The sequence below is a fragment of the Flavobacterium foetidum genome (genome assembly GCF_004634245.1).
Taxonomy (GTDB): Bacteria; Bacteroidota; Bacteroidia; order Flavobacteriales; family Flavobacteriaceae; genus Flavobacterium; species Flavobacterium foetidum.
The window spans coordinates 115,344-230,686 of the sequence record NZ_SJTF01000001.1 but is presented as its reverse complement, the minus strand read 5'-3'; the positions used below and the strand labels follow the sequence as shown (position 1 = coordinate 230,686).

Genomic DNA, 115,343 nt, shown 5'->3' with positions numbered 1-115,343 from the left:
AGCATCCAAATTCTGAACTCCATCTTTAAAATTTCTCCAGAAATACTTCACGATCGGACTCTGTACATATACTAATATTCCGAAAAGAAGCTGAATGTGGGCAATCGTTGCTGTCCAATGCCGGAATAAATTGGCTGTTTTAGTAAATGGAAGTTTCTGCGAATAACCTTTGTAAGCTATGTAAATAGAACATGACAAGCTTATCAATACGAACCATCTTAAATAAGAATGGCTTTCTAAAAGAGTTTGATACATTGTTTTTTGATTTAGACAATGCAAATATATACAAAAACATACTAATTAGTATGTTTTGGGAAAATAATTTTATTTCAAGTTATCCAAATAACTTCTAAGTTCTTTTAAATAAACAAAATAAGATGAATTATCGTTTTGAAGTTTTCCGAAATTTCGTATTCCCCAATAACCTGAAAGAATAAAAAAAGCCACCTGTTCCCCTACTACATCTTTCCGAATCAAACCTGATTCTTTTCCTTTTTCAATCGATTTGATAATAGTTTCTTTCCATAAATTCACTAATTCTGTCAAAGCTTCGCTGAACTTGTTATTCCAAGGAGTCATTTCCTGAGTAAGATTTCCAACAGGACAACCGTATTTTACCTGCAAAAAAGGATCTTCAAGAAGCAAATACGAAATCATATTATAAAAATCCTCAATTGGGTTTTGAGAAGCTTCAGTTGGTTTTATAAAATGTTCCTGCATCGTCGGTTTGAGGATTTCTTCAATAATAGCAACTCCCATTTCGTCTTTAGTTTTAAAATGGTAGTAAAAAGCACCTTTGGTTACTTGCGTAGTGGCAATAATTTCATCGATACTTGTCGTTTGATATCCTTTGGTATATATCAATTCAAATGCTTTTTGAAGAATGGTAAGACGAGTGTTTGCTGCTTTTGACATAAAAAATACTGATTAGTATGAAAAAGCAAATTTAGAGAAAAATAATTGGAGTAGTTAATTTAAACACATAGAAACATAGTTTACACTGGCGCTTAAAAGGCATTTCATTTATAATAAATCACATAGTTCTCTGTGCTAAACTTTGTCAAAGTTGTGTAACCGTGTGTTAGAAATTAGTTTCTTTCTAATTCCTTTTTAATTTATTATATTCTATGCTTCTATGTGTTTAAACAAAAAACAGAATGTTACAAACTTCTCTTAATTTACAAAGCAATCGCTTTATTTCAATTGATTTTGTAAATTAGCCAAGACTATTTTGTAAAATCAATATTATATCATGGATTTAAACTTCAATAAAAACGAAGATCACAATAAACTACTCCTTTCAGAATTAAAACAAAAATTTGCTAAAGTAAAATTAGGCGGAGGCGAAAAACGTATCGAAAAACTGCACGCCGAAGGCAAAATGACGGCTCGTGAAAGAATCGCTTATTTATTGGACGAAAATTCTAAAAGTATTGAAATCGGCGGTTTTGCAGGTGAAGGAATGTATCCAGAGCACGGTGGCTGTCCTTCTGGAGGTGTTGTGGTTAAAATCGGATATATTAAAGGCAAACAATGTATAGTTGTCGCCAATGATGCTACTGTAAAAGCCGGTGCCTGGTTTCCTATAACAGGAAAGAAAAACCTTCGCGCACAGGAAATTGCTATGGAAAACCGACTTCCAATTATTTATCTTGTCGACAGTGCTGGAGTTTATCTGCCAATGCAAGACGAAATTTTTCCAGATAAAGAACATTTCGGGCGAATCTTTAGAAACAACGCTCAAATGAGTAGTATGGGAATTACCCAGATTGCTGCCGTTATGGGAAGTTGTGTGGCTGGCGGTGCTTATCTGCCAATTATGAGCGATGAAGCTTTGATTGTGGACAAAACGGGAAGTATTTTCCTTGCCGGAAGTTATTTGGTAAAAGCAGCAATTGGCGAAACTATTGATAATGAAACCCTAGGAGGCGCTACAACGCATTGCGAAATTTCGGGCGTTACCGATTACAAAGCTAAAGACGACAAAGATGCTTTGGATAAAATCAAAAATATTGTGGATAAAATCGGGGATTTTGACAAAGCTGGCTACAGCAGAATCAAAGCCGAAAAACCAGCTTTAGACCCAAATGACATTTACGGAATTCTACCAAAAGCCAGAACCGAGCAATACGATATGATGGAAATTATCAAACGTCTGGTTGACAATTCAGAATTCGAAGCTTACAAGGAAGGTTACGGACAATCATTAATTACTGGTTATGCCAGAATTGACGGCTGGGCTGTCGGAATTGTCGCCAATCAGCGTAAAGTGGTGAAAACTAAAAAAGGCGAAATGCAGTTTGGAGGTGTAATCTACTCTGACAGTGCCGATAAAGCTACTCGATTTATTGCCAATTGCAATCAGAAGAAAATTCCACTTGTCTTTTTACAAGACGTTACCGGATTTATGGTCGGCTCAAAATCGGAACATGGTGGCATTATTAAAGACGGCGCCAAAATGGTAAATGCGGTGAGTAATTCTGTCGTTCCTAAGTTTACTGTTATAGTTGGGAATTCGTACGGAGCCGGAAACTATGCGATGTGCGGCAAAGCGTATGACCCTCGACTGATATTTGCATGGCCAAGCGCTGAACTTGCTGTTATGGGCGGTACTCAGGCAGCAAAGGTATTAGCACAAATTGAGGCTTCTTCGCTTAAAGCGAAGGGAGAAAACGTCGATGAAGCAAAAGAAACTGAACTATTCAATAAAATAAAAGCACGTTACGACGAGCAGACTTCTCCTTACTACGCCGCTTCTAGACTTTGGACAGATGCGATAATAGATCCTTTAGAAACCCGCAATTGGATTTCGATGGGAATAGAAGCTGCAGACCATGCTCCTATTCAAAAACCTTTTAATCTTGGCGTAATTCAGGTTTAATAGTTATGTATTAATAAAAAACCAACTAAAAAAAATACACAAAACTCATTTTCAGTAGGTTAAAAACAATTATATCTGAAAAAGTTAGTAACTTTATCTATAATTTTTAATCACACAGCATCATGGAAAATGTAAAAAGTTTGAATAAATGGGCGAATTCGCACACTTATTTACCAGTTGATCTAGTACGTATTGTTTTGGGTGGATTTTTATTTATGAAAGGCGTCTCGTTTGTTACCAATGTTCAATACCTGCACGACCTAATTTCGCCAATTGATCAGTTTGGCGGCGGCATGTTTCTGCTGCATTACATTGCTCCTGCCCACATGATTGGCGGCATAATGATTATTTTTGGACTACTCACAAGATGGGCTGTTGCCGCGCAGTTGCCAGTTTTGTTTGGAGCAGTTATTTTCAATTTTATGGGAAAAATGCATGCTGAGAGTTTATTTCTAGCTATTATAGTTTTAATGTTATGCATTTTCTTCCTGTTTTATGGCAGCGGAAAACATTCTGCTGATTATTACTTCAAAATGCAACAATAAAAACATCAAGTCCCCGACAATAAAATCGGGGACTTTTTTTTAGAACTGTTAATTAATCCTTTAAAATTTCTTTAATTGTGTTTTATGACTTAATTTCGCCGACATGAATTGGATTCGTAGAACCATTGTTTTTATTGCGTTATTATTCGCGGGATTATTTGCTTATCAAGCAGAGAATGCTCCTGTGCATTTAATCGAAAAACAAAATACAGATACCAATTTTTCTAAAGATGTAGCCGATTCTCTGGCATTTATACAGCCACAGGAAAATTATCATTTTGCGGCAAACATCAAAACCAATGCGGCGGGAATCTTAAAATGTTTTGACACACTTTTACCTCTAATCCCGCAACATCAAACTGTTACAATAACTACAGGCTATACCAGACAATTTACAACTCAAAGTAAAAAAGTTCTGGTCATACTCTATGCTTTCCATTTTTTCTGGTAAATAAATATTTGATTTTCATCTGAAGATGTATTCTTCATAACAGCCTGAACCGTTTTCATCATTGAGAACTGTTCGAATATCATTTATTTTATTTATTTCATTAAAAATACATATGGAAACTACTACCACGATAATGGGTATTGTGATTTTGATCCTTGTCGCTATACCTGTATATTTTTCTGCACGTTCTTCTGCAGCGAGCAAAACACGAATATTGAATATCAAGAAAAGATTCAATCCTTCAAATCCCGAAAGTTTTGATTTGACAGAATCTATAAACAACAAAACTCTTACGATTGATCAGAAGAACAAAAAATTTATTCTGATGAATTTTAACCCTAATCAGCAGGAATCTACTTTTGTAGACCTGAATTCTGTCAATTCGTGCAGACTGATTCCGACAACCGACTCAAGTACTAATACCATAATCAAAATTGATTTTGAGTTTCAGGATAAAGAAACATCTAAAAAAATTACAATTCCATTCTATGATTTTGATGATGACCGCATCAAACAAATAAGCGTCTATCAGGATCATCAGTTTGCGAAAAAATGGCATAAAATCATCGAAGATTCTATTTTAAGTTAGTTATTTAATTCAGCAAAGAGGCTCAAATTTTGAGTCTCTTTTTTTATTCTTATATGATATTTGTCATTTTCTGTCCGTTGCCGAAGTTTTAATTTTGATGAAAACTAAATCCGTCTTTATGAAAATTTCTTTGACTCAAAAATACAATGTACCAGGTCCGAGATATACCAGTTATCCAACAGTACCCTATTGGAATGAAGCCGATTTTACAACAGAGAAATGGACTACAACACTTCAAAAATCTTTTTCTGAAAGCAACTCTACAAATGGAATCAGCTTATATATTCACCTTCCATTCTGCGAAAGCATGTGTACTTTCTGCGGATGCAATAAACGAATCACAAAAAATCATTCTGTAGAAGAAAAATACATTCAAGCTCTTCTAAAAGAATGGAGAATGTATTGTGAACTGCTTCCTGAAAAACCCATTGTTAAAGAAATTCATTTAGGAGGAGGAACTCCAACATTCTTTTCCAAAGAAAACTTGGAAAATCTTATAAACGGAATTTTTGACCAAGCTCTAAAAGCCGACGATCATGAATTTAGTTTTGAAGGACACCCAAACAATACTACTTACGAGCAACTTAAAAAACTATATGAATTAGGTTTTAGACGCGTAAGTTTTGGTGTTCAGGATTATTCGGCAACTGTTCAAAAAGCCATTAATAGAATTCAGCCATTTCATAATGTTGCCAAAGTAACTTTTTGGGCAAAGGAAATCGGTTACACTTCAATTGGACACGATATTATTTTCGGACTTCCTTTTCAAACCATAGAAGATGTCATTGATACTGTCGAAAAAACAAATTCGTTAAAACCAGACCGATTAGCATTTTACAGCTATGCTCACGTGCCATGGATAAAAGGAAACGGGCAAAGAGGATTTAATGATGAAAATCTTCCTAAAGATGCCGAAAAAAGAAAACTATACGAAATTGGTAAAAAACTTCTGATTCAAAATGGTTATCACGAAATTGGCATGGATCATTTTGCATTGACCGAAGACAGTTTATATAAAGCAGCACACAACGGAAAGTTACACAGAAACTTTATGGGTTACAGCGCTTCTAAAACACAAGTTATGATTGGTTTAGGCGTTTCTTCTATTAGTGACAGCTGGTATAGTTTTGCTCAAAATACCAAAAGCCTTGAGGAATATTATGAGATTTTGGAATCTGACCAACTTCCTGTTGTTAAAGGTCATATTTTAAATGAAGAAGATTTAATCATTAGAAAACATATTCTGAATTTAACTTGCGAACTACAAACCTCTTGGACAACAGAATCTTTAAATTTCACAGAGCTTCCTGAAGTTTTAATTGCTTTACAAGAAATAGAAAATGACAATCTGATTGTTATCGAAAGCAATAAAATCAAAATTACAGAAGAAGGTAGACCATTTGTTCGCAACATCTGCATGGCTTTCGACTTGCATCTAAAAAGAAAGTCCCCAGAAACCAACTTGTTTTCGATGACTGTATAAACAATAATACTACCAGCCACATAGGGCAATCTTTTGAAAATCTAACTTTTAAAGACAATCTTTTGTATATTTTAAAAAAGTTATCATGACAACAAAAGACAGCATATTAAAAACTCTGAAATCGAATAAGCAGAAGCTTTCTAAATTCGGTATCCGGAATGTTGGTTTGTTTGGTTCTTATATCCGAAATGAACAATCTTTTGAAAGTGATATCGATTTATTGATTGATTTTGAACCTGACAAGGAAAACTTTGATAATTACATGGCGGTTTATGACTTCTTTGAAAATCTATTCCAAAATGAAAAAATCGAAGTTGTTACTAAAAATGGTTTAAGTCCGTACATCGGTTCCAAAATTTTAAATGAAGTTCAATATGTCTAAAGATCATAAAGAATATCTTAGACATATTCAAGACGAGTGTTCCTATATCTTGTCTGTCAGCAAAAATTTATCATCTGAAGATTTTCTTAAAGATGAAACTCTAAAACGTGCAGTTGTAAGAAGTTAGAAATCATTGGAGAAGCTACTAAGAAAATCCCTTCAGATTTTAAAGCTGACAAAGATTCTATTCAATGGAAAAATATGGCTGGCATGCGAGATTGACTTATCCATTACATGGGAGTAAATTATACTATTGTTTAGGACGTAATGAAAAATAAAATTCCCGAGATTAATAAGCTGATTTCAAAATTCTTAACACAAGAATAAAACATAATTTCATTCATCATGTTTTATAAAAACATAAGTTCTTTAACTTATAATCCTCTAATGACAATTAGGAGTCTGTTGTACAAATAAACTCATATTAGAAGGAGAAATATATGGAATTCCAAGTCCTAATCCTCTCAGAATAAACAAAACTCCAATAACAACAGTAACATATGGAATTGCTTTTTGGATTTTATTTCTGAAAGGCAATTTTAGTAATGAATTTATATATACTACAATTGTCATTAAAGGCATAGTTCCGATTCCGAATAAAAGCATATACAAAACACCAAAACCAGCACTTTGCATCGCGATTGCTCCAAATAATGCTACATAAACCATTCCGCATGGCAAGAATCCGTTTAGGAGGCCGATTGTAAAAAGCGATTTAAAACTTTTATTTTTAAACTGTGCTCCTAGATTTGATTTCACTTTTGCGATGATTTTGTAAATTGGCTTAGAAAAATTATAATTCGCCAATTTTTTCTCCGGAATCAAAACTACAATAATCATAATAATACCAATAAAAATTGACATTTTCTGCTGTAGACCGGCTAGAAAAAAGCCTCTTCCTACTAATCCAAAAACCAGACCTATTGACGCATAAGCTGTTAAACGTCCTAAATGATAAGTAAGAATCTGAATTACTTTTTTCGTTTCATTTTTATGATCAACAGGAAGCATCATAGCGATAGGCCCACACATGCCAACGCAATGCAGACTACTGATAAGACCTAAAATAAAAGCTGAGAATAACATTTTGTTATTAATTTACGTATATCACTTCTTTAGTTAAATATTTTTTGCCTTCGTACTGCCATTCCATATTAACATCCCATCGTCCTTTTAATAATTTTTTCTGTGGAATTATAATTTCTGAATTCGTTAAAGCGATTTGTGTATTAAAATCAAATTTTTTGTTTGAAGGTCTGTATAACTGAATATTTCCTTTCACTTTATCGCTTTCAAATCCTGCCGGAAAAATTACAGCCACTCCATTTTCGGTATATTTGATTGATGGCTTATACTGTAAATCTTGAGCGTTTTGTATTCTCGCCATTTCTTCCTGATAGTGTGTATCGTGTTTGTAGTACTCTTCGATAACCAGATCGTTATCGTATTTAGAATTTGATTGTACTTCAAAAACAAAATATAAAATAAACGTCATAAACAATCCGAATGCAATGACAATGCCGGTACCCCAATTGATTTTCATAATCTCATAATTTTAATTAAAACTTCGCGGTCCTAAGAAATTTGTTGTTGTTGTCTGTAGGAGTTTAGAACCGTTATAAACTCCAATCTTAACTTTTGTTTTATCACTTTCCAGTAATACTTCATCTATTTCGATAAATAATGTTCCTTGAGAAATAGCTTCTTTTGCAACTTTAAAATGTCTTTTTCCAACATTCTTGATTTCTCCTTTCTGGTCAATCAATTCAAAATGAATATCTTTATAATCCTGCATGGTCTTGTTTACAATCTTATAAGTGTAAACATTACTTATTTTGTCTCCATTATGTTGGAACAATTGCCCTGGTAAGCGCAAAATAACAGCTTGAACATTTGTTCGTAAAAACAACATTCCGACAAAGACACTCAACAAAATAAAGAGAACAGCCGTATAACCTTTCATTCTTGCAGTAAATTTAAAAGGCTCTTTTTTGGCAATCTCATCTTCAGAAGCGTAACGAATCAAACCTTTTGGCAATCCTACAGATTCCATAATATGATCGCATTCGTCTATACAAGCTGTACAGTTTGTACATTCTAGCTGTGTTCCGTTTCTAATGTCAATTCCCATCGGGCAGACATGAACACATTGCAAACAGTCAATACAATCTCCTTTTCCTGTTAATGCTCGATTTTCTTTTTTGTTGAATTTGGCACGTCCTGCTTCTTTTTCACCACGAACAAAATCATAAGCAACGTTTATCGATTTATTGTCTAATAGCACGCCTTGCAAACGCCCATACGGACACGCAATGATACATACTTGTTCTCGAAACCACACGAAAACGAAATAAAAAATGCCAGTAAAAATAAGCAGTGCAATAAAATTACTTGCTTGTGATATCGGGCCTTGTTGGATCATTAAGAACAAAGACTCACTCCCAACCAGATAAGCCAAAAATACATTGGCAATTAAAAAAGAAATCAAAAAGAAAATAGTCCATTTGATAAGTCTCTTACGGATTTTCTCAGCATTCCATTCTTGTTTTGCTAAGCGAGTCTGTGCTCCTCGGTCTCCATCAATCCAGTATTCAATGCGACGGAAAACCAATTCGAGAAAAATAGTCTGCGGACAAATCCAGCCGCAAAAAAATCTTCCAAAAACTACAGTAAACAAAATGACAAATACAACACCGACCAGCATTGAAACCACAAAGAGGTAAAAATCTTGTGGCCAGAACGGAAATCCAAAAATATTAAAACGACGTTCTATGAAGTTGAACATCATAAATTGGTTTCCATTTATTTTAATAAACGGATTTACGAATAAAATTGCCAATAAAACATAACTGACGATCTTTCGGTAATCATAAAATTTACCAGACGGTTTTTTAGGAAAAATAAATTTTCGTTTCCCACCTTCATCTATTGTTCCAATGGTGTTTCTAAAAGCTTCGTCTGGTAAATTTGACATGGTATTCTAATTATTTTTTAACTTCAGTGGTATCTTTTGTGGTTGCGGCGGCATCTTTTTTTGGAGCACTTTCGTCTACCCAAACTTCACCTTCTGCTTCTTTCGCGTCTTTAGGGTTACTTCCTTGTAAAGACAGAATATAACTTGCAACTTTCTGTATTTCTTTTGGTTTGAGCGTTCCTTTCCAGGCAATCATCCCTTTACCGTCTCTACCTCCATTTGTAATGGTGTGGAAAAGATTTTTAATACCTCCTCCCAAAATCCATTTGTCATCTGTAAGGTTTGGTCCGATTTGACCTCCTGCATCTGCACGGTGACAAGCTGCACAATTGGTTGTAAAGATGGTTTTACCTTCATCTAGACTTGGAGCATCTGTTAGCAAAACAACTGTTTTTTCGTCCATTAGATCTGGGGCAGTTTTCATGTATTCTGCAACATCAATTTTTGCTTGGGCTAATTCTTTCTTCAGCTCCATTTCTTGGTTGTCGGCTCCTAAAACATCGTAACGAACTACGTAAATCACACCAAAAATGATACAGATATAGAACAAATACACCCACCAAGGCGGTAAATTATTGTCTAACTCTTTAATTCCGTCATAATCATGATCCATCAAAAGTTCTCCTTCTTTTTCTATTGGAGAGGTTTTAGTTAATTTCTGCATTAGGTTTTTAAACCAAGTGCTTTCTCTAAAACTTAAACTTTCTTCAAGTTCTTTTTGTGCTCTTTCTTCTGGTGTCAGTAACTGATACATCACTCGATTTACTGCGCTCAGCGTAATTTCGATTGCAATCAGAATAAACAAAAAGACAAATAAAAAGAGCGAAACCATTGGATATTTTATAAAAGCAGCTCGATCTCCTGAGTCTACAAAATATTCCATCAAAGCAAATACGATGAAAAAAATCAACGGTACTCTAACATATACTGGGAAAAACTTTTTCATTTTTTATCTATCTTTTGTAATTACACTAAGTCCTTCATCTAAAGGTATATTACTCATTTCCTGAATTTTTTCTTTTCTATAAGAGAACACCCATAAGCCTAATCCTACGAAGAATAAGAAGAAAATCAAGAGGGAAATTATCGGGTAAATTTCTATACCCGATATGGTTTCCATATTGTGTTTTATTTGCTCAAACATAATTCAGTTATTTAGTTTGTTTTACTTTAATATCTGTACCAAGTCTTTGAATATAAGCAATTAAAGCAACGATTTCTCTTTCGTTCATCGGAACAAAATTCTCGCCTTTTGCGGCAGCTTTTTTACGGCTGTCTTCGTAGCTCTTCACAAAATCAGGATCGCTTTCTAAGCTTTTTTCGATTTTAATTGCCTGATCTCTTAAAGTTTTCTGTGCGTTGGCAACCTCTTCTGGAGAATAAGGAACTCCTAACGAAATCATTGCCTGCATTTTCTTTTGTGTCAATGAAATATCCAAAGCTTTATTATCGAACAGCCATTTGTAACCTGGCATGATAGATCCTGCTGAGGTGCTCTGCGGATTCCACATATGGTTAAAGTGCCAGTTGTCATTATATTTGCCTCCAACTCTTTGCAAATCTGGACCCGTACGTTTTGATCCCCATAAGAATGGATGGTCGTAAACAAACTCTCCTGCTTTTGCCTGAACTCCGTAACGTTCTACCTCATGTCTGAAAGGACGAACCGATTGTGAGTGACATCCAACACAGCCTTCTCTGATGTATAAGTCACGTCCTTCAAGCTCTAATGGCGTATAAGGTTTTACGCTTGCTATCGTTGGTATATTAGATTTTACCATAATCGTTGGCACAATCTGGATAATACCACCAATTAAAATTGCGATTGTAGCCAAAATAGTTAACTGGATAGGTTTTCTTTCTAACCAAGTATGGAATTTCTCTCCACTTAGTCTGCTGCTTTTTATGGTTTGCAAAGCTGGAGCCTGAGCCAATTCATCTTCAATAGTATTACCAGCTCTAACCGTCATTATGATATTGTAAACCAATGTAAACATACCCACTAAGTACAACGTACCACCGATAGCTCTCATCCAATACATCGGCATAATAGCGGTTACTGTTTCTAGGAAGTTACCATAAGTTAATGTTCCGTCTGGATTAAATTGCTTCCACATTGATGCTTGTTGGAAACCAGCCACATATAACGGAATAGTATAAATAATGATTCCTAAAGTACCAATCCAGAAATGGAAGTTTGCCAATTTCTTAGAGAATAAGTTCGATTTTGTCATTCGTGGAATTAACCAATAAATAATACCAAACGACATAAAACCATTCCAAGCCAAAGCACCTACGTGTACGTGCGCTACGATCCAGTCGGTATAGTGTGCTAGGGCGTTAACATTTTTGAGAGATAACATCGGTCCTTCAAAAGTTGCCATACCATAACCCGTAATTGCTACTACGAAGAATTTTAAGACTGGTTCTTCACGAACTTTGTCCCAAGCACCTCTTAAAGTCAAAAGACCGTTGATCATACCTCCCCAAGATGGAGCGATTAGCATTACTGAAAACGCAACTCCTAAATTCTGTGCCCAGTTTGGCAATGCAGAATACAATAAGTGGTGCGGTCCTGCCCAGATATAAATAAAAATCAAGGACCAAAAGTGAATGATAGATAATCTATAAGAATAAACCGGCCTGTTGGCAATTTTAGGAACAAAATAATACATTAATCCTAAGAACGGAGTTGTAAGGAAGAATGCCACCGCATTGTGCCCGTACCACCATTGTACAAGAGCATCCTGAACCCCTGCATATACAGAGTAGCTTTTTAAAGCTGAAACCGGAATTTCGATATTGTTAAAAATATGCAGTACCGCTACCGTTACAAATGTTGCTAGATAAAACCAAATTGCTACATAAAGGTGACGCTCTCTACGACGCAACATGGTCCCAATCATGTTGATTCCCATTACAACCCATATTAATGCGATTGCAATATCGATAGGCCACTCTAGTTCTGCATATTCTTTAGAAGAAGTATAACCTAACGGAAGTGTAATTGCCGCCGCCACGATGATCAGCTGCCAGCCCCAGAAATGAAGATTACTTAAAAAATCGCTAAACATTCTGGCTTTTAGCAATCTCTGCAGCGAGTAGTACATACCAGCAAAAAAGGCATTACCCACAAAGGCAAAAATAACTGCATTGGTGTGTAACGGTCTTAATCGGCCGTAACTAAGCCACGAAATCCCATCTGTGATGTTGGGAAAAAGGTACATTACCGCTAGGGTAAGTCCCACTAACATACCCACAACTCCGAAGAGTATTGTGGCGTAAATGAATTTTTTTACAATTTTGTTGTCGTAATAAAACTGTTCCATTTCCATAATTATACTTGTTTTTCTTCGATTGGTGAATTATTATTTTGGGAATTAATTTTGGTTTCGTCATCAAAAAGAATTCTGACTGAAGGTGTATAATCATCATCATACTGCCCAGATTTGACAGCTGCGATAAAGGCAATAAAGAAGCAGATTGCCACAAAAATACTTACTGAAATTAATAGATAAATAACACTCATACCCTAGATTTATAGAAACAAAATTACTTTGTTGAGGGCGTATAAAATATGATAATTATCATGAACAAAAAGATATGTTAAATTTAGAAAAAAATATCTTTTTGAACAATCAAAAATCAATCTAAATTTCTATTACTGAAATAGTTAGACATAAAAGTTACAAAGCTCACAATCGTAATTGTACTCAACGGCATAATGATCGCGGCAACCAGCGGCAGCAGGTTTCCTGTAACTGCAAATGCAAGGCCGACGACATTGTACAGTAACGACAAAGTAAAGCTCATTTTTATGATTGAAATCGCCTTATGAGAAAGCTTTAAAAAGTAGTTTAAGCGTGAAAACTCCATTGCATCCAATATTGCATCACAAGCTGGGGAAAAGACATTGACATTCTCAGAAATCGAAATTCCGACATTGCTTTGCGCTAAGGCTCCGGCATCGTTTAGACCATCTCCAACCATCATTACATTTTGCCCCTTATCCTGAAGATTTTTAATGTATTGCAGTTTTTGTTCTGGTTTTTGATTGAATATAAGCTCTGTCCCTTTAGGCAGAATCGCTTCTAGATTTGCTCTTTCGCCATCGTTGTCTCCTGAAAGCACTTTTATCTCGTAGTCTTTACTGAGTGTCACAAAAAGTTGTTCAAGCCCTTCCCTATATTGATTTTGAAAAGTGAATTTCCCGAAATAAACGCCATCGATTTTTATATGAAGAGCCGTTTTTTCTATTTCTGAACCATCTGCGACTATATCGTCTACAAATTGTCCAGACCCAATTTTTATTTCTTTTCCATCAACGACAGCCAAAATACCTTTTCCAGTAATCTCCTGAAAATCTTCAACATTCAGACGTTTGGCTTCTGGAAGAAAATCGTAAAGCATACGGCTCAAAGGATGATTTGACCCTCGTAAAACATTTTTAATCAGCCCCGTATCTGATTCAGAAATCGTATTTCCTTCATAGAGGATATTCGATTTTTTATTGGTGGTAATAGTTCCTGTTTTATCAAAAACGATAGTGTCTACTTTAGCAAGCTGTTCAATGACAATGGCGTTTTTTAAGTAAAATTTCTTTTTGCCTAAAATTCTCAAAATATTTCCGAAAGTAAACGGAGCTGTAAGCGCCAATGCACAGGGACAAGCCACAATCAAAACTGCTGTAAAAACATTAAATGCAGTATTGCCGTCTATAAAAATCCAATAACCAAAACCTGCAAATGCAATAAGCAGTAAGCTTGGGGTGAAATACCGACTTATTGCATCTGTTATGGTTTTATGTTTTTGGTCTACTTTTTTCTGAAAAATCTCATTGCTCCATAATTGAGTCAAGTAACTTTGCGATACAGAATGCAATACTTCCATTTCGATAACTTTTCCAATCTGCTTTCCTCCTGCAAAAACTTTGTCTCCCGACTTTTTGGTAATAGGGACCGCCTCACCTGTAACAAAACTATAATCTATTTCTGCGCTTTCGCTGATTAAAATTCCATCAACCGGAATAAGTTCTTGATTTCTAATTAGCAATCGGTCTCCTTTTAAAACATCGTAAATCGCAACATTTTCTTCTGAAGAATCTTTATTGATTTTGGTAACGGCAATTGGAAAATAGGATTTAAAATCTCTTTCAAAACTTAAAAAACTATAGGTTTTGATTTGAAACATTTTACCAAGAAGCATAAAAAATACTAAACTCGCCAAACTGTCAAAAAAGCCTGGTCCATGATCCATGAGCATATCGTACGTGCTGCGAATGAACATCACGATAATTCCTAAAGCAATCGGAATATCGATATTCAGCATTTTGCTCCTGATACTGTGATAGGCAGAAACATAGTAACCGCTTGCTGAGTACAGGAAACTCGGCAATGCCAAAAGAAAAATCAATAGTCTAAAAAATGGTTTGTAGCTGTCGAGCCAGAATTCTTTCATCTCGAAATATTCCGGAAACGAAAGAAGCATAATATTTCCAAAGCAGAAAAACGCAACACCCAATTTATAGGTTAAGCTTCTGTCTACTTTAGCTTTTTCTGATCCGTAATTTTCTAAACTGATATACGGCTCATAACCAATAGAACTCAACAGATATACGATTTCCTTTAAAGAAACCACATCAGAATTATAGGTAATTCGAACCTTTTTCTCATGAAAATTAACTTGGGAAGTGCTAATTCCTGATTGTAAACGATTCAGATTCTCGAGAATCCAGATACAAGAACTACAGTGAATGTGCGGAATATTTAAAGAAACAATTGCTGTATCTCCTTCCTGAAATTCTAAAACCTTAGAAAGTATAGCTTCGTTTTCTAGAAAATCATATTTGCCTTTGATGTCTTGCGGTGTGGCACCAGGCGACTTTTCAAAATCATAATAAGAGGTTAAGTCATTAACGCTAAAAATTTCGTAAACCGTTTTACAGCCTGTGCAACAAAACTTTTTATCATCAAAATCAATCTCCTCATTTTGTTCAATTGTTAGACCACAATGAAAACAACTTTGCTCTTTCATAAACTTGTTTTTATATGTCGCAAATTTCCAATTAAAGCACAATTATTAAGATGATAATTGTCATGTTCTATTGAAATAGAATTCTAATTTACTAAAATTAAAGGTCCTAATTGCCTGAAAACCTTATTTATAATAATTTTACGATCTAATAATGCCAAAAAGTCTTAAATATGCTTAATTTTGCATCAAACAACTATTGCCATGAGTAAATGTGATCAATGCATTGTACGTCAGTTAAGTTCTCTAAAAGCCCTTAATAAAGAAGAAGTTATAAAATTAGCTAATAGTAAAACGAGCTATAAAATCAAAAAAGGCGAAGCTATTTTTGAAGAAGGCGAAATTACTAATGGCGTTTTCTGCGTTAAAGACGGCATTGGTAAACTTTCTAAACTTAGCGCAAATGGTAAAGATCAAATCGTGAAATTGGTCAAATCTGGCGAACTTTTAGGCCAGCGCTCCATGATCAGCAACGAACCGGCAAACTTAACTGCAAAAGCTGTTGCCGACATGGAAGTTTGTTTTATTCCGAAATCTGAAATCATTAATTTTTTCAACAGCAATAATCAGTTTTCTCTAAACATGATGCAGTCTGTTTGTGAGGATTTAAAGGAATCTGAAAATGAAAAAATTGCCTTAGTTCAGAAAACTGTTAAGCAGAGACTTGCTGAAACATTGCTTCATTTGCATGACGAATTTGGCGAAGATACAGACAAGACGCTCAAAGTGCAGTTGACAAGAGAAGAATTGGCTGGAATTATCGGTACAGCAACCGAAAGCTGTATCCGTCTATTGTCTGATTTTAATAAATTAGGCTTAATTGAATTGGTTGGCAAAAAGATTATGCTAAAAGATGTTCGTGCGTTAAAAAAATTAGCCGATAACTAAAGTTTTTTGGCTTCGTTCCAGAAAATATCCATTTCTGCCAAAGTCATGTCCATTAACGGTTTTCCGATTTCTTCTGCTTTTGATTCTAAATATTGAAAACGTTTTATGAATTTTTTATTCGTACGTTCGAGTGCATCTTCTGGATTAATGTTTAAAAATCTTGCATAGTTGATCATCGAAAACAAAACATCTCCGAATTCCTCTTCGATTTTGTCTTGATTTCCAGATTTTACTTCATCTTGCAATTCTTGTAATTCTTCTTGCACTTTATCCCAAACTTGGTGCGGTTCTTCCCAGTCAAAGCCCACTCCTTTTACTTTATCCTGAATTCGGCTTGCTTTTACCAATGCTGGAAGACTTCTTGGAACTCCCTCTAAAACAGATTTTTTACCTTCCTTAAGCTTTAATTTTTCCCAGTTTTGTTTTACTTCCTCTTCATTTTCAACTTTTACATCGCCGTAAATATGAGGATGACGGTGAATCAGTTTTTCACAGATTTCGTTGCAGACATCTGCTATATCAAAATCGTTGGTCTCACTTCCTATTTTAGCATAAAATACGATGTGCAGCAACAAGTCTCCGAGTTCTTTTTTAACCTCATTAAGATCATTATCTAGAATAGCATCTCCAAGTTCATAGGTCTCTTCAATAGTAAGATGTCTCAAAGTTTGCAAAGTCTGTTTTTTATCCCACGGACATTTCTCTCGCAGTTCATCCATAATGACCAACAATCTTTCAAATGCTTTTAGTTGCAATTCTTTACTCATCTTTTGAAGTTTTTTAGGGTTATAACCGTAGTGTAAAAATAAAAAATCCTGTCAAGAAAAACTCTTAACAGGATTATTATATTAAGGAAAAAGAAAATACTATTCTTCTTTTTTAGCTTTTGCCTTTTTAGCAGCTGGCGCTTTTTTTGGTTTTTCATCAGCAACAGGAGACTCCTCTTTTGGCTCTTCAACAGCCGGAGCTAAATCTGTCACCAAACCTTTTGCTTGAAGCGTGTTATACCAGTTTAATACTTTTTTAATGTCTGAAGGGTACACTCTTTCTTCATCGTAGTCTGGCAGAATTTCTTTGAAATAAGCAAGTAATACACCATTTTCTTCTTTATGAGAAATAGCTTGGCCTTTATTTTCCTTAATGGCTATTTGCTGCATAACTTCTGTTAATGGTTTTTCTCCTGTATGCGTGTAAATAGAAATTTCAGACAATAAACTTACATTGCTTTTTAAGCTTACAGTAATTTTTTTTCCATCAAGTAATGATTCTGCCACAAAACCTGTACGAGTTTGTACTTTTAATTCGTATAAACCAGGTTTTCCAGAAATGGCTAAAATTTTTGCTAAATTCATTTTTATTAAAATTAGTATTAAGAATTTTGATTTATTGTTTTGATTCTAATGGTATAGAAATCTTATCTTCCTTTTTTAGCGGCAAAAAATTTCATTCTGTACTCCTGAAATGTTTTTCCCTCGGTGATGTTTTTGAGTTTCTTCTGAATCAAACGTTTTTTGAGAGAAGATATTTTATCTGTAAACAAAACACCTTCAATGTGGTCGTATTCGTGTTGAATAACTCTTGCAATCAGACCGTCAAAAACTTCGGTTTTCATTACAAAATCTTCTTCACAATACTCTATTGTAACTGTTGGTTTTCTGTAAACATCTTCGCGTACATCTGGAATGCTCAGACAGCCTTCATTAAAACTCCATTCTTCACCTTCTTCTTTAACAATCTTAGCATTGATAAAAGTTTTTTTGAAACCTTTTAAATCTTTTTGTTCTTGTGAAGGAAGATCATCGTCATCGCTAAAAGGAGTCGTATCAATAACAAACAAACGAATCGGCAAGCCAACTTGTGGCGCAGCAAGGCCAACTCCGTAAGCATTATACATGGTTTCGTACATGTTTGCTATTGTTTCTTTTAAATTTGGATATTCTGGCGTTATTGCCTCTCCTACTTTTCTTAAGACAGGATCACCGTATCCTACAATTGGTAAAATCATTTGTATTTATTTATAATTTTATCTTACGAAAATCTCATTTACAAGTTACCGTAATTCAGCTGGCAAAAATAGTAAAAAATAGTCAATGAATAATTTTAAAGCCCTATTATCTCATATTTTTTCGAGACTGTTAAAAATCTCAGCCATTATTATGCCAAAATCACTAGTACAATTCTTATCTTTGTTTGTAAACCTTCTCATATGTTTGATCGTATAACGAAATTTACCAACAGTACTTCTTTTTTAAATGCGTCTAAAGTAACCATTGCTTCTGTTGTTCCTGTTTTAATCTTAAATTTTCTAGGTCATTTCGAAATCGGTTTTACTATTGCTCTTGGAGCATTTTTTACCTATCCCAGTGATATTCCGAGTTCACTAGGTCACAAAATAAAAGGGCTTATTGCTGCTTCCTTTATCGTAGCGGGCGTAAACTTGCTGGTCAATATCGTTTACCCGTATCCTGTCCTGTTTTATCCGTTTTTAGGCCTGCTGCTTTTTATGTGTTCAATGATTTCGGTCTACGGCCAGCGTGCGACTTTGATATCTTTCTCGGCATTGTTGTCAATTTCTCTTTCCTTCGGACATCTTCATAAAGGCCTAGAAGCTGTTGAGTATTCGAGCTACATTTTTATCGGCGGTATTTTATATCTTATCGTATCATTAGTTTTTCATTTTGTGCAACCTTACAAATATGTAGAACTTCAGATAGCCGAAGGTATTAAGCTTACCGCAAAATACTTGAAACTACGAGGAGATCTGTGGAGTCCAGAAGCAAATCGCAAAGCTATTATAGAAAAACAACTAGCCGTTCAGGTCGATCTGAATCTGATTCATGAAGATTTGAGAAAAATGCTTATCGGTAATCAGAACGCTTCTGCTACCACCAGCCAGAACAGAAAAATGCTTTTGGTTTTTATTACATTGGTTGAAATTCAAGAATTGGCTCTTTATACTTCTTTTGACCACAGCAAACTGCATGAAAAATTTGCAAAACATCCAAATGTCCTGCGAACCTATCAGAATGTAGCTTACAAACTGGCGGCGACGCTCAAAAAACTTTCTAAGAATGTTCATAGCATTAGTAATTATGTCGATAAGCAAGACCTAAAAAACGAACTTGACGCTTTAGAATTTGCCATTTTTGATTACGAAAAAACTCTAGGAAAAGAAGAAGCCGCTGAAGGCGTCCTGATGTTGACAAACATGCTAAAGTACGCCAAGAATCAAGTCGGCAAAATCAAAATTATTCAGCGTGCCTTTTCTCTGGCAATGCAGTCTTATAAATTAAAAGACAAAGACAAGGAGCTCGAAAAATTCTTGACGCCTCAATATTATCCTATACGAACATTGATAGAAAATCTAAGTTATTCTTCTTCAATTTTCAGGCATTCGATACGATTAACCATAACCATTTTAATCGGTTTAGCAATCGGGGGCGCATTAGACCTTCAAAACGAATATTGGATACTGCTTACCATCGTAGTCATCATGCGTCCTGGTTACGGCTTAACAAAAGAACGATCATATAACAGGATTTTAGGCACTATTGCAGGAGGAATAATCGCTTTCGGAATTGTTTCTGTTATCCAAAATCACATTGCTTTAAGCATACTCTCTATTATTTGCATGATGCTCGGAATTGCATTTACACAGATTAATTACAAAATAAGCGCCACTTTTGTCACAATGTATGTCGTATTCATTTACGGAATATTGGTGCCAAATATCGTCGAAGTAATACAATTCAGGATTGTAGATACGCTTGCCGGGGCAACTTTGGCATTTTTGGCCAACCAGTTTTTATGGCCTGCTTGGGAGTTTATCAACACCCCAATTCATATTGAAAATTCAATTCGCGCCAATCGAAACTACTTAAAAGAGATTGCTGATTATTACAACAAAAAAGGAGAAGTGCCAACCTCTTACCGATTGGCGAGAAAAAATGCTTTTGTCGAAATTGGCAATCTAATGACTTCTTTTCAGCGCATGATGCAGGAACCCAAGTCAAAACAAAAAACGATGCCTTTGGTTAACAAATTAGTGGTTTTAAACCATTCCCTTTTGTCAGCTTTGGCATCGCTTTCAACATACATTCAGTCACACATGACAACATCTGCTTCGGAATCATTCAATTATATCATCAAAACGATTTTGTCTAATTTAGACCATTCTATTTCCATTTTAAGAAATGAAACTATTCTAATGGACACTTTTTTTGATAAAGAAGATGTAACGCTGCAGTTTGAGGAATTAAAACGAAAAAACTTTACACGTCTCGCAGAAGACGACGACCTGGACAAAGAAACCCGTCAGGCCAAAATGCAGGAAGCTCAAATGGTAATAGAGCAATTGATCTGGATGAGTAATCTTTCTGAAAAAATACTTAAAAACACTACTGACCTAAAAAAAACAAATCCAGATTAATTCATCTGGATTTGTTGTAATAACTTAAAAAAGCAGTTTATTTTATTTTTAAAACATCTGCAGTATGTTTTCTAAGCTCTGCTAGAAGCTCAGGTTTGTCATTTAAAGTTTGTCCGTAAGACGGAATCATTTTTTTCAATTTGGCCTCCCATTCTGGAGTTATAATCTGATTTGCAAAACATCTGTTAATCAAATCGACCATAATCGCTACAGCTGTAGATGCCCCTGGAGAAGCTCCCAATAAAACTGCTAAACTTCCGTCTTTAGTGTTGATAACTTCTGTTCCGAACTCCAAAACGCCTCCTTCTTTTTCATCTTTTTTAATCACCTGAACACGTTGTCCTGCCTTTTCAAGTTTCCAGTCCTTCGAACGAGCAGTAGGCAGGTATTCGCGTAATGCTTTCATTCTGTCTTTTGGAGACTGACGAACCTGCTCAATCAAATACTTCGTAAGCGGAATATTGTGATATCCAGCCGCAAGCATCGGAATTAGGTTGTTCGGCTTAATAGACAAAGGCAAGTCTAGATAAGAACCGTTTTTTAAGAAACGAGTAGAAAATCCGGCAAAAGGTCCAAAAAGAAGCGCTTTTTCACCATCTATCACACGTGTATCAATATGAGGAACAGACATTGGCGGCGCTCCTACGCTCGCTTTACCGTATACTTTTGCTTGGTGTTTTGCAATAACTTCCGGATTCGTGCATTTAAGCCATTGACCGCTTACAGGGAAACCGCCATAACCGTGCCCTTCAGGAACATTAGCTTTTTCTAAAAGCGGCAACGAACCTCCTCCCGCACCAATAAATACAAATTTAGTATAGGCTTTACGTATTTTTCCGGTAGACAAATCTGTAATTTTAATTCTCCATGATTTATCTTCACGCTGTCTTAGCTTTTTAACTTCATGATTAAAAAACAATGAAACGCCTTCTTGTTTTTCTAAGTAACTGAACATACTTCTGGTCAGAGCACCAAAGTTGACATCGGTCCCCATTTCCATATGAGTAGCGGCAAGATTTTCGCCCTCTTCACGTCCTTCCATAACCAAAGGCATCCACTCTTTCAGCTGCTTAAAATCGGTACTGAAAGTCATGTCAGCAAAAATTGGATTACTTTGAAGCACTTCGAATCTCTTCTTTAAGTAAGCAACATTTTTATCGCCCCATACAAAACTCATATGAGGAACACTTTTAATAAAATTTTCTGGTGATGGCACTTTGTTCTGCTGTACCAAATAAGACCAAAACTGACGTGAAACCTCAAAAGATTCGGCAATACTTATCGCTTTTTTAGGGTCAATGCTTCCATCTGCTTTTTCTGGAGTGTAATTTAATTCGCAAAAAGCAGAATGACCCGTTCCTGCATTATTCCAAGCATCGGAACTTTCAGCAGCAGCAACATCTAATCTTTCGTAAATTTCAATTTTTATATCAGGTTGTAATTCTTTCAAAATTACTCCAAGAGTGGCACTCATTATTCCAGCTCCTATAAGTACTACATCACTATTTGAACGTATGGTTTCGTCAGGCATAACAGTATTTTATTTTAAAGTGCAAAGGTACTTTTTTAATTGCAAAAAAAAACTAATTTTTACATGATAAAAGTTAGGATTTTCTAAAAACCATTAAATTAAAAGCAAAAATAATGACGAAAGGCATTATTTTTTTGAAGAAAGATAATCTTGAAGCATAATAGTGGCAGAAATTTCGTCTATCAAGCCTTTGTTTTGACGCTGTTTTTTGCTTAGACCACTGTCAATCATGGTTTGAAATGCCATTTTTGATGTAAAACGTTCGTCTACGCGAATGACTTTCATTTCTGGGAAAATATTTGAAAAGTGCTTAACAAACCCGTTGATTACCGAAGCGCTCTCAGAAGGATTTCCGTTCATTTGTTTAGGTTCGCCTATTAGAACGGCTTCTACCTTTTCTTTAGTAAAATAATCTTTTAAAAAATCAACCAAAGTATGAGTTGGAACAGTAGTCAATCCCGATGCGATAATCTGCATTTCGTCTGTCACAGCAATACCCGTGCGCTTTTGACCGTAATCTATAGAAAGGATTCTTGGCATTTTGTTTTATTAGAAAAATAGAGTTGAATTTTACAAATTTCAAAGGGTTTCTTTATATTTTATAAAACCGAAAATAACGACCATATTTTTTTCAGGATTCACCTCATAAACAGCTACATACCCCTTAAAAACATAATCTCGTATATTCTCGTCATCAAAATATCTTGATTTTTTAAAATGAAAGGGATGCTTTAAATCTTTTTTGATGTTTTTAAGAAAATCTCTTCTAAATTTTAAGGCAGCTTTTGGTTTGTCCTTATAAATATAACGGACCTGATCTTTCAGCAACTCTAGAAATGTTTCAGAAATTTTAATTGTCATATTTTGAAAATGTTTCATCCAAAATTGAACTCGCTTCATCAACCGAATATAGCTTTTCACCACCACCTTTTAATTTAGCGTAAGCGATTTCCAGTTTTTTCTTATCCTCCTCAAAATTAGAATCAGAAAAACTATCTTCTTCTACAATTCTCAATTCGTCAGTAGAAAAAGAACTTAGCAATTTTAAGATCTTTTCTTTTATTTCAGGCTGAAATTCTAATCTTATAGCTTCCATCATACGTCTTTTTACAAAACAAAGATACCATTTTAAGTTTGATTTCAAGATTTAAAAACTCACAAAAAAATCCGTTCTGAAAAATCAAAACGGATTAATCCATATCCAATTATTAAAAAACTAAAAAAATTCACTCCAATAATCTATCTGCCAAATAGACGACCGAAGAACCCCCTTTGATCTTCGTGTTCGTCTTCTTCTACTTCAGAATAATTGGCAAATTTCGCTTGTGATTTCTCGTGCTCGTAAATCAGCTCCTTAATGTATTCTACATAAGACCTGTTTTTTTCTTCCAGAAATCCTATAAGGTATTTTTCGCTGAATTCAACACCGCTTGCGGCTTCAATCTGCAATAACTTTTTGTACAAAGGCTCTATATGCATAGCAATTACTTCTTGTGGCACAGACTGTCTTCTGGCAAAGTAATTGACGATGACATCATTTTCGTCTCTGGCAATATCAAAATCGGTAATAACCCAGTAGTATCTTCCAGACTTGGCACGATTTTTAACAATAGCATGAAAGTTTTTCCCGTTTTTAAGATTCTCCCAAAGCACTTTAAAAATAACTTTTGGCATATCTGGATGACGAATAATGTTGTGTGGCTGTCCCATCAACTCATAATCTTCGTAACCACAGACATCAACAAAAACTTCATTAGCATATTCAATTATACCAAAAGCATTTGTTTTGCTCATAATAACCCGAGTCTTATCCCAAGCTACCTCTTTATCAATTATTACTCTGTTGTTGTTCTGATTTTCTAGATTCATGTTAGACAGTGCTTATATATTTATTTCTGAATGGTTCCTTTTTTAAACGATGCAAAACTATTCACAATTAAATTTGCAAAATCTGACTTTTGTCATATTTTGATATAAAAAAAACTTCTAGGGGTAATTTTTAAAATTGACTATTTTAAAGACTAGTTATTTATTTATCAAATTTGACACAAAAAGTTATACCTGTAACTTTTTAGAATAGTTTTTGCTTTTTTGCATTTCTGTAAATACGCTATCTTTGCCAAAAATTTAAACTATGAATTCTTTACAGACTATAATCGAACAAGCTTGGGAAAACAGAGCTTTATTACAAGAAACAACTACAACTGACGCTATTAGAGAAGTAATCGAATTGGTTGATGCAGGAAAATTACGTGTTGCTGAACCAGTTGGAGACAAATGGCAAGTAAACGAATGGGTTAAGAAAGCAGTTGTTATGTATTTCCCAATCCAAAAAATGGAAACATGGGAATCTGGTATCTTCGAATACCACGATAAAATGTTACTTAAACGAAATTATGCTGAAAAAGGAATTCGTGTAGTCCCAAATGCGGTTGCTCGTTATGGCGCTTACATTTCAAGCGGGGTAATCTTAATGCCTAGTTATGTTAATATTGGAGCTTATGTAGACGAAGGAACAATGGTCGACACTTGGGCTACTGTTGGAAGCTGCGCACAAATTGGCAAAAACGTACACTTAAGTGGCGGTGTAGGTATTGGTGGTGTTTTAGAGCCATTACAAGCTGCTCCAGTAATTATTGAGGATGGTGCTTTTATTGGTTCTCGTTGCATTGTGGTAGAAGGTGTGCATGTTGGTAAAGAAGCTGTTCTTGGTGCTAACGTATGTTTGACTGCTTCGACAAAAATTATAGATGTTACGGGCGATGAGCCAGTAGAAATGAAAGGTTTTGTACCTGCACGTTCTGTTGTAATTCCAGGAAGCTACACTAAGAAGTTTGCTGCTGGAGAATTCCAAGTTCCATGTGCTTTAATCATTGGTACTCGTAAACCTTCTACAGATTTAAAAACCTCATTAAATAATGCACTTCGTGAATACGATGTAGCTGTGTAATACATAATTATAACTCTGTTGGGTGAAATTAATCGAACCCATAAGAACTATGAATTTCGAAGGCGTTTCAGTTGTTGCAAACAAACATGGCTACCGATTGTTAGAAACTAAATTTTAGTGTCTTCTATAGATATAAAATCTATGTTTCTATCTGTTGAATAGAAACAGGAATCACACCCAATGAGTTAAGTTATATAATTTTCAATTAAAAAAATCCAAATTTCATCGTCACATGATGGAATTTGGATTTTTTATTTTGACAAAACGCAATTTTATTTTTCTTTCTGAAGCTTCAAAAGTTTTGCATATTTCATATAAGAAAAGAAAGCCTGAATCATAGCAATCGACAACCCATCAATTCCGTTAAAAATTCCTTTCTTAAAAAAATAACAACGGATAAAGGCAACAGTTCCGTTTAAAACAGGCTTAAATGCATTTATTCTTTTCCCTTGGTCAAAGAGCTGTTGCGCATGCCAGCCAGAATATTGATTTTTTTTTGCAATAATCTGATCTAAAGAATCCCAGCCATAGTGCAAAATATGCACTGCTACTTTATTTTCATTCTGCGTAATGATTTTCTGATGTACTTTAGATGCAGAAGGATGAGCTGTCTGTTTGTTGAAAAAACGAACTTTATGATCTGGATACCAGCCAGAAAAATCGATTAATTTATCTGCTAGAAAGTTTTTTACTCTAAAGCTAAAAGCATCATAATTGCCCTCTAAATATTTTCCGTTAAGGATAAATTGCTCAGCATCTTTATCTAAGAACTCATCTGCATCTAGATTTAGAATCCAGTCGTTTTTACAAAAAGGCAAACCATGAGTTCGTTGTGGTCCGTCTCCCAAAAAAGCTTGTTCAATAACTATCGCACCTTTTTCTTTAGCAATTTCAACTGTACGATCCTTACTAAAAGAATCTACAATAATTACTTCTTCACAAACCTTAAACAAAGCATCAATACATTTTCCAATGTTTTTTTCTTCATTGAAAGTAATAACCAGACCGCTAATTTTCATTCTAAATTAAATTTATTAACCACAAAAGTAAAACTTTTTTAATTAGTTCAATTGCAATCTGCAAATACTGCGTGCTCTTTATAAAATAGTTTGTAATTTAGCCTTTAAATTGAACTTTAAAAATAAATGAGAATATTAGTAATTCAACAAAAAAGAATTGGAGACGTATTAACCAGTACAATAATCTGCAACAACCTAAAAGCGAAGTTCCCTGATTCGGTAATCGACTATATGTGTTATCCCAATTCTGTTGATGTGCTAAAAGAAAACCCAAATATTGACAATATTGTTCCGATGACCAATAAAATCAGGAAGTCGACTCTTGGGTTCATTAAATTTATTTTTGAGATTCGAAGAAAAAAATATGATGCGGTAATCGATGTCTACAGCAAATTAGGGACCAACTTAATCACGTTTTTTTCTGGTGCAAAGTATAAAGTATCGTATCATAAATGGTACTCTAATATTTTCTACAATTACAGTTACGAGAGATTTGACGCCATTAAATCAGAACATGGCTTGGCAATAGAGAATAGACTGTTATTACTGAAACCTTTTTTTTCTGAGAAGATAACGAATGTGAAACCGAAAATCTTTTTAAAAGAATCTGAAATAACAGAGGCGAAAAACCTTTTGAACAGCTACAACATCGATCCCGAGAAGCCGTTAATTATGTTTGGAATTTTAGGAAGCGAACACTACAAAACCTATCCGCTAGAAGGAATGGCAAAGATTATTGATTTTACAGTAGCTAAAACAAACGCAACTATTCTCTTTAATTATATTCCGAATCAAAAAGAACAAGCTCTAGAAGTTTATAATCATTGTGCAGAAGAAACAAAAAAACATATTGTCTTTGATTTGTATGCTACCGATCTTCGAAAATTTTTAGCTTTACTTTCGCAATGCGAAATGTTGATTGGAAATGAAGGAGGTGCTGTAAATATGGCAAAGGCCCTAGAAGTTCCGACTTTTTCTATTTTTACTCCATCTGTTAGAAAAGAAACTTGGCAGATATTCGAAAATGAAGCAAAAAACGCTTCAATACACTTAAAAGATTTAAAACCAGAAATCTACGAAAAGCATACTGAGCAATACATCAAAGAACATACTTTTGAATATTATGCTGAATATCCGCTGCAATTGATTTTAAAGAAATTAGAAACCTATTTTCAGGAATACAAAAACTGAAAAGCCAAAATCGAATGAATACTATTCAGAAGCAGCAAATATCTGTATTAATAATTACGTTCAATGAAGAGCGTTTTATTAAGGAACTGCTCGATGATATTGATTTTGCTGATGAAATCATTATAGTTGATTCTTTTAGCAACGACAGAACTGTAGAAATAATCGAATCTTTTCCGGCTGTAAAACTAATTCAACATAAATTTACAGATTATTCTTCTCAACGAAATTTTGCTTTAAAAGAGGCAAAAAACGACTGGGTTTTGTTTATTGATGCCGACGAACGCATAACGCCAGCTCTCAAAAAAGAAATTGAGATTGCCGCAAATAGCAACAACAACGTTAGCGCCTACTTGGTTTACCGAACCTTTATGTTTAAAAACCGTAAGCTACGCTTTAGCGGTTGGCAAACAGACAAAATTTTCAGGCTTTTTAAGAAAAACGACTGCTTTTACAGCAAAGACAGAATGGTGCATGAAAAGTTACTTGTAAACGGAAATACTGCCGTATTAAAAAACAAGCTCATTCATTACTCCTATTCAAATTACAATGATTATAAACTAAAAATGTACAATTACGGCATTTTTAAGGCAAATGAAAAATTTAAGAAAAAACACAACAAATCTAAATTTCTTTTGTTTTTGCATCCAACTTATACATTTTTATATCAGTTTATAATCAGATTTGGTTTTTTGGATGGTGCAAGAGGAATTGTTATTTGTTACCTCAATGCCTATAGCGTGTATGTTCGTTATAAAGAACTGAACCGTATTATTTCTTCCAGAATTTGAGTTTCTTCTTTAAACGTTTTTTTCTATAAAATTTTTCTTGAAAGGCTGCAGTTAACTGCCACATGCTTTTAAAAATTTCTTCTTCTGAGCGTTCTTTGTAGAATTTTGAATATTCGTTGCTCATCACCTTCACCATGTCTTCATAAGGAGTTAGACGGCTGAAGTTTACCATTCGCTGCTCAAAACTCATACTTTGGTGAAAAATCATTCTGTTTAAATCGACCAGAAAAAATTCGTAGTTACTGCCTGTTTTTTTGATTAAGGTATTTCCTGGAGAATGGTCTAAAAATTCAACTCCTTTTTCATGAAGGCCAAATGTAAATCTGGTAAACTGTCTGAGGATATTTTCTCTATCCGGATAATCGGGAATTTCTACCAATTCTCTATAGGTCAGTTCGGTTATCAAATGTTCGCTTACATAATAACTGTTTTTTAGTCCTAAGAAACTAAAATTTTCGAGGTAAGCAACTGGCTGAGGCGTGCCTATTCCTTTTTCTAACAAGGTAACCGCATATTCAAAAGAACGCTGTGCCTTTGATTTTCTGAAATAACGATACGCAATCTTATTGATCAGATTCGGAATCTTAAATGATTTTATATTAATCGTTTTTCCTTGAAAATCAAAAAGTTTTATTTTATTGCGGTCGCCGTTGCCAAAAAGTTCACCAGAGGTTTCGAAATTTTTGATAGTTTCAAGTATAGAGGCCGAATGATTTTCGAAAAGAGGATTTACCTTAAAGTTCATCAGTTGTTTTTTATAAACAACAAAAATACATATACGATTTAACACTTCAAATTATTATTGTATTTTCGTAAAAAAACAAAAATGTCATCGAAGAGTATTTTTCTTGAAACACATAATATAAACAACAGAGCGGCCGGTTTAGGAACTTTTAATTATGAATTAATTAAAGGGTTGTCTTCTTTGGATTTTAAAAATTATGAATTAACACTTAATACTTCTCATCCTGAACTCCTTAAAGAAGAATTTAAGGATAAATTCAAATATCATCGCTATAGCACACTTTCTAGGCATTCACTGTTTAGAATCAGAAAAAAATACGATTTATGGCATTCTGTAAATCAGAATACAAAAGTAGAGCCTTATTACTGCAACAAATATTTGCTCACCATTCATGATGTGCATTTTATAGACGAGGTTTCTCCAGACCCGGAGCATAGACTGAACAAGCTTTTTTGCGCCAAGCTTCAAAAATCGACTGCAATAACCTATATCTCAGAATTTGCAAAAGCGGAGACACATAAATATTTTAATGTGCCTGATGTGCCAGAATATGTTATTTATAATGGGAATCCTGTCTCTACGCTCATCGACACTTCTCTATTTTTGCCGAATGTTCCTGTAGACAGACCGTTTTTTTATACAATCGGAGATTTTCTGCACAGAAAAAATTACGAAGCGCTTGTCAATATGATGAAATTAATAACAGATTTTAATCTCATCATTTCGGGAAACAACAATAAAAAATATGGCGAAGAAATTCAGAAACTAATTATTGACAACGGACTGTCTAGTCGGGTTTTCCTTACCGGAAAAGTAAATGAAGAAGGAAAACAGTTTTTCATGAAAAATTGTACAGCTTTCCTATTTCCGTCTATCCGCGAAGGTTTCGGCCTTCCTCCTATCGAGGCCATGAGCTTTGGCAAACCAGTTTTTTTAGCCAATAGAACATCTCTTCCTGAAATTGGCGGCAATGCTGCAACTTATTGGGATAACTTTGATCCGGAATATATGAAAAATATAGTTTTTGAAGGACTACATGATTATGAAATCAATAAAGCAGAAAGGCAAGCAATTATAAGAGAACGAGCTGCTTCTTTTGACTGGAAAAAATCGGCAACTGAATATTTAGATGTGTATCAGAAAATACTAGGATAAAAAACCTTTATACAAAAAGAGGATAAAGTTGGAAAGCCAATTTTATCCTCTTTAGTTTTTAAAACAGTTTATTTTTTAAATAAAAACTTGAACCATTGTCCGAAGTTTTTTCCCGCCAGATAAATTTTCGGAATTCGAAGTACTTTTGAACTGATGATAAACTCTTTGATTTCTTTAAGATTTGTACTCGGAAAATAATTAAGCCTCTTCCATCTTTCGGGCTCTATATAGTAAAAGTTTCGCAAGTCTTTATAATTGTTCTCATTAACCTTTATCCACTTATTTAAGAAATCCGGATTTACTTGGCGTTTATGTCCCCAGTTTTCGAGCTTAAAACGTAATTCTTCTTCTGTTCTCGATAAGGATTCATGCAGAATAATATTATCGGTATAAATAACTCTTGCCTTTGTTCTTCGCGCGCAGGTATAATTTGGATAATTTGTCGCAAAAACAGCTTTCATAGGCTTATCAACATACAAAATTCCTTTCTCGGTGTATTTATACAAGATAATCCAAAAAGCAGCTATCTGTATTTTATTCTTTTCTGGGTTATCGAGATAATGATCGAATTTTCTTAGGTCGGCAACAAACTTTTCAAAATCATAAAAATATTCATCGCTATCTACCTGAATCAACCAGTTGCCGATTCCCATTTTCAAAGAAAGCAAATGACGTTCACGAGAATCCATATCAATTTCAGTCATTGATGGAATATAGAAATTATCTCGATAAATTTCGATTTTGTTGTCAACGTCAAATTCTTTCAACCATTCAAAAAAGGTAGGGTCAACGTCGAATTTATTTCCTGACCAGGTCAAATAATTTTCATCAATAGCAATAAAAATCCTATCGGAAGCATTGTAAACAGGTGGTATTGACAACTTTAGTTTTTCATAATCATGTGAAAACAAAAAGCCTACATGGATTTTTTTCATATAATTTTTATACTCGGTATATTATTTATCAAATTTGTTTTTGTTCTCTTTTTGGCAAAAATAGCAATAATAAATTTATAAAAGCCTTCAATAATTTCCAGGCTATTTTATAATTTTTAATATGTTGAAATTGCAAAAAGCGCTTAGAATTTAAAACGTCAACTTCTTTATAATCGTCTACTATGGCTGGAAAATATTTTAGAAATGTCTGCCTTTTTTCTTGCTCATACAAGTCTTTAAATTTAGGATTTGAAGAAATTCCTGTAAAATCATAGACTGCAATCGTATTCTTTAAATACTTATACGGAACATTTTGATGGCAGATTGTGTAAACAAAAAACTCCCAATCTGAAGCTATTCTGTAATTTTCGTTATAATAAAAATAGTCATTAAAAAGCCTTCTTCTAATAAACGTTGACTGATGATTTATAGAACTGGTGTAAAAGAAAGAAAAGCTCAATTTTTCGGTATAGGTTTTTAATCTTTTGGAGTTTCCTTTTTGTTTATAATTGTCGCCATAATAAATATCATAATCCGCAGTTAGGCTCTCTGCATTATCTTCCAGCACAGTATTGTTATAAAAACAATCACCTCCGTTCATAAAAATGACAAACTCTGCAGACGAAGCCATTATTCCTTTATTCATGGCATGAAAAACACCATTGTCTTTCTCGCTTACCCAATAAGAAATTTTATGTTTGTACTGTTCTATGACTTCTTTGCTTCCGTCGGTGCTGCCACCATCTATAACGATAAATTCAAAATCATTATAAGACTGCTTGGTGACGCTGTCCAAAGTTTTCTTGAGACCCTCCCTGTCATTATAATTTACAGTTATTACAGCTATTTTTGGCATTTATTAAGTTGTTATATTTTCCTAAACCATTATTTCTACACTACGCAATAAAATTCCCTCTTATAGAGTCAATTAAATTAATGCTTTTTTATAAACATTCAAACATTCTTCTGCGGCCTGTTCCCAATTAAATTGACGAACTCGCTGCAATCCTTTTGCCGCATAGTCGTCTCGAACAGCTGGATTCTGAATTATATTATTAATTTTAGCTGTTAAATCTCTGTTGTCATTAATGTCAAAATAGATCCCTGCCTCACCAGCAACTTCTGGAAATGAGCTGTGATTTCCTAAAACCACAGGGCAACCACAAGCCATAGATTCTAACACTGGGATTCCGAAACCTTCATAAAGCGACGGAAATACGAAACATTTTGCATTTTTATAAAAACTGCCAAGAGCCTTTTCATCAAAATCTTTTTGAATAATCTGTTTTTCGAGATTCAGGCTTTTGACAAATTCTATTTCGTTCTTGCTGAATTCTTTACCTCCAGCGCAAACCAGATACAGCTCAGGATTGTCTTTTAAAATTTCCTTTATAGCCTGAACCAAAAAATCAAAATTCTTGTAATTTGCTCTAGATCCCACATACAAAATATAATTTTCAGGAAGATCAATTACTGCGTCATTATTGATTTTTATTGAGCTTCCATGATAGACGACATCGATTTTAGACTCTTCTAAATGGGGATAAAATTTCAGAATGTCTTTTTTGGTATTCTCAGAAACGGCAATAATGCGTGTCGCTTTTTCGATTAGAAATAATTTCTTTTCTGCTACTTCGGGTGCATCAGAAAAATATTGTGGCAAAAGTTCGTGAATCATATCATAAACAGTCAAAACAAATGGTTTATGATTAAGGTCTTTTAAAAAATAAGAATCGTAATATGTTGGAACAAAAATGTCAAAATCTTGTTTTGAGAGCTTTTTTTTGATTTGCGCCCAGTTCCGTTTCTTGATTTTTTTTCGAATGCTGACACCCACCTTTTCCAAAAGATATAACCCCAAAACATTAATGCTTTTTTTATTCTTAGTTAAGACACTTTCATTGAAGTAGACATTACGTGTGTAAACCAATGGTATCGCAATTTCTACATCTTTTCGTTGAGATAAAACAGAAAATATTTCGGTATAATATCTGGAAATGCCTCCATACTGCTGCATATCAAAAGCCTGCGAATCCAGTATAATTTTCATGTCTTTTTTTAGTTTTTGTTGGGTAAAACAAAGATAGCTTATTTCTGAAATGCCGCAACTTTAAGTGATTTTTTACCTTATTTAATTATTTTATTAAGAATAACACACCGCTACAGCTGCATAACTTAACATGATTTTAAACATAATAGAAAAACAGTAACAATTTTATAAAACTGATAAAAAATAATACCTTTGAAGTCTTTAAAAAATATACTGCAAAATGGCCGAAAATTCTAGTTCTTTACTAAATCAGGAAATCCTAAACGCCTACGAAGTTATAAAAGAGGGCGGCATTATACTTTATCCGACAGATACCGTTTGGGGAATTGGATGCGATGCTACAAATCCTGATGCTGTTGCTAAAATTTACAAACTTAAACAGCGTGCTGAAACGCAGAGCATGATTGTTTTGATGAATGGAGAAAAAATGATGTATAATGTCTTCAAAAATATTCCTGAAGTGGCGTGGCAGATTTTGGACTTATCTGAAAAACCTACCACTTTAATTTTGGATGACGCAAGAAACGTAGCGCATAATGTTATTTCAGCAGACAAATCTCTTGGGGTCCGGTTGGTAAAAGAACCGTTTTGCTATAAATTGATGGAAAGAATGAAAAAGCCCTTAGTTTCTACTTCTGCAAATATTTCGGGACAACCGACTCCCATGTCCTTCAAAGAAATTAATCCCGAAATCATTAAAGGGGTTGATTATGTAGTGAAGCTAAATCAAGACAAAGTTGCCGGAAAACCATCAACTATCATTAAACTAACAAACGATTCTCAGGTAAAAATAATCCGAAAATAGATTTTAGATTTTACAAAAAAAAAGTCCGAATCAAATTAAAATTTGATTCGGACTTTTTTTTTGTATTTATCACTGTGTCACTTTGTTACTCTGTCACTTTGCAACTTAGAATCTTAGAATCTCAAAGCCTCTGTAACTCAAAAACTCTTCAAGCTCTCAATCAGCCAGTCTATATCCTCTTTGGTATTATAATGACTAAAGGAAATTCGGAGGTTGGGCAGTTTCAAATCATCTTCTGAAAGCATTTCTTTTAAAACATGCGAAGGTCTGATGCTTCCCGACTGGCACGCGCTTCCTCTAGAAACGGCAATTCCTTTCATATCAAGATTGAACAGAAGCATGGAAGTCTTATCTGATGAAAACGGAAGTATGATATTGATAATATTGTAAAAATCATCTGCTTTTCCATTAATTCTGAAATTCGGAAAATGAATCTCTAATTGCCCGATAAGATACCTCTTTAAATCTGAAATATAGTCTCTCTCTTCGTTTAGGTTTTCATATGAAATAGCCAAAGCTTTCGCCATACCGGCTATTTGATGAACTGCTTCGGTTCCGGCTCGAAGGCCTTTTTCTTGCTCTCCGCCAAAAAACAATGGTTGCAACCCAGAATTTTTTCGAATAAATGCAAAACCTACTCCTTTAGGTCCGTGAAACTTATGAGCACTTGCCGCTATAAAATCTACTGCAGCTTTTTGTAGATCAATTTCTGTCTTACCAACAGATTGTACCGTATCTGAGTGAAACAATGCATTGTACTGGCCACAGATTGTGCTCACGCGTTCAAGATCTAAAACCGCCCCCGTTTCATTATTAACATGCATCAGACTCACCAAAGTCTTTTTAGCATCAGATAAGATATTAGACAAATGAGTAAGATCGAGACTTCCGTCTGCATTTACTTTTACATATTCAACTTCAATATTATATTCCTCCTGCAAAGCCCAAACGGTATGCAATACGGCATGATGCTCAATTCTAGACGTAATTATGCGTTCGACTTTAAGATCTTCAACAGCCGAACGCAGAATCCAGTTATCTGCTTCGGTACCGCCAGATGTAAATAGAATTTCTTGTGCAGTACAGTTAAAATGCTTTGCGATGCTTTTTCTGGAAAGTTCTAAAATAGTTCTAGCATTGCGTCCGAAACTATGTGGAGAAGACGGATTGCCAAAATCCTCGGCCATTATTTTGGCCATTTCCTGAATAACTTCAGGACGAATGGATGTTGTAGAAGCGTTGTCGAGATATACTTTTTTCATTGTCGCAAAGTTAAGAAATATCAATTGTGAAAACTTAAATATCATTTGGCAATTTTTTCACTATTTTTGACGGAAATTAAAATTACGATGAAAAAATTCACATACCTCCTATTGTTTGCCCTAATGTTAAACGGCTGTGATGATGGAGATCTGACTGTAGATCAAATAGATTTTGAAAGTGTCAACTCTCAAAGCTGTACACTAAACGAAAATTTAATCTACAAACTTAAAAATCAGGAAGCACTATTATTACAATTAGTAGAAAATGCTGGAATTATAGAAGACGACAGCACATACAAGTATAACATTGAACCAGGTGGAAAAGGAAATTATCGCGTAGTATACAGAGCTTATGACGGCACCGTAGCCACCGATAACATCTGTGGCACAATTCCGCCAAGCACACCAAAAGTCTCAGAAGAATGGTTGGCTACCTCTGGTGTAATCAATATAACTTCAAAACAAAAAACTTCTGCACCTGCCCAAGACGGAAGTACTAAAATTGAAGGCTATAACCACAGCATCAATTTTACTAATATCACATTTTTACTTCCATCAGGAAAGGAACAAACCTATCCGACATATCCGTTTGGAAACCTCTCAAGTACCTTATCGATCCCTGCGAGTTTAGTATTTGCTACTCCCGAGACTGCTTATAAATGTGATGACCAAAATCGCGTGTATAATTTTACTACCTCATTTTTTATAATGATTGATAATATTAGTCCTGATTTACTTAAAAATGAAGTTACTCCTTTAGGAAGCCCAAGAAGACAACTAGTAGGCACCACAACCAATAGAGTTGTTTACCGAACAGTGAAGGAAAGTACAGGCTCATTTAGTCGTGCATATTTCTGCAACGGAACATCATTTCCAAGCACTCCTGGAATTGATTTGGATTTTACTGCCGATAGCGGCGTAGAAGGTCAAAGCGGTATTATTGAAGTGGTAACAGAAGAAGTTGCTGGAGTTTTCTATCACACCATTACATTAAAAGCTGTTAAGATGAGAAAAGGAAACAGTTCTTTTTCACTTCCAACCAACTTTCTTCTCGGAAAAATATCTTAAAAAAACAAAGCGGCTAGACCCTTTTATTTTCTTACAAAAAACATCCGTTTTTTCAGACTGGTTTTAACTTCAAACCTATCTCAAAAAACGGATGTTTTTTATTTTCTTAAAATTCATTTTTACAGCAACAGAAAAAACATTATTTATTACTCTGCCTAAAATAAACTTCAGTTGCACCCAAACCATATTTCTGATAATTGGCATCCTGAAAATCGATTCCGTCGTATCTACCTAATAAAAAATCCAGCTCGGCTTTTAAAACTCCTTCGCCGACTCCGTGAATAAAAACAATTTTCGGAATGCGATTTCGAATCGCAAATTCGATGTGTCTTTTAGCGGTTTCAGTTTGTAATGTCAAAATATCAAAATTAGACATACCGCGTTTATTGGGCACGAGTTTTTCGATATGCAAATCAAATTCGGGCACTCCTGCATCACGTTTTTCTTTTCGTTCTTTTACGAAACTTCTCGGTTTTGGCTCTATCTTATCCTTTGAAGCTTCATTTAAATCAATTCTTTTAATAGAATTCATTAAATCACTGGTTTCTTGAATTTTAATCAATTCATTGACAAAAAATGTCATCATAAATCCGTCTTCGCTTTCTATCAAAACTTCATTGTTTTTAACAGAAACTACTGTCCCGTTTATCGCCTCGTCAAGCACCGATACTTTATCTCCTTTGGTCAACATCCTACTCTTCTTTATCTTGATTTTTACTTGGTGTTTTTGCGCTAAGTTGCATCATTCCATACATGAAAACCACAATGGCGATAATCATAATATAGATATTTTTTTCTTCTGAAACCTGCTCATAAAGCGCTACAGAAATGGCCAGAATCATTATTAAAATTTTAAAAGCTTTCATAAATCTCAAAGTTTAAAAGTCAAAAATATAAAACTTTAAAGTAGCAGTAACTACCTCAAAAAATGATTGTCGATTTTTTTTGCTAAAATTGCAGAAAAGAAGCGAGATGAATTTAGAGAAATACATGATTCCATGCCTGTTCAAAAAACTGTTTGGTTTTGAGTGTCTGGGCTGTGGTTTTCAGCGATCGGTTTTCTTACTTTTTAAAGGAGATTTTTTGGGCGCTTTTAAGATGTATCCGGCAATCTTTACTTCGTTATTTTTTTTAGTATTCGCTGCATTTCATTTTTTTAACAAATCTAAAAAACATCAAAAACTATTCTGGCAGGTCGCTTTTGTAAATCTAGCTTTTATGATTGGCGGTTACATTTACAAACATTTCATTTAATAATTGGTCTTATTTTTCTCCCGCAGATTTTGCAGATAATGCAGATTCTATTGTAATGAAAAATGAAGCAGATTTTTAAAATTATTCCATTTAATATGCTCTGATTATTTTTTGATTTGATTGAGAATATCATTCATCATTTCGATCTGTACTTTCTGAATTTCGATTAATTCCTGTTGCTGATGCATGATCAAATGATCGATTTTATCGTGGATCATCCTGATTTCCAGTTCAGATTTCAAATTAATCATATAGTCTTTTTTGGCTCGATTTCGGTCTTTTTCTTCCTGACGGTTCTGACTCATCATGATAACCGGAGCTTGAAGCGCCGCAATGCAGGATAAAATAAGATTTAAGAGAATGAAAGGATACGGATCAAAACCTTTATTCATAAAAATATAAACATTTGACGAAATCCATACGGTTATAAAGACCACGAACGAAATTATAAATGTCCAGCTTCCTCCAAAATCTGCCACCTTATCAGCCACTCTTTGTCCAAAATTTCGAACATCTTCGTCGTCTTCAGCAATTGTCACTATTGATTTGTCGTCTTTGAGAGAAGAAATAACATTTTTTTCGAGATCAGAGAGCGCTCCAATTTCCATCGAAAGATAATTGGATATGTATTTCTGGCGGTAAACATTCAGTTCGTTCACAGCAATACAGTCTTCATCTTTAAAGTCGGGAAAATCTTCCTTAATCAATCCTAAAACTGGATCATGTATTGCTTTGCCGTAGATTTTTTCATTTTCATCAAAATGCTGTCCCGAAATAGCGCTTTTAAAAGTTGGATTGTTTTTCATTTTAATTGAATTTACAAGCTAATTTAAACAAATAAAAGCTTCAAAATCGATAAAAAACACGTTGCTTTCGAAATCGTTTTTTTATCACAAATGAGCATTTTTACAGAAAATTTCTTTAGTTAATTCGTGCTCGTATTTCCAAAAAACACCTTACTTTTAACGTTTCAAAATTATTCATTCATTTTTACCATTGTGACAAAAGACACTATCATACAAAATATCAAGGCTTTAAAAAGCTATTCTCATATAAATTACGGCATCAAAACCAAAACAGAAGATTTTACAGAAAAGCTTTTTTACACCCTTTTTGATTCAAATGCGAATCTAGAAGAAAGTATAGACGAACTTGAAATATGCTTTAAGGAAATTGCCGTTTTAGCATGCAAAAAACCTCAGAATTTATGCGAATCCATCTGGGATCGTTTTTTAGAGAAACTTCCTGGGGTTCTAGAGAAGCTAAATCAGGATGCTGAATACATTTTAGAAAATGATCCAGCCTCAAACAGCATAGAAGAAGTCTATCTTGGTTATCCCGGATTTTATGCCATTGCTATTTACAGACTAAGCCATGAGCTGTATCTTTTAGATTTGCTTTTATTCTCGAGGCTTATGAGCGAATATGCGCATAGGATTACGGGAACAGATATTCACGCCGGTGCAGATATTGCATCACCTTTTTTCATCGACCATGCAACGGGAATTGTCATTGGCGAAACTACCGTAATAAAAAAACATGTAAAAATCTATCAAGGAGTTACACTGGGAGCTTTGAGTGTAAGCAAGGAAATGAAGAATGCTAAAAGACATCCAACTGTTGAAGCCAATGTATGCATATATGCTAATGCTACTATACTTGGAGGAGGAACTATTATTGGCGAAAACAGCATTATTGGAGGAAACTCTTGGGTTACAAAATCGATACCTGCCGATTCTATTGTGCTCAACACCACTACGACCGAAGTTAAAATAAAAGAAAAAAAATAAAATGAAACCACAGAAATTATTAAACCTGATTGGAAATACTCCGCTGATGGAAACAGTCAATCTGGTTCAAAATAAAAATGTAAAACTTTTACTGAAACTTGAAGGAAATAATCCTGGAGGAAGCGTAAAAGATCGTGCGGCTTATAACATGATTGCGGCAGCACTTGAAAGAGGCGATATTAAGAAAGGAGATAAATTAATTGAAGCGACAAGCGGTAATACCGGAATTGCCCTTGCAATGATTGCGCAATTGTTTGGTATAGAAATCGAATTGGTTCTTCCAGAAGATTCTACAAAGGAAAGAACACAGACCATGCGTGCCTACGGCGCAACGGTTATTTTGACTCCTGCAGCAGAAGGTATTATCGGATCAAGAGATTATGCCGATAAAAAAGTGGCTCAAGGCGGTTATCTGATGCTGAATCAGTTTGCGAATGATGACAACTGGAAGGCGCATTACAAAACAACGGGTCCTGAAATCTGGAACGATACCGAAGGAACCGTAACTCACTTTGTTTCGGCTATGGGAACTACAGGAACAATTATCGGCACTTCGACATTTTTGAAAGAAAAAAATCCGAACGTGCAGATTATTGGAGCACAGCCGAGCGACGGCTCTCAGATTCCTGGAATCCGAAAATGGCCTCAGGAATATCTCCCAAAAATATTTGACGCTTCAAAAGTGGATACTGTGATAGATGTAAGCGAAGAAGAAGCACGCAAAATGACCAAAAGACTGGCTCTAGAAGAAGGCGTTTTTGCCGGAATGAGCAGCGGAGGCTCTGTTGCAGTAGCAGTAAAAATAGCAGAAAAATTAGAATCTGGAGTTATAGTAGCTGTAATCTGCGACCGAGGAGATCGTTATTTGTCTTCGGATTTATTTGATTAAAAAAGAGACAAAGTTGCAAAGAGACAAAGTAACAAAGGTTTCTAAATTGAGTAAAAAACTTTAAATCAACAAAGACCTTTGTTACTTTGTCTCTTTGAGCCTTTGTAACTAAAAAGAAAAAAAATGAACTACAGAAAACTAGGAAAAACAAATTTTACTATATCCGAAATCTCGCTGGGAACTTGGCAGGTTGGCGGAAAATGGGGATCGGGTTTTGATGACAAAACCGCTGATGAACTTTTGAATACCGCAATTGACAACGGCGTTAATTTTATTGATACAGCCGATGTTTATGAAAACGGACTAAGCGAAACCGCAGTTGGAAGAGTCGTTCGTTCTCGTTCTGAGCGCATTTTTGTAGCTACAAAATGCGGGAGACAGATTAATCCGCATGTAAATGAAGGCTATACGCCAAAAGTTCTTCAGAAATTTGTCGAAGACAGTTTAAAAAGAACTGGTTTAGAAACTTTAGATTTGATTCAGTTGCACTGTCCGCCGACAGAAGTATATTATCGTCCTGAAATTTTTGAACTTTTTGATAAATTAAAAGATCAAGGAAAAATCCTAAATCTGGGCGTAAGTGTCGAAAAAGTCGAAGAAGCCTTAAAAGCAATCGAATATTCGAATGTGACAACGGTTCAGATTATTTTTAATTTGTTCCGCCAGCGTCCTTCAGAATTGTTTTTCTCAGAAGCAAAAAAGAAAGATATCGGCATCATTGCAAGAGTTCCTCTCGCAAGCGGACTTCTAACTGGCAAATTTGATTCCAAAACAATATTTGAAGTTCAAGACCACAGAAACTTTAATCGAAACGGAGAAGCTTTTGATAAAGGCGAGACCTTCTCTGGAATTGATTACGAACTTGGACTAAAGGCAATTGAAGCTTTAAAAGCATTAGTCCCCGGAACTGATAACCTAGCTCCTATCGCATTGCAATGGATTTTAAGTTTTAACGAAGTCAGTTGCATTATTCCGGGAGCTTCAAAAACCGATCATGTTTTATCGAATTTATCCGTTTATGATAGTCCGCCATTAACTTCAGAACAAATTTCGGAAATGAATAAAATTTATGAAAAACTCATAAAACCGGCTGTTCATCAGCTTTGGTAATCTTTTTTTAAAGCTTCTCAACTCCTAAATCTAAAGTTGTGAAGCTTTTTTTTCTTTTCAGACGCAACCAATTGCTTATCAATGCATCTGTAATATAACTAACCTTTAAATCATAACCAATGAAAAAACTAGGTATAATTATATTCTTAGGTGCCTTTTTTGCTATTACCTCCTGTAGCAACGACCGCGAAACCACACAGCAAGAAGATTTTGACAAACTCAACAAAATGCACCAAGAACTGCGAGAGCTTTCTCAGGTTGACAACTATAGCTGTACTGACCCGAAAGAATGGACATTCGTAAAAATAGGCGACAAATGTGGTGGCGAAGAAAACATACTTTATTCTAAAAAAATAAATACCGAAGCGTTTCTAACGAAAGCAAATCTTTATCGCAAATACTTTGAAAGATACAAAAAGAAGTGGGGGTTTATGTGTGGCGCTTATTTAATATATTGGGGCCCGCCTTCGGGAATCGAATGTTACGAGAACAAACCACGGTTTGTATACGCAAAACAATTTCAGACGAATTAACCAACCTTAATAAACCATGAAAAAACTAAGTATTTTATTATTTGCAGTCGTAACCACTTTTACTTCTTGCAGCAATGACGATGACACAACACAAGAAGAAGATACTGCTAAACTGTCTAAAATGCACGCCGAATTGGTCGTACTCTCAGGTCAGGAAACGCAAACCTGTACCAATCCAGATGAGTGGACCTATACAACATTGTCAAACTCATGCGGAGGACAATTTTTTTTGTATTCAAAAAAAATAAATAAAGAGCAATTTTTAAAAAAAGTACAACAATACAATGAATCTTCTCGAGCTTATACAATAAAATGGAGTATTTTCTGCGCTGAATTTTCAGTATCTCCAGCAATACCACCAACAATAGAATGTGTTGATGGGAAACCCAAATTTGTTTATAATCATAATTTACACTAAACAATTTCTATAAGTCAAAATAAAAAAAGGTTATGATTTAGCAAAATCACAACCTTTTTTTATTTTCTGACACAAAAATTAAACATCAAATTCGATCTTAAACTCAGCGCCTTTATTTTTTCCTTCGCTTGCAGCGCTTAAACGGCCTTTGTTTCTTTCGATAATTTTTTTGCAGAGATACAACCCGATTCCGGTTGAAGTCCATTTACACGAATAAAGACATGTTTTAGTTTTTACACGAAATTACTTAAAAAATACTCTAATTGACTTTTTTTGATTTTGCTCCAAAAAAAGAATCTTTAAAATATCAATTTAATAAAAATAAATATTTTTACTACAAATAAACAAAACTAAATAAGTTAATTTTTATATTTATAATTCTAAAAAAATTAACTTATATCCTATGAAAAAAATTAATGTTTTATTAAGCTTATGTCTATTCATCCTATTGTTTTCCTGCGGAGAGGATGATTCTAATGAAATCTCCACTGGTACAAAATCTTCATCAACCTCAAAATTTATAAATTTAGATGAATTAAAAAACGACAATAGTACATATTTACAATTTCAACAACTTCAACTTCAATTAGATAACTTACGAAATTCAGAGCTTTTTGGTGACACATTTATTTTTCTTATCAACACAGATAAAATTTTACAAATCAATCATGATAAATCTACTACCCTAACATTTCCAATTTATAGATCTGAAAACAGTCAATATGTTGAAAATCTCGTCCTCCAAATAAATGCAGATGGATCAAATGCCTCTTATTTAGTCAAATACAATCTAACAAATTCTGATATAACACAAATTAGCAGTAATAATGAAGATATAAATTTGACTAATAAAACACAGGTAACGAATTTAAGCGACTTAACCAAATTAATAAATTCAAAACTAAAAAGTAGTGCTAAAACAATTATACAGGCAAAAAACAAATGTTATGAATTCGTGAAAAAGAAAGAAGTTGTAGGACAACATTTGGTCCTCTCTTATGATTTTATTGAAGTAAATTGCTTAGATGCCCCAGATACGTCAGTACCTTTCACTATAATAGACCCTAACACACTTCCCTCAATAATTCCAAATGTAACCCACCAAGCTCCAGAAAATCCTTATGACTACATGGGACAACCCTATACATTAGGTTATGATTTTTCATCATACCCAGTTTTGGATGACCCTATAGAGGAGAACAATATTCAAGCACGTATGTTCTTTGATAGACTAACTACAAATATGCGTAAATGGGTACTAGCCAACTCAGGTTTGTATGATAAGATTTTAATTAAACTTACTGCAGAAAATTGGGATATGAATTATCAATTGTTCGCTATAAATGTAATTGGTCAAATAACAGATTTCCACATTCAACATTGGGCAGACATTAATCCTCCACATGAAGAAGAAATTTTCAATATACTGTTAGCAGGCGGAAAAATTACAAATGATTAATTCGTTGATGAAACAACAAGTTAAACCATAGTTTTAATTAGGCAAAACTATGGTTTAGCTCTTTATTAAATATTAAACATCAAATTCAATCTTAAACTCAGCGCCTTTATTTTTACCTTCGCTTGCAGCGCTTAAACGGCCTTTGTTTCTTTCGATAATTTTTTTGCAGAGATACAACCCGATTCCGGTTGAAGTTTCATTTGCAGTTCCTAAACGGCTCATTTTAGTGAATTTCTTAAACAATTCCTCAATTTGATGCTTGTCAAAACCAATACCTGAATCTGTCACTGTAATAACCAGAGATGAATCTTCAGTATAAATCCTTACTTTTATTTCGCTGTCAAAATAAGAAAACTTAACAGCATTGCTTATCAAGTTAACTAAAACCTGAATCAGCAATCCTTCGTCTATTTTTAGAAGTGCTTCCTGAGCTTCAACAACTATAGTCAGTCTAATATTTTTGTCCAAAAGACGTTGTTCCAGCTGCTCATTTATAAAAGGAATAATACTGCCAAAGGTAATTATCCTTGACTCGGTACTAACCTTTGCCACTTCTTGATCCTGTTCATTCAAAAGTTTGATGAAGTTTTCGATATAGCGAAACTGAAGATCGGTCGATTCACAGATTAGTTCCGCGAGATTTCGTATAGATTCAGGCGGATTTTCGCTTATAATCAATTTAGCAAGTCCATTCGGATTTCCTGCAAAGTTTTTCAAATCGTGCGAAAGCATATAAATGAGGTCCTGCTTTTCGTTGATAAAACTTTCGGCCTCAAAAATAGATTCCTGAATATTGCATAAAAGAAGCCCCGCCTCATCTGTATATTCTGTTGGCAAAACCGATAATTTTCTGGAATTTCTATAATCGTTTAAAGCTTTAGAAGCAGTCTGGATAGGCTTTATCAAGCGGTTTAACACCAAAAGTGTAATTGCCGTGGCGAGAAGCGTCATTATTAACGAAAAAACCAAAATAGATGTTGGCGAAATACTGTGCTTGTAATATAAAACGAAGAATAAAATTCCGATAAGGGGGATATGAATACCTATAAATGCTACAAAAAGGAATTTGAAAGCGTAACTTTTTTTTAAAAAGCCGATTTGTGAAAGTTTATGATACAACTTCATAAAATACGTCAATAGTAGGTTAAAATTGTAACTTTTTGGATTTATTACAAAACAAAGGTAAGTTATAAAGTTAATTAAACCACTATTTTAAATAATTTCTAAAATATTTTCAAAATAAAATTTGTAAAAGTTTTCAAAGCCTTATTTTTGCGCTATGGGAAGAAAAAATACAGACAAAGTCGTCTTTCATCAAATTGAGGTGCTTGATGCTGGAGCAAAAGGAGTATCGGTGGCCAAGGCGCCCGACGGAAAAGTAATCTTTATTCCGAATGTGGTTCCGGGGGATGTAGTTGACGTGCAGACATTAAAAAAAAGAAAAGCATATTACGAAGGTAAAGCGGTAAAATTTCATGAATATTCAAATTACAGAGTAGATCCAATCTGCGAGCATTTTGGGGTTTGCGGAGGTTGCAAATGGCAGAATATGAAATACAGCCAACAGCTTGCCTTTAAACAAAATGAAGTTAAAAATCATTTACAGAGAATTGGAAAAATAGAGCTTCCTGAATTCGAAAACATTCTAGGTTCTGAGAAACAGTTCTTTTACAGAAATAAAATGGAGTTTTCTTTTTCGAACAGCCGCTGGCTAACTGAAAAAGAGATTGGAAGTACAGAAGATTTAGGAAACAGAAACGCATTAGGCTTTCATATTCCGAAAATGTGGGATAAAATTCTTGATATTACAAAATGTCATCTGCAGGAAGACCCTTCAAATGCGATACGTAACGAAATCAGAGCCTTTGCCAATGAGCATAATTTAGCATTCTTCAATCCGAGAGAACATTCAGGATTATTGAGAACGGTTATGATCCGCACAGTTTCTACTGGCGAAATAATGGTATTGATTCAGTTTTTTGAAGAAGACAAAGCAAACAGAGAGTTAATCCTGGACCATTTATACGAAAAATTCCCGCAGATTACTTCATTGCAATACGTCGTAAACGGAAAACCAAACGACACTATTTACGATCAAGATGTAATTCTTTATAAAGGAAGAGACTATATCCTGGAAGAAATGGAAGGTTTGAAATTCAGCATCAATGCTAAATCATTTTATCAGACCAATTCTGACCAGGCCTATGAATTGTATAAAATAACTCGAGATTTTGCTGGCCTTACCGGAAACGAAACTGTTTACGATTTGTATACCGGAACTGGAACCATAGCCCAGTTTGTTTCTAAAAAAGCAAAAAAAGTTATTGGAGTTGAAAGTGTTCCTGAAGCGATTTTGGACGCAAAAGCTAATGCCGAACGCAATAATATTACCAATTGTGAGTTTTTTGTTGGAGACATGAAAGTGGTTTTTAACGAAGCTTTTATTGCGCAGCATGGTAAGCCAGACGTAATCATTACCGATCCGCCTCGCGACGGAATGCATAAGGATGTGGTGGAACAAATTTTAAAAATAGCTCCAGAAAAAGTTGTTTATGTAAGCTGTAATTCGGCTACTCAAGCACGTGACTTGGCTTTGATGGATGAGAAATACAAAGTAACGCGCGTGCGTCCTGTTGATATGTTTCCACAGACTCACCATGTCGAAAATGTCGTACTTTTAGAACTTCGATAATAAACTTTAGATGAAAAAAATAATAGCTGTTTTACTGCTTTTTACTTTTGGCCTGTCAAGCTGTGAAAAAGACGATATCTGTGATGCCAACACACAGACAACTCCAAGATTAGTGATTACTTTTTACTATGACGATAATCCTACGACTGTACGAAATGTTTCCAACATGAAGGTGGTAGGTGTTGTAGATGGTGTTGATCAGCCAGAAGGAATTATTTTTAATGAAAACGGCACATCGACGACAAGATACCTTACAAGTGCCAGCACAGTTTCTGTACCTCTACGAGTAGATGCCGATACGGTTACTTATAAATTTATCTATAATGCATCGAACACGGCTCAGTCAAATACTGATCTTTTGACAATTAATTACTCCCGCACCAACACTTATGTATCAAGGGCATGCGGTTACAAAACCACTTTTCAGCTTCCGACTACAAACGACGTTGTTTATAGCGCTGGCACCGATGGAGAATGGATGAAAAATACTGAAGTAAAAATTCGTAACATTGAAACTGAAAATGAAACACACGTTGAAATCTTTTTTTAGTATTTGTTTATTGTTTTCAATGTTTTTGGCAGAAGCTCAAGAAACACCAACAGTAAAAAAAGAAACTGCAGAAAAAAAAACAGTCCAAAAACCTGAAGCCAACGAAACTGTAAAAGACAGTCTCGTAAAAACAGACCGTTATGGTCTTCGCGTTGGTGTTGACTTATTCAAGCTTACTCGGGCATTTTACGATAAAAACTACAAAGGAATAGAATTTGTTGCCGACTGGCGTTTGACAAAAAAGTACTATATCGCTGCAGAACTTGGGTTTGAGGACAAAACAACAGAAGACGATCGATTAAACACAACTGCAACCGGAACATATATAAAGGGAGGTTTTGATTATAATTTTTACGAAAACTGGCTCGATATGGAAAACCTTATCACTATAGGTCTTCGCGGTGGTTTTAGTGCTTTTAGTCAGGACTTGAATAGTTATAAAATCTACAACCCGAATCCGTACTGGGGAGAACTGCCTCCTGTGGAAGTCAACCAAAAATACAACGGATTAAGCGCAGCCTGGCTTGAAGTTGCACTGGGACTTAAGGCAAAAGTTTTTAATAATGTTTTTGTTGGCTTTGGTGTACAGTTAAAACTGCTGGCGATGAACAACAAACCATCAGGTTTTGACAATCTTTACATTCCAGGTTTCAACAGAACGTATGACGGTAGTTTTGGTGTCGGTTTTAACTATACTGTTTCTTACTTTATTCCGATTTACAAGAAAAAAACAATTGTACCGGCACTGATAAACGAAAGCCCAAAGAAGTAAATTTCTAAAATGAGAAAACTGTTCGTTTTACATGTTTAGCCAATTTGTTTGGCACAAAAAAATCTCAGTAAAAGTTAGAGAATATCGGAAACCAAAAAAGCCATGACTTTTGAATTTAGGAAGTTCATGGCTTTTTTATGTTTCCTTATTTTCTAGGACAACTGAAAATCGATAGCGGCCTTAGCATGTATTAAAGTGGTATCAAAAATCGGAACAGACAAATCTTCTGCCTTGATAACCAGCGGAATTTCTGTACAACCTAAAACAATGCCTTCAGCACCATTTTTAATAAGTTGGTTGGCGATTTGCAAATAACGCTTTTTAGTTTCGTCACTTACAACACCTCTTCCCAATTCTTCAAAAATAGTATAATGAATAAAATTTTTATCTTCTTCAGAAGCTGGAATTAGTGCTTCAATTCCTTTTTGAGAAAGTTTGCCTTTAAAGAAATCAAGCTCCATAGTGAATTTTGTTCCTAGTAAGCCTACTTTTTTAATTTTTTGCTTTTGGATTTCTAAGGCCGTTTCAACTGCAATATGAATAACAGGAAGATCAATTGCATCCTGCAGTTTATCAGCAATCAAATGCATCGTATTAGCGCATAAAACAATCGCTTCTGCCCCGCCCGATTTTAGGAATTCACAACCTTTGAAAAGCATTTGAAAAGTCGATTCCCAATCATTGACATCGTTATTCTTTTTGATATCGGCGTAATTAAACGAGTAAATCAAACATTCGGAGAAATTTAATCCGCCGAGTTTTTCATTTATTCCTTTATTAATTAAAGTGTAATAATCTGATGTCGAAACCCAGCTGATGCCGCCGATAAGTCCAATTTTCCTCATAAATTACATTGTTTTTAATTACCCGATTTCTTTAACTCCTTTTACAAAAAGCCATTTCATAAAAAGCTTTTCGCCGTCTTTTGTTCGAACAGCCTGAAATTTAGGCCCCACAATAGTTCCTATCACAAAAGCCGTAAACGGAATCCAAATTCCTGTTAAGCCTGTATAAGCCGCGATTAAAAATCGGAAAGCAATAAATAGGATTGCAAAACATCCTAATTGATATAAAAAAGCTCTTACTTGTAGTTTTGACATTTTTTTTAAAGTTGCTAAGGTTCTAAGTTGCTGAGATGCTAAGTTTTTTCCGCACCTTGTCTTCTTAGAAGCTTAATTGTTATTTTTTAGTTGCTGAGGTTCTGAGATGCTAAGGTTCTAAGTTTTCCTTTGAATCTTAAATAACAGAAACCTTAATTGTTTAAATTTTCTTTATTCTATTTTTAATTAACTAAAATTCTTAGCACCTAAGAACCTTAGATCCTTAGAAGCTTAGAAGCTTAGAACCTAGAAGCTTAGAACCTTAGAAGCCTAGCGCCTTAAATCTGAAATTTCGTTCTCTTGCTTCCTTCGTACATTTCGTATTTAACCAAGCGCGCTTCAAGGCTTCCGTTAAAAAGTTTGATTTTTCTTGATGGTTTTAATCCTACGAATTTCAACGCTTCTAGATTTGCTGTGATAAACCAAGCGTTTGTTCCAGGATAATTTTTCTTCAACGTATCGCCGATATTTGCATAAAAACGTTCCATGTGTATATCTAAACGCTCATCATAAGGCGGATTGAAAACAATGTGAAGTTTTCCTTCGGTTTCTTTTTCACTATCAAAAAAGTTGCCCTCGTTCACTTTTATGTAATCTTCCAAATTGGCATTTCTTATATTGTCTTTTGCTTTGCTTACGGCACTTGGAGCTTTATCAAAACCTTTAATTGTGTAATGAAACTCCCTTGTCTTTTTCATCAAACTGTCAATGATTTTATCAAACAAATCATTATCCCAGTCTTTCCATTTTTCAAAAGCAAACTCTTTTCGGTTGATGTTTGCCGGAATATTGCAGGCAATCATTGCTGCTTCTGCCAAAAAAGTTCCAGAACCGCACATTGGGTCTAGAAAATGACTTTGTCCGTCCCAGCCTGACAATAATAAAATTCCTGCCGCTAAAACTTCATTAATTGGAGCAATATTCGTAGCCGTTCTGTAACCACGCTGATGAAGTGAAGCTCCAGAAGTATCCAAAGCCACAGAAACCTGATCTTTATCGATATGAATATTAATACGTAAATCTGGATACTGTTTATCGATACTCGGGCGCTGACCAGTTCTTTCTCTAAACTGATCTACGATAGCATCTTTACATTTTTGAGAAACAAATTCAGAGTGATTAAAATAAGTAGAATGAACCGTTGTATCTATCACAAAAGTCTGATTGGCGTTTAAATGTTTAGACCAGTTCAAACCCGAAATACCTTTGTATAAAGCCTGTTCATTGTTTGCTCTAAAAGAATAAATTGGTTTTAAGATTTTAAGAGCCGTACGCAAAGACAAATTGGCTTTATACATAAAACCTTTATCGCCTTTAAAACTCACCATTCTCACTCCTTTTTCAACATCCTGAGCTCCGAGTGCACGTAATTCATTTTCTAATATTTCTTCAAAGCCAAAAAAACATTTGGCAATCATCTTAAAATTTTCTTCCATCTTTTCTTTTAAATTAAAAAAAACTAAAACTTAAAGATGCAACAAATACTACATCTCACATAATGCAACAATGTATCGTTGCTTAATAGTTATTTTTCGGCAAAAATACACTAAATTTGCCGGACTTTAAATTAATTGAAATAGAATAAATGTCTGTAACGCATAACGAATCAATTCCGAATCAGGAAGGTGATAATCAAAACTGGTATTCTTCATGGTTTGATACACCTTATTACCATATTCTTTATAAGGATCGTAATTATCGTGAAGCTCAGGTTTTCATGGACAACTTAACGCATTATCTGAATCTGCCCGAAAAAGCAAAAGTATTGGATTTAGCTTGCGGAAAAGGCCGTCATTCTATCTATTTAAATCAATTAGGTTATGATGTTCTGGGCGCCGATTTGTCTGAAAACAGCATTACAGAAGCCAGCAAAAACAGCAACGACACCTTGCATTTTAAAGTGCACGATATGCGCGAACCTTTTGAAGAAAAGTTCGATGCCATCTTCAATTTGTTTACCAGTTTCGGTTATTTCGAAAACGACGATGACAACTTGACTACTTTAAAAGCAATCAAAGAAAGCCTTTCAGAATACGGTTTTGCCGTCATCGATTTTATGAACGTAACAAATGTGATTGAAAACCTTGTTCCGGAAGAAACCAAAACCGTTGACGAAATTGATTTCCACATTAGAAGATATGTTGAAGACGGACACATCTTCAAAGAAATTGATTTTGAAGACAAGGGAAGAAAATATCATTTCACAGAAAAAGTAAAAGCCTTAACGTTAAAAGATTTTCAGGATTTAATGGACGAAGCAGGAATTTTCCTTTTGGATATTTTTGGAGATTACAAACTCAAAAAATTCCATAAAACCGAAAGCGAAAGATTAATCATGATTTTTAAATAGCTTTAATCGTTAAATCAGTTTGTTTTGACACATTGACTAAAAACCGATTACACAATTAAACAAAAAACGATTAAACAAAAAAGATGAACTATCTATTACCCTTATTTTCTGTACTTTTAGGATATAGTGTGGCTTTGTTTATAAAACCAAAAAACAAAACCAATTTAAAATTACTGCTGGCCTTTAGCGGTTCTTTTTTATTGTCATTAACCGTGATGCATTTATTGCCAGAAGTTTATTCTTCTCACAATCATAAAATCGGAATCTTCATCATGGTCGGAATCTTATTCCAGATTGTATTAGAATTTTTCTCGAAAGGTGCCGAACACGGACACGTTCACGGACACGCAAAAATGTCTCAGATTCCGTGGCTTTTATTTATCAGTTTATGCATTCATGCTTTTTTAGAGGGCTTTCCCGTTAGCCATCATCAGGGTCTAGCCATCGGAATCGCCATTCATCACTTACCGATTGCCGTTATTCTCACCACTTTTTTCATTAATGCCGATTTAAACAAAAAAGCAATTTTTGCTTTTATGCTGACTTTTGCCGTAATGACGCCTTTAGGAACGATAGCATCTCAGTATCTGCCAATACTAAACGAGTATTATACCGAAATAACTGCAATCGTAATCGGGATTTTATTCCATATTTCATCGACAATTATTTTTGAAAGCAGTGAAGGACATAAATTCAATATCGCCAAAGTGTCTATGATTGTTCTCGGAATTTTATTGGCGTTCTTTTTATAGATATCCTAACAGGTTTCCAAAAACCTGTTAGGTATAAATTTAAAGTTCTAAAACATAAATACCTAACAGGTTGAAAAAACCTTTTAGGATAGTAAACTCAAAAACATTTAAGGTAAGGAATAGCAGGGCGTGCCCAAATTTACAAAAGGCGCTATTTAACAAACCGCTTATGTGCGCCTTCCGCAAATTCGGTCGGGCTATCCAGTCCGCGGTGGCGGATTCTTCCTATCCCTCACGCGAAAAAATGTATAATAAATACCTAACAGGTTTTTAAAACCTGTTAGGAAACGAATCATTATCTAATTATCAAATTGACTAATTATCTAATTTAATTCGCCGTTCTCTTCTTCTCATCCTGATTTCCAAATGCACGCTCTTTTACGTTGATTTTAGTATTTCCAAAATTGTAAACCACCGTTAAACGAGCAAATCGGTTACTTTCTTTGCTATTCCGGTTAATAAATCTAGTTTATTCATTTATTAAGCTAAAAATTTAAACAAATATACTGTTTTAGTCTTTTTAAAGGAATAATAGAAAGCGATTACACAGTAATACAATTAAATAAAAAAGAGTAATTTTGAAGCATCACTATTCAACAAAAAATGGCTTTTACAAAAACAACCGAACAATCTTCAAAATACGAACATTTAGAGAAAATGTCAGTTAACGAACTGCTGACCAATATTAACAACGAAGACAAGACCGTTCCTCTAGCTGTAGAAAAAGCGTTGCCTCAAATCGAGGCTTTGGTAACACAGACTGTTGCAAGTTTAAAATCGGGCGGCCGTATTTTTTATATTGGCGCAGGAACATCAGGGCGCCTGGGAGTTGTTGATGCTTCTGAATGCCCTCCTACTTTTGGGGTTCCGTTTGATTTGGTCAACGGAATTATTGCCGGTGGTGACACTGCGATACGCCGTGCCGTAGAAAATGCCGAAGACAACGCAACACAAGCTTGGATTGACTTGCAAGCGCACAACATTAATCAAAACGATATTGTAATCGGAATTGCTGCTTCTGGAACTACACCTTATGTTATTGGCGGTTTAGAAGCTTGTAATGCAAACAATATTGTAACGGGATGCATCACGAATAATGCAGGAAGTCCGCTGGCTTTAACCGCAAAATTTCCGGTTGAAGTAGTTGTGGGACCAGAATTTGTAACCGGAAGTTCGAGAATGAAAGCCGGAACAGCACAAAAACTGGTTTTAAACATGATTTCGACCGCAACGATGATTCAGCTCGGAAAAGTAAAAGGAAACAAAATGGTTGATATGCAGTTAAGCAACATCAAACTGGTAGATCGTGGCGTCAAGATGATCATGGGAGAAATTCCGGTTTCTTACGAAGAAGCTTCAGAATTATTAAAAAAATACGGCAGTGTGAGAAATGCTGTTGATAATTATAAAAAATAAAAGTATTTTGCATTGCAGTTTGGTTTAACCGCAAAGTACGCTAAGGTTTACGCAAGGTTCGCAAGTTTTTCTAAAGCTTTGCGAACTTTGCGTTTTATTAAAGTTCTAATGTAAAAAAACTTTGCGAACTTTGCGGTTAAATACAAGTCCAGCAACTTGAAACTAAAAAAACCTGAAACTTGAAACAAAAAACATGGCAACAAATAAACCATTACTTATGAAAGGAATAAAATATTTAACTGGCGCACTACCGTTAATGTTTATTGGTCCTTCAGTAATTTACAACGCATTTCAAAATCAGCATACGAATTGGCACTATTTGGTTTTAGGAATCGGAATTGTGGCTTGTTTAGCTTCAATGTTTTTGATCTTTTTAGGATTGAAAATTATTATGAAAGGGATATTTAATGACTAATTTTAAATCTTTTTTTGAATATGGAAGAAGATATTAAATGGATTCATCAAGAAATTGATAAAATAAAAAATCCACAAACTATTAAAAAGCTAAAAAATCTTCTTGAGTCTATTCATTACCCTAATATTGATTCTGTTAATTCTTATAATTTAGATTTAGAAAATTCCATTAAAGCTATTAAGGATGGAAAATTTTACACTGAAGACCAAGCTAGAGAAAGAATATTTTCAAAATATAATACTTTATAAAAAATGGAAAGTCTAATTCACATTCAGAAAACATTTGAGAAAGTCGTTTACATTGATAAACGAATCAATAATCGTGAATTTGAAGACTGTGTTTTTAAAAACTGTGATTTTTCGAGCAGTAATTTTGGTTCGAATACATTTTTAGACTGCGAATTTATTGACTGTAATTTGTCTATGACCAGTTTAGCTGGAACGAGTTTAAAGAATGTTACTTTTAAAAATTGCAAACTTCTTGGAATCGCTTTTAACGAATGTGACGATTTCTTATTTCAGGTTTATTTTGAAGATTGCACCTTAGATTATGCCTTGTTTTCGAATAAAAAAATGCCCAAAACCAAGTTCATCAATTCTTCGGTAAGAGAAGTTACTTTTATCGGAACGAACTTAACGAGTTCTGTTTTTGAGAATTGTAATCTTGATGGTGCTATTTTTAACGAAACACAATTGGCTTCTGTAGATTTCAGAACGGCCTACAATTACAAAATCGATCCTGAATTTAATGCGATGCGAAAAGCGCAATTTTCGACAGAAGGTATTGTAGGGCTTTTGGATAAATATGATATTAAAATTGTTTAAAAGTTGCCACTAATTGCACGAATTTACACAAATTATAGCTAAATGATTTTTAAAAGAAAAATGTAATTCGTGAAAATTCGTGCAATTAGTGGCTAAAAACAAAAAACTACTTTTCAATTGTTCGCAATGCTTTTTTAATAACGTAAAGTGTTTCTTTTGTGGGACTATCTTTTTTCCACTTTTCGCATAAATCTTTTACAAAATCTGGTCTCGTTTTACTGGCATCATTGAGCCAGTTTCCTACACTATCCTGAACGTATTTGGAAGGATCCGACTTCAAAGCATTTAAAATCTTTAAGCCTAATTCTGGTTCTTTTTTCAATTTTTCAATATGTTCACACCAAACTCCTCTTGGTCTTGTCGATTCAGTTGCAAAACGTCTGATATTTTCATCTTCACTGGAAGTCCAGGGCAATAAAATTTCCAAACTTTTGTCTAAATTCTTTATAATACTGGAACGAATGGCCAGCCACGAAATTTCTCTTACACCAAAATGCTTATCGGCTGACAGGAATTGAATTTGCTGTAACATTTCTTCAATTGTCAACTCTTCTTTTTTTCCAATGGTATAAGCAAACCAACATCGAACCAGATCCGATTTATGTCTTGAGATTATCGAAAGTATCTCAGCATCATTATTAAGAATTGATTCGGTTAATAATCCTGTTCCTATAGCTTCATTTATCGTATTTACGGTTTGCTTTTTCAAATTGCTGATATCGGTTAAAATAGGCTCCAAATATTCCATTCGATGAGACTCTTTCAATACATTTTCTAAAAGCTTCGTTTGATTCACAGCAAGCCATTCAACCAAATTGACTGTTTCGATTTCGCCTTTATTTAGCTGTTCTAAAATTGAAGTCGGAATATCTTTTGTCGATCGTGCTCCTTTACGTTTTATTTCGTTCATAGTTTCAATTTGACAGGATCAATCCTCTATTATGCTTAAAATTTTGATTATTTTTGTAAAGGTCGGAAAATGGGATTTGCCCAGCAATACCGCACATTTTTATCCCATAGGGAAATAAAAGTCAATTTTATGCAAACAAAGGAACAAAACACGGAAAATAAAATCTGTCCGCTGGAAATTGCCGTGAATACGATTAGCGGAAAATGGAAAATTCCGATTGTATGGCAGATTAATGAAGGTAAAAAAAGACCTAGTGAATTTTTAAGAGGCATTGCAAAAGTCGATCGTCGTGTTTTGAATCAGCAATTGAACGAAATGGTTGCCGATGGTATTTTGATAAAACAATCGTTTAATGAACTTCCTCCAAGAGTAGAATATTCACTTACTGAAACAGGAAAACAATTAGTCGAAATACTCTGGAAATTAAATGACTGGGGAAAAATATTGATTTCTGAAACTAAACCACAATGGACTTGAAGTCCATAGATTTGACTTAAAGTCTGCAAGATTGCAAAGCTTAATCTCAACCACAAATTGCACAAATTTTCGCCAATAATTTGTACAATTTGAGGTTAATAAATTTTTAGAAGCTGAAAACGAAATAAACTAAAGTGCATAGTTTTAAACTGTTTTTGAGACCAATAAAGTTGAGCTATAATCTAAAACCTTTGAAACATGAAAACCGATGAATCCTATTTAGAAAGCGTTAAAAAACAATTTTTATATTACAAAATGCTTGGCGAAAAAGCAATTGGTCAACTCGAGCCAAACCAGCTTTTTGTATCATTTAATGAAGATACCAACAGCATTGCAACCATTGTAAAGCACATTTCTGGAAATATGCTTTCTCGCTGGACCGATTTTCTGACTACAGACGGCGAAAAAGAATGGAGAAACCGCGATGCCGAATTTGAAAATGATTTAAGTTCTAAAGAAGAAGTTTTAGAAATTTGGAATAAAGGCTGGAATTATCTTGAAAATGCTCTTCAAAATTTAAACCCAGAACAGCTTACTGATATTATTTATATACGAAACGAAGGTCATACCGTTATTGAAGCCATAAACCGTCAGTTGGCGCATTATCCGTATCATATTGGCCAGATTGTTTTTTATGCCAAACAATTGAAAAACAGCGAATGGAATAGTTTATCGATTCCGAAGAATAAATCGGTAAATTACAATGCTGAAAAGTTTGCCAAAGAAAAAGAAATTAAGAACTTTACTGACGATGAATTAGAGAGATTAAAATAACCCGTTGGGCGTAATTAAAAAATAAAAGCATTTTAACACATAGAAGCATAGTTTTTTGTGCCGGAAAAAGAAAATGGAAGAAACAAGTTTCCACACATAGCTAAACTATGTGCATTTAGACTAGTGAAACGCCTTTTTTAAGTTTAGTTAAACTATGTTTCTATGTGTTGAAAATAATTTCACCCAACGAGTTAAAATAGTTTTCTGAAACCATTTCTTTATTAACTTAGAAATATACCATGGCCTCAAACGACGAAACGCATCATTTTCTGCCTAGCGGTGAATGGGAAGGATTTTATTGTTACTCTAGCACACCACAGCAGCATAAAATGTCTATTGAATTGCGTTTTTCAAATTCTGTAATTTCTGGTTCCGGAATTGACGATGTTGACTCTTTTATCTGGAATGGGAGTTATGATTTAGAGCATTTCAAAATCAAAATGATTAAAAAATATCCAACACACATCATCAATTATCAAGGAGACGTTGACGAAAATGGCATTTGGGGTGTTTGGGATAATCCCGAAGATTTTAGCGACTTGGCAAAATCGGAGCCCGAGATCTTCAAGAAATTCAAAGCATGGACACATGGTGGATTTCATATTTGGCCCAAAACCTCAAAAAGTGAATCTAAAGAAGAAAGCAGTGAAGAAATCAAAGAATCAAAAAAATTAAAAGAATTTTATATACAGAAAGTCTGATTATAACAAAACTCATTCTTGTTATCCTAAAACCCTAGCCCTGATTGAAATGGAAATCCTTTTTATTTTTTCCTTTAAAAAATAAAAAGATTGGAATGGAAAGCAGGATCAGCTCCTAAATAACTTTATCTAAAATGAAAAAAATTATATTCTTATTTCCTGTCCTTGCTCTTGTATCTTGTTACAATGCAGAGCGCAATTGCAAGGATTTTAAAACCGGAAAATTCAAGTTTGAAACAGAAGTCAACGGTGTTAAAAAAACAACTTATTTTGAGCGCAGAGAAGACATCGAAATCGAAACTTTTGAAGGAAAGACAGATACAGCAACCATTCGCTGGGTAAGCGACTGCGAATATGTACTGCAGAAAAAACACCCAAAAAACATGGCCGAAGAAAAAGCCATCAGCATGAAGATTTTAACTACTTCTAAGGATTCTTATACTTTTGAATACGGGTTGGTTGGCTCTGAAGAAAAACAACGAGGCACTGTCCATAGAGTCGATTAAACAATAAAACCTTTTGCCACAAAGGCACAAAGACGCCAAGGGTTTATTTCTTTGTGACTTTGTGCCTTTGTGGCAAATTATTATAATGTGTTTCTTTTACATTTCTATTTTAAATAGTACTTTAGAACTTTAATCTAGCCACATGAAAAATACCATTTCGCAAAGAGTAGCCGACTTTTTAAAGAATTATCCGCCGTTTAATTTCCTGCATCAAAAGGACTTAGAAAAACTTTCGGAGCAGATTTCTATCATTTACAAAGAAAAAGATGCTGTAATATTTGCCGAAAATGATAAAACACACGACTCTTTTTACGTGGTGCATAAGGGCGCGGTGGCTTTGAAAAAAAGCACAAAAAATACCGTTTTAGATATGTGCGACGAAGGTGATATTTTTGGTCTTCGCCCATTATTGGCACAGGAAAATTATATTATGGAAGCGGTGGCGCATGAAGAAAGTATTTTGTATGCGATTCCGATTGCGGTTTTTAAGCCTTACGCTCTCGAGAATAGAAATATTGGGAATTTCCTGATTGAAAGTTATGCTTCAAACACCCGAAATCCGTATTCGGATATTCATAAAGATAAATTATACGGAGATGATATCTTAGACGAAAATTTGCATTCTAGCAATCATTCTTTTGATTTAGCTCCTATCAAGTATTCTAAGAAAATTGTTACCTGCAGTCCGTCGACCACGGTCAAGGATGTTGCAAAAATCATGAGCAAGAAAAAAGTTGGAGCGATTCTGATTGTTGATGAAATGCTTCCGATTGGCATTTTGACAGATAAAGACCTTCGAAACAAAATCGTAAGCGGCGACTTCCCGATAACTACCACTGCCGAAACAATCATGACAAAACCGGTAATAACGTATCCTAAAAAAATGACGGTTACTGAAGCCCAGATGGCCATGATGAAAAGCGACATCAGTCATTTGTGTTTAACAAAAGACGGTACTGTAAATACCAAGGCAGTCGGAATTTTATCAAAACACGACGTTATGGTGGCTTTAGGAAACAATCCGGCTGTGCTAATCAAAGCGTTGAAAAGAACTAAAAAAATCAAGGAAATAAAACCAATCCGAAATCAAATTATGCAATTGCTGCAGGGTTATTTGGATCAAAATATTCCGATGACATTGATTACCAAAATCATTACCGAACTTAATGAAGCTTGTACTACTCGTGTCATAGAAATCTGTTTGGAGAAAATGAGCAGTCCGCCGCCTGTAAAATTTGCATGGCTGGCACTTGGAAGCCAAGGAAGAGGCGAACAAATGCTGCATACCGATCAGGACAATGCAATTGTTTACGAAAATGTAAATGAAGTTTTTAGAGATGAGACCAAGATTTATTTCTTAAAATTAGCGGGTCATGTGAACAAAGGTCTATATGATATCGGTTACGACTACTGTCCTGCAGAAATGATGGCTTCTAGTCCAAAATGGTGCTTGAGTTTGGATGAATGGAAGGAACAAGTAAAATACTGGATCACCAATCCTGGCAAAAATGAGGTTTTACTTTCGTTTATTTTCTTTGATTACAGTTCTACATATGGCGATACCGAAATTGTAAGCAATTTGTCTGATTATATTTTTGAAACCATAAAAGTCAATCCTATTTTCTATATGCATTTGGTAAGCGGTGCGCTGCAGAGCCCATCGCCTACAGGTTTCTTTAGACAGTTTTTGGTAGAACAAGATGGCGCTAATAAGGATAATTTTGACATCAAACGAAGAGCTTTGATGCCTCTTACAGATGCTGCACGCGTTTTGATTTTGTCGCATTCAATCAAGGGAATCAGCAATACAGCCGAACGTTTTGAAAAATTAGCCGAACTAGAACCGAACAATAGAGAATTGTATTTGTCTTGTTCGTACTCGTTTAAAGCTCTATTGAAATTCAGAACCAAACAGGGATTACTGCACCATGATTCGGGTCAGTTTATCGAATTGGAATCTTTAACCAAAATGGAGAAAATTAAGTTGAAACGTACCTTTAAAACTATCAAGGAACTGCAGGAGTTAATTTCGGTTCGTTTTAATATCTCAAATCTGGTATAATAATGAGTTTATTCAATTTTTGGAAAAAAGAAGAAAATCTTTTCGATGAAAATACGACCATCGAAGAAACCCGTTTTGTGGTTTTAGATACCGAAACGACGGGTTTTGATTATGATAATGACCGAATTTTATGCATTGGAGCATTGATTCTTCAAAACGGAATCATTAACGTTCAGGAAAGTTTTGAAGTGTATCTCGAACAAGAACATTATGATAAATCTACAGCACAGATTCACGGCATTTTAAAAGATTTGCTTGTTAAGCGGCCTACAGAACTAGAAGCTTTACAACAGTTTCTAGAATTTCTAGGCGATTCGATAATTATTGCACATCACGCTATTTTTGATGTAACCATGATTAATAGGGCATTGCTGCGAAATGGTCTTCCTGAATTAAAAAACCATCGATTAGATACGGCTTATTTGTATAAAAAGACATTGATTCAATCGCATTTGTTTGAACGAAAAGATCATTATACTTTAGACGATTTAGCTGATAAATTTGATATTTCTAAAAAAGATAGGCATACCGCTTTGGGCGATGCTTATATTACAGCCATTGCATTTCTGAAAATTGTAAAAAAACTCAAAGAAAAGAAGGCCACTAATCTTAATCAGCTTTTTAAACCGCTTTAATATTTTATGAATCTTAAATTTACATTCAAAACCTTTAGTTTACGATTTCATAATACAAGACTTACATTTATTAGCATTAAGAAAAAATTAACATAACCTGTATTTTGTTGTAGAAAGATAGATTTGTCCTATCAAAAAAAACAAAAAACAGTTATGAAACTAAATTTTTTAAAATCTCTTGCACTACTTGGCCTTACAGGATTTGCTGTAATAAGCTGTAATGATGACGACAAGAAGGATTCGTCAAATGGTGTTAATAATGACATCGATTTTACATCACATTCAAAAGTTCCTGCTTTTGTTTATCCGATGAGCGGATTTGAAAATCTAAAAATCAGCACTTTAATTGCGAGTTCTGATGTTTTGCCAGAATCTCCTTCATTTATTTACGGTGCACAGCCAGATGGAGCTGGATTAATGAAAAATCCAACAGGAGAAGGGTACATCATGATTACCAACCACGAAATCCTGCAATCTGTTTCAAGAGTTTATTTAGATAAAACTTTCAAACCAGTAAAAGGTGATTATATTGTTGACGGCGTTGGAGGTTTAACTCGTTTATGTTCTGCAACTTTGGCAACTCCAGAAATCCACGGATTTGGACCAATATTTTTAACTGCCGGAGAAAGCGGACAAGAAAGTATGGTTCACGGAATAAATCCGCTTGGACAATCTTCAGACAAAAGCAGAACCGACAGAGTTTTACCAGCTTTAGGGAAAGCTAGTATGGAAAACGCTGTTCCGCTTCCAAAAGAGGCTTACCCTGGAAAAACAGTTATTTTGATTGGAGAAGACCAATCTTATGCCACTTCACACGTAAGTGCTGGACAGGTAATTATGTACGTGAGTACAGTTGGAGATTTATCTAACGGAAAATTATATGCTTTAAAAAGAACTGACGGAAATCAGATTGAAACTTCTATGACTTTAAACAATTCATATCCAGTAGAATTTGTTGAAATTCCGAATGCTAAAAACTTAACTGGAGCTGTAATCAATACTACTGTAAACGATTTAAAAGCGATTCGTTTTTCAAGAGTTGAAGATGTAGATTACAGAAAAGGAAGCGCAAGCAACAACAGAGAAATCTATTTTACAGCAACTGGTCAGGCAACCAACAATGCTCCCGTTGACGGATACACGATGTGGGGAAGAGTTTACAAACTGAAATTAGATGCTGCCAACCCGCTAAAAGGAACTTTAGAATTGGCTGTTGAAGGCGACAGTACTCCAGGAACCGGAATTATTAATCCAGATAACTTGTGCGTAACTGAAAATTATGTATACATTCAGGAAGATGGAGACAGCTACTACGCTGCTGCACAACACGATTCATACATCTGGCAGTACAACATTGCTACAAAACAAAACAAACCGTGGTTGAACATGAACCACAAAAGAACAGATACAGCCTGGAATGCTCTTTATAACCAAACGGGCGAAATGAGATTTGGAAGCTGGGAGTTTGGGGCTATGGAAGATATTTCAGACATCATTGGTGTTCCTGATACTTTTACAGTAAACATTCACCCACACACTTGGCAGAGTGATGCATTTAAAAATGCTGATGGTTCTGGAACTCAAACTAACAAAGAGGGAGGACAAACTGTAATTATCAGAAACGTACAGAGATAATAATTACAGCAAAAATCTAGCAACAACCCTTATTCTTCGATAAGGGTTGTTTTCATTAAAATACCATTATGAAATTAAAGCATTTTACTTTTGTATTTATACTGCTTTGTTTTTTGTTTTCATGTAAAGAAAATGAAGCTTCAAAAGCAACCATCAAACAAGATTTACTTATTGATTTGACCAAACTCAATAATGAAATCATTCAATTTCAAAAACTTGTAAAGAATAATTCTTCTCAAAAAGAAATTGTAGAGCAGTTCAAGAAATCTCGCTTAGCATATAAAAAAATCGAATGGGCCATTGAATATTTCATTCCTGAAACCGCCAGATTTATGAACGGCCCTGCTTTGGACGAAATGGAATTGGAAGAAAACAGGTCTTTTGAGCCGCACGGATTTCAGGTTATGGAAGAAATGATTTATCCCGAATACGTTTCTGAAAGTAAGGAAGACCTAACAAGGGAACTCAACATTTTTCAATCGAATATCAAACACCTCAAAAGCACTTTTGAAGTAATTACCATAAGCGATGATTATATTTTAGATGCTATTCAGCAAAGTGTTTTTTGTGTAATTGCTTTAGGAATTACAGGTTTTGACAGTCCGATTCTGCAATCTTCGATTCCAGAAGCTGGAGAAAGTCTAATCTCGATTCCTAAATCTTTAGAAAAAATAAATAGCAATAGCAAATCATTGTCTGAGTTAAAAGTTCTGATTGGAAAAGCGCAACAGTATTGCAAAGAGAATGATAATTTTAATGCTTTTGACCGAGCTTTTTTTATAACCGAATTTTTAAATCCGATTTCGAAAAAGATTAAAGCTTTTCAGAAAGAAGAAAACATTAAAACTGTAAAGAAAAACAGTCCGTTAAAGCCAACAGTCGAGACTATATTCGATAAAGATGCTTTTGATGTTAATGCTTTTGTACTTTCTGAAGAATACAATTTTACAAAAGAAAAGGCAGTTTTAGGAGAAAAATTGTTTTACGATAAAAATCTTTCCAAAAACAACGACCGAAGCTGTGCAACTTGTCATAATCCTCAAAAAGCTTTTACAGACGGACTAAAAACGAACGTTTCATTAACGGGTTCGAATCTAGCCAGAAATACGCCAACCCTAACCTATGCTTCTTTGCAAAATGCCCAATTTTGGGATATGCGCCAATTGGATTTAGAAAAACAAAGCGTTGATGTGATTCAGAACAAAGATGAAATGCATGGTTCAATGGAAAATATTCATGCTAAAATTCAGCTCGATAAAGAGTACATCAATCTTTTCAAAAAAGCTTATCCAAAAACTTCTAAACCAGAAGCATGGCAGATACAAAATGCCATCGCAAGTTATGTTCGCTCTTTAAACTCTTTTGATTCTCGATTTGATGAATACATGCGAGGAAATAAAAATGCTTTAAACAATGAAGAAATCGAAGGAATGAACCTGTTTATGGGGAAAGCCAAATGCGCAACTTGTCATTTTACGCCTTTGTTTAACGGAACAGTTCCTCCAAGTTATTCTAAAACCGAACACGAAGTTATTGGAACTCCAAACGAAGCTTCGGGAAAATCTTTAAGTCCAGATAAAGGCCGCTATATCTACAATCAAATGCCACAATTGGTTGGTGCTTTCAAAACGCCAACGGTTAGAAATTCGGCTGTTACAGCTCCATACATGCATAACGGAGTTTTCAAAACGCTGGAAGAAGTCGTTTCTTTTTACAATAAGGGAGGCGGAATTGGTTTGGGTTACGAAGTAGAAAATCAGACGCTTCCCTTCGACAAACTGAATTTAACGGTAAAAGAAGAAAAAGCGCTTGTTGCTTTTATGAAAACGCTTACGGATAAAAAATACCAGTAACAGAATAAAACCTCAACCAAACAAAAACGCCGAAAAGTATATTTTTCGGCGTTTTTTTTAATCTACAAACATACGATACGGAAATACGTTTGAAGATTTATTTTTAAGATTTTTCAGAAAGCTATCACATAGATAATTCCACTCTGAATCTGAGAGTTGTTTTTTTTCTTCAGGATTCGTTTTTATAAAAATATCCACTGTCCGACTAAAACCAGCTTTTACCGAAATCTCTTTTCGAGTTCCTTTTTCTATTTTAATGTCTTCTATAGTACTTTTAAAATGATTAAATCCGAATGCTTTGATGTCGGCAAAAGTCACAATTCTCCCTCTTGTGAGCAAAGCATTTCTATACGCCAGAATTCGGTCTTTGTTATTCTGCTTGTTAAGTCCGCCAACAGTATTGGTCATAAGCGTTATGCTTTTGCTTTCAAATATAAAGTCTTTGGAGTCTAAAGTAGTTCCGGCTTTGATATCATTGCCTTCTTCTGCACATGTCGACCAATAATTAATATAAAAGTTTTTCCCAACACTATCATCATTTTTAGGTTTAATCATTAAATAAGGATCATTGCTTTTAGTAAAGCTACTTTCCTTCGCCTGCTGGTGTACAGATTCTAACAATTGGTTTATTTCGATTAAAGCACTGCTTGTAAAATCTTTTCCAATACCTGCAAACGATGAACTCTCGTCTTTTAAAACATCAAGGACGTTCTGCAATAATTCTGATGCGCTTCTAGCATCAAATCTCGAAACTCCCCCAGTTCGCAGAACCGCGCTTCCCTCTTCGACAACCCCCTCTTTAAATTCTTTTATTTCATAATGATTATGAAAGGGGTCAATCACCGACTCCAGATCCAAATAGATATTATTTCCGGTATCCAATGAAACATAAGACAAAAAGGTTCCAAATGTTTTTCCAATACTATGCTTTTTTTTATTGATTACGGGAAAACAGTTTGCCGTAAACGAAACATTTTCTATGATTTGTGGCACCAAAGATTCAGGAAAAATCAATTTAATCCAGATGATATTGTTTTCTTCATTCTTTGTAATCTCTTCAAAAGCTTGATAATCGGCGCTATATTTGTCTATTGGTTTGTACTTAAGAATACCTTTTAATGTGTAAAAATTATCAAAATAATACTCGTTTACTTCCTGTATGATTTCGTTTAAGTGAGTATAATTTCTATTGATGATATTGTCGACATCCAAATTATTTATCGGAATATTATAGCCCTCTTCGACCTTAATCTCTACTGAATCATGAAAGCATTTCATTTGTTTTAAATAGTAATGAAACATTTCTTTTTGATGTGTGTTTTTAATATCAATATACAACATCAAATCTTGCAGTTCCAAAACATTTGCATTCTTTAATTCTATTCCTAAAACAATTTCTCCAGAAGGTAAGACATTGGTATAATCTCTCACTGCATCTTTATAAAACAGATTCGATATTTTAAGCAAATTTCTTTCATAAGCTATGTATTTGATTTCACACGCAGCTAGTTTAACTTCCAATGTCGGAGAAAGAGCAATTTCCTTAGTAATTGGCTCCAACGGATTATAGATATTATGAAGTCTTCTTTCTACCATCATTTGGTTTTGCAGAGAAATCGCACTATTGTTTTCAATCGGCAAAGCATGCATGATTGCTCTGGCTGGCTTGGCTTCGGAGGCAACTTGCGGAAACATAATTTCTAAAACTCTCTCCACAATTCTAGTTTTAGAATCTTCAAGTTCGTGCGCTATTTTTTCGAGTTCATACGATAATGCATTAAGCATCATGTTCACCACTGGATCAAACGATTCTGCCATCTGAACATCCGAAAATCCCCATGCCCTTGCTGCTCTTTTTAGCACTCTATCTTTTATTCTCTCTTGTCTCATGGTATACTAGTTACTTTTTTGTCATAAAATCACTTTCTTTTCTAAACATATAAATTGTTCTGGTTTTTATTTTTAGATTCTTATCTTGTTCTGACGCATCAGGTTTTCTGCTGACTTGTTTACTCGAATAACCTACTTTTCTAAATGTCAGAATACAACTTGACTTAGAGTTTACATCTAAACAAAAATATCCTGAACTATCCGTTTGTGTCGCCTTTTCATTAATACTTACCCATACACTCTGAATAGGTTTGTTGCTATCAAAGTCATACACATTTCCAGAAAACTTGTCGTGTGTACAACTGAGTAAAAGAATTGCCATTAAGATTGTTATAAGCCTCATTAAGATTTTGCAATTAGATTCTATTATAGCTCTGATTATTATTTTACAATGCCGAAAAATAGACTGTACTACAAAATACTTATGCCTGTAGAAGTTTTAAAAATATTAGTTAAAGTTTATTTCTTAATTTATCTAGTCTGGATTCATTTATTAGGACCGCCGATTCCAGCTTTATTCCATATTTGTTTATCTAACAAGTTACCATTTCTATCGTATCTTGTAATCTTGTAGTCTTGAGAGTTTGAACCGTTATTTTTTTTCACCATTTGATGTAATCACTATTGTTTCAATAATATCTCCGCAATACTAGACGTGAGTGTCTGTAATTAAATTGTCTGTTGAATCGTATGTAGTAGCTTTATACTTTTGCAAGATTATTATTCGTTGCAAGATTTTATAATTCTGCTTACGGATTGAATATTTGAGCAGAGGGAACAATTTAATTATCCTTACTCAAATTTTTACTTCCAACAAATTCACTTCTACTGTACCATTGATAAACAGTATTTGATCCAGGCATTTTTTCTTTACCATAATTAGTAATCATATCATAACCAGAATAGTTATATTGAATTTCCGTTCTAAGATTATTTATTAGGTATATTGTAGGATGTTCTTGTGTACTAAATTGGTTTCTATCTATTATAGCTTTTATTGGAACTTTTAAACTATCGTAATATCTTTTAATCTTTTCGGAAGTCGTTAAGTCTGCAATATTATTTTCAGTTTGTGGACGGATAACGGTTATGCTTTTATATAACAAAGTGTCATTTCTAAAAACATACAGTAAAGTTCTATTCATTAATTCGTTTCGAAGATAATCTTGTCTTTTTTTGGTACTGCCTGTGTCTTGATTAATAAAACTTGGTACATTCATGGGACGGAATTTCCCTTTATACATCTCAGGTTTTATATTTGAATATACCTCATACCTCTGAATGACTCTGGAAATATTCTCATATTCATTTTCATCATTATCAACTTCTTCTGTAAATGAGTATTTATAAAAACCATCATCAAGTAATTCCTTACTGGTTATTTTTTCAGGTAGATAATGATTAATTACCTCTTTATCAAGGATGAAAGTAATTAATAAAACTATTAATACTGAAATTTTAATTTTCATAGTTACATTGATTTAAATATTCTTTCTTATATTTTTTTACCAAACCTTATACTTGCCAAGATTGTCTTGCTCTTATGTATGATGTAAAGTATAACTTATTCTATTCAACAAACTTGTAAAGTGAGTTTTCATCGTAAAAATCCCAAGTAAGGTGATCCTCATTTCCTATTTTTTCTTTTAAATAATATGTTATCATTTCATTTCTATCTGATAAATAAAAATAGGATTCATAATTATTTATTATAAATTTTACTCTTAATCCAATACTGTCATTATGATTTCGAAGTCTTTCAAGTGGGGCTTCTTCATTGTTTATTTTTAAATTGTTATAGTATTTTTTAATATCTTCTTTTGTTTTAAATAATTCCTTTTTTCCATCATTGTTGAAAGGATGCGTCATTATACTTTTATAAAATAATTTTTTATTTCTAAAAAAGTAGGTGACAATTTTCCCCTTAATATCGTTTTCTGGAATATCTTTGAATATATTAATCGGTCCTTTAGGAATTCCATTAACTTTTCTTGGCCTAACATTAGAAAAAACATCAATCGTTACTTGATTGAATTTAGATGCAACTGTGGGCTCAGATGATAAATCAGTATCTTTATGATCATCAACTATTCCCTCATATACTATTCTTTGATATTTGTAAAACCCATTATCGAGCAATTCTTGTTCGCTTAAATTTTGATTTATGTAATGATTGATTCTATCAGTTTTAGTACAAGAAATAACTGAAATCAAGAATATTAATAATAGTTTTTTCATTATTTAATCTTTTTTTTAAATTCTATTACAGGTTCAATTCCTTTTAAAATATCTTCTTCTCTTGGTTCTTGTATACCATCTTTCTGCTGGTAAAATTCACCATCTTGTCCTTGCACTGCCAAATAATCTTGATGATAGGATTTTTTACCTATTTGATATATGTCATACATTGGAAAAGCTTTATCCAATGTATTAATTTCAGGTTCCAGACCCAATAAAAAACAAAATACCGAAACAACTTCTTTAGCTACAATAGCAACTCCAGCAGTTTCGGAAAAAGGTATAAATCCTACTAATCCACCTGCTATACCAATTCTAGCTAATATCTTTTCTATTTTTGATTTATCTTCTGATATTATTATACGTGTATAATTTTGATCTAGTGTTCTATTAATCATCATTGCTTCTCTAATATAGTTAAGGAAAGAATTTAAAATATGCTCCTTTCCATTTCTAAATCTTACTCTTCCTTTCTCAACTATAAGACGATGTAATTCCGGACCATCTATTAAAATATCTTTTTCTCTTTTTACACCGAAACTTCTATCGAGTTCTTCTATACCTTTTGCATCTGCAATAGTTCTATATGTTGTCCGTACACAATCACCGCCAATTACTTCTCCAATATTATTTATGTAGATATTTAGAGCACTTGCATATACATCTTTGTCTTGTTGATTAGGAAAACCATCTCCCTTTTCATCTCCATATCCAGAATATTTTTTCAAACTTGTTAATGCTGTTACACAATGAGACTTCCCATTTATATTCATCGAAATACTTTGAGTGTAATAAGCCCATTTTAGATTAACCCTTGGATGTTTTTCCCAAGGCTCTGGTATTCTTTCTGGCTCATAATCGCCAAGACTAATTGATGTTCCCATTTTTTTTAATTTTTTTAACGCTGTATAATTCTATGTTTCCGTAGGTTGAGACCAGCTTTATGGTTTCTGCAGTTTTTTCTATTTCGCCAGCTATAACAACATGTTTTTTATTTACTTTCAATATGCTGTTTTTGGCTTGTTTTCTAATTGTCATATTTTTTTAATTAAAATTGCTGTTTTCTCCACTATTGGCATGAATCGTTTTTGATGCTTTTAGTGTCATATCGCCTTTCGTAGCATTAATCTTAATTTGCTCTGCCATTTCAATATGTTCTGCTGAGTTTATAGTTATCTTCTCTTCAATGATCTCTATTTTTTCATCTCCATTTTCTAATAGTTTACCGCCAGCAATTATGTTTATATCATTACCTGCTTCATGACTTATATTTTTCCCAGCGCTTCCAGAAATATGAGTTCCTGCCTTATATGTAATACTTTCTGTAGCCTCAAAAACAATATTTTTAGCTCGTATGGTCACTGTTTCCGGCGAAGTCACATTTATGTTTTTGTTTTCTTCATCCAAATGAATTTCATTCCCACTAGGGTCAGAAAGCCAGATGCCCACTTTTTCAATAAACTTAAACAGCATTCCAAAACGAAGCTTCCAGCCTTTAATCTTATTTTCGGGATCAAAAAACTCCGGTTTTTCTTTTCCGTTGTAGTACGTTCCTGAAACATACGGGCATTCGGCATTGCCACCTTCAAAGCTTACGTGAACCTCTTCTCCGATTTCAGGCCTGAAATAATTTCCTTTTCCTGCTCCGGCATAAGACTGTACTACACGCATCCAGTCGCTTTCTGCTCCCCAGCCTGCCCAATAAAACTTTACTCTTACCCTGCCGAGTCCCTCAGGATCGTTGTTGTCAATAACTGTTGCGGGCTGGCTGTCTGCATACGAAAATGCTCTTACATTGGTATAATGAGGCGCTGACACGTCTGCCGGAATTGCCCTGAACTCACAACTGTAATTGCCGTTTACATCAGAATGATGTACAACTTCTACGGCTATCAGTTCATGCTCCACTGTTTTATTTTGAATCGTGAAAACCTGCCCTACTCCGATAGGCAGATAAGAAGTGCCGCTGTAAAAAACACTGTTGGCATCTTTACCCGCAGTCTGCAGGCTTACCATTTCGTCTATCTCTTCTTTATTTTGTGCATTGTTGGTATAAGCGCCCAGATTTAATCCTTGGCGGGTTACAGAAGGCTGGTTCCATCCCATAGAAACTGCAAAACGGTCTCGGCTTCCAGTTTCTGTTTTTTCGGCAGCATTTCTGATATTTCCGGCACTGTTGTAATCATAGCCTGAAAAAGATGCCTTATGCGAAACCAAATTGGCTTCGATTGTAAATTTATGCAGAGACGATCCATTGATGAGCTTAACGTCGCTGTGTTTGGTTTGCCCGAACTGCATGCGCATTCCGTCAAAATAAAACCATTGCCCGTAGCGCTCTGCAAGCCTCTTTAGAAATGTAAAATTTGTTTCATTATACTGTGGCTTATAGGCAAAACTTTTGGTGTAGGTTGGCACGATAGCTTCTCTCTGGTAAAACTCTCCTGAGCTTTCTTCGGCAAAAATTTCCAAAGCAATCTCTTTTAGGTTTTTTCCCAGAAAAATTCGCGACTTTTCCATATCGTCAATTGCTATGGTGTGGCTTATGCCAAAGACATGAAGCCCGGCGGCGCTTCCGTGCAGATAGACCGATTTCAGTCCATTGATAATCCCCTTGGACATCACTCGAATTCCGTTGACTTTGAAGGTAAAGATAACTTCACTTCCTGAGTACTTGGCGATGGCCTTAGCCTCGTCTTCGGGATCGATTACTGCTTTTCCGCTATATTGCCACACAAAAGAAAAATAATGGTGATCTGCCATTTTTTGCGAAAGCTGCAGGTCGTAATAAATAACATTTTTTTCAAATGAACTTATTGAAATATGAACTTGCTCGGAGAACTTTGACATAATATAGTATTTAACAAGTTGTTTAATTTAACTCAATCCAGTTGTTCAAAAATTTAGCATCGCCAAAGGTTAATTCTTTAGCTACCAATTCCATTGTAATTTTCATCGGAATTTCTGTTGTACTGGTGAACTGCTCATGATAGTTAATACAAAACGCCTTCACAAAAGTCAGTTCTTTCATTTTACTTAATGCATCTCTTCTATAAAAAATAATTTTCCCGTCTTTGGTTAATTCCCCATTGAGCATCCACGACAAAAAAAGGCTATTGTGCGTTGCCTCAATTGTCATATTTATTATGCCGCCTTTTGCATTACCAGTAGGTTTGCTTGCTGTGTCAATATCTTGCCTGAAATTGATATTAAATTCAAGTACATTGTATTCTTCTCCGTCGATGTGTAATTTTGATAAAAAACTCATAATTGTCTTATTTAAATCTTACTGTTTTATAAATTGTATAGAGTTTGCATAGTGATAAAAAAGGAAGCCCTCAGATGGACTTCCTTTAATAGTTTTCAAGTTTAATTAACTTCGATAAAGTACTTGGCTATTAAACCCAGGCATTATCAAACTCACCTCCACCCATTGAGATTTTACGAGCAGAAAGCATAAAAGTCTCCGTTAACGGATTATCACTATTGTGATCGAAGTTCTCTTTGTATTTTACCATGTAAGCTTCGGTAAACTTTAGCTCTTTTAAGGTAGCATTAGAATCGCGTTTGATAAATTTTACTGACCCATCCTTTCTTTCGAAATTATTGGTCATCCATTCGAACAATTCTGTACTTCCAGTTGATTCTACTTCAAGCATAATTCTACCTCCACGAGTTACTGTAGACGGACGTCCTGAAGCGTCTGTTTCCTGAGCTAAATCATAACTTACGTTAAGAACTTTGTACTCTTTTCCTGCTACTGTCAATGATGTTAAAAACGACATAATAAAAATTTTTAGTTATTAATTTATTTAATTATCTCGTAAATATATAAATTATTTCTTACAATATAATATTTTTAAATAAAATAAAACTTATAAAAATGTAATTTTGCATTTATTAGTTATATGACAAAGGCCCTACGAAGAAATAGCCTCTAAAATCAAAATTTCTATTGGTGCTTTTTATCTTTGCACCGATAACAATGTCAACTCTTTTTTTTGATCTGCTAATATTGTCTACAAAATATTTGTTTTCAGTCAATACAATTTCTAACTCATTAAGTTCTATCCGTCTTTCATGCAAGAGCAATGACTGTTTCATTGTTTTTGAAATTGTTTCCTTCAATGTATTTTCATTCATCAATAAATCGAAATCTATTTCCCAAATTTTTGATCCAAAAGTTTCGTCAAATTTGCATTCTCCAAAAGTGGTTGTAGCCAGCAATATTATCTGCTGCGCTATCGAATGCTCTATTGATGTTCTTTCTAATTCTTTTTTTTGAATTACAGCACTAAAGTCTATTGGCAATTTGTAAAAAGCTCCTTTCATATTATGTCTTTTTAAATGTAAATCAGTTTTTCAATTTGTCCCTGTTTATTGGTTTCGGCAAGATTAGAAACTAATTTTCGCTTGATAATATGAAGTTTCACTTTTGGCGTAAGCTTAAGAAATTTTTCACGATACAAAATATCTCCAATAAAACGTTGTCCTTTCTTCTCGTCCACAATTACAAAACAGCTTGTTTCTTTATCTACATGAAGTTTATTGATGTCGCCAGCATAAAGTTTTATTTTTTGATTTCCGTTTTGAAAACTATATTCAAGTTCGTTGTGATTTAATTTTCTGTATTTAGAAATGTCAAAAGTTTCTATTGCCTCTTTTGAAGGCTCAAATACTACATTTTCAAACACAAAAATTTTGGAAGCAAGAAATCTCAATCCGAAAAAAGCCCAAAAATTCTTTTTGGTTGATTGTTCTTTAAAAAAATAAGTATCACGAGTGACCTGATAAACTTCTTTTTCATTTGTTTTATCATCGGTAACTATCATCTGATAAGTCGGAACTTCTATTTCTGACGGAATTCCATCGGATTCAATGTTGGTTTTCAAACTAACGGTTCCAACTTGCTTTTCAGAAATTACGATATCAATTGTATGTTGTTTTAAAGCTGAGTCTGTTCTAACAATTACTTTTCCTTCTCCACTTCCAGCATAAAAAACAGAACCCTTATTATCTGTTAAGCCTAACGAAAGATTTAATTCTGGTATAGCCATATTTTATATTACAAATCGAGTAAAACTTAGGTTAACGTTTCTTTATTTTGTACAATTTTAGACCGCTCAGATATTCTTTAATGTTTTGATTGTCTTTACTATTGGGACTAAACTCATAATCTTTTTTAAGCGTAAAGAATTTGATTGAATTAATGTCGTTTGCCATTATTCTTTTTATGTCTTTTCGTCTTAATTGAAGGGCAGCGGTTCCATCGCAATTAACAGCAAAAGAGTTCTTAAGAATGTACTTATCTCCCGATTTGAAATAAAGTGCTAATGGCTGTTTTTGTTTGACACATACATTGTCAGTAAAAATTTTAAAGTAGAGATATATTTTTCGTTTTCGCTTTCCTAGTTGCCAAACAGCATACTCGAAATCTTCGTTATAAACACGCAGTAATATTGGTGGAGCACTTGCAAAATTCTTTTTATCAAGTAATAATTCGTTTTGAGATATAGAACAAGTTAAAATATCATTTGAGTTTGTTTTTTGTGCCGATACAATATATGAATGGGAAAATAATATGAATAAGAGTAAAACTTGAATTGCTTTCATGCATTTAAATCATTTGGTTTAATCATTGAAAAAATCAATGCTTTTATTTAAAAGGAAACACAAAAACTGTGTTTCCTTTTAGGTATTAAGACAATTACTTCTGCTCGTAATCTGTATCCCATTCTGTTCCGTCATCTCCTTTATGACCATCCATTTTGATAAGGAAGTTTTTGGCTGGAAAATAAGGTTTCATATGAATGTCCATATAAATTCTATCTTTCTGTATAGGATCTTGCTCAAATCTTCTAATCTCAAAATTTTCAATCAATTTATCTGGCCCCGTAATTCCATCAAGGAAAGCCACAATCTGGTTCATGATTTCCTTACGTGTTTTTGCAGTGAAGTTTTCGAAAGCACGACGATTAAGAAAATCCATTAATACCTTTGTAACGTAATCGAAAACACGAACTACAGAATAAGTCTGCAGACCAAGATTATCTCCGCTGAACAATGTTTTAGCAGAAAAAGCCATTACTTTTCCGTATTCGTTTACCATTGGCACTAAACCAAGATTTTCAAGATTTGCTATTTCGCTCTTCTTAAGATCAAACTTAACGCCGTCGACTTCGTTAATTCCACCAAACTTTTTACCTGCCGTAACTTGAGACATCAAGGTTTTATAGATTTTTCCTGCCAATGCTGCAGATGGCGCAATATGCAAATCTTCATTTTCTCCTATCTCATCAAATCTGCCGCGTCCTACCAGCCAGTTACATGTCATGATAACATTAGAACGATAGACATCTCCTCCGGTAAGTGATGCAGCATCAAACATTTCCATAACATCATCTGGTTCGTCAAGATGTTCAAAATCAGTTACCAGCATTACTTTGTTTTCATGCGCGATTTTTGCCCATTTTTCGACTACTTTATTGGATCCTAAATAGCCAGGAATAACTAAGATTCCATAATTGTTTTTAAGATCTAAACGATCATAATTATCTACCAATTCTGAATGAATAGCATCAATAAAACGAGTATTGTCTAAATCTTTCAGCTGTTCAATATCAGCATTTACAATAGTGACATTCTTCACTTTATCAGTCTCTGTATTTTTAAAGAATAACGCAACAGTTCTGTATGCTGCCTCAATTTCTCTCGTATCTTCAATTGCTTTTGCCAAGTTCTTTTTCAGTAAAGCCTCAGATTCTTTACATTTATCCTCACATTGTGCCACCATATCAGTCAGGGCTTCATTGTCGCTCAAAACAGAAGACCATAATTCTAAAGTCTTTTTTAAAGTTTCTCTTTCTTTAGTTTTGTTGACTTCTCCAAGAAAAATTTTTCTTCTTGCCTTTCTGTCAGGATTTAGGTTTTGAACGCCTTCGATTGCCATTTCCAGCAAATCAAATCCTCCATATTTGGCTAATTTCTCTACGTTTTTTTCAATTGAATTTCCAGATACTTTGCGTTCCAAAACGGCAGTATCTTCAGTATTTTGCTGTACCTGTTTAGTAGACATATTTCTTTTCTTTTAATTATTTGTTTTCTTTTAATTCATTTATCAAGGTTCCAAGGCTTTCCAACAAAGCCTTTTTAGCTTCTGGATCTTCTAATGCAGCTTTCAGAATTTTATTAGACTTTAACTGGCGGATGATTTTTTGATATTGATCTTTTTCTGTTTCCAAATCAGATAAAAAACTGCTTTGAGCTGTAATTCCTTTAATGCCAAAATCTCCTAAATTCTTAAATTTCAAAGCTTCTACTTTTGTAGCGCCATCAGCATTTTCGAAATTTACTTTTACTTCTGGCTTAAAATGTTCAAATGCTTTTTCAACATTTGTAATTCCTTCTACCAACTCTGGCTTGATTGGTGCATCTACCGTTAACTTTTGAGCGACAAGGGTTCTGTTTTGTGGTATTGCAATTATTGCTTCATCTGCATCCAGTTTAACTTCATTTCCTCCAATTCCGTAATTCGACAACATAATTTTGATTTTTAATGGTTATTATTCTTTCATTTTAATTGAACTCTATTGATTTTGATAAATCTGACGGCATACATCTAAATCTCTGCTTACTTTCTCTAGCTCTTCTTTGTATGTTTTGGCAGATTGGTTTAAACTGTCTATCAAGTGCGCATTGTGCGTAAGACTTCTAATTTGCTTTTTATAATCGATGATATTCTTGTAGGCCAAAATGATGTTGCTATACAGTTTTTTGTTCTCTGTAGAATCTTTTGGAATTTTCTGATAAATATTAGCCACCATAACATTTGCTAATCTTTGCTGAAAATCATTATCAACTTTTGGCGAATTGATAGAATCAATTGTCATTCTTACACTGTCAATTTTTATTGAAAAATTGGTTTGATAATCATATTCTCTCTTCATCATTTCATTTTCTGCTTTCAATATTTTATTTTCTGCTGTAGGCAGGTATAGGTTGAAGGCTAAGGCTGCAAACATCACTGCAAAAGTGACTAGAAATGCTGTTAGAAAAGCATAGAAAGCTTTTCGGCGTTCATCTTTGTTTAATACTTCCATAATCTATTTACTTCTTATAATTAATCTTTAATGAAAAAACCGTGTCTTTTAGGATTGTGAACAATGTCTTTTTTCTCTGTCTCGGCAACGAATAACTCGATGCTTTCTTTTTTCTTTCCGATGTAGTCCAGTTTGCTTAAAGTTTCAAACAGCTTTTCTATTTTCACTAGAAAATTCATTGTCAATTTTGCTGTTTTATCTATATGAACATGATCATAATTTGTATTGATAAGGGTTGTAAAAAGCACTTCCAGATCGCCTTGGGACAAATCGCACCATTCTGCGAAATAATTTAGAAGTTCTTCTTTTCCTGCTCCGGCTTTAGAATCGATAAAATTCTTCATCACTCTAGCGAAAGAAACCACTGTGCTCAACATTGAAGCCGGATGCTGATGCAACGAAAACCAACGAAACTGCGTTAGACAATTCCCTAAGAAATAACTTGTATTGTCTGATAATTCCATCACGGTTTGGGCCAATACTCCAGTTTGCTGGAATCGATTGATTTTCTGGGAAATTTGCACCGAATAAATCTCAATCTGACCAAATGACCTTGCAATTTCAGCCTGCATGTCGGCTAGTTTGGAGTGACAGCTAACGGTAACTGAAGCCGGTATATAATTTTCATCCAAAATTGTTGTGTCTCCAATTAGAATTTTTCCGATTGCGAGATAAAAACCACCATACCCAACCCCTGAACGAAACTCATCTGCTTTAATTAAATGAAGTTTGTATTCTGGCTGTGTAAACGGATATCTCGGCGGAACCTCATCTGGATCGGGTTCTCCAAACGGAATTCTTTTTTTGGAATTAACCGAAATACAGGCAAGCAGTTCTATCGATTCTCCCTCTTTTATTTCATAAGTATCTTCAGGATACGGGACTTGAAGATCCAATGTATCTGTATTTGCCTTACTTATTTCGATTCTGGAACCATTTGGCGTAATGGCATGACATTCTTCTACCCGTACTCTTAATAGTTTATGATTGTCAATCCCCAAAGTAATCTTGGTCGATTCTTTGCTGTGGTTTCCTGAATCCAGCAAACCATAGCTTATAGGTGTTGTGTGAATTCCAATAGCATCATTTACCAATTCAGAAACGTTGTCCTGCATTGCCAAAAAATGTGTTTTATTGATTTTCATTCCATCTATCCAGTTTACAGGAAAATGATTTAATTTTTCTATCATGATTTATTGCTTATAATTTTATTTAGTTTACTCCATAGCAAAATGCCTCATGTAATTGGATTAAATGAGGTTTTAGATATTTATTAGTGTTGACTAATAATTAGTGTTTATTTGTTTTTGGAATTTTTTGTAGTGGTATTGTATGATAGTTAGTATAAAAACAATTATTTTTTTATTGCTGTCCTCTTAATTTGTTTTCTACTCTAAGTATAGCATTATCATAAACAGTATTTTCTTTTAACTCTTTAGCTAATTTGTAATAGTTTAATGCTCCTTCAAAATCATTATCGTTTTCAAATATTTTAGCAATATTGAAATAAGCACTAGCTTTAGTTGTGTTTACAGAATTTCCAGAAGCGTATGTTATCGCTTTTCGATTGGCATATATGGCTTCTGCTTTAAAACCTTTTTTTATGTACATCAATCCTAAATTTCCGTAAGCCTGTCCAAAAGTTGGATAATATTCTACAGCTTGCTTATAAAAACTTAATGCTAGGTCAATGTCTTTGTTTTGGTAGGCTAAGTCACCTTTTTGGTTTAATTGCAGTGCTTTCTTTTTATCATCATTTGAAACATAAACCTGTTCTTCAGTATTATCATAAGAGCTTTCGATACCTATTTCCTGCTGAGATTTAGAAATTATAGTGTTGATGTCTATAATTTCTCCATTGCCATTGATTTTAAATAAGTTCCAAATATTTCCTTTTTTATTTTTTGGAATGTAATAAGTTTTAACTAGTGACTGTCCCACATACACAAATACTTTTGCATCACTATTTGATAGTTGAAAAGAATTAGGATTTTCTCTGTTCGAAAAATCATGAACAAAATAATGATAGGTTTTTCCAAACTTTTTCTTTTCAATGGTTACCGTTTCTGGCCCATAACTATTTGTATCATCAACATCCAAATTGGCTGAACTTCCTATTTTATTCTGAAAATAAATATGGTTTCCTGGAAAACTTAAATGCGAATCTAGGTCTGCTGGATACCTGCCCCAGTTCAAAACAATTCTCATTCCGTCCAAGTTTTTCATCACCGGACTTAATGCGTATGTCAAATCATTGCAAGGACACTTTACAACCAAGCTCGAGTAGTTTTCTTTTTTAATGATTAACAATGTATTGGAGTCATCTTGAAAACCACCATTAATTACAGCTTTACCTTGACTATTGGTCAACTTTTTGGCTGATGATTCTCCGTTACGCTGAATCATTACCTCGGCATTATTTAATACTTTATCTTTTTCTACTGCTGACAAAACTTGTATAGAAATATTTTGACTCATTACATTTCCTGTAATTGTTAGCGCTAAAAAGGACATTAAAAAATTTATTCTCATTATATAATTATTGTTTGATTTAATACCATAGTAAAATGCCTCACGTAATTGGATTACATAAGTTTTTTGTAATTACCAGCATCGGACTTAGTAATTAACGTTTATCTGTTTTTGGAAATATTTTGGTGGTATTTTGGGCAGAAGTTACAGGAAACAATTTACATAAAATTTCTTACAAATTTTAAGTTTTTTTTATAATTCTTTTTTTTACTACTATATTTATCAACAATTCATAATTCTGGATTTTTTACTTCTAAAAGCCATAGATAGTATTTGTCATCGTATACCAAATCCTCATTTCTTGTAAATACATCTAGCCAGCTTTACTAAAGCAAAATTTATAAAATACAGACCCTTCAGGATTATGAATTTTACAATTTCTACTTATTTTTAATATAATAAACCATTTTTTTTAAACTAGAACTTTATCAGCATAATGCCACTCGAAAGGATTCATGCGGGAGCGGTGATTACTGTATTTCCTCAAATTACAATAGCCATCTTTATCAAAAATTTGATATTTATTTAATTTTCTATGTTTATCACTATCCCCCGCTCCCGCATGAATCCTTTCGTGTGGCACCTTCTGATTAGATATCAAACATTCTAAAAACAATTACATCATCAACTAATCCTTTTTGCCCTGAATAATCTATAGCACTGCTATATACATAATCTTCTGCTTTATAAACTAATCCTTCTTCTACAGGATTGGCATGTATATAATTTATTTTTTGTCGAATAACCCTGTTACTCCATAATTCAATTGGTTTGTTATCATGACGCCAAAATTGATGGTGCTTTACGTTAGAACTTTTTTCAGCTTCTTTTTTAAAGAAATCCAGCAAGAATTCTTTTCTGCTTTCTCTTGGATTTTCCTGGATACTTTTCACTATTGATTGACTTGTAAATATTTTAAATCTCCTATTAGCAACTCAGGATTCTGACCATTTATACTTCTAAAAACCAAATGCACGTGACTTGTCATTATACACCAAGCATGGATTTCCAAACCCTTATTTTTTTGACAGTATCCTAAACTTTCTAAAAATAAATCTTTATACTCATTTCTCGTAAACACGTCAAGCCAACCTACTACAGCAAAGCTTATAAAATACAAGTCTTCAGGATTATGAAATTTATAATTTCTACTCATTTTAACATAATAAACCTTTTAAAACTAAAATTTCACCAGCATAATGCCACACGAAAGGATTCTTGCGGGAGCGGGGGCTCCATAACTTTAATTTACATACTAATAATCACAATTATATAAAATGAAAGTATTAGTAGCTTGATTAAATGGGTTTTGTGAAAACTCTATCTTTTTTGTTTTACTATTATAAAGGCCTTTCCATTCTAAATATATCTTCTTATTGTCTCCTTTTTTTATTACTGCAATTGGCGTATTTGGTTTTATATCAATATTCCAATCAAAGTATTTATACTTAGTATCTATAATTGTTGCTTCCAAATATTCTATAGATTTAGTTTTTATATTATACTCCACTAATATTTTGGCTATATAACCTCCTTTTGAATCTTTCATAAAAAAAATACCTGTATTATTGTCGAATATAATAATTTCTGAATCCCTCATAAAAAAAGTACCTTTGTCATTGTTATATCTAATTTCTTTTGGAAGATTTTCTTTAGCATATCTTGTTATCCATCTTCCTTTAATTGAAAAATTATCTGATAATGATCCTAAATTATTATCTTTTATTTTTATTATCTCTTTTCCATATGAATTACTGCCTTTTATTTTTTTGTAAAAATCTTCATCTAAAGAATTAATAAATTCATAAACTGATTTATTTGAATTCCAATAAACATAAAAAGTAGATTTTTCCGGCAAAACAACCTTAACCACTTCATTATTAAACACCTTATCATTTTCGATATAAGAAAAAATTCCCTCTTCGAATTGATCATAAATAACACTTTTTTCTGATTCATCTGAGTAATGACCAGTTTTGAATACAATAGTAGGCGTAACTCCATCTTTGTAATCATTAAAGATGACTAAAAAGGGAAAAATGTAATTAGGATATTCTTCATTTTTATATCCTTTATATCTTAAAATAATTGCAATATCTTCTTTTCCATTGTGATTAAAATCCCCTCTAGTATAAATTGAACATAAAGAGATATTCACATATTTACCCAACAATTTTAAATCTTTGATTGTTAATAACTCAAAATCAGTATTAGAACCAATGTAACTCTTAATTTCTTGAGGCAAATTGCATTCTGTTTTTATAGTAATTGTTGATACAGTATATATTCTATTATTTAGAATATTGATGTTTCCATTTTGTTTTTTGCAACTAAACAAAGTCAACAATACAATTAAAATTAAAATTCTTTTTATCATTGTTTTTTAAATTTAATTTCCATGAAGATGATCAGCATGATCGGCAGCATGCACAGATCCAGGAATTTTACCATTTGCTGTGTAAAAGGTTGTAAATAATCCACTTTCTTTGAGTATTGCAATAAATCTAGCGTTTAATTTAATTTCCTCATCGCTTAAACTATTAATATCATTAGAACCTGAACCGTCAGATTTTAGAAATCTACAATCAAAAGCATTACCGTTAGAATGAGCTCCTTTAGCAGAGTGTCCTAAATTCTTACTAGGGTTGTACGCACTACAATCACCTAAATATATTTTTTGCTTAGGATATTCTTGAACTAATTTATCAACTGCTTCAGAAAAAGCTTTTGCTTTTTCTGGCAACATCCAATCATCTCCATGTTTACCAACAGATGAACTAGTTCCATCTTTTTGTATATATGAGTAACTATCTTCAATACCACTATTTATGATATTAACATTACCTAATTTAGTAACTTGAACTAACCCAAATTCATTTGTTTCTAAGGTACTTTCATTATTCCCACAATTACATTTAATATTAAAATCTTTTAAAAACCCTTGTTTAATGTGTAGATTACTTTTTCCCGTTAACTCATCTTTTAAAAACTCATTATAGTAATCTAATGTCTCTTGCATTTTTGCCGTCGGTTGCCCCGCTGTTGCTCCAGGAAGACTTACCCATGTTCCACATGATTTTGAAATTGCTTTCCTAATATCATTTTTTTGAAGATCATTTATCACATTTAAATCATCTTTTAATATAGCAACACACAGCTTATCTTGTGATTCTTGCGAAAATCCTTTTGCATTATACTTTTTAGCCAGATCATACTTTTCAATATATTCTTTAGGAATCTTTGTTCGAAAATATCCATCCTTAAATTCTAGTGTATAACCATTTAGATTATCATATTTCCAACTCATAAATTGATAAGCTCCAGCTGCCGATGATCTTATAGTATTTGTGCTATTAGTATTAATTACTCTAGGATGATCATCTGATAAAGTAAAATTGTTCCCTGCTCCACTAAACCACGTTGTATATCCTAATTCGGCGTCTCTTTTCTGTTTAGTTCCTTTTATGTATTCTCCTGTTCCTTCTGCAATCCTTATTACTCTCAAAAATGCTCTTATCTTAGCTTCGCATTCACATTTTTTACCAATCACAAAATACTCCCCATCCTTTTTCAAAAACTCTCCTTCATGTTTTTCAGTGTCGCCTTGGCATTTGGCTTGTAACCAAAGATTTTCAGCTTGTGTTTTATAGAGATCAAAACTAATAGTATCTCTACTTTTATAAATTCCCTCTACTAATGCTTTTTCTACATCTTCCGCAAAAGCTGTTTTTCCAGTTTCTATTTTTGTATTACCTTGTTTTCCTTCCTTTGCATTATTAAGTATTATTGTTGCAAATTGCTTTTTGTTGCCATCATCAATAGTTGTTTTTTCGCTTTTAAATGTATAGTCGTAAGTTCCTTCTTTTTTTCCTTTAAGAAGTTTTTCTTTCCAGGTTTTTAAATCCTCATCTGTTTTTGGACGAAGTTTTACTTTTACTTTTGCTAAACCATTTTCTACAGTTGCTTTTAGTGTTATAAGTTCTGCTCCATCTTCTTTGGCTTCTAAAACGGGTACAGCTGTATTTTCATCTACCAAATAAGTTTCTTTCTCTTGTATGGTAATGGTTACTTCTTTTCCATCCAATAAAAATGTTTTTGCTACGACATATACTTCCTCTTCTAGTGGAGCGCTATTTATCTTTATAAATTTAGCTCCTAGTTTGCACAAATTAAAAGATACAGATCTTCCCTTATCATAAGAATCTTCCGTAAGTGCATTTTTAATATCCTCCAGTCTGGCATATTTTTTTTCTGCTTTTACTTTTGCATCTACTTGGTCTTTAATAATCTTGGCTATCTTATCTTTATTAATGTTAACATTTGGATTTTTAAAAACATATTCATGTTGTCCATCAATTTCTGAAGTTTCCAGCGAAAATTCTTCTTTAGCAAAATAGGCCGTAATAATGCCCTCTTCTTTTAGTTCTTCCTCTTGTGGGGTGTCGTTTATTTTTAAAGGAGTGGTATTAATTGGCGCTTGAAATACGGGTATTGTGATAATACTGTCCTTTTTTATTATATTAAACGAAAGTATTTTGTCGTTTCCATTTGCATCTTTAATATACTTTTCTTTAGTGCCAATTAATTTTACTTTTATATAAAAACCCTCTACTGGTCCAGGCAACCCCGGAAATTCCTTATAAACAGATTTCATTTTAAACGTCGCTATAATTGTCCCATCTATACAATTTGCTTTTTCACTTTCTAAAAGTGCATCGTTTTTACCACCATACAACTCTATTGTTAATGTATTGCCATTTAAACCTTCTGTCTCTAATGTAATAAATAGCTTATCTCCATAATTTATTTCACTGTTATCTGCTGTATTTTCTTTTTTACTCCAAGAGGAAGAAGTTATTTTGTTTTCACATTTACCAAATACATATACCCAAGTGTTTCTTTCACGATCTCCATGTAAACTGGCCTCTAAATAGAAAGCATAAATTCCACATAGCTTTTTAGTAAGGGTAACACCATAAGGCACTCCTGATGGTTTTGTTATTTTGTTAAACGTTTTTCTCTTTTTCTGATCCATCCACAGCCATGTAGTATTTCTTCTTTCTTCCTCAGTAGTTTCATTATACCATTCGCCAACAATAAACTTAGCTTCTTGATCTGGATTTATACAAATTATGTCACCAGAATTGAAATAATCATCTGGTTGTAAACTGTTTGATAACCTCTTAATATTTTTTACCCCTTTTGCCATTTGAATGCTTTTTAGAAAATAACTGTATTATTTTTTAACTGTATATTGTTCCTTCGTCTGTATATGCCCTTTCTAACAGGTTTCTTACATCTACCATTGGATTGATTTGCTTTTGTATTTCAGGCTTGAGACTCTCTAGATTCTGCTTGCTTACTTCTGCTTTTTGTCCATGTTTGTCAATAGTAATACAATCGGTTCCTCCAATTGGGCAAGTGGCTTTGTTATCTTCTAATAGTATTTTTCCGTTATTAGATAATGTCACTTTTTCATAGAAACCGCTCCACTTCGTAATTACGGCCTGACATGGTAAATAATTACCATTTCCAGTGGGTTGCAGTTTACATTTACCAAAGGTGTTTTTCTCTAAGGTCTGCCCAATTTCCTTATCGGTCGCGATGAGTTTTTTTTCTGCCTCTTTATCATTGGCATAATGCTTATTATGCGTTTTTACCTTTAATACATCTGTTTGGGGTTCTACACTAAACTTACATTTTAGGGTCGCGCCTTGTACTACTACATGTTTTCCACTCATGACCTTTACCTTATTTAAATTTTAAAACTTATTTCAACTTAACTATTGCTTTTTTATTTTCTAAAAGCTCAATTGCAATGGTATTTCTTATAGGTTTATTATGCTTAACACAGCTTTCAATATTTAATTTTTCTATCGTATAAGTATCAGAATTTAGAATATAGACCGCATCATAATTCACATTTGATGCATCGTAACCATATAAAATACCGAGGCCCAAATTTGCATAATTCCCCTTTTGCTCTACTTTTATAGAATCGGAGTCATCTACAAAAGGAGCTATTTTTTGCTGTACATTAAAAATAGCTTCGTCCTCTTTTTCTATTGGAAATGAAACTTCTCCTGTGAATGAATAATCAGCTGTATGACTTACATAAATACCATTGAAAAAAGCTCTTAAAAAATAATCTGAACGCAGAGAATCAAATAAAGTATCTGAACTCTTCAATGCATACTCTGTCTCCTCAATATAAGCTTCTGTGAATTCGCCATAATAATAGTCCAGTTTCTTATTTTTTGTCTCTCCCCAGCGTGCATCAATTTCATCATAATTATAAAGAGCTATCCATTTACCAAATTCATCAACAACCACTTTTAACGGATACAAAACTTCGGCTGTTTGTCCAGCTAATCCGCTAATCAATGTATCTGTCAATTTGCCGTTTACATAAATATTTGGCGACCTGTTGATTTGAAAAAGATGATACTTATTTCGATCTGTAGCCAGCCATTTTACGGATACGTTCATTTCTATAACATCCATTTCATCTTCAACTTCATAAGTATATTTTACTTTGTAACTTCCGTTTGTTTGTTCAGGTAAAAAAGGCAATCTAAAATTGCTTGCCAAATTGACTTTTTTGTTCTTTTTCTTTATTCCATCATTTGTATTAATATCACTATTTTCAGGAGCCAGAATCAGAAACTCTAAATGGCTTTTAAAATCACCCTCAATCAAATCCGGAATTTCACAGTACATATTATGATATCTCCTAAGCTCTTGTACATCTACACCAAGTTTATGAGCGACACTTTCGAGTGTATCCCCTTTCTTGATTTTATAGGTACGAAACTTGTCGTATGACGACTCTTCGGGTTGATTTCTGTAATACATACTTTCTCAAAAAAAATTAAACTTCTGTCTCTTTTTCCTTTGTTTGAGTTTTAGGCTTAGGCTCAAACATAAATTCTGAATCTTTTCCTTCTCTTTTTTTTGCCGAATCCAATTCTTTAACCTTCTGTCTTTTACAAATAATAACTGAATTTTCGGTAATACCATTCATACTCAAGGTGTAATTAGCATCTATATATTTAGCCGTTTCATACCATTTTGGCTGTAAAAAAAATACCCAGTTGCAATTTTTTCCATCTTGCTTTAAATCAATTTTACTATCGGCATTATGCTCGTTGTATCCCGTAACAGTATGATAAAATAATACGCCGAAATCTATCCTTACAGGACCTTTTGATCGTATTGAAGTATATTTTGCATCACTTTCTTTTTTCTGGATTAATAATGTAACCAACAACAAATCCTTCATCTGAACATTTTCAATCTCTGGAAATGGATCTTTCCTTTCGGGTATTTTCCATGTAACATATTCTTTTGGCGGTATCTGCATCATATACTCAAAAACAATATAAATTCCAGTAGGAGCAAAAAACAATATGAAATGAGAACACATTACAAAAGTCATCTCAATTCCGTTTAAGGCAGTATAAATAAGAGCAAACAATACACTGGAGTAAAGTACCACCAAAACAGCAAAGAGAACTTCTACCACAACACTTCTGGAATTAAACTCTTTAAAATGCCAGCGATACAGCCAGACATGCAATATTCCGAACAATAGAGTGGCTATTTGGTAAAACACAAACTCATCTGAAAGTTCATTGAATAATTTGTTAAAACCCAAGAAAGCCACTAATGCATAAACGAGTGCGAAAGAAAAAACATAGATATAAAACTGTTTTTTGTATTGAGTAGAAAACTCTTTTACTTTGTCACTAAACAGCAACGTAAGTATGCTGCAAAGCGCTATAACGACAACCAAAAAAACGATGAGTTTTACATCGATAAGTGCTAACAAATGCTTTTTTACCATTTCTAAATTCTTGTTGTATACCCTAATAAAGGCTGTTTATTAAAATTAAATTCCTCTGTTTCTTCATTTATGATTAGAATCGTTTTTGGCTCTACTTCCATCGGGAAAAAATGTTCGTAAAAACAATCTATAAATCTCTTGATTGATCCATCATGTATATAATGCTCGAGAGAATTATTCCTTAACGGACCTATTTCAACCGTTAGATTCAGCGAGTAATCTGTGTATTTATTTCCACAGATAAAATCGATTCCTAATCTGTTTTCTCCTAAATTAATCTGTTCATTTTCTTCATTATATTCTTTAGATGTTGTTGTTTTATACGCTACTTTTTCTTCTATAATGCTAGCTAGACAGCGGCATGACAAATCAATATCTCCCACAATCTTATAGGCATACGGCAGAAGCTGAATAAATTTTGCAACTAGAACTGCTGGGTAATTTTTTGACAAACCCCAAAAATCATAGAAAAAATCAAGCGGTTTACTTCCATTTAACTTATATAAAAAGCTTCTCTCGATACTTTCAATTTTGGTTCGATAATGAAAAACTTCATTTTCGAACGGATTAAAGAAGTTTCGCGCATCATTTTCTTGTTTTTTCTGATGTTTATGCTCTTTAATCATCTGCCGAACAGACTTATCAGCATTATTTTCGCTTAAGCTATGTACAAATCCTTCGGGAAGTGCGTCGTACATACTATCTCTTGAAAGGAGCAACGTTACATAATCGTGTCTTATGTAATTATCATCCTGAATTACTGCTCCTAAAACATCCCTTCTAAATGCGCGCGAAAACTGGCCTTGATTGGAAACCGTAATTTCATCTACATCAATCTCATGATTTTCAACAAGTTCATTAACTATAATTTCTGCTCGAATATCATAGGGAATACTTTCTATTTCTTGAACCAGATTTTCGAGGCTTTTTTTATTTTTTCTTTGTGTCTTCATTTATACGGCCTGCACCTATGTAACGTAATTGAAAATATTCATCATTAAAATTATATATCCCTAGACCTTTGTCTGTACAGGCTAAAATTCTGTCATTATGCAGATATAAAGCCACATCTGAAATAGGATGATCTTTGTCGTACCTAAAAAAAACCAAATCTCCTTCGGCCAAAAACGTGCGTCCTGTGAAAATCTGAATCGATTTGGATTTCCACATTCCAGCTGGGTCTTTCGGAAGTGTTACTTTATAAACATCGCTATATAAGGATTGCAGAAAATAAGAGCAATCAATTCCTTTTTTAGAAAAACTCTTTTCCTTATAAGGAGTGTTGATCCAGGAATCAAAATAAGAATAGAGTTTATAATTTGTTATTTTATTGGGCATAACAGCAAGCACAATTGAGTATTTTTCCTTGAGATACAAGACCTCGTCACTTAGGTTTTCAGAATTATCATTTACAATAGTTTTATTTTTTAAACCTTTTTCTTCCATTTCTGCTTCCTTTTTAAGCAGCTCTAATGAGTAATTGTACTTAAAAGGAATTTGTGAAATGTATTTTTTTCCACTACATCCTATGCATATAGCAACAAGCAACAGAATAAATAACTGCTTCATTTTATAGTATTAATGTTTAGAAAATTGTATGTAAGAATTATTTTTTAACTGGAAAATGAGATAGAAGTGGTATTTCTCATATTGAAATCAGCTATACTAAATAAGTATATATTTACAAATATAAAATAATATTTTAATTTTTTATAAGATTTTACATATAATATTAAAATAAATAACGCTATTTTTGTCATAGTTATATATACCAGCCACAATGAACATTAGAAGAATAGATACCCGAATTTTACTTTTTTTTAGTATTATTCTACTTATAGCAATTGTATCTTTTGCAATACAATTTTTTAGACATGTCGATTGCGATGATGTGAAGTACTATATATTATCTGATCATTCTCAAAGTGAGGAACCGATTGAATTTTATGACCGAACTCATAATGCGAAATCATGGAAATGGGATTTTGGAGACGGCTCAACTGCCGATGTTCGAAGACATACATTTCATACCTACAAAAATCCCGGAAAATACATCGTAACGCTTACAATAAATGGCGAATGTACTCATACGCGAGAGCTGATTTTAAAAGACAAATATCTTCTTGATAAATTAGGAACTCCACAAATCATTACTTCAAAAACTATTACGGTTGGCCAACCTACTTATTTCAGTTCAATCTCGCCAGAAGCTAAGACATGGGAATGGGGATTTGGCGAAGGAAGAGGCATTATAGAAAACTCCTCAAATCCTGTTTACACCTTTACTTCATCTGGAGAAAAAACAATTACGCTTGTTATAAATGGAGACTTTAGCCGTGTGGCAAAAAAAGTGATTTATGTACATCCGAAAGTAATTAAAAAAACAAATCCACTGGATGTGACTTCTTATGTCTATGAAAAAAATGCGGAATCTTTTTCTCTACCCAGAGGTTCTGTAAAAAAAGATCCGCTCGAAGATATGCTACAATATGTTCCTGTAGCTCCCAAAACCAAAACACAAAAAGATTCCATCGAAAACATCAAAAAAGCTCCAAAAATATCCGAAGACCAATTTGAAATCTTATTAAACAAAGTCGCTGAAGGCAGTAAAGTAAAAGACGATTTTACTGATTTTTTATGTGAAGACCTCGAAATTCCCGTGGTTAAAAACGATAAAGACTTATTGACATTTGCACAGCTTTGTTCTAGCATTAAAGGAAAAAAGATAAAAATAGAATCTATTCGTCTTAATAAGGATAAGACCACTAATTGTGTAAAGGGACTGTCTATTAATTATAAAGTGAAAAAATACATGATCTGGGTAAAAGATTAATTACTATGGAACAAGAAAATATCTTCAGTGCAGAATTGCTGACTGCTTTTGAAATTGCTAGAAAAATTGCTAAAGCCAATTTAAATAAATTTTATTCAGCCCCACATCTGCTAAAAGCCATACTAGCACGCGATTTGTCACTTTTAAAACGTCTTGAGCAAATGGGTAAAGATGTTTATTATCTTGATGAATGGGCAGAAGTGCGTATGGAAGAAGAACCAAAAACTACCAACGTTCTCGATGCAGAACCAAGTGACATTATTGATGATATTATCAAGGAAGCCGAATCTGTAAGGGTTACGCTAAATGAAGATGAAATAAGTCTCTATGCTATCATTATCGCTTTAAGCTCGCCTGGGGTGGCTTTTAGTTTTGATCAGATGAAATCTTATCCAATTTCCAGAAATGAGCTTCTGGATGAAAAAGAAACACATCCACAAACTGAAATCACTTCACAAAAAGAGCTAAAAAAAGGCTTTTTGAATAAATATTGCATTCATAGAAATATCGAAAAGAAGAAACGAGTTCTAGCAATTGCACGCGAAACGGAGTTAAATACAATCAAAGAAATTTTATGTCGTTTTTCTAAACCAAATGTCTTGCTAATTGGCGATCGCGGTATCGGAAAAACAATCCTAATCAATACTTTAATCCAAAATATCATTGATGACCAAGTTCCAGAAGTCCTAAATAAAACACAGCTTTTTGAACTCGATTTGTCTTCACTAATTTCAGGAGCGTCATACAAAGGAGAAATCGAAGATCGCCTAAAAAATTGTATTCAGGAATTAAAACAATATCCTAAAGCCATTTTAATTGTCGAGGAAATTCATTCATTATTGGATAAAAATGGCGGAGATTCAGGTGTTTCAAATGTTTTAAAGGATGAGCTGTCAAAAGGGTTAACTATTATCGCAACCTCAACAATTGATGAATATTCCAAAAAAATAGAGAAAGAACAAGGGCTTTCAGGAATGTTTGAAATTGTAAAACTGGAAGAATCTAATGACGAAGATTTGTTCCGAATGATTCGTGAATCAATCAAATCCTATCAAGAACATCATAAAATACAGATTGATGACGACACTATTTTAGAGTCAATTAGATTATCAAGACGATATTTAAAAGAGAAAAGCCTTCCCGAATCAGCTATTAGTTTAATTGACCATACTATGTCGGTCTTAAAAACTTCGGGAGAAACTTTTCTGAAAGAAAAAGAATCAATTCTTGAAAAATTTAACACTTTAAAAAATAACGACTTAGAACTATCAAAAGAGCAGTTAGTGAAAGAATGTAATTGGTTTTTAATAGATTTAACAAACAAAACATCATTTCTAATTGATGCTGAGGAGCAAAATGAAAAGAGAATATTTGATACATCAGAATCAATTATAGCCTATATTGAAAATTTAATAAATAAGACTGAAGAAAAAGCATTAGATAAACGATTTCATATTGAGCCGATAGATCTCTCGCTTATTATAGCTAAGAAAACAGGAATTCCTGTAGGAAAGCTTAAAAATGAGGAAATCGGAAAATTGAATAAAATTGAAGAAGTTTTAAACTTAAGAGTCATAGGACAAGATCATTGTATTGCAACTGTTTCGGGATCTATATTAGAATCAAGATCTGGATTAAGCAAAGCCGGACAGCCAATTGCGTCATTTTTCTTTCTCGGTCCGACTGGAACCGGAAAAACAGAACTAGCAAAATCTCTAGCCGACTTTCTTTTTCAGGATGAAAATGCTATCATTCGTTTTGATATGTCCGAATTTAAGGAAGAACATTCCGTAGCTTTATTGCTTGGTTCCCCCCCAGGATACGTGGGATATGACGCTGGTGGCGTATTAATAAACAAAATTAGACAAAAGCCTTATTCGATTGTTTTATTTGATGAAATAGAAAAAGCACATCCTTCTGTTTTTGATATTTTCCTCCAGATTATGGATGAAGGGAAACTACATGATCGCTTAGGAAAGGAAGGTGATTTCTCGAATGCAATCGTTCTTTTTACTTCGAATATTGGTGCAGATCATATTGTCAATACTTTTAATAATGGTGAAATTCCAACTCCAAGCTCATTAATGGAAATTATGGGAAATTACTTTAGGCCAGAATTTTTAGGACGTTTAACTGAAATCATACCCTTTGCACCTATCAGTAAAGAAAATGCATTAAAAATATTCGAAATACATCTTAAAAAAGAGTTTACAGATTTATTGAAAAACATCAATATCTCGGTCAATATTCCATCGGAAACTAAACTTTATCTTGTCGAAAATGGATTTAATGTCCAGTATGGAGCTAGACCAATAAAGAGCATTATAAGAAGCCTTTTGAGAAGACCATTAGCAAAAAAGATAATTTCTGGCGAAGTACAAAATGGAGATACGATTTCTGTTCTTATTGAAAATAATGAGGTCAAATGGATTAAAGAATAGACCTTTTCTAATTAAATTAAAGAAAAAAGCAAAAAAACGCTAAGAAATTAATCTTAGCGTTTTTCATTTTTTATTCTAAAACCAGACCTATCTGGCCGTCGTCGTCTAATTCTGTTTCTACTGAATCGTCTTCTGGAATTTCAGGTTTTTCAGGAACTTCTTCAACAGGCTCTTCATAAGGAAGCGGTTCTAATAAATTTACTTGTCTCAACTTATCAGTCGTCAATTGATTTCCTAAAGCTTTGAAACCTTTTACGGCTATAAAGTCTTCTACATCAATATGTAAATCCTCTTTTTGAACTCCTTTTACCTTCGCAAAAACCAATTGCGCTACCGGGCGATAATCTGTTGACACAATCTCTAACTGCGAATTTGGATGGTCTGTAATAAAACTTTCTTCTTTTCCTTCATTTTCCACAAGGAAGCGTTTCAAAAAGTAACGCTCTTTTTCACCATCGTAATAGATTGCAGAAATTGGTTTTTTAGGTTTCCATTTTTCCAAAACAATCATATCCTCATCAAAATGAGTCGATAATTCTGGAATGATTACTTTCAGTTTTCCAGATTGACTAATGACTAAGATTTTGTCTGTTGGTTTAAATTCTCCTAACAGTTCTCCTCTTGCATCAACATTTAAACGTTTTACGGTATCATCAAACCAAACTTTTCTCGGCAATAAAGTCGAAATTCCTTTTTCTTTTAATTCGATTTTCTTGATTGGATATTTGGTTACTAAATTTCCTTTAGAGCCACGTCCTTTAATGGCCAGCTTCGCAAAATCAATATCGAATTTAAGCTTCTTAATGGTTCCGACTTGGCGCAGTAAAACCGTTACGACCTCAGCTTCTCCATTTGGATTATGTGAAAAATAAACTACCTGAGAACCATTTGTTCCATTGGTTAAATCGTAAGCTTTATCACGTGTAACACCCGTAACGTTAAAACGTTTTATATAAGACGGCCCCGACTTACCATCACGATACATCATATTATAAATGGTACGCTTATCGTTTTTATCAAAAACGGCAGCATGTATAATATCTTTTCCTATAAAAGTTTTCGCATCGACTTTTGTAATCATCATTTTACCGTCTCGTAAAAACACGATAACATCATCAATATCAGAACAATCGCCAACATATTCGTCTTTCTTCAAACTTGTCCCTACGAAACCTTCTTCACGGTTTACGTATAGTTTTGTGTTTCTTAGAACCACTTTCGTAGCTTCAACATTATCAAATACACGAAGCTCCGTTTTTCGCTCACGACCTTTTCCGTATTTCTCTTTCAGTTTGGTAAAATAAGCAATAGCAAAATCGGTAAGATGCTCCAAATTGTATTCTACCTCTTTCATCTCTTCTTCTAATCTAGAGATTAATTCATCTGCTTTATCAGAATCGAAACGAGTGATACGAATCATCGGAATTTGAGTCAAACGCTGTAAATCGTCATCGTTGATTTCTCTCACGAATGATTTTTTGAAAGGCTCAAAACGGTCGTACAAATATTTGTAAAGTGATTCCCTATCTCCATACAATTTGAAGTCGATATACATTTCTTCACGAATGAAGATTTTCTCCAAAGTAGAGAAATGCCACTTATTTTTCAGCTCTTCTAATTGAATTTCGAGCTCTTGTTTAAGCAAATCAACTGTTCTTTCCGTTGAAATCTTCAACATTTGCGAAACACCAATAAATAGCGGCTTATTATCTTCAATTACACATCCCAAAGGTGCAATTGAAGTTTCACAAGCTGTAAATGCAAACAAAGCATCGATTGTTTTGTCTGGCGAAACTCCCGGGAAAAGATGAATTAAAATCTCAACATCGGCTGCTGTATTGTCTTCAATTTTCTTGATTTTGATTTTACCTTTTTCATTGGCTTTCAAAATACTGTCAATCAAACTCGAAGTATTGGTCGAAAACGGAATCTGCGTAATCACCAATGTATTTTTGTCTAATTGCGAAATCTTAGCACGCACACGCACACGTCCGCCACGCATTCCGTCGTTGTAATTTGAAACGTCGGCAATACCAGCCGTGGCAAAATCGGGATATAGCGTAAATGATTTTCCTTTTAAGATTTTAATCGAAGCGTCAATTAATTCGTTGAAGTTATGAGGCAGCACTTTTGTAGAAAGTCCAACCGCGATGCCTTCTGCTCCCTGTGCTAAAAGCAATGGGAATTTTACAGGAAGATTAATCGGTTCAGCTTTTCTACCGTCATATGATAGTCCCCATTCGGTGATTTTTGGAGAATACAAAACCTCCAAAGCAAATTTAGATAAACGTGCCTCGATATAACGGGGCGCTGCTGCACCGTCACCAGTTAAGATATTTCCCCAGTTTCCTTGACAGTCAATCAATAAATCTTTCTGACCGATTTGTACCATGGCATCACCAATACTCGCATCTCCGTGTGGGTGATACTGCATGGTATGACCAACTACATTGGCGACTTTGTTATAACGACCATCATCCAACTCTTTCAAAGAGTGCATAATACGACGCTGAACCGGTTTGAATCCGTCCTCGATAGCAGGAACCGCACGTTCCAGAATTACGTAGGAAGCATAATCCAGGAACCAGTCTTTGTACATTCCGGTTACTTTGGTAATAACGTCTTCGCCTTCTTCTTCCTGATTTTCGTAAAAATGTGCACCTTCAAAATGTTTTCCTTCACCCTCAATCACATCATCATCGCCATCCTGAATGTTATCCAGATTGTCATCTGAATTATTCTCGTCATCGTTTGGAATTATGTTATCGTCTTCTTCGTCTTTCATTTTTATGCTGAATTTATTTCAGTATTTTTCTATTTAATTATTTAGATTTTTGAATATTTTCAATGAAATCAATTTCTTCTTTTACCCTCTTCTCATCTCCACTTTCAATAAAAAGAGTAATCCCAAATTTCTTTAATAATTCCTGCATATCAGAATAACAATATTTTTGGAATCCATTTAAATTATCCGAGTTTCTTGAGCCTACACATTCTATACAAAATTCATCATAACCTATGATTCTATTTTTGCTGTCACGAAATAAAATCATATGTCTAGGTTTATAACATGCTGCAGAAAGTTCTTCGGGAACACAAGTATCACAAATCATTAAATTAAGAAGTTCTTTCTCTTGCATTTTATTTAAAATAACCCTCTCTTTTATTTTGGTACTATCAAAAGTTAATTTATAATTATCTACTAATACTTTGCGAAATGGCTGTTCATTTTTGTATTCTAAAGTATCCCACATTATTCTATCATAATAAGAAACCACCTCGATTTTAGAAAAATTATTTATTGGAAATTCTCTTTTATGAATTATTTTGCTAATCGATTTGACAATTGGAATACCTTCCTCTCCTACTGGTAAATTCTTTGTCTTTTTATTATGACAAGAAATTACAACCGAGACAATAATAATCAAAAAAAAGATTTTCTTCATATCGTTTTAATTATTTTCAAGCAACTCTTTTAAAGCTTCAACACTTGGCAAAACGGTTTTATATTTACTGGCAAAAATCTGTTCATTGTTTTCTGGTAATGTATATTTTACTACAGCTTCACTTTTATTTTGGCAAAGAACAATCCCGATAGTTTTATTTTCGTCTTCCAAGCGCATTTCTCTGTCATAATAGTTCACATACATTTGCATTTGGCTTAAATCCTGATGTTTTAATTCGCCAATTTTTAAATCAATAAGAACAAAACATCTTAATATTCTATTATAAAAAACCAAATCAATCCTGAAATGTTTATCATCAAAAGTAATTCTTTCCTGTCTTGCAACAAAAGTAAAACCATGACCCAACTCTAATAAAAATTGCTCCAGTTTATTAATAATTTCTTCCTCTAATTGAGATTCTGAATATTGATGCAATTCAGGCAATCCTAAAAATTCAAGTATATAAGGATCTTTAATAATGTCTTTTGGCTTTTCAATTATTTGTCCTTGCTCTGAAAGTTTTAAAATTCCTTCTTTATCTCTGCTTAACGCTAATCTTGTATAAAGTGCCGAATCATATTGACGTTTTAGTTCTCTAACACTCCAATTGTGTTTTTCAGATTCGATTTTATAGAAACGTCTTTCTTTCTCATCTTCAATTCGCATTAAAAAAATATAATGGCTAAAAGTCAATTTAAAAAATGAAGACAAAGTTTGATAATCCACTTTATCAAATTTCGCAGACACTGTCTGCGTTTTTTGAGATTTGAATTCCTCAGTCAGTGACTGAGGCTTTTGAATTTGTAAAATCCGAGACAGTGTCTCGGATTTTGAGAAAGTCAAAAAGAGCTTCCTCATATTACTTAAATTATCAACTGAAAAACCTTTACCAAACTCCTTTGTCAATTGCTGAGAAAGACTTTTTAAAAGCTGTTTACCATATCCCGCCCTATCATTACCATTTTGTTCTTCTTCAACAATTATTCTCCCTATTTCAAAATAGGTAATGGTCATAGTTGAATTTACGGTACGTAAAACCTGTTGTCGGGCATTTTGCAATAACTCGGCAACTTGCTGGAAAATGACTTTATTTTGAAGACCGTCTGACACTCTACTTTATTTTATCTCCTAAGCCTCTTCAAGCTCATCAATCTCCACCTTCAAATTCTTGATAATAAAATCTTGTCTGTCCGGCGTATTTTTCCCCATATAAAAAGACAACAACTGCTCAATCGAAGTATGTTTATCCATCATAACTGGATCAAGGCGAATTGTGTCTCCAATAAAGTTCTTGAATTCATCTGGCGAAATCTCTCCCAAACCTTTGAATCGGGTGATTTCTGGTTTTGGTTTTAGTTTTTCAATCGCGTCTTTCCTTTCTTCTTCAGAATAACAGTAAATCGTTTCTTTTTTGTTTCGAACCCTGAAAAGCGGTGTTTGCAGAATATACAAATGTCCTTCTTTGATTAATTCTGGAAAAAACTGCAAAAAGAACGTAATCAAAAGTAAACGAATGTGCATTCCGTCGACATCGGCATCGGTTGCGATTACGATGTTATTGTAACGTAATTTTTCCAGTCCGTCTTCGATATCTAATGCCGCTTGCAATAAATTGAATTCTTCGTTTTCATACACAATCTTTTTAGACATTCCGTATGAATTCAAAGGTTTACCACGCAAACTGAAAACTGCTTGTGTATTCACATCACGCGACTTGGTAATTGATCCAGAAGCCGAATCTCCCTCGGTAATAAAAAGGGTACTTTCTAAGTTTCTTGGGTTTTTGGTATCTGGAAGATGCGCACGACAATCTCTTAGTTTTTTATTGTGAAGATTGGCTTTTTTAGCACGATCTGTTGCCAGTTTTCTAATTCCTGATAATTCTTTTCTTTCGCGTTCTGCTTGAAGAATTTTACGCAATAAAGCTTCGGCTGTCGGCGGATTTTTATGCAGGTAATTGTCTAGCTTCGTTTTGATAAAATCGTTAACGAAAGTACGAACAGAAACCGCTGGTGTTCCGTCATCAGAACCCATATCGGTAGAACCTAATTTGGTTTTGGTCTGAGACTCAAAAACGGGTTCCATCACTTTAATACTAATCGCACTTACAATCGATTTTCGAACGTCAGAAGCATCAAAATTCTTATTGTAAAACTCACGAATTGTTTTTACAACCGCTTCACGATACGCAGCCAAGTGCGTTCCTCCCTGCGTTGTATTCTGACCGTTTACGAAAGAATGATATTCTTCGCTGTATTGGGTTTTACTATGCGTTAATGCTACCTCAATATCATTATCTTTCAAATGTATAATTGGGTATTCTAAATCTTCTGCATTAATCGTCTCTTCTAATAAGTCACGAAGTCCATTTTCTGAATAGTATTTTTCTCCGTTAAAAATAATCGTCAAACCATTGTTTAGATAACAGTAATTTTTAACCATTTTTACTACATATTCTAAACGGAATTTAAAATTTTTGAAAATCGTTTCGTCTGGCGTAAAAGTTACTTTTGTTCCTTTACGTTTTGTCGTTTCGATGATATCTTCTTCTGAAACCAAATTTCCTGCAGAGAATTCTGCCGCCTTTTGTTTTTCATCACGAACCGATTCTACACGGAAATAAGTCGAAAGCGCATTTACTGCTTTTGTTCCGACACCGTTCAAACCAACCGATTTCTGGAAAGCTTTTGTATCGTACTTTCCTCCTGTATTCATTTTCGAAACTACATCGACCACTTTCCCTAACGGAATACCACGTCCGTAGTCACGAACGGTTACCGTTTTTTCTTTGATACTTACCTCAATAGTTTTTCCAGAGCCCATTACGAACTCATCGATACAGTTATCTAAAACCTCTTTTAGAAGAATGTAAATACCGTCATCCGGAGCAGATCCGTCTCCAAGTTTTCCGATATACATTCCGGGACGCATACGGATATGTTCTTTCCAATCAAGCGAACGAATATTATCTTCGGTATATTGATTTTGCTCTAGCATATATGAATTTAGGATTTTTGGCTAATGTACCATTTCTTAACAAAAAATGAAAGTGTATTTTCCTTTTTGTTATGAATAATAACAGTTTAAAATCTATTTAACTTGATTTTAAAACAAAACGGTCTGTAAAATTATGAAAAACTGCTTTTTCAGCAAAAAAATACTATTTGATTCCGAGAACTTCTTTTGCCAGCGCAATCATCTTGGGGGTTCCCGTGTTTTTGTTTTTTTCGTCAGAAAGTTTTACAACGCCTTGCCAATGTATTGTATCGGGTTTTGTATCGGTCAATTTGATGACCATATTCATAGCAGGAAGTCCGACATCGTTAGTGAAATTTGTTCCTATTCCGAATGATATTTTTATTTTATCAGAACAAAAATCTGCAATCCTTTTTACTTTATCATAATTCAAGGAATCTGAAAAAACAATGGCCTTTGATTTTGGGTCAATTCCCATTTTTCTATAATGCACAATCACTTTTTCGGCAAACTCAATCGGGTCGCCGCTGTCATGGCGGACACCATCAAAAAGCTTTGAATATTTTTTATCGAACTGATTGAAAAAGATATCGGTTGTATAGGTATCGGTTAGAGCAATTCCGAGGTCTCCGCCATATACATTGGTCCAATTTTCAAGACCAATTGAATTTGCCATTTTAAAACCATATTGCGCAGCATGAAACATAAACCATTCATGAGCATGCGTCCCCAAAGGCCTTCTGTTATTGACCATTGCAAAATGCACATTGCTTGTTCCGATAAAACTATGTCCGCCGTAATTGCGCAACGTTTCATTCACCAATTCATGCACTTCGTAAGAATGACGGCGTCGGGTGCCAAATTCTAAAATTGAAACACCGAGTTTGTTATAACTATCGATTTTTTCTTTGGTAAGTTTTTTTACAGCTTCATCGTTTAGACGAATCAAATGATTGGACTTATAAAAAAGTTCCGAAATGAGAGCCATCAAAGGCACTTCCCATAAAATAGTTCTGTACCAAAATCCCTCAACTGTAACTTTTATTTCTGAGCCTTCTTGACTGATTTGAACTTCAGCTGGATCAAAACTATAACCTTGAAGAAAATCTAAATACGTAGGGTCGAGATAGTGACAATAATGCGCTAGATAATTCTTTTCTTCTTTTGTTAAACGAAGATTAGCCATTTCATCCACAGCTTTTCGAAGTAATGTTGCAAATCCGTGTGGAAAAATGTGTTTGCCACGATTTATGAATCCGTATCGAACTTTTGCTTTTGGAAAAAGTTTAATTACAGCATGCTGCATCGTAAATTTGTAGAAATCATTGTCTAAAATCGATTTCAAAAATGTGGTTTCCATGGCAAACAAATTCTAATCGTTCTTGCTAAGATACGGCTATTTCAGAAAAGATGAAAATTACCCTATCTCAATCGACTATTTTGAAACTATTTTAAAGGAAACAACACTATTACCATCTACAAAAACAGTGATATGATCGCCTATCGTGTTATCAATTAGCATCTGAAATTCTAAACCTCCTCTTTTCTCTTTTGGATTTTGAACCTTAACCGGTTGATTTCTTTTATTTAAGTAGAAAACTTGATTTGATTTTGATAAGTTTTTGATTTCAACTGTAATTTTATCTCCGTTTCTGGCTTCGATTATTCCAGAATCAGGCGACTTGATCTTATAGTCGTTTTCGATTGTTGTATTGTAAATCAAAGGACCATTTAGAAAATCTTCCTTGCTTAGTCTGTTTCCTAAAAAAGTTCCCGAATCCGGAAAATGTTTTGCAAAAAAATAATCAGGATCTGTATCAAAGTAAACAGGATTAAAATCATTCACCATTCTTCCTTTACTGCTGTCGTAATAACCTTGCCCCCAAGTTACATCGAGGAGACGCCATTTTTTATCAATCAGAACCATATTCCAGGCATGGTTGGATGAAGTGGTTTTGCGACCGATATCTCTAACTGAAATTTTAGAATCACCACGGATTATCTCGCATTTAATTCCCATCAAGGAAGCCAAATGTTGATACAAGGCAGTAAAACCTTCACAAACCGCTTTTTTAGATTTGAAAGCTTTCTGAATCAGGTTGTCATTTAATTGTTTAATTTTTCGCTGTTTTTCTGCTTCAGAAGAATAACTGAAACCTTGCGATTTTGGCGGATTCAGATAGGCATTATAATCATATCTGATATTAAAAGCTATCCAACTGTATATAGCTCGTGCTCGATCAGCGTCGGAGTCAAAGTCTTTTTCGATTCTGTCGGCTAATTTCTCCGTGCTATCAAAACTTTTAGGGTATTTCGCAACTATTTTATCTATTTCGCTAACCTTTTGAGCAAAACTAAGATTGATAAAAAAAATATTTAGTAAGAGAAAAATAAGGGCAAACTTTTTTTGTGGCATTTAAAAACTTGATTTAATAATGTTTTTCAGTTCATTGTCTAACTCAACGTTAGAAATCTTATTTTCCTGTAAATCAAAATTCGAGCCAAAAGCTGGCAATGAGAAACTTGCTTTAATTTCTGCCCCATAACGAGGAAACAGATTTTGAGCAATTCCTAAAACAGATGACCCACCTCTGCCTCCTGGAGAAGTTGCCATCAACAACATAGGTTTATGCTGAAAAACATCCTTTTCTATTCTTGAACTCCAATCGAAAACATTTTTGAAAGCAACCGAATAATTTCCGTTGTTTTCTGCCATTGAAACCACCAAAAGATCAGCTGCTTTAAGTTTGTTTAGAAATGCCTGCGCCAATTCATGCTGACCAATTTCCTTTTCATGGTCTACACTAAACAAAGGCATTGCAAAATCATTTAAATCTAAAACCTCGACTTCTGCATTTTGAAATAAACTTGCTGCGTAAGCTGCTAAACGTTTATTGATAGACTGTTTGCTGTTACTTCCTCCAAAGGCTACTATTTTCATATCTTATTTGTTTGATTGTTGTTCTGTATTTGGGGTGTCAATTTCGTAAATATCTTTTGCTATTTCTACTGAATATTCGTTAGGATAGATTTTCCCTCCGTATGATTTCGCATATACTTTAGTAAATTCTGCTCCAAAATACAGAATAATTGCCGAATAATAAACCCATACCAAAATAATTATCACAGACCCCGCCGCGCCGTAAACGGAAGCTACAGTCGAACTGCCTAAATAAAAACCTATTGCAAATTTACCTACCATAAAAAGAACTGCTGTAACGCTAGACCCAATAATAGCATCTTTCCATCGTATTTTTCCGTCGGGCAATGTCCTGAAAATTATGGTAAACAAAAGTGTAATACTCGCCAATACGATTACAATATTGACCACATAAAACAGATAAACAGTGCTTTCTGGAAAGTAAATTTTTAAACGAGCACTGACCATATCTAAAATGGTATTGATGAAAAGGCTGACAATCATTAAAAATCCAACAGAAGCAATCATGGAGAATGACATTAACCTATTCTGAATAAATTTCTTGACTCCTTTATCTGGCTTAGCACGCAATCCCCAAATAAAATTGATAGAGCTCTGAATTTCCGCAAAAACCCCTGAAGCTCCAATAAGCAGCATTACCACTCCAAATACGGTAGCAAAAACATTATTTCCAGACAATTCTACATTTTTTATTGCTTCCTGAATTTGTGTTGCTGCACCATTACCAACCAAACCATTAATTTGTCCGTACAACTGTCCGGTAACGGCTTCTTCTCCAAAGAAAAAACCACAAACTGTAATGATGATAATTAATAAAGGAGGCAATGCAAATATGGTGTAATAAGACAAAGCAGCACTTAGCTTTATGGCATTGTCATCATTAAATTCTAGAAAAGTATTCTTAAGCAGAAACCATGTTTTTGAAAAAATATTTTTGATTCTCATTTGCTGATTTTTTGAGTTACACTCAAATTTAAGCATTATTAGAAAATCGGTAATTCTTGGTTTTTAACGGGATTTTATATTTTTTCCATGTTATTTAGACACTTTTTTATATTCTAGATCGTATCCTAAATCTTTAATTTCAAATATCTTTCTAAATTCACTTCTGGATGGTTTTATTAAGTAAGAAATAGAATCGAGCTTTGTCCCTTTTACTTTTGTCACAGAATCCAGCTTTTTCAAATCTTTAATATCGTGTAGGTTTTTAAATCTCAGCATGTTTTTTTCAATAGACACAAACTGAACCTTCCAAAATATGGAATCTTTTCTACTCAAAATTAATTGCCCAGCAATACGTTTTGCTTTTTGATAAAGTGAAAATCTAAACAAAGTATCTATACGTTTTTGAAGCAATTCTATCGAATCGCCTTTCGATAAAATATTATATTTACCTTTCGTATCCTTCATTATTAATTTATCCCCAACGATATCATATTCTTCCCTTAACGAATCAAGTGCAAGTTTATGGATTTTGAATTTATAAAAGTATTCTTCTAGAATTCTATTTTCTTCAATTCTAATAAAAGTTGAATCATTATTTACATATAGTCCTCTGAATTTACTAGGAAAGCTATTTAATTCCGAATCTTTATCTGGTTGTGGATTTTGAAAATAAAAATTCGCACATCCATAAACACATTCTAAAGGCGCATCTGCTTTCTTACAGGAAACTATTAATAGTATTGCGGAAATAATTAAAGCTGTCTTTTTCATGATAAGGCTATTTATAATGACAAAAAATGCCTTTATCATAAACTGTCCATAAACTTGCTTTTTGGTTCGCTGCTTTAAGAGCATTGTTTGCCCAAGTATTGCAAGTATAAAATAAGCTGTAACTTCCTTTGGCTTCGTAAAAAGCATCTTTCATTCCATAGCTATGTCCTTCAATCCATTGTGGATGAACAGAGTCGCTAAAACTATTAGAAATATAATTGACCAAATTCTGATAATTTTCTTTTGAAACTAAAATACGTTTGCAGTCATCACCTTCTTTTAACTGTTTAAAAAATGTAGTATGCATCGCAGAGGAGCTGACTCCAAAAGCCGCTTTTAAGGCCGTGCTTGTTTTTAAATCTGACCATTCTGGAGTATCCAGATAAAAACCTTTGTCTCCCCAGCCAAAAGCGATATAATTCATCAAAGAATCTTTTGACTTTGTTTGACTGAACTGGATTTCATTTCGCCAGTCTTTTATTTCATTTTTAATGGGAACTACAATATCGGTATGAACTCCGTTAGAAAGAATGTAAATCGGAACTGCGTTTTGTTCTTCGACTTTAGCGACATCTGAATTTACTGTAATTTTTGAAATAATAAGAACTGCCGTAACATATAAAGCAAGAAAACTAAAGATTCCGAAAAGTGTCCAGCCGATAATTTTGAATGATTTTTTTAGCATTTTAATTGGTTGATTTTAGATTAGTAATTGGTTATTTTTTCTGTAACCAATTTTTGAGCCAAAAATTTTCGAATTGCAAATCGGGACACGGATTTTACTGATTCGCTTTCGCGAAAGCGCGGATTTGAACGGACTTTTATTCTATTTTGTACAAAAACTATAACGCACACCAATATGAATATTAACTTTTCGGAAAAAAAAAACTGCTGAATCCCTCCAGCAGTTTATCTATTCTCTCTATTCTATTTTCTATATTCTAAAAAAAAAAAAATTAAACATTGAAACGGAAATGCATCACATCACCATCTTTAACAACATATTCTTTTCCTTCCACTCTGAATTTTCCAGCTTCCTTGGCTTTTGCTTCAGAACCGTATTGAACGTAATCATCGTATGAAATTACTTCTGCACGAATAAATCCTTTTTCGAAATCAGTGTGGATAACTCCAGCCGCTTGCGGTGCTGTAGCTCCAATTGGAATAGTCCAAGCACGGACTTCTTTTACACCAGCAGTAAAGTAAGTCTGCTGTTTTAATAATTTGTAAGCTGCACGAATTAAAACTGACGCTCCTGGTTCCTCTAACCCCATATCTTCAAGAAAAACCTGACGCTCTTCGTAGCTTTCCAACTCTGTAATATCAGCCTCTGCTCCTACTGAAAGCACGATAACTTCAGCATCTTCATCTTTTACTAATTCACGAACTTGGTCTACATATTTATTTCCGTTTACTGCAGAACTTTCGTCAACATTACAAACGTATAAAACTGGTTTTGCTGTAATCAACTGGAAACTTTCTAGCAAAACTTCTTCGTCATTATTTTGAGGAACAATTGTTCTTGCAGATTTTGCTTGCAAAAGCGCTTCTCTAATTCTGTTTAATAAAGCCTCTTCTGTCTGAGCTTCTTTATTTCCTGTTTTTGCAGCACGTTTTACTTTTTCTAAACGCTTTTCGATTGTTTCTAAATCTTTCAGCTGCAATTCGATATCGATAGTTTCTTTGTCACGAATCGGATTTACGTTTCCGTCAACGTGTACAATATTATCATTGTCAAAACAACGTAAAACGTGAATAATAGCATTACACTCTCTAATGTTTCCTAAGAACTGGTTTCCAAGACCTTCTCCTTTACTTGCTCCTTTTACCAAACCTGCGATATCTACAATATCTACAGTTGCCATTTGAACGCGCTCTGGTTTTACTAGCTCTTCTAGTTTATTGATTCTTGGATCTGGAACGTTTACAACACCAATATTGGGTTCGATTGTACAAAACGGAAAGTTTGCACTCTGCGCTTTTGCATTAGATAAACAATTAAATAATGTTGATTTTCCAACATTTGGCAATCCTACAATTCCTGCTTTCATCTGTTTGTTTCTATTTATTTTCTGTTGAGCCTCTGATTGTTAGACTCTTTATGTATAAATCTATTTCTGCCAAAATGATATTTTTTGGCTTTAAAATTTTGCAAATATAAGATTTAATCCCTCTTAAGCGAAGTAAAAATGACGATTAATATAAATTACAGTAAAATCTTAAAAATTTTTAAACTTTTCGTTACGTTTTTGTTAAAAAAGATTACTTTTAGTACCGTAACAAACCAAACAACAAACAAAAATCCTTAAACCATGAAAAAGATTGCATTATTTTTATTGTTTCTCAATTCAGCTTTTCTTTTTGCCCAAAAAGAAATAACAGGAGTCGTCACCGATAAGTCGGGCGCTCCATTGCCGGGTGTCAATATTTTAGAAAAAGGGACCAATAACGGGGTTTCTACCAGTTTTGAAGGAAGTTATTCTATTAAAGTCAAAGAAGGCGCTATTCTGGTATTCAGCTATGTTGGTTTTGGAACCTTAGAAAAAGCAACAAACTCTTCTAAAATTGATGTTATCTTAGACGAAAACGGCGGTCAGATTTTAAGCGACGTCGTGGTTGTAGGTTCAAGAAATGCTAAAAGAACTGTAGTAAACTCCGCCGTTCCTATTGACGTAATCAATGTAAAAGATGTAACCACACAAAGCGGTAAAATCGAAATCAACCAATTACTGCAATACGTTGCTCCTTCCTTTAATGCAAACAAGCAATCTGGCTCTGACGGTGCCGACCACGTTGATCCCGCTTCGTTGCGAGGTATGGGACCCGACCAGACTTTGGTTTTGATTAACGGAAAAAGAAGACATCAATCTTCTTTAATAAACTTATTCGGAACACGAGGAAGAGGAAATACGGGTACAGATTTAAATGCTATTCCGGCCGCTTCTATCAAAAGAATTGAAATCCTGCGTGATGGCGCTTCTGCTCAGTATGGGTCAGATGCAATTGCTGGCGTAATCAATATCGTTACAAATGATAATGTTGACGAGCTTACGGGCTCTATTACCTATGGTGCCTTTAATGCAAATGCAAAAGGTGATTTCTTGCCAGGAACTCCAAATACTAAAGGTTATCGTTTGGATCAGCACGGAAATGGAAATTCGTACGGAAAAAACCAAGATTTTGATGGTGGTTCTGTGAGAGTAGCCGCCAATTATGGAACTGGAATTGGATCAAAAGGCGGTTATGTAAATATTACTGGAGAATTTCTGAGCAAAAACAAAACACTTAGGCCGAGTTACGATTTTAGAAAAGGCTTTGGTGATGCCGAAATGAAAGGCGTAAATTTATTTGCCAATCTTGCCATTCCGATTGCCGATAAAACTGAATTTTATGCTTTTGGAGGAAGCAATTTTAGAGATACTGACGCTTATGCCTTTACTCGAAATGATGGCGAAAGGGTTGTAGAATCTGTATATCCCGGAGGATATACTCCTAGAATCACTTCAAAAATCAACGACAATTCTGTTGCTGCCGGAATACGAACAGAATCATCTGGAGGATGGAAATTTGATTTCAGCAACACTTTCGGGAAAAATAAATTTCAATATGATATTAAAGGAACCATCAATGCTTCGCTTGAGGAGAATTCTCCTCTTGAATTTGATGCCGGAGGGCATAGCTTACTACAAAACACCACCAATTTTGATGTTTCAAAAAATTATGACAGTGTTCTAAACGGTCTAAATATCGCATTTGGAACTGAATTTAGAATTGAGCAATTTGAAATTTTTGCGGGCGAAGAGGGTTCGTACACAACTTACGACACCAACGGACAGCCAATTACAGACCCCACAACACAAAGCGCACCAATTGATCCGGTTACAGGAGAGCCAAGACCAGGAAGTTCGCAAGGTTTTCCAGGCTACAGTCCGGCAAACGAAGTCAATAAAGACCGTACAAACTTCTCATTGTATGCTGATGCGGAACTCGATATTACCGATGCCTTAATGGTCAGCGGAGCGGTACGTTTTGAAAACTATAGTGATTTTGGAAGCACCGTTAACGGAAAATTAGCCTCAAGACTTAAGCTTTCAGACCATATTAACTTGAGAGGTTCTGTAAGTACAGGTTTTAGAGCTCCTTCTTTGGCACAGATATATTATAACCTGCGCTTTACCAATTTTAATGCAAGCGGCGCAACAGAAGTTTTACTGGCTCCCAACGATAGCCCTGTTACTCGCGCATTTGGAATCGAGAAACTGAATGAGGAAAAAGCCGTGAATGCTTCTTTGGGACTAACAGCTTCTTTTGGCGATTTTACTGCAACTATTGACGGCTATTATATTAATGTAAAAGACAGAATTGTACTAACGGGTTATTTTGACGCATCGTCATTGAATCTTGGCGTTTCTGAAGCGCAGTTTTTTGCCAATGGTGTTGATACCAGCACACATGGCCTTGATTTGGTTCTTTCATGGAAAAAGAAGTTTGGCGAATCGCAATTTGGTGCGACTTTGGTCGGAAACATCAATGATATGAAAATTGATCGCGTAAAAAATGGAAACTTAGACGAAGACACCTTTTTTGGAAAACGAGAGAGAGCTTTTTTATTGGCTTCGGCACCTGACAATAAATTTGGGCTAAATTTGAATTACAACAGAAAGAAGTTTGATGCGGGATTAGCTTTTACACGTTTCAGTAAAGTTGTTTTGGTCGATTATGCTGATGAAGATGATGTTTACAATCCGAGACTCGTAACCGATGTGACTCTAGGATATCAGTTTACCAAAAGTCTAAAGTTAAGCATTGGAAGCAACAACTTGTTTAATGTCTATCCAACCAAACAAGACGAACAAGGAAACACAGAAGCCGGAGGATACTGGGATGCTGTTCAGATGGGGTTCAGCGGCGCTTATTACTATGCAAGACTTGGATTTAATTTTTAAACTATAATTTTAACTAGCAAAAAAATCCTGAGCAGAAACTCAGGATTTTTTAAATTTAGGTATAATTTGTTTACATCTTAAATTCTAAAGAAGCAATAATCGCTTTTTCTTCTTCGGTTGCCGTAAATCCTGAAAGATCCCAATAATTAGTGAGAATTTTGTTCTTTTTATTAAAAAGCGATTTTTCCTTAAAAACATCGCTATCGCTATAGGTAAAGTTCTGTTTCGTAAATTCTGTGGTCACAAAACTGTTTCGAACCTGAATATTCTTTTTCGGTTTGTCTTTCGCAATCAAATCATAAGCAACTTCTTCATTAGAACTTAAAAAATAATAATCGTTTCCGTCCCATCGATAGGCTACTTTTACATATGATTTGGTAAGATTTTTGTCTCCATTACCGGTCTTTTCCTCAACTTTATCAAGATTTAGCGGAGTTACGGTAATTTCGAATTCTATAATTAACTTTTTTTCGGGATCGTAGACAATCTCAAAATTATCGATTGCTTCTTTTGCTTTGTCTAGAGGAGTAACAGACATCACATAATAATCCTTGTTTTTGGAATGTCCTTTTATACTAAAGTCATATTCTTTTTTTGATTTTGAATCTAGCAACGGATCAAAATATTTGAAGTTCGAATAGTTCTCCATAATATTATTCAGATTATAGCCTCTTAAATCAGGACTTACATCTGCTTCTAATAATCCATAAGATCTATTTTGCTCAACAAGTAAAGTGGTTGCATTATTATTTTTATCAAACTGAAAATTCACTAAACCATCATTATAATAGGAATACTGATTATTCATCATAAAAAACTCTCTTACATAGACTTTCTGTCTGTGCGAAATGCTAATTTTTTTTGTAGAATTGTTTACCAATTTCTGAAGTATCTTATCTTGAGATTCTTTAGACAACACAACTTCGTCTAGTTTATTATTTTTACTTTTTAAGTAAATAACAAATTTTTGATCTCCGTTTAAAGAGGTCCATCGTACGGTTATATCTTCATAATTAGTTTCAGAAACCTGAACATTCGAGCCGCCAGTCAGCATAAAAGTAACTTTCCCTTCTTCGTTACTCAATAAAATCTGCTGGGTTTTCATTATAATAACCGTGGCATTTTGTATGGGTTCGAGTGTCTCAATATCTTTTACAATTATAGAATATTCCTGATTTTGTGCGGAAATGTTAACGTTATATAATACGACAAATAAAAGTATCAATTTCTTCATAAGCGTTATTAAATTTTCAACTAAAGTATTAATTTTTTAACAATTAAGCAACAGCCAAAAAATAAAACATTCGTTATCAAGAAACTAACTTTTAAAAATACCTGATATCAGGGACAAAAAAAACCTGAGTTTTAGCTCAGGTTTTTATAGAAAAATATTTTTTATTCAGATTATTCTCCGTGTAAGAAAGACTGTCTGTTTAGTAAGGTTTCCTCATCTTCTACATGATTGTCATCTGGCACACAACAATCAACAGGACATACAGCAGCGCATTGAGGCTCATCATGAAAACCTTTGCACTCTGTACATTTGCCAGGTACGATATAATAGATTTCATCAGAAATAGGAGTTTGTGCTTCTTCAGCATCAACCTCAGTTCCGTCAGGTAAAACTATAGTTCCAGAAAGACTTGTTCCGTCTTTGTATCTCCAGTCATCTGCTCCTTCATAAATTGCTGTATTTGGGCATTCTGGTTCGCAAGCCCCGCAATTAATACATTCGTCAGTTATAATTATTGCCATCTTTTTCTTCGTTTCTTAGTTTAAAGTTACAAGTTTAAAGTTTAAAATACCAAAGATTTTAATCTGCTTTGCCTTATAACGTAATATAGCTTATTTTTGTGCAAAATTACAATCAAAACAATTCATAAGCAAACATTATGACATTAGAAACAAAAAAAAGTGTTTTTGTTGAATTAGGAAAATTTTTAAGTCAGTTTTCTGAAAGCGGATCCGAAAAAAAATCAGGCGTTTTGCATAACGATGTTTTTTTTGATGATTTCGAAAAACTGATTCATTTATCGCAATCTCATAATGGATGGTACACTCCTGCGCAGGTCTACTTTGCAGTGCAGTCTTGGGCAGAAGCCTTAACGGATGAAAACATTGCACAATGGATTTCAAAATACACTTTTAATGACAACGATCCAGAAAAAACAGTTGCTTTAATTTTGGCCGGAAATATTCCTCTTGTCGGATTTCACGATTTTCTATCTGTTTTGATTACGGGCAATAAAGCTTTAATCAAAACATCTTCAAATGACCAGCATTTATTGCCATTTTTAGCGAAATATATTATTGCTGTTAATGCCGAATTTGCAGACAGAATCACTTTTGTGGACGGAAAACTAGAAAATTTTGATGCCGTAATTGCAACAGGAAGCAATAATACATCTCGTTATTTTGAATACTATTTCAGAGACAAACCCTCGATTATTCGCAAAAACAGAAATTCGGCCGCAATTCTGACCGGAAAAGAAACCAATGAGGAACTTGAGGCTTTAGGAGAAGACATTTTCAGGTATTTTGGTTTAGGATGCCGAAATGTTTCTAAACTTTTTGTTCCGAAAGAGTATTCTTTTGATGATTTTTTCCAAGCCATTTTTAAATATCAGGACGTTATTCAATACGAAAAATACGCCAATAATTACGATTACAACAAAGCCGTTTTCTTAATGAGCAATTTCAAACTGATCGATAACGGTTTTCTGACCTTAAAAGAAGATTCCAGCTACGCCTCTCCTATTTCGAGCGTCTTTTACGAATATTACGAAAGCCTTGACGAGCTGCAAAAACGTCTTGCAGACGATTCAGAACAAATTCAATGCATCGTGAGTTCAAATTTGACTGCCAATAGCATTGCTTTTGGAGAAACTCAAAAACCGCAATTGTGGGATTACGCAGATAACGTTGATACTATAACGTTTTTGTTAACAACAAAGTAAAAAAATGTTTAATTATTTCGAATATTTTAACGCTTTTTCGTGTCTTATTAACGAAATTTGCGTCTTTAAAATTTTCGACTATTAACAACAACCATGAAAAAACACAACTACAGCGCAGGACCAAGTATTTTACCTCAGGAAGTTTTTGAGAAGGCATCACAAGCAGTATTAAATTTTAATAATTCAGGATTATCAATTCTTGAAATTTCGCACCGAAGCAAAGATTTCGTTGCTGTTATGGATGAAGCTCGTTCGTTGGCTTTAGAATTACTTGGACTTACAGGAAAAGGATACCAAGCTCTGTTTTTACAAGGCGGTGCTAGCACAGCATTCTTAATGGCTCCTTACAATCTAATGAAAGAAAACGGAAAAGCAGCTTACTTAGATTCGGGGACATGGGCAACTGCAGCTATAAAAGAAGCTAAATATTTCGGAGAAACTGTTGTAGTGGCTTCTTCAAAAGAAGAAAATTACAACCATATTCCAAAAGGTTACGCAATACCAAGCGACGCAGACTATTTTCACTGCACAAGCAACAATACAATTTTCGGAACTCAAATGAAAGAATTCCCAACAACAAATGTACCTGTTGTTTGCGATATGAGTTCTGATATTTTTTCACGTCAGTTAGATTTCTCCAAATTTGATTTAATCTACGCTGGAGCTCAAAAAAACATGGGACCAGCCGGAACTACTCTTGTAGTTGTCAAAGAAGAAATTCTTGAGAAAAACGGAAGAACAATCCCAAGTATGTTAGACTACGCCAAACATATTAAAGCAGAAAGCATGTACAATACGCCATCTGTTTTTGCTGTTTACGTTTCTCTTTTGACTTTACAATGGATCAAATCTAAAGGTGGAATCGCAGCTGTTGAAAAATTAAACAACGAAAAAGCAGCTTTACTTTACAATGAAATCGACAGAAACCCATTGTTTAAAGGAACTGCAGCTGTTGAAGACCGCTCTAACATGAACGTTACTTTCTTATTAAACAATCCAGACCACGCGGCAACTTTTGATGCTTTATGGAAAGAAGCTAATATTTCAGGCTTACCTGGTCACCGTTCTGTGGGCGGTTACAGAGCTTCTATCTACAACGCAATGCCAATTGAAAGCGTTCAGGTTTTGGTTGATGTAATGAAAGCCTTAGAAACTAAAGTCTAAAGGATATTTTATCAAAAAGAAAAAAAATAATCTAACTCCGTTTCTTTGACAGAAACAAAAAACAACATACACATACAATGAAAGTATTAGCAAATGACGGAATTTCTAAAAGCGGAATTGCTGCTTTAGAAAAAGGTGGATTTGAAGTAATAACTACAAAAGTTGCTCAAGAACAAGTAGCTAACTTTATTAATGAAAATAATGTAGACGTAATTTTAGTGCGCAGTGCAACTAAAGTTCGTAAAGACATCATTGATGCATGCCCTGGTATCAAAATCATCGGTCGCGGTGGTGTTGGCATGGACAATATCGATGTTGATTATGCTAAAAGCAAAGGAATTCATGTAATCAATACACCAGCTTCATCATCAGAATCTGTTGCTGAATTGGTATTTGGACACTTATTCAATGGTGTTCGTTTTTTACATGATTCTAATAGAAATATGCCTCTTGAAGGAGACACTAATTTTGACGGCCTTAAAAAAGCATATGCAAATGGTGTAGAACTAAGAGGAAAAACTCTTGGAATTGTAGGTATCGGACGTATTGGCCAGGCAACTGCAAAAATGGCTTTAGGCTTAGGCATGAAAGTTATTGCTGCTGATAGTTTTATTCCTGAAGTTGATGTAAAAGTTGAGTTTTTCGACGGACAGTCAATCACTACTAAAATCGTTTCTCAGTCTTTAGAATCTTTATTCAAAGAAGCTGATTTCATTACATTACATGTTCCAGCTCAAAATGGTTACATCATCGGAGAAAAAGAACTTGAAATCATGAAAGACGGTGTGGGAATCGTAAACTGTGCACGTGGAGGTGTTATTGACGAAGTAGCATTAGTAAAAGCTTTAGACTCAGGAAAAGTTGCTTTTGCAGGTTTAGACGTTTTTGAAAACGAACCAAAACCGGAAATGGCAATTTTAATGCATTCTAAAATCTCTTTAACGCCGCATATCGGAGCTGCAACAGGAGAAGCACAAGACAGAATTGGTACAGAACTAGCTTCACAAATTATCACCTTGTTGAGCTAACAATTAAAAAATAGATTAATTTTGAAGGGATTTACTGCTTTATAGTAAATCCCTTCTTTTTTTATTGATTCTGGAGTCTAATCTAAATTCTTATAACCATGTTTGAACAATTAACCCAATTAGTAAAGCAATACGGAAGCGATGCTGTTGTAAACAATAGCGCAGTTCCCAACGAACACAACGAAGCTGTAATAAGCGAAACGAGTTCTTCTATTTTTTCTGGACTACAAAAACTGGCTTCTGAAGGTGGCGGAGAACAACTTGCTAGTTTATTCAATGGCAATTCTCCTATAGACAAAGACAATCCTGTGGTAAAACAACTTACCGATCAATTAAGCGGCAATTTGAGCGAAAAATTCCGAATGAGCAGTTCAGATTCTTCAGGAGTTGCATCAGGTATGATTCCACAAATCTTAAGTTCATTGGTCAACAAAGCAAAAGATCCGAACGACAACAGTTTTCAAATTTCTGATATTATTGCAGCAATTTCCGGAAACAGCAATCAAGCATCGGGATTAATGGAGACGATTTCTAAATACGGAATGCAGTTTGGTCTTGACCAAAATAATGACGGAAAAGTAGATGTTGCAGATGTATTGGTTGTAACCAAAAGCAAAGGCGGTATTTCTGGATTTATTGGTAGACTTTTTGGCAAATCTAGCTCGTAAAATTGATGACATTCTATATTATTGTAAACCTCCATGAGAGGCTTTTTGTTTTTTTCATAGCAATTTAAGACTCAACTCTTTAATTCTAAAAACTTTGCTACCATGAACCTTTGCCCCTTTGCAACTTTTTCACTAACTTTAAGTCATGAAAAAGATTGTCTTCATATTAATTATTATTTTGACCGTAATTGCCTGCTCAACGGCATCAAAAAATATTGCGGATAATTCACAACCCAGAAAAGCAAAAAGTGGCGATACTGTCAGAATAGCAAACGACTCATTAGAATACGAAGTAATCATAATAGATAACGGGTTCAATACTTGGCTTGCTTCACGAGCGTTGCCGAGAAACTATTATACACTTGCTTATCTCGAAAACAAAAATTACCAATACGTAACCGAATGGAACAACAGAGTCCTGCAACCCCATCGTTACAACCCCAACCTTTATGAAATGACAATTGACTACAGACCTGAGATTCATTATGGGTATGAAGTAAATTACCTTATTTACAATTATATGATTTATTTTCAAAATACTTTCAAACAAAAGCTCGCAGGATATGTGCCGCAACAATAATGTTATTATATTTGTAATCGTTATAAATAACTAATGAACAAATTAAAACAACGCTGGGGCATCACCTCAAATCTGCAGGCTATTATCATACTTATTGTTTTTGCCATCACCGGATCGGCATCTGCATGGCTCTCTAGACCTTTTTGTGACTGGCTTGGAATTCACAAAGAAGATTTTGGCAGTTGGTTTACCTTAATTCGTTTGCTCATTATACTACCAATTTATCAGGTTCTTCTGGTTGCAATAGGCACTATTTTTGGTCAATTCCGCTTTTTTTGGAATTTCGAAAAGAAAATGCTCAAAAGAATGGGACTTGGATTTTTATTTAAGGATTAATCCTAAAAGTTCCTTTATCACATTTCCTTAATTTCTGTGTCATATTCCACTTAGATAATATGAAATTCGCTTAATATTTAGAAAGCAAATGAATTTTACACAAAAAATTAAGATTAAAAAAATCAATACCATTTTTTAAACAAACATTAAATACGAAAAATGCATTAAAAACAGGATGGTGCAGGATGGTTGTTTTGTAAGTTTTATCAATCTTTACAGCAAAAGGAATCAGAAACATTAATTGATTTACAATTAGCTAATGCTGATTTTTTACTCTACTTACTAACCAAACCACCACTAAAATGCTGAAAAATTACTTAAAGACCAAAGTAATGATGACAGCCTTATGTCTCATTATTCCATTACTTTCAACGTTTGCCCAAAATCCGATTGTTAAAATTGACTTTGATCAGTCAGGAAGGCCAAAAGCCGAAGTAAACGAACCTGATTATACTGCTTGGGTTATCGGCTCGGGTGACACTAGCACTTATGTAGAAAACGGAATAACTTTTACTGTTACCAGAAAAGGCGCAAACGGCGATGCTTTAGGAACCAACTGGTACAAAGCAGGCATACAAGCACCCTATTACGCCAGATTAGTCTGCGACGGAATAACAGTAAAAGGAAACAATGCAAACCTAGGCGCCATAATAGAACTAAGGATTAAAGGTTTGGCTGCAG

The 115,343-nt window shown here is 34.1% G+C and carries 119 protein-coding genes and 1 pseudogene (2 of these 120 cut by a window edge); 49 read left to right on the top strand and 71 right to left on the bottom strand.

Annotation, left to right across the window (positions count from 1 at the left end; translation table 11 throughout):
* Both E0W73_RS01045 and E0W73_RS01040 read right to left on the bottom strand, forming a co-directional pair.
* Window positions 1-255, bottom strand: the 5' portion of a protein-coding gene (locus E0W73_RS01045) for a hypothetical protein (protein ID WP_135220232.1). The gene continues 204 nt to the left of window position 1, outside the view; the window shows 255 of its 459 coding nt (coding positions 1-255); it begins with the start codon at window positions 253-255; the stop codon falls past the left edge of the window.
* Between the two features lie 69 nt (window positions 256-324).
* Window positions 325-915 carry a TetR/AcrR family transcriptional regulator gene (locus tag E0W73_RS01040; protein ID WP_135220231.1) on the bottom strand — a complete coding sequence of 197 codons (591 nt, stop codon included), beginning with the start codon at window positions 913-915 and terminating at the stop codon, window positions 325-327.
* Between the two features lie 337 nt (window positions 916-1,252).
* On the opposite strand from E0W73_RS01040, the gene E0W73_RS01035 reads away from it, so the two are divergent.
* From E0W73_RS01035 to E0W73_RS21715, 7 genes and pseudogenes are all read left to right on the top strand, one after another.
* Complete coding sequence (locus E0W73_RS01035) at window positions 1,253-2,881, top strand: acyl-CoA carboxylase subunit beta (protein WP_135220230.1); 1,629 nt, start codon at window positions 1,253-1,255, stop codon at window positions 2,879-2,881.
* 122 nt (window positions 2,882-3,003) lie between these two features.
* Window positions 3,004-3,426: a DoxX family protein gene (locus E0W73_RS01030; RefSeq protein WP_135220229.1), complete on the top strand. Its 423-nt coding sequence runs from the start codon at window positions 3,004-3,006 to the stop codon at window positions 3,424-3,426.
* Window positions 3,427-3,529: 103 nt separating this feature from the next.
* Window positions 3,530-3,877 carry a hypothetical protein gene (locus tag E0W73_RS01025; RefSeq protein ID WP_135220228.1) on the top strand — a complete coding sequence of 116 codons (348 nt, stop codon included), beginning with the start codon at window positions 3,530-3,532 and terminating at the stop codon, window positions 3,875-3,877.
* Between the two features lie 112 nt (window positions 3,878-3,989).
* A complete protein-coding gene (locus tag E0W73_RS01020; protein WP_135220227.1) occupies window positions 3,990-4,466 on the top strand; it encodes a hypothetical protein in 477 nt (158 codons plus the stop codon).
* Between the two features lie 118 nt (window positions 4,467-4,584).
* The gene (gene hemN, locus E0W73_RS01015; protein WP_135220226.1) at window positions 4,585-5,949 is read left to right on the top strand and encodes an oxygen-independent coproporphyrinogen III oxidase; all 1,365 of its coding nucleotides are present in this window, start codon (window positions 4,585-4,587) and stop codon (window positions 5,947-5,949) included.
* 85 nt (window positions 5,950-6,034) lie between these two features.
* Window positions 6,035-6,331 carry a nucleotidyltransferase family protein gene (locus E0W73_RS01010; RefSeq protein ID WP_135220225.1) on the top strand — a complete coding sequence of 99 codons (297 nt, stop codon included), beginning with the start codon at window positions 6,035-6,037 and terminating at the stop codon, window positions 6,329-6,331.
* A 126-nt stretch (window positions 6,332-6,457) separates the two neighbouring features.
* Window positions 6,458-6,553: pseudogene (locus tag E0W73_RS21715) on the top strand (HepT-like ribonuclease domain-containing protein); the annotation flags it as partial.
* Between the two features lie 162 nt (window positions 6,554-6,715).
* On the opposite strand, the gene E0W73_RS01000 reads toward E0W73_RS21715, so the two are convergent.
* The 8 genes from E0W73_RS01000 to E0W73_RS00965 all read right to left on the bottom strand — a co-directional run bounded on the left by E0W73_RS01000 (window position 6,716) and on the right by E0W73_RS00965 (window position 15,338).
* Window positions 6,716-7,417 (bottom strand): sulfite exporter TauE/SafE family protein, encoded by a 702-nt coding sequence (locus E0W73_RS01000; RefSeq protein ID WP_135220224.1) that lies wholly within the window; start codon window positions 7,415-7,417, stop codon window positions 6,716-6,718.
* A gap of 7 nt (window positions 7,418-7,424) precedes the next feature.
* Window positions 7,425-7,874 carry a FixH family protein gene (locus E0W73_RS00995; protein WP_135220223.1) on the bottom strand — a complete coding sequence of 150 codons (450 nt, stop codon included), beginning with the start codon at window positions 7,872-7,874 and terminating at the stop codon, window positions 7,425-7,427.
* A 12-nt stretch (window positions 7,875-7,886) separates the two neighbouring features.
* On the bottom strand, window positions 7,887-9,305 hold the full coding sequence (gene ccoG / locus E0W73_RS00990) for a cytochrome c oxidase accessory protein CcoG (RefSeq protein ID WP_135220222.1): 1,419 nt from the start codon (window positions 9,303-9,305) through the stop codon (window positions 7,887-7,889).
* 10 nt (window positions 9,306-9,315) lie between these two features.
* The gene (locus E0W73_RS00985; RefSeq protein WP_135220221.1) at window positions 9,316-10,251 is read right to left on the bottom strand and encodes a cbb3-type cytochrome c oxidase N-terminal domain-containing protein; all 936 of its coding nucleotides are present in this window, start codon (window positions 10,249-10,251) and stop codon (window positions 9,316-9,318) included.
* Window positions 10,252-10,254: 3 nt separating this feature from the next.
* Entirely contained in the window at window positions 10,255-10,449 is a 195-nt protein-coding gene (locus E0W73_RS00980; protein ID WP_135220220.1) for a cbb3-type cytochrome oxidase subunit 3, read from the bottom strand.
* 7 nt (window positions 10,450-10,456) lie between these two features.
* Window positions 10,457-12,640: a cytochrome-c oxidase, cbb3-type subunit I gene (ccoN, locus tag E0W73_RS00975; RefSeq protein ID WP_135220219.1), complete on the bottom strand. Its 2,184-nt coding sequence runs from the start codon at window positions 12,638-12,640 to the stop codon at window positions 10,457-10,459.
* A gap of 2 nt (window positions 12,641-12,642) precedes the next feature.
* Complete coding sequence (gene ccoS, locus E0W73_RS00970; protein ID WP_095930917.1) at window positions 12,643-12,834, bottom strand: cbb3-type cytochrome oxidase assembly protein CcoS; 192 nt, start codon at window positions 12,832-12,834, stop codon at window positions 12,643-12,645.
* Between the two features lie 116 nt (window positions 12,835-12,950).
* A complete protein-coding gene (locus E0W73_RS00965) occupies window positions 12,951-15,338 on the bottom strand; it encodes a heavy metal translocating P-type ATPase (protein ID WP_135220218.1) in 2,388 nt (795 codons plus the stop codon).
* A gap of 201 nt (window positions 15,339-15,539) precedes the next feature.
* Between E0W73_RS00965 and E0W73_RS00960 the strand changes: the two genes are divergently transcribed.
* A complete protein-coding gene (locus E0W73_RS00960; protein ID WP_135220217.1) occupies window positions 15,540-16,223 on the top strand; it encodes a Crp/Fnr family transcriptional regulator in 684 nt (227 codons plus the stop codon).
* Here the strand turns inward: E0W73_RS00960 and mazG are convergent.
* The 3 genes from mazG to def all read right to left on the bottom strand — a co-directional run bounded on the left by mazG (window position 16,220) and on the right by def (window position 18,228).
* Complete coding sequence (mazG, locus tag E0W73_RS00955; protein WP_135220216.1) at window positions 16,220-16,990, bottom strand: nucleoside triphosphate pyrophosphohydrolase; 771 nt, start codon at window positions 16,988-16,990, stop codon at window positions 16,220-16,222. The two genes, E0W73_RS00960 and mazG, sit on opposite strands and share 4 nt — an antisense overlap.
* Window positions 16,991-17,089: 99 nt before the next feature.
* Window positions 17,090-17,575 carry a DUF5606 family protein gene (locus tag E0W73_RS00950; RefSeq protein ID WP_135220215.1) on the bottom strand — a complete coding sequence of 162 codons (486 nt, stop codon included), beginning with the start codon at window positions 17,573-17,575 and terminating at the stop codon, window positions 17,090-17,092.
* 62 nt (window positions 17,576-17,637) lie between these two features.
* The gene (gene def / locus E0W73_RS00945) at window positions 17,638-18,228 is read right to left on the bottom strand and encodes a peptide deformylase (protein ID WP_135220214.1); all 591 of its coding nucleotides are present in this window, start codon (window positions 18,226-18,228) and stop codon (window positions 17,638-17,640) included.
* A gap of 201 nt (window positions 18,229-18,429) precedes the next feature.
* Here def and E0W73_RS00940 point away from each other — a divergent pair, with 201 nt between their 5' ends.
* Window positions 18,430-20,652 (top strand): FUSC family protein, encoded by a 2,223-nt coding sequence (locus E0W73_RS00940; protein ID WP_135220213.1) that lies wholly within the window; start codon window positions 18,430-18,432, stop codon window positions 20,650-20,652.
* A gap of 37 nt (window positions 20,653-20,689) precedes the next feature.
* Here the strand turns inward: E0W73_RS00940 and E0W73_RS00935 are convergent, their stop codons facing one another.
* From E0W73_RS00935 to E0W73_RS00915, 5 genes are all read right to left on the bottom strand, one after another.
* On the bottom strand, window positions 20,690-22,183 hold the full coding sequence (locus E0W73_RS00935) for a malate:quinone oxidoreductase (RefSeq protein WP_135220212.1): 1,494 nt from the start codon (window positions 22,181-22,183) through the stop codon (window positions 20,690-20,692).
* A gap of 126 nt (window positions 22,184-22,309) precedes the next feature.
* On the bottom strand, window positions 22,310-22,723 hold the full coding sequence (gene ruvX / locus E0W73_RS00930) for a Holliday junction resolvase RuvX (RefSeq protein WP_135220211.1): 414 nt from the start codon (window positions 22,721-22,723) through the stop codon (window positions 22,310-22,312).
* A gap of 39 nt (window positions 22,724-22,762) precedes the next feature.
* Window positions 22,763-23,044 (bottom strand): type II toxin-antitoxin system RelE/ParE family toxin, encoded by a 282-nt coding sequence (locus E0W73_RS00925; RefSeq protein WP_135220210.1) that lies wholly within the window; start codon window positions 23,042-23,044, stop codon window positions 22,763-22,765.
* The gene (locus E0W73_RS00920; RefSeq protein ID WP_244248409.1) at window positions 23,034-23,327 is read right to left on the bottom strand and encodes a hypothetical protein; all 294 of its coding nucleotides are present in this window, start codon (window positions 23,325-23,327) and stop codon (window positions 23,034-23,036) included. Before E0W73_RS00920 ends, E0W73_RS00925 begins: the two co-directional genes overlap by 11 nt.
* Window positions 23,328-23,422: 95 nt before the next feature.
* Window positions 23,423-24,052 (bottom strand): PAS domain-containing protein, encoded by a 630-nt coding sequence (locus E0W73_RS00915; protein ID WP_135220209.1) that lies wholly within the window; start codon window positions 24,050-24,052, stop codon window positions 23,423-23,425.
* Window positions 24,053-24,317: 265 nt separating this feature from the next.
* Here E0W73_RS00915 and E0W73_RS00910 point away from each other — a divergent pair, with 265 nt between their 5' ends.
* Window positions 24,318-25,133, top strand: a complete 816-nt coding sequence (locus E0W73_RS00910) for a 2,3,4,5-tetrahydropyridine-2,6-dicarboxylate N-succinyltransferase (RefSeq protein WP_125719511.1) — start codon at window positions 24,318-24,320, stop codon at window positions 25,131-25,133.
* A gap of 272 nt (window positions 25,134-25,405) precedes the next feature.
* On the opposite strand, the gene E0W73_RS00905 is transcribed toward E0W73_RS00910, so the two are convergent.
* Complete coding sequence (locus E0W73_RS00905) at window positions 25,406-26,152, bottom strand: glycosyltransferase family 2 protein (RefSeq protein WP_135220208.1); 747 nt, start codon at window positions 26,150-26,152, stop codon at window positions 25,406-25,408.
* 126 nt (window positions 26,153-26,278) lie between these two features.
* Between E0W73_RS00905 and E0W73_RS00900 the strand changes: the two genes are divergently transcribed.
* Together E0W73_RS00900 and E0W73_RS00895 are read left to right on the top strand one after the other, a co-directional pair.
* The gene (locus tag E0W73_RS00900; protein ID WP_135220207.1) at window positions 26,279-27,343 is read left to right on the top strand and encodes a glycosyltransferase family 9 protein; all 1,065 of its coding nucleotides are present in this window, start codon (window positions 26,279-26,281) and stop codon (window positions 27,341-27,343) included.
* A 14-nt stretch (window positions 27,344-27,357) separates the two neighbouring features.
* The gene (locus E0W73_RS00895) at window positions 27,358-28,131 is read left to right on the top strand and encodes a glycosyltransferase family 2 protein (RefSeq protein WP_135220206.1); all 774 of its coding nucleotides are present in this window, start codon (window positions 27,358-27,360) and stop codon (window positions 28,129-28,131) included.
* Here the strand turns inward: E0W73_RS00895 and E0W73_RS00890 are convergent.
* Window positions 28,112-28,876, bottom strand: a complete 765-nt coding sequence (locus E0W73_RS00890) for a Kdo domain containing protein (RefSeq protein WP_135220205.1) — start codon at window positions 28,874-28,876, stop codon at window positions 28,112-28,114. The two genes, E0W73_RS00895 and E0W73_RS00890, sit on opposite strands and share 20 nt — an antisense overlap.
* Window positions 28,877-28,957: 81 nt before the next feature.
* Between E0W73_RS00890 and E0W73_RS00885 the strand changes: the two genes are divergently transcribed.
* Complete coding sequence (locus E0W73_RS00885) at window positions 28,958-30,031, top strand: glycosyltransferase family 4 protein (protein WP_135220204.1); 1,074 nt, start codon at window positions 28,958-28,960, stop codon at window positions 30,029-30,031.
* Window positions 30,032-30,099: 68 nt separating this feature from the next.
* Here E0W73_RS00885 and E0W73_RS00880 read toward each other — a convergent pair whose 3' ends face one another.
* From E0W73_RS00880 to E0W73_RS00870, 3 genes are all read right to left on the bottom strand, one after another.
* Complete coding sequence (locus tag E0W73_RS00880; protein WP_135220203.1) at window positions 30,100-30,966, bottom strand: hypothetical protein; 867 nt, start codon at window positions 30,964-30,966, stop codon at window positions 30,100-30,102.
* A gap of 28 nt (window positions 30,967-30,994) precedes the next feature.
* The gene (locus E0W73_RS00875; protein WP_135220202.1) at window positions 30,995-31,822 is read right to left on the bottom strand and encodes a glycosyltransferase family 2 protein; all 828 of its coding nucleotides are present in this window, start codon (window positions 31,820-31,822) and stop codon (window positions 30,995-30,997) included.
* Window positions 31,823-31,894: 72 nt separating this feature from the next.
* Window positions 31,895-33,016, bottom strand: coding sequence for a glycosyltransferase family 4 protein (locus E0W73_RS00870; protein ID WP_135220201.1), 1,122 nt, complete (start codon window positions 33,014-33,016; stop codon window positions 31,895-31,897).
* 220 nt (window positions 33,017-33,236) lie between these two features.
* On the opposite strand from E0W73_RS00870, the gene E0W73_RS00865 reads away from it, so the two are divergent.
* Window positions 33,237-33,821 (top strand): L-threonylcarbamoyladenylate synthase, encoded by a 585-nt coding sequence (locus E0W73_RS00865; RefSeq protein WP_135220200.1) that lies wholly within the window; start codon window positions 33,237-33,239, stop codon window positions 33,819-33,821.
* Window positions 33,822-33,958: 137 nt separating this feature from the next.
* Here the strand turns inward: E0W73_RS00865 and E0W73_RS00860 are convergent, their stop codons facing one another.
* Window positions 33,959-35,083, bottom strand: coding sequence for a cysteine desulfurase family protein (locus E0W73_RS00860; RefSeq protein ID WP_135220199.1), 1,125 nt, complete (start codon window positions 35,081-35,083; stop codon window positions 33,959-33,961).
* Between the two features lie 87 nt (window positions 35,084-35,170).
* Between E0W73_RS00860 and E0W73_RS00855 the strand changes: the two genes are divergently transcribed.
* Window positions 35,171-36,151 (top strand): hypothetical protein, encoded by a 981-nt coding sequence (locus tag E0W73_RS00855; protein ID WP_135220198.1) that lies wholly within the window; start codon window positions 35,171-35,173, stop codon window positions 36,149-36,151.
* A gap of 139 nt (window positions 36,152-36,290) precedes the next feature.
* On the opposite strand, the gene E0W73_RS00850 is transcribed toward E0W73_RS00855, so the two are convergent.
* Both E0W73_RS00850 and E0W73_RS21335 read right to left on the bottom strand, forming a co-directional pair.
* Window positions 36,291-36,842, bottom strand: coding sequence for a Smr/MutS family protein (locus tag E0W73_RS00850; protein WP_135220197.1), 552 nt, complete (start codon window positions 36,840-36,842; stop codon window positions 36,291-36,293).
* Between the two features lies 1 nt (window position 36,843).
* Window positions 36,844-37,017, bottom strand: coding sequence for a hypothetical protein (locus E0W73_RS21335; RefSeq protein WP_162847643.1), 174 nt, complete (start codon window positions 37,015-37,017; stop codon window positions 36,844-36,846).
* 106 nt (window positions 37,018-37,123) lie between these two features.
* Between E0W73_RS21335 and E0W73_RS00845 the strand changes: the two genes are divergently transcribed.
* Window positions 37,124-37,405, top strand: coding sequence for a DUF2752 domain-containing protein (locus tag E0W73_RS00845; RefSeq protein ID WP_135220196.1), 282 nt, complete (start codon window positions 37,124-37,126; stop codon window positions 37,403-37,405).
* Window positions 37,406-37,509: 104 nt separating this feature from the next.
* On the opposite strand, the gene E0W73_RS00840 is transcribed toward E0W73_RS00845, so the two are convergent.
* Entirely contained in the window at window positions 37,510-38,211 is a 702-nt protein-coding gene (locus E0W73_RS00840; RefSeq protein ID WP_135220195.1) for a DUF1003 domain-containing protein, read from the bottom strand.
* Between the two features lie 192 nt (window positions 38,212-38,403).
* Between E0W73_RS00840 and E0W73_RS00835 the strand changes: the two genes are divergently transcribed.
* The 6 genes from E0W73_RS00835 to E0W73_RS00805 all read left to right on the top strand — a co-directional run bounded on the left by E0W73_RS00835 (window position 38,404) and on the right by E0W73_RS00805 (window position 43,604).
* Window positions 38,404-39,195 carry a serine O-acetyltransferase gene (locus tag E0W73_RS00835; protein ID WP_135220194.1) on the top strand — a complete coding sequence of 264 codons (792 nt, stop codon included), beginning with the start codon at window positions 38,404-38,406 and terminating at the stop codon, window positions 39,193-39,195.
* 1 nt (window position 39,196) lies between these two features.
* Entirely contained in the window at window positions 39,197-40,084 is an 888-nt protein-coding gene (gene cysM / locus E0W73_RS00830; RefSeq protein WP_135220193.1) for a cysteine synthase CysM, read from the top strand.
* Window positions 40,085-40,207: 123 nt separating this feature from the next.
* The gene (locus tag E0W73_RS00825; RefSeq protein WP_135220192.1) at window positions 40,208-41,194 is read left to right on the top strand and encodes an aldo/keto reductase; all 987 of its coding nucleotides are present in this window, start codon (window positions 40,208-40,210) and stop codon (window positions 41,192-41,194) included.
* Between the two features lie 119 nt (window positions 41,195-41,313).
* A complete protein-coding gene (locus tag E0W73_RS00820; protein ID WP_135220191.1) occupies window positions 41,314-41,727 on the top strand; it encodes a hypothetical protein in 414 nt (137 codons plus the stop codon).
* A 16-nt stretch (window positions 41,728-41,743) separates the two neighbouring features.
* On the top strand, window positions 41,744-42,145 hold the full coding sequence (locus E0W73_RS00815; protein WP_135220190.1) for a hypothetical protein: 402 nt from the start codon (window positions 41,744-41,746) through the stop codon (window positions 42,143-42,145).
* Between the two features lie 403 nt (window positions 42,146-42,548).
* Complete coding sequence (locus E0W73_RS00805; protein WP_135220189.1) at window positions 42,549-43,604, top strand: hypothetical protein; 1,056 nt, start codon at window positions 42,549-42,551, stop codon at window positions 43,602-43,604.
* 72 nt (window positions 43,605-43,676) lie between these two features.
* On the opposite strand, the gene E0W73_RS00800 is transcribed toward E0W73_RS00805, so the two are convergent.
* Entirely contained in the window at window positions 43,677-44,555 is an 879-nt protein-coding gene (locus E0W73_RS00800) for a sensor histidine kinase (protein WP_244248408.1), read from the bottom strand.
* A 328-nt stretch (window positions 44,556-44,883) separates the two neighbouring features.
* Between E0W73_RS00800 and rlmD the strand changes: the two genes are divergently transcribed.
* The 3 genes from rlmD to E0W73_RS00785 are packed head-to-tail and all read left to right on the top strand — an operon-like array spanning window position 44,884 to window position 47,618.
* Entirely contained in the window at window positions 44,884-46,296 is a 1,413-nt protein-coding gene (gene rlmD, locus E0W73_RS00795) for a 23S rRNA (uracil(1939)-C(5))-methyltransferase RlmD (RefSeq protein WP_135220187.1), read from the top strand.
* 10 nt (window positions 46,297-46,306) lie between these two features.
* The gene (locus E0W73_RS00790; protein WP_135220186.1) at window positions 46,307-46,846 is read left to right on the top strand and encodes a DUF6452 family protein; all 540 of its coding nucleotides are present in this window, start codon (window positions 46,307-46,309) and stop codon (window positions 46,844-46,846) included.
* Window positions 46,818-47,618, top strand: a complete 801-nt coding sequence (locus E0W73_RS00785; protein WP_135220185.1) for a DUF6048 family protein — start codon at window positions 46,818-46,820, stop codon at window positions 47,616-47,618. Before E0W73_RS00790 ends, E0W73_RS00785 begins: the two co-directional genes overlap by 29 nt.
* A gap of 152 nt (window positions 47,619-47,770) precedes the next feature.
* Here the strand turns inward: E0W73_RS00785 and E0W73_RS00780 are convergent, their stop codons facing one another.
* The 3 genes from E0W73_RS00780 to E0W73_RS00770 all read right to left on the bottom strand — a co-directional run bounded on the left by E0W73_RS00780 (window position 47,771) and on the right by E0W73_RS00770 (window position 50,154).
* Window positions 47,771-48,463, bottom strand: a complete 693-nt coding sequence (locus E0W73_RS00780; RefSeq protein ID WP_135220184.1) for an aspartate/glutamate racemase family protein — start codon at window positions 48,461-48,463, stop codon at window positions 47,771-47,773.
* 18 nt (window positions 48,464-48,481) lie between these two features.
* On the bottom strand, window positions 48,482-48,718 hold the full coding sequence (locus E0W73_RS00775) for a hypothetical protein (protein ID WP_135220183.1): 237 nt from the start codon (window positions 48,716-48,718) through the stop codon (window positions 48,482-48,484).
* A gap of 278 nt (window positions 48,719-48,996) precedes the next feature.
* Window positions 48,997-50,154 (bottom strand): THUMP domain-containing class I SAM-dependent RNA methyltransferase, encoded by a 1,158-nt coding sequence (locus E0W73_RS00770; RefSeq protein ID WP_135220182.1) that lies wholly within the window; start codon window positions 50,152-50,154, stop codon window positions 48,997-48,999.
* 149 nt (window positions 50,155-50,303) lie between these two features.
* Between E0W73_RS00770 and E0W73_RS00765 the strand changes: the two genes are divergently transcribed.
* The 6 genes from E0W73_RS00765 (at window position 50,304) to E0W73_RS00740 (ending at window position 54,475) form a co-directional block, all read left to right on the top strand.
* The gene (locus E0W73_RS00765; protein WP_135220181.1) at window positions 50,304-51,068 is read left to right on the top strand and encodes a class I SAM-dependent methyltransferase; all 765 of its coding nucleotides are present in this window, start codon (window positions 50,304-50,306) and stop codon (window positions 51,066-51,068) included.
* Between the two features lie 83 nt (window positions 51,069-51,151).
* Window positions 51,152-51,820, top strand: a complete 669-nt coding sequence (locus tag E0W73_RS00760; RefSeq protein WP_135220180.1) for a ZIP family metal transporter — start codon at window positions 51,152-51,154, stop codon at window positions 51,818-51,820.
* 603 nt (window positions 51,821-52,423) lie between these two features.
* Window positions 52,424-53,236 carry an N-acetylmuramic acid 6-phosphate etherase gene (gene murQ / locus E0W73_RS00755; RefSeq protein ID WP_135220179.1) on the top strand — a complete coding sequence of 271 codons (813 nt, stop codon included), beginning with the start codon at window positions 52,424-52,426 and terminating at the stop codon, window positions 53,234-53,236.
* Window positions 53,237-53,429: 193 nt separating this feature from the next.
* The gene (locus E0W73_RS00750; protein WP_135220178.1) at window positions 53,430-53,651 is read left to right on the top strand and encodes a DUF6095 family protein; all 222 of its coding nucleotides are present in this window, start codon (window positions 53,430-53,432) and stop codon (window positions 53,649-53,651) included.
* Window positions 53,652-53,671: 20 nt separating this feature from the next.
* On the top strand, window positions 53,672-53,899 hold the full coding sequence (locus tag E0W73_RS00745; RefSeq protein ID WP_244248407.1) for a hypothetical protein: 228 nt from the start codon (window positions 53,672-53,674) through the stop codon (window positions 53,897-53,899).
* A gap of 3 nt (window positions 53,900-53,902) precedes the next feature.
* Entirely contained in the window at window positions 53,903-54,475 is a 573-nt protein-coding gene (locus E0W73_RS00740; protein ID WP_135220176.1) for a pentapeptide repeat-containing protein, read from the top strand.
* 106 nt (window positions 54,476-54,581) lie between these two features.
* Here E0W73_RS00740 and E0W73_RS00735 read toward each other — a convergent pair whose 3' ends face one another.
* Window positions 54,582-55,385 carry a DNA alkylation repair protein gene (locus E0W73_RS00735; RefSeq protein WP_135220175.1) on the bottom strand — a complete coding sequence of 268 codons (804 nt, stop codon included), beginning with the start codon at window positions 55,383-55,385 and terminating at the stop codon, window positions 54,582-54,584.
* A 129-nt stretch (window positions 55,386-55,514) separates the two neighbouring features.
* Here E0W73_RS00735 and E0W73_RS00730 point away from each other — a divergent pair, with 129 nt between their 5' ends.
* The 8 genes from E0W73_RS00730 to E0W73_RS00695 all read left to right on the top strand — a co-directional run bounded on the left by E0W73_RS00730 (window position 55,515) and on the right by E0W73_RS00695 (window position 64,028).
* Window positions 55,515-55,862 carry a winged helix-turn-helix transcriptional regulator gene (locus E0W73_RS00730; RefSeq protein ID WP_135220174.1) on the top strand — a complete coding sequence of 116 codons (348 nt, stop codon included), beginning with the start codon at window positions 55,515-55,517 and terminating at the stop codon, window positions 55,860-55,862.
* 198 nt (window positions 55,863-56,060) lie between these two features.
* Window positions 56,061-56,636 (top strand): DUF1572 family protein, encoded by a 576-nt coding sequence (locus E0W73_RS00725; protein WP_135220173.1) that lies wholly within the window; start codon window positions 56,061-56,063, stop codon window positions 56,634-56,636.
* A 239-nt stretch (window positions 56,637-56,875) separates the two neighbouring features.
* Window positions 56,876-57,337, top strand: a complete 462-nt coding sequence (locus E0W73_RS00720) for a hypothetical protein (RefSeq protein ID WP_135220172.1) — start codon at window positions 56,876-56,878, stop codon at window positions 57,335-57,337.
* 134 nt (window positions 57,338-57,471) lie between these two features.
* The gene (locus E0W73_RS00715; protein ID WP_135220171.1) at window positions 57,472-57,843 is read left to right on the top strand and encodes a DNA topoisomerase IV; all 372 of its coding nucleotides are present in this window, start codon (window positions 57,472-57,474) and stop codon (window positions 57,841-57,843) included.
* A gap of 142 nt (window positions 57,844-57,985) precedes the next feature.
* Window positions 57,986-59,905 carry a DUF294 nucleotidyltransferase-like domain-containing protein gene (locus E0W73_RS00710; protein ID WP_135220170.1) on the top strand — a complete coding sequence of 640 codons (1,920 nt, stop codon included), beginning with the start codon at window positions 57,986-57,988 and terminating at the stop codon, window positions 59,903-59,905.
* Between the two features lie 2 nt (window positions 59,906-59,907).
* Window positions 59,908-60,540, top strand: a complete 633-nt coding sequence (locus E0W73_RS00705; RefSeq protein WP_135220169.1) for a 3'-5' exonuclease — start codon at window positions 59,908-59,910, stop codon at window positions 60,538-60,540.
* Between the two features lie 153 nt (window positions 60,541-60,693).
* Entirely contained in the window at window positions 60,694-62,175 is a 1,482-nt protein-coding gene (locus tag E0W73_RS00700) for a PhoX family protein (protein ID WP_135220168.1), read from the top strand.
* Between the two features lie 68 nt (window positions 62,176-62,243).
* Window positions 62,244-64,028 (top strand): cytochrome-c peroxidase, encoded by a 1,785-nt coding sequence (locus E0W73_RS00695; RefSeq protein ID WP_135220167.1) that lies wholly within the window; start codon window positions 62,244-62,246, stop codon window positions 64,026-64,028.
* Window positions 64,029-64,085: 57 nt separating this feature from the next.
* Here the strand turns inward: E0W73_RS00695 and E0W73_RS00690 are convergent, their stop codons facing one another.
* The 26 genes from E0W73_RS00690 to E0W73_RS00575 all read right to left on the bottom strand — a co-directional run bounded on the left by E0W73_RS00690 (window position 64,086) and on the right by E0W73_RS00575 (window position 88,199).
* Window positions 64,086-65,918 (bottom strand): type VI secretion system baseplate subunit TssF, encoded by a 1,833-nt coding sequence (locus tag E0W73_RS00690; RefSeq protein WP_135220166.1) that lies wholly within the window; start codon window positions 65,916-65,918, stop codon window positions 64,086-64,088.
* A gap of 10 nt (window positions 65,919-65,928) precedes the next feature.
* On the bottom strand, window positions 65,929-66,240 hold the full coding sequence (locus E0W73_RS00685; RefSeq protein WP_162847642.1) for a carboxypeptidase-like regulatory domain-containing protein: 312 nt from the start codon (window positions 66,238-66,240) through the stop codon (window positions 65,929-65,931).
* Between the two features lie 460 nt (window positions 66,241-66,700).
* The gene (locus E0W73_RS00680; RefSeq protein WP_135220164.1) at window positions 66,701-67,387 is read right to left on the bottom strand and encodes a hypothetical protein; all 687 of its coding nucleotides are present in this window, start codon (window positions 67,385-67,387) and stop codon (window positions 66,701-66,703) included.
* Window positions 67,388-67,487: 100 nt separating this feature from the next.
* Window positions 67,488-68,156 (bottom strand): hypothetical protein, encoded by a 669-nt coding sequence (locus tag E0W73_RS00675; protein ID WP_135220163.1) that lies wholly within the window; start codon window positions 68,154-68,156, stop codon window positions 67,488-67,490.
* Window positions 68,156-69,040: a hypothetical protein gene (locus E0W73_RS00670; protein ID WP_135220162.1), complete on the bottom strand. Its 885-nt coding sequence runs from the start codon at window positions 69,038-69,040 to the stop codon at window positions 68,156-68,158. Before E0W73_RS00670 ends, E0W73_RS00675 begins: the two co-directional genes overlap by 1 nt.
* Window positions 69,024-69,194: a hypothetical protein gene (locus tag E0W73_RS21330; RefSeq protein ID WP_162847641.1), complete on the bottom strand. Its 171-nt coding sequence runs from the start codon at window positions 69,192-69,194 to the stop codon at window positions 69,024-69,026. The genes E0W73_RS00670 and E0W73_RS21330 overlap by 17 nt, the downstream gene beginning before the upstream one ends.
* Window positions 69,195-69,200: 6 nt before the next feature.
* Window positions 69,201-71,003, bottom strand: coding sequence for a type VI secretion system Vgr family protein (locus E0W73_RS00665; protein WP_135220161.1), 1,803 nt, complete (start codon window positions 71,001-71,003; stop codon window positions 69,201-69,203).
* Window positions 71,004-71,025: 22 nt separating this feature from the next.
* On the bottom strand, window positions 71,026-71,421 hold the full coding sequence (tssD, locus tag E0W73_RS00660) for a type VI secretion system tube protein TssD (RefSeq protein ID WP_135220160.1): 396 nt from the start codon (window positions 71,419-71,421) through the stop codon (window positions 71,026-71,028).
* Between the two features lie 130 nt (window positions 71,422-71,551).
* Window positions 71,552-71,938, bottom strand: a complete 387-nt coding sequence (gene tssD / locus E0W73_RS00655; RefSeq protein ID WP_135220159.1) for a type VI secretion system tube protein TssD — start codon at window positions 71,936-71,938, stop codon at window positions 71,552-71,554.
* A gap of 115 nt (window positions 71,939-72,053) precedes the next feature.
* Window positions 72,054-72,485 carry a GPW/gp25 family protein gene (locus E0W73_RS00650; RefSeq protein WP_135220158.1) on the bottom strand — a complete coding sequence of 144 codons (432 nt, stop codon included), beginning with the start codon at window positions 72,483-72,485 and terminating at the stop codon, window positions 72,054-72,056.
* Window positions 72,486-72,496: 11 nt separating this feature from the next.
* Entirely contained in the window at window positions 72,497-73,210 is a 714-nt protein-coding gene (locus E0W73_RS00645) for a hypothetical protein (RefSeq protein WP_135220157.1), read from the bottom strand.
* A 31-nt stretch (window positions 73,211-73,241) separates the two neighbouring features.
* Window positions 73,242-73,766: a hypothetical protein gene (locus tag E0W73_RS00640; RefSeq protein WP_135220156.1), complete on the bottom strand. Its 525-nt coding sequence runs from the start codon at window positions 73,764-73,766 to the stop codon at window positions 73,242-73,244.
* A 94-nt stretch (window positions 73,767-73,860) separates the two neighbouring features.
* Window positions 73,861-75,228, bottom strand: a complete 1,368-nt coding sequence (locus E0W73_RS00635) for a DUF5458 family protein (RefSeq protein WP_135220155.1) — start codon at window positions 75,226-75,228, stop codon at window positions 73,861-73,863.
* 16 nt (window positions 75,229-75,244) lie between these two features.
* Window positions 75,245-75,694: a hypothetical protein gene (locus E0W73_RS00630; RefSeq protein ID WP_208730521.1), complete on the bottom strand. Its 450-nt coding sequence runs from the start codon at window positions 75,692-75,694 to the stop codon at window positions 75,245-75,247.
* A gap of 45 nt (window positions 75,695-75,739) precedes the next feature.
* Window positions 75,740-76,252, bottom strand: coding sequence for a type VI secretion system TssO (gene tssO / locus E0W73_RS00625; RefSeq protein ID WP_135220153.1), 513 nt, complete (start codon window positions 76,250-76,252; stop codon window positions 75,740-75,742).
* Between the two features lie 20 nt (window positions 76,253-76,272).
* Complete coding sequence (locus E0W73_RS00620; RefSeq protein WP_135220152.1) at window positions 76,273-77,442, bottom strand: hypothetical protein; 1,170 nt, start codon at window positions 77,440-77,442, stop codon at window positions 76,273-76,275.
* Between the two features lie 172 nt (window positions 77,443-77,614).
* Entirely contained in the window at window positions 77,615-78,784 is a 1,170-nt protein-coding gene (locus tag E0W73_RS00615) for a hypothetical protein (protein ID WP_135220151.1), read from the bottom strand.
* Between the two features lie 590 nt (window positions 78,785-79,374).
* Window positions 79,375-79,677 (bottom strand): hypothetical protein, encoded by a 303-nt coding sequence (locus tag E0W73_RS21705; protein ID WP_317129306.1) that lies wholly within the window; start codon window positions 79,675-79,677, stop codon window positions 79,375-79,377.
* Window positions 79,677-79,940 (bottom strand): transposase, encoded by a 264-nt coding sequence (locus E0W73_RS21700; RefSeq protein WP_317129305.1) that lies wholly within the window; start codon window positions 79,938-79,940, stop codon window positions 79,677-79,679. Before E0W73_RS21700 ends, E0W73_RS21705 begins: the two co-directional genes overlap by 1 nt.
* Before the next feature lie 99 nt (window positions 79,941-80,039).
* Window positions 80,040-81,161 (bottom strand): hypothetical protein, encoded by a 1,122-nt coding sequence (locus E0W73_RS00605; protein ID WP_135220150.1) that lies wholly within the window; start codon window positions 81,159-81,161, stop codon window positions 80,040-80,042.
* A 12-nt stretch (window positions 81,162-81,173) separates the two neighbouring features.
* Window positions 81,174-83,993, bottom strand: coding sequence for a lysozyme family protein (locus E0W73_RS00600; protein WP_135220149.1), 2,820 nt, complete (start codon window positions 83,991-83,993; stop codon window positions 81,174-81,176).
* Window positions 83,994-84,027: 34 nt separating this feature from the next.
* Window positions 84,028-84,525: a DUF4280 domain-containing protein gene (locus E0W73_RS00595; protein WP_135220148.1), complete on the bottom strand. Its 498-nt coding sequence runs from the start codon at window positions 84,523-84,525 to the stop codon at window positions 84,028-84,030.
* A gap of 28 nt (window positions 84,526-84,553) precedes the next feature.
* Window positions 84,554-85,639, bottom strand: a complete 1,086-nt coding sequence (locus E0W73_RS00590; RefSeq protein ID WP_135220147.1) for a LysM peptidoglycan-binding domain-containing protein — start codon at window positions 85,637-85,639, stop codon at window positions 84,554-84,556.
* 16 nt (window positions 85,640-85,655) lie between these two features.
* The gene (locus E0W73_RS00585; RefSeq protein ID WP_135220146.1) at window positions 85,656-86,630 is read right to left on the bottom strand and encodes a TssN family type VI secretion system protein; all 975 of its coding nucleotides are present in this window, start codon (window positions 86,628-86,630) and stop codon (window positions 85,656-85,658) included.
* A 2-nt stretch (window positions 86,631-86,632) separates the two neighbouring features.
* Window positions 86,633-87,583 carry a hypothetical protein gene (locus E0W73_RS00580; RefSeq protein WP_135220145.1) on the bottom strand — a complete coding sequence of 317 codons (951 nt, stop codon included), beginning with the start codon at window positions 87,581-87,583 and terminating at the stop codon, window positions 86,633-86,635.
* The gene (locus tag E0W73_RS00575; protein ID WP_135220144.1) at window positions 87,561-88,199 is read right to left on the bottom strand and encodes a C40 family peptidase; all 639 of its coding nucleotides are present in this window, start codon (window positions 88,197-88,199) and stop codon (window positions 87,561-87,563) included. Before E0W73_RS00575 ends, E0W73_RS00580 begins: the two co-directional genes overlap by 23 nt.
* A 211-nt stretch (window positions 88,200-88,410) precedes the next feature.
* Here E0W73_RS00575 and E0W73_RS00570 point away from each other — a divergent pair, with 211 nt between their 5' ends.
* Window positions 88,411-89,463, top strand: coding sequence for a PKD domain-containing protein (locus tag E0W73_RS00570; protein WP_135220143.1), 1,053 nt, complete (start codon window positions 88,411-88,413; stop codon window positions 89,461-89,463).
* A 5-nt stretch (window positions 89,464-89,468) separates the two neighbouring features.
* Window positions 89,469-91,904: an AAA family ATPase gene (locus E0W73_RS00565; protein WP_135220142.1), complete on the top strand. Its 2,436-nt coding sequence runs from the start codon at window positions 89,469-89,471 to the stop codon at window positions 91,902-91,904.
* Window positions 91,905-91,974: 70 nt separating this feature from the next.
* On the opposite strand, the gene E0W73_RS00560 is transcribed toward E0W73_RS00565, so the two are convergent.
* The 11 genes from E0W73_RS00560 to ychF all read right to left on the bottom strand — a co-directional run bounded on the left by E0W73_RS00560 (window position 91,975) and on the right by ychF (window position 105,034).
* Window positions 91,975-94,689: a DNA gyrase/topoisomerase IV subunit A gene (locus E0W73_RS00560; RefSeq protein WP_135220141.1), complete on the bottom strand. Its 2,715-nt coding sequence runs from the start codon at window positions 94,687-94,689 to the stop codon at window positions 91,975-91,977.
* Between the two features lie 37 nt (window positions 94,690-94,726).
* Window positions 94,727-95,350, bottom strand: coding sequence for a hypothetical protein (locus E0W73_RS00555; protein ID WP_135220140.1), 624 nt, complete (start codon window positions 95,348-95,350; stop codon window positions 94,727-94,729).
* Between the two features lie 6 nt (window positions 95,351-95,356).
* Window positions 95,357-96,460, bottom strand: a complete 1,104-nt coding sequence (locus E0W73_RS00550; RefSeq protein WP_135220139.1) for a PDDEXK nuclease domain-containing protein — start codon at window positions 96,458-96,460, stop codon at window positions 95,357-95,359.
* 18 nt (window positions 96,461-96,478) lie between these two features.
* On the bottom strand, window positions 96,479-98,347 hold the full coding sequence (locus tag E0W73_RS00545) for a DNA topoisomerase IV subunit B (protein ID WP_135220138.1): 1,869 nt from the start codon (window positions 98,345-98,347) through the stop codon (window positions 96,479-96,481).
* A gap of 163 nt (window positions 98,348-98,510) precedes the next feature.
* On the bottom strand, window positions 98,511-99,686 hold the full coding sequence (gene pncB, locus E0W73_RS00540) for a nicotinate phosphoribosyltransferase (protein WP_135220137.1): 1,176 nt from the start codon (window positions 99,684-99,686) through the stop codon (window positions 98,511-98,513).
* A gap of 75 nt (window positions 99,687-99,761) precedes the next feature.
* Complete coding sequence (locus E0W73_RS00535; protein WP_135220136.1) at window positions 99,762-100,742, bottom strand: transglutaminase domain-containing protein; 981 nt, start codon at window positions 100,740-100,742, stop codon at window positions 99,762-99,764.
* A complete protein-coding gene (locus tag E0W73_RS00530; RefSeq protein WP_135220135.1) occupies window positions 100,743-101,267 on the bottom strand; it encodes an NADPH-dependent FMN reductase in 525 nt (174 codons plus the stop codon).
* 3 nt (window positions 101,268-101,270) lie between these two features.
* Window positions 101,271-102,212, bottom strand: a complete 942-nt coding sequence (locus tag E0W73_RS00525; RefSeq protein WP_135220134.1) for a YihY/virulence factor BrkB family protein — start codon at window positions 102,210-102,212, stop codon at window positions 101,271-101,273.
* Window positions 102,213-102,302: 90 nt separating this feature from the next.
* Window positions 102,303-102,983 carry a hypothetical protein gene (locus E0W73_RS00520; RefSeq protein ID WP_135220133.1) on the bottom strand — a complete coding sequence of 227 codons (681 nt, stop codon included), beginning with the start codon at window positions 102,981-102,983 and terminating at the stop codon, window positions 102,303-102,305.
* A gap of 7 nt (window positions 102,984-102,990) precedes the next feature.
* The gene (locus E0W73_RS00515) at window positions 102,991-103,668 is read right to left on the bottom strand and encodes a TIGR02117 family protein (protein WP_135220132.1); all 678 of its coding nucleotides are present in this window, start codon (window positions 103,666-103,668) and stop codon (window positions 102,991-102,993) included.
* 271 nt (window positions 103,669-103,939) lie between these two features.
* Complete coding sequence (gene ychF, locus E0W73_RS00510) at window positions 103,940-105,034, bottom strand: redox-regulated ATPase YchF (RefSeq protein WP_135220131.1); 1,095 nt, start codon at window positions 105,032-105,034, stop codon at window positions 103,940-103,942.
* 261 nt (window positions 105,035-105,295) lie between these two features.
* Here ychF and E0W73_RS00505 point away from each other — a divergent pair, with 261 nt between their 5' ends.
* A complete protein-coding gene (locus E0W73_RS00505; protein ID WP_135220130.1) occupies window positions 105,296-107,929 on the top strand; it encodes a TonB-dependent receptor in 2,634 nt (877 codons plus the stop codon).
* A 70-nt stretch (window positions 107,930-107,999) separates the two neighbouring features.
* Here E0W73_RS00505 and E0W73_RS00500 read toward each other — a convergent pair whose 3' ends face one another.
* Together E0W73_RS00500 and E0W73_RS00495 are read right to left on the bottom strand one after the other, a co-directional pair.
* A complete protein-coding gene (locus E0W73_RS00500) occupies window positions 108,000-109,163 on the bottom strand; it encodes a hypothetical protein (protein ID WP_135220129.1) in 1,164 nt (387 codons plus the stop codon).
* A gap of 170 nt (window positions 109,164-109,333) precedes the next feature.
* Entirely contained in the window at window positions 109,334-109,684 is a 351-nt protein-coding gene (locus E0W73_RS00495; protein WP_135220128.1) for a 4Fe-4S dicluster domain-containing protein, read from the bottom strand.
* A gap of 137 nt (window positions 109,685-109,821) precedes the next feature.
* Between E0W73_RS00495 and E0W73_RS00490 the strand changes: the two genes are divergently transcribed.
* From E0W73_RS00490 to E0W73_RS00460, 7 genes are all read left to right on the top strand, one after another.
* Entirely contained in the window at window positions 109,822-110,886 is a 1,065-nt protein-coding gene (locus E0W73_RS00490; RefSeq protein WP_135220127.1) for an acyl-CoA reductase, read from the top strand.
* Window positions 110,887-110,979: 93 nt separating this feature from the next.
* Window positions 110,980-112,050: a 3-phosphoserine/phosphohydroxythreonine transaminase gene (gene serC / locus E0W73_RS00485; protein WP_135220126.1), complete on the top strand. Its 1,071-nt coding sequence runs from the start codon at window positions 110,980-110,982 to the stop codon at window positions 112,048-112,050.
* A 77-nt stretch (window positions 112,051-112,127) separates the two neighbouring features.
* On the top strand, window positions 112,128-113,078 hold the full coding sequence (locus tag E0W73_RS00480; protein WP_135220125.1) for a D-2-hydroxyacid dehydrogenase: 951 nt from the start codon (window positions 112,128-112,130) through the stop codon (window positions 113,076-113,078).
* A 98-nt stretch (window positions 113,079-113,176) separates the two neighbouring features.
* On the top strand, window positions 113,177-113,746 hold the full coding sequence (locus E0W73_RS00475) for a hypothetical protein (protein ID WP_135220124.1): 570 nt from the start codon (window positions 113,177-113,179) through the stop codon (window positions 113,744-113,746).
* Window positions 113,747-113,891: 145 nt separating this feature from the next.
* The gene (locus tag E0W73_RS00470) at window positions 113,892-114,326 is read left to right on the top strand and encodes a DUF6146 family protein (RefSeq protein ID WP_135220123.1); all 435 of its coding nucleotides are present in this window, start codon (window positions 113,892-113,894) and stop codon (window positions 114,324-114,326) included.
* A gap of 33 nt (window positions 114,327-114,359) precedes the next feature.
* On the top strand, window positions 114,360-114,662 hold the full coding sequence (locus E0W73_RS00465; RefSeq protein WP_135220122.1) for a DUF6787 family protein: 303 nt from the start codon (window positions 114,360-114,362) through the stop codon (window positions 114,660-114,662).
* 302 nt (window positions 114,663-114,964) lie between these two features.
* Window positions 114,965-115,343: the 5' portion of a T9SS type A sorting domain-containing protein gene (locus E0W73_RS00460; protein WP_244248406.1), read on the top strand. Its footprint extends 2,396 nt past the window's final position; 379 of the gene's 2,775 nt are visible here — the first part of the coding sequence; its start codon is at window positions 114,965-114,967; its stop codon lies off the right edge, out of view.

Coding starts and splice junctions, on each gene's coding strand:
- E0W73_RS01040 (WP_135220231.1), bottom strand. CDS start 915: ATGTCAAAAGCAGCAAACACTCGTCTTACCATTCTTCAAAAAGCATTT.
- E0W73_RS01035 (WP_135220230.1), top strand. CDS start 1,253: ATGGATTTAAACTTCAATAAAAACGAAGATCACAATAAACTACTCCTT.
- E0W73_RS01030 (WP_135220229.1), top strand. CDS start 3,004: ATGGAAAATGTAAAAAGTTTGAATAAATGGGCGAATTCGCACACTTAT.
- E0W73_RS01025 (WP_135220228.1), top strand. CDS start 3,530: ATGAATTGGATTCGTAGAACCATTGTTTTTATTGCGTTATTATTCGCG.
- E0W73_RS01020 (WP_135220227.1), top strand. CDS start 3,990: ATGGAAACTACTACCACGATAATGGGTATTGTGATTTTGATCCTTGTC.
- hemN (WP_135220226.1), top strand. CDS start 4,585: ATGAAAATTTCTTTGACTCAAAAATACAATGTACCAGGTCCGAGATAT.
- E0W73_RS01010 (WP_135220225.1), top strand. CDS start 6,035: ATGACAACAAAAGACAGCATATTAAAAACTCTGAAATCGAATAAGCAG.
- E0W73_RS01000 (WP_135220224.1), bottom strand. CDS start 7,417: ATGTTATTCTCAGCTTTTATTTTAGGTCTTATCAGTAGTCTGCATTGC.
- E0W73_RS00995 (WP_135220223.1), bottom strand. CDS start 7,874: ATGAAAATCAATTGGGGTACCGGCATTGTCATTGCATTCGGATTGTTT.
- ccoG (WP_135220222.1), bottom strand. CDS start 9,305: ATGTCAAATTTACCAGACGAAGCTTTTAGAAACACCATTGGAACAATA.
- E0W73_RS00985 (WP_135220221.1), bottom strand. CDS start 10,251: ATGAAAAAGTTTTTCCCAGTATATGTTAGAGTACCGTTGATTTTTTTC.
- E0W73_RS00980 (WP_135220220.1), bottom strand. CDS start 10,449: ATGTTTGAGCAAATAAAACACAATATGGAAACCATATCGGGTATAGAA.
- ccoN (WP_135220219.1), bottom strand. CDS start 12,640: ATGGAAATGGAACAGTTTTATTACGACAACAAAATTGTAAAAAAATTC.
- ccoS (WP_095930917.1), bottom strand. CDS start 12,834: ATGAGTGTTATTTATCTATTAATTTCAGTAAGTATTTTTGTGGCAATC.
- E0W73_RS00965 (WP_135220218.1), bottom strand. CDS start 15,338: ATGAAAGAGCAAAGTTGTTTTCATTGTGGTCTAACAATTGAACAAAAT.
- E0W73_RS00960 (WP_135220217.1), top strand. CDS start 15,540: ATGAGTAAATGTGATCAATGCATTGTACGTCAGTTAAGTTCTCTAAAA.
- mazG (WP_135220216.1), bottom strand. CDS start 16,990: ATGAGTAAAGAATTGCAACTAAAAGCATTTGAAAGATTGTTGGTCATT.
- E0W73_RS00950 (WP_135220215.1), bottom strand. CDS start 17,575: ATGAATTTAGCAAAAATTTTAGCCATTTCTGGAAAACCTGGTTTATAC.
- def (WP_135220214.1), bottom strand. CDS start 18,228: ATGATTTTACCAATTGTAGGATACGGTGATCCTGTCTTAAGAAAAGTA.
- E0W73_RS00940 (WP_135220213.1), top strand. CDS start 18,430: ATGTTTGATCGTATAACGAAATTTACCAACAGTACTTCTTTTTTAAAT.
- E0W73_RS00935 (WP_135220212.1), bottom strand. CDS start 22,183: ATGCCTGACGAAACCATACGTTCAAATAGTGATGTAGTACTTATAGGA.
- ruvX (WP_135220211.1), bottom strand. CDS start 22,723: ATGCCAAGAATCCTTTCTATAGATTACGGTCAAAAGCGCACGGGTATT.
- E0W73_RS00925 (WP_135220210.1), bottom strand. CDS start 23,044: ATGACAATTAAAATTTCTGAAACATTTCTAGAGTTGCTGAAAGATCAG.
- E0W73_RS00915 (WP_135220209.1), bottom strand. CDS start 24,052: ATGAATCTAGAAAATCAGAACAACAACAGAGTAATAATTGATAAAGAG.
- E0W73_RS00910 (WP_125719511.1), top strand. CDS start 24,318: ATGAATTCTTTACAGACTATAATCGAACAAGCTTGGGAAAACAGAGCT.
- E0W73_RS00905 (WP_135220208.1), bottom strand. CDS start 26,152: ATGAAAATTAGCGGTCTGGTTATTACTTTCAATGAAGAAAAAAACATT.
- E0W73_RS00900 (WP_135220207.1), top strand. CDS start 26,279: ATGAGAATATTAGTAATTCAACAAAAAAGAATTGGAGACGTATTAACC.
- E0W73_RS00895 (WP_135220206.1), top strand. CDS start 27,358: ATGAATACTATTCAGAAGCAGCAAATATCTGTATTAATAATTACGTTC.
- E0W73_RS00890 (WP_135220205.1), bottom strand. CDS start 28,876: ATGAACTTTAAGGTAAATCCTCTTTTCGAAAATCATTCGGCCTCTATA.
- E0W73_RS00885 (WP_135220204.1), top strand. CDS start 28,958: ATGTCATCGAAGAGTATTTTTCTTGAAACACATAATATAAACAACAGA.
- E0W73_RS00880 (WP_135220203.1), bottom strand. CDS start 30,966: ATGAAAAAAATCCATGTAGGCTTTTTGTTTTCACATGATTATGAAAAA.
- E0W73_RS00875 (WP_135220202.1), bottom strand. CDS start 31,822: ATGCCAAAAATAGCTGTAATAACTGTAAATTATAATGACAGGGAGGGT.
- E0W73_RS00870 (WP_135220201.1), bottom strand. CDS start 33,016: ATGAAAATTATACTGGATTCGCAGGCTTTTGATATGCAGCAGTATGGA.
- E0W73_RS00865 (WP_135220200.1), top strand. CDS start 33,237: ATGGCCGAAAATTCTAGTTCTTTACTAAATCAGGAAATCCTAAACGCC.
- E0W73_RS00860 (WP_135220199.1), bottom strand. CDS start 35,083: ATGAAAAAAGTATATCTCGACAACGCTTCTACAACATCCATTCGTCCT.
- E0W73_RS00855 (WP_135220198.1), top strand. CDS start 35,171: ATGAAAAAATTCACATACCTCCTATTGTTTGCCCTAATGTTAAACGGC.
- E0W73_RS00850 (WP_135220197.1), bottom strand. CDS start 36,842: ATGTTGACCAAAGGAGATAAAGTATCGGTGCTTGACGAGGCGATAAAC.
- E0W73_RS21335 (WP_162847643.1), bottom strand. CDS start 37,017: ATGAAAGCTTTTAAAATTTTAATAATGATTCTGGCCATTTCTGTAGCG.
- E0W73_RS00845 (WP_135220196.1), top strand. CDS start 37,124: ATGAATTTAGAGAAATACATGATTCCATGCCTGTTCAAAAAACTGTTT.
- E0W73_RS00840 (WP_135220195.1), bottom strand. CDS start 38,211: ATGAAAAACAATCCAACTTTTAAAAGCGCTATTTCGGGACAGCATTTT.
- cysM (WP_135220193.1), top strand. CDS start 39,197: ATGAAACCACAGAAATTATTAAACCTGATTGGAAATACTCCGCTGATG.
- E0W73_RS00825 (WP_135220192.1), top strand. CDS start 40,208: ATGAACTACAGAAAACTAGGAAAAACAAATTTTACTATATCCGAAATC.
- E0W73_RS00820 (WP_135220191.1), top strand. CDS start 41,314: ATGAAAAAACTAGGTATAATTATATTCTTAGGTGCCTTTTTTGCTATT.
- E0W73_RS00815 (WP_135220190.1), top strand. CDS start 41,744: ATGAAAAAACTAAGTATTTTATTATTTGCAGTCGTAACCACTTTTACT.
- E0W73_RS00805 (WP_135220189.1), top strand. CDS start 42,549: ATGAAAAAAATTAATGTTTTATTAAGCTTATGTCTATTCATCCTATTG.
- E0W73_RS00800 (WP_244248408.1), bottom strand. CDS start 44,555: ATGACGCTTCTCGCCACGGCAATTACACTTTTGGTGTTAAACCGCTTG.
- rlmD (WP_135220187.1), top strand. CDS start 44,884: ATGGGAAGAAAAAATACAGACAAAGTCGTCTTTCATCAAATTGAGGTG.
- E0W73_RS00790 (WP_135220186.1), top strand. CDS start 46,307: ATGAAAAAAATAATAGCTGTTTTACTGCTTTTTACTTTTGGCCTGTCA.
- E0W73_RS00785 (WP_135220185.1), top strand. CDS start 46,818: ATGAAACACACGTTGAAATCTTTTTTTAGTATTTGTTTATTGTTTTCA.
- E0W73_RS00780 (WP_135220184.1), bottom strand. CDS start 48,463: ATGAGGAAAATTGGACTTATCGGCGGCATCAGCTGGGTTTCGACATCA.
- E0W73_RS00775 (WP_135220183.1), bottom strand. CDS start 48,718: ATGTCAAAACTACAAGTAAGAGCTTTTTTATATCAATTAGGATGTTTT.
- E0W73_RS00770 (WP_135220182.1), bottom strand. CDS start 50,154: ATGGAAGAAAATTTTAAGATGATTGCCAAATGTTTTTTTGGCTTTGAA.
- E0W73_RS00765 (WP_135220181.1), top strand. CDS start 50,304: ATGTCTGTAACGCATAACGAATCAATTCCGAATCAGGAAGGTGATAAT.
- E0W73_RS00760 (WP_135220180.1), top strand. CDS start 51,152: ATGAACTATCTATTACCCTTATTTTCTGTACTTTTAGGATATAGTGTG.
- murQ (WP_135220179.1), top strand. CDS start 52,424: ATGGCTTTTACAAAAACAACCGAACAATCTTCAAAATACGAACATTTA.
- E0W73_RS00750 (WP_135220178.1), top strand. CDS start 53,430: ATGGCAACAAATAAACCATTACTTATGAAAGGAATAAAATATTTAACT.
- E0W73_RS00745 (WP_244248407.1), top strand. CDS start 53,672: ATGGAAGAAGATATTAAATGGATTCATCAAGAAATTGATAAAATAAAA.
- E0W73_RS00740 (WP_135220176.1), top strand. CDS start 53,903: ATGGAAAGTCTAATTCACATTCAGAAAACATTTGAGAAAGTCGTTTAC.
- E0W73_RS00735 (WP_135220175.1), bottom strand. CDS start 55,385: ATGAACGAAATAAAACGTAAAGGAGCACGATCGACAAAAGATATTCCG.
- E0W73_RS00730 (WP_135220174.1), top strand. CDS start 55,515: ATGCAAACAAAGGAACAAAACACGGAAAATAAAATCTGTCCGCTGGAA.
- E0W73_RS00725 (WP_135220173.1), top strand. CDS start 56,061: ATGAAAACCGATGAATCCTATTTAGAAAGCGTTAAAAAACAATTTTTA.
- E0W73_RS00720 (WP_135220172.1), top strand. CDS start 56,876: ATGGCCTCAAACGACGAAACGCATCATTTTCTGCCTAGCGGTGAATGG.
- E0W73_RS00715 (WP_135220171.1), top strand. CDS start 57,472: ATGAAAAAAATTATATTCTTATTTCCTGTCCTTGCTCTTGTATCTTGT.
- E0W73_RS00710 (WP_135220170.1), top strand. CDS start 57,986: ATGAAAAATACCATTTCGCAAAGAGTAGCCGACTTTTTAAAGAATTAT.
- E0W73_RS00705 (WP_135220169.1), top strand. CDS start 59,908: ATGAGTTTATTCAATTTTTGGAAAAAAGAAGAAAATCTTTTCGATGAA.
- E0W73_RS00700 (WP_135220168.1), top strand. CDS start 60,694: ATGAAACTAAATTTTTTAAAATCTCTTGCACTACTTGGCCTTACAGGA.
- E0W73_RS00695 (WP_135220167.1), top strand. CDS start 62,244: ATGAAATTAAAGCATTTTACTTTTGTATTTATACTGCTTTGTTTTTTG.
- E0W73_RS00690 (WP_135220166.1), bottom strand. CDS start 65,918: ATGAGACAAGAGAGAATAAAAGATAGAGTGCTAAAAAGAGCAGCAAGG.
- E0W73_RS00685 (WP_162847642.1), bottom strand. CDS start 66,240: ATGGCAATTCTTTTACTCAGTTGTACACACGACAAGTTTTCTGGAAAT.
- E0W73_RS00680 (WP_135220164.1), bottom strand. CDS start 67,387: ATGAAAATTAAAATTTCAGTATTAATAGTTTTATTAATTACTTTCATC.
- E0W73_RS00675 (WP_135220163.1), bottom strand. CDS start 68,156: ATGAAAAAACTATTATTAATATTCTTGATTTCAGTTATTTCTTGTACT.
- E0W73_RS00670 (WP_135220162.1), bottom strand. CDS start 69,040: ATGGGAACATCAATTAGTCTTGGCGATTATGAGCCAGAAAGAATACCA.
- E0W73_RS21330 (WP_162847641.1), bottom strand. CDS start 69,194: ATGACAATTAGAAAACAAGCCAAAAACAGCATATTGAAAGTAAATAAA.
- E0W73_RS00665 (WP_135220161.1), bottom strand. CDS start 71,003: ATGTCAAAGTTCTCCGAGCAAGTTCATATTTCAATAAGTTCATTTGAA.
- tssD (WP_135220160.1), bottom strand. CDS start 71,421: ATGAGTTTTTTATCAAAATTACACATCGACGGAGAAGAATACAATGTA.
- tssD (WP_135220159.1), bottom strand. CDS start 71,938: ATGTCGTTTTTAACATCATTGACAGTAGCAGGAAAAGAGTACAAAGTT.
- E0W73_RS00650 (WP_135220158.1), bottom strand. CDS start 72,485: ATGAAAGGAGCTTTTTACAAATTGCCAATAGACTTTAGTGCTGTAATT.
- E0W73_RS00645 (WP_135220157.1), bottom strand. CDS start 73,210: ATGGCTATACCAGAATTAAATCTTTCGTTAGGCTTAACAGATAATAAG.
- E0W73_RS00640 (WP_135220156.1), bottom strand. CDS start 73,766: ATGAAAGCAATTCAAGTTTTACTCTTATTCATATTATTTTCCCATTCA.
- E0W73_RS00635 (WP_135220155.1), bottom strand. CDS start 75,228: ATGTCTACTAAACAGGTACAGCAAAATACTGAAGATACTGCCGTTTTG.
- E0W73_RS00630 (WP_208730521.1), bottom strand. CDS start 75,694: ATGTTGTCGAATTACGGAATTGGAGGAAATGAAGTTAAACTGGATGCA.
- tssO (WP_135220153.1), bottom strand. CDS start 76,252: ATGGAAGTATTAAACAAAGATGAACGCCGAAAAGCTTTCTATGCTTTT.
- E0W73_RS00620 (WP_135220152.1), bottom strand. CDS start 77,442: ATGATAGAAAAATTAAATCATTTTCCTGTAAACTGGATAGATGGAATG.
- E0W73_RS00615 (WP_135220151.1), bottom strand. CDS start 78,784: ATGAGAATAAATTTTTTAATGTCCTTTTTAGCGCTAACAATTACAGGA.
- E0W73_RS21700 (WP_317129305.1), bottom strand. CDS start 79,940: ATGAGTAGAAATTATAAATTTCATAATCCTGAAGACTTGTATTTTATA.
- E0W73_RS00605 (WP_135220150.1), bottom strand. CDS start 81,161: ATGATAAAAAGAATTTTAATTTTAATTGTATTGTTGACTTTGTTTAGT.
- E0W73_RS00600 (WP_135220149.1), bottom strand. CDS start 83,993: ATGGCAAAAGGGGTAAAAAATATTAAGAGGTTATCAAACAGTTTACAA.
- E0W73_RS00595 (WP_135220148.1), bottom strand. CDS start 84,525: ATGAGTGGAAAACATGTAGTAGTACAAGGCGCGACCCTAAAATGTAAG.
- E0W73_RS00590 (WP_135220147.1), bottom strand. CDS start 85,639: ATGTATTACAGAAATCAACCCGAAGAGTCGTCATACGACAAGTTTCGT.
- E0W73_RS00585 (WP_135220146.1), bottom strand. CDS start 86,630: ATGGTAAAAAAGCATTTGTTAGCACTTATCGATGTAAAACTCATCGTT.
- E0W73_RS00580 (WP_135220145.1), bottom strand. CDS start 87,583: ATGAAGACACAAAGAAAAAATAAAAAAAGCCTCGAAAATCTGGTTCAA.
- E0W73_RS00575 (WP_135220144.1), bottom strand. CDS start 88,199: ATGAAGCAGTTATTTATTCTGTTGCTTGTTGCTATATGCATAGGATGT.
- E0W73_RS00570 (WP_135220143.1), top strand. CDS start 88,411: ATGAACATTAGAAGAATAGATACCCGAATTTTACTTTTTTTTAGTATT.
- E0W73_RS00565 (WP_135220142.1), top strand. CDS start 89,469: ATGGAACAAGAAAATATCTTCAGTGCAGAATTGCTGACTGCTTTTGAA.
- E0W73_RS00560 (WP_135220141.1), bottom strand. CDS start 94,689: ATGAAAGACGAAGAAGACGATAACATAATTCCAAACGATGACGAGAAT.
- E0W73_RS00555 (WP_135220140.1), bottom strand. CDS start 95,350: ATGAAGAAAATCTTTTTTTTGATTATTATTGTCTCGGTTGTAATTTCT.
- E0W73_RS00545 (WP_135220138.1), bottom strand. CDS start 98,347: ATGCTAGAGCAAAATCAATATACCGAAGATAATATTCGTTCGCTTGAT.
- pncB (WP_135220137.1), bottom strand. CDS start 99,686: ATGGAAACCACATTTTTGAAATCGATTTTAGACAATGATTTCTACAAA.
- E0W73_RS00535 (WP_135220136.1), bottom strand. CDS start 100,742: ATGCCACAAAAAAAGTTTGCCCTTATTTTTCTCTTACTAAATATTTTT.
- E0W73_RS00530 (WP_135220135.1), bottom strand. CDS start 101,267: ATGAAAATAGTAGCCTTTGGAGGAAGTAACAGCAAACAGTCTATCAAT.
- E0W73_RS00525 (WP_135220134.1), bottom strand. CDS start 102,212: ATGAGAATCAAAAATATTTTTTCAAAAACATGGTTTCTGCTTAAGAAT.
- E0W73_RS00520 (WP_135220133.1), bottom strand. CDS start 102,983: ATGAAAAAGACAGCTTTAATTATTTCCGCAATACTATTAATAGTTTCC.
- E0W73_RS00515 (WP_135220132.1), bottom strand. CDS start 103,668: ATGCTAAAAAAATCATTCAAAATTATCGGCTGGACACTTTTCGGAATC.
- ychF (WP_135220131.1), bottom strand. CDS start 105,034: ATGAAAGCAGGAATTGTAGGATTGCCAAATGTTGGAAAATCAACATTA.
- E0W73_RS00505 (WP_135220130.1), top strand. CDS start 105,296: ATGAAAAAGATTGCATTATTTTTATTGTTTCTCAATTCAGCTTTTCTT.
- E0W73_RS00500 (WP_135220129.1), bottom strand. CDS start 109,163: ATGAAGAAATTGATACTTTTATTTGTCGTATTATATAACGTTAACATT.
- E0W73_RS00495 (WP_135220128.1), bottom strand. CDS start 109,684: ATGGCAATAATTATAACTGACGAATGTATTAATTGCGGGGCTTGCGAA.
- E0W73_RS00490 (WP_135220127.1), top strand. CDS start 109,822: ATGACATTAGAAACAAAAAAAAGTGTTTTTGTTGAATTAGGAAAATTT.
- serC (WP_135220126.1), top strand. CDS start 110,980: ATGAAAAAACACAACTACAGCGCAGGACCAAGTATTTTACCTCAGGAA.
- E0W73_RS00480 (WP_135220125.1), top strand. CDS start 112,128: ATGAAAGTATTAGCAAATGACGGAATTTCTAAAAGCGGAATTGCTGCT.
- E0W73_RS00475 (WP_135220124.1), top strand. CDS start 113,177: ATGTTTGAACAATTAACCCAATTAGTAAAGCAATACGGAAGCGATGCT.
- E0W73_RS00470 (WP_135220123.1), top strand. CDS start 113,892: ATGAAAAAGATTGTCTTCATATTAATTATTATTTTGACCGTAATTGCC.
- E0W73_RS00465 (WP_135220122.1), top strand. CDS start 114,360: ATGAACAAATTAAAACAACGCTGGGGCATCACCTCAAATCTGCAGGCT.